Origin of the sequence: Amaricoccus macauensis (assembly GCF_049800915.1) — a bacterium.
In the GTDB taxonomy this organism is placed as follows: domain Bacteria; phylum Pseudomonadota; class Alphaproteobacteria; order Rhodobacterales; family Rhodobacteraceae; genus Amaricoccus; species Amaricoccus macauensis_A.
Map to the genome: position 1 here is coordinate 310746 of NZ_JBNAFY010000003.1, position 113447 is coordinate 424192.

Below are 113447 nucleotides of genomic sequence, written 5' to 3' on the forward strand. Positions count from 1 at the left end.
GAGGACGAGACGCAATGCTGGGACTGGGCTCGATCGCGAAGAAGGTGTTCGGCACCCCGAATGATCGGAAGGTCAAGTCGGTACGGCCACTGGTTGAAAAGATCAACGCACTCGAGCCCGAATTCACGGCCCTGACCGACCAGCAGATCATCGACAAGACGGCGGAATTCCGCGAGCGGCACGAGAAGGGCGAGACACTCGACCAGTTGCTCCCTGAGGCCTTTGCCAATGCGCGCGAGGCCGCACGCCGCACGCTTGGCCTCCGGCCGTTCGACGTGCAGCTGATGGGCGGGATCTTCCTGCACCAGGGCAATATCTCCGAGATGAAGACCGGTGAGGGCAAGACGCTGATGGCGACGCTGCCGGTTTACCTCAACGCGCTTGCCGGACGCGGTGTCCATGTGGTCACGGTCAACGACTATCTCGCACGGCGCGACGCGGAATGGATGGGGCTGGTCTACCAGGCCCTCGGCATGAGCACCGGCATTGTGGTGCCCGGCATGGCCGAGGAGGAAAAGAAGGTCGCCTATGCTGCGGACGTGACCTATGCGACCAACAACGAGTTGGGCTTCGACTATCTGCGCGACAACATGAAGTCGAGCCTCGACCAGGTGCTCCAGCGAGACCACTTCTTTGCCATCGTCGACGAGGTGGACTCGATCCTGATCGACGAGGCGCGCACGCCGCTCATCATCTCCGGGCCGAGCCAGGACCGCTCCGAGCTCTATATGACGATCGATCGCCTGATCCCCGAGCTGACGCCCGAGCATTACGAGTTCGATGAGAAGCAGCGCAGTACGACCTTCACCGAGGAAGGCAACGAGTATCTCGAGAAGCGGTTGCTGGAGAGCGGCATTCTCGAAGAGGGCGCGACCCTCTACGATCCGGAAAGCACGAATATCGTTCACCACGTCAACCAGGCCCTGCGCGCGCATGTGATGTTCAAGCGCGACAAGGACTACATCGTGCGTGGCAAGGACATCGTGCTCATCGACGAGTTCACCGGCCGCATGATGGCTGGGCGGCGGCTTTCCGAGGGGTTGCACCAGGCGATCGAGGCCAAGGAAGGCGTGCCGATCCAGCCCGAGAACGTGACCCTCGCCTCCGTGACCTTCCAGAACTATTTCCGCCTCTACGACAAGCTTTCGGGCATGACCGGAACGGCCGCAACCGAGGCCGATGAATTCGCCGAGATCTACGGGCTGGGTGTGGTCGAGGTGCCGACGAACAAGCCGATCATCCGCGACGACCAGGACGATCAGGTCTTCCGCACCGCCCGCGAGAAATACGAAGCAATCGTCGAGGAAATCAAGCGCGCGCATGAAGCCGGACAGCCGATTCTCGTGGGCACGACATCAATTGAGAAGTCCGAGCTTCTCTCCGACATGCTCAAGAGCAAGAACGTGCCGCACAACGTCCTGAATGCGCGTTACCACGAGCAGGAGGCGAAGATCATCGCCAATGCCGGCGTGCCGGGCGCGGTGACGATCGCCACCAACATGGCCGGTCGCGGAACGGACATCCAGCTGGGCGGGAATGTCGAGGCGCGGGTGATCGAGGCCCTCGAGGCCGAAGGCGACGACGCCGATCCCGTTGCGATTCGGACCCGTGTTCAGGAAGAGGTCGCGGAAGCGAAGCAGAAGGCGCTCGATGCGGGCGGGCTTTACGTGCTTGCCACCGAGCGCCACGAGAGCCGCCGGATCGACAACCAGCTCCGTGGCCGCTCGGGCCGTCAGGGCGATCCCGGACGCACGAACTTCTACCTCAGCCTCGAAGACGACCTGATGCGGATCTTCGGCTCCGACCGGCTCGATTCCATGCTGAGCCGGCTGGGCATGAAGGAAGGCGAGGCCATCATCCACCCCTGGGTGAACAAAGCTCTGGAGAAGGCGCAGGGCAAGGTCGAGGCCCGCAACTTCGACATCCGCAAGAACCTGCTGAAATTCGATGACGTGATGAACGACCAGCGCAAGGCGATCTTCGCCCAGCGCCGGGAGATCATGGAAGCGGAAGACCTCTCCGAGATCACCCGCGACATGCGCCACCAGGTCATCGAAGACGTGATCTCCGAGCACATTCCACCGCGCGCCTATGCCGAGCAGTGGGACATCGAGGGGCTCTCGGCAGAGGTGAAGCGGGTCTTCGGCACCGAACTGCCACTGCAGGAATGGGCTGACGAGGAAGGCGTGGACGACGAAGCGATCCGCGAACGCCTGCAATCCGAGACGGACAAGCTTATGGCGGCTAAGGCCGCGCGCTATGGCTCGGAAACCATGCGCACCGTCGAAAAGCAGGTGCTCTTGCAGGTGATCGACCAGAACTGGCGCGAGCACCTCGTGACGCTCGACCATCTGCGTTCGGTGGTGGGATTCCGCGGCTACGCGCAGCGCGACCCGCTGAACGAATACAAGACCGAGGCCTTCCAGCTGTTCGAGACCCTGCTCAACAAGCTGCGCGCCGAAGTGACGCGAATGCTCGCCCATGTTCAGATCATGACGCCGGAACAGCAGCAGGCCATGGTCGAGGAGATGCAGGCCCGCGCCAAGGCGGAAGCGGCAAGGCTGGACGCGTCCCACGCAGAGGCACCAGCCCCCGCCGAACCGACTTCCGAAACACCGCAGCCCCAGCAGGGCGCTGATCCGTTCGCCGCGCAGGAAGCGGGCAAGGTCGTGCCGCTTCCCTCCGGCTCCCGTGTCGATCCCGACGATCCCTCGACCTGGGTACATTGCGGGCGCAACGAGCCCTGCCCCTGCGGATCGGGCAAGAAATACAAGCACTGCCACGGGCGGGTCTGAGCTCCAAGTCCGGGTTCCGGGTCAAGGGTCGCGCGAGCGACAGTGCGCAGGCACTGCTCGCCCTTGACGCGGGCACGTACGATTACAAAATGGACGCGGCGCCTTGAGGGGCGGTTCGACCCCTCAAGCGCTTCCCAACCCAATGGCTCCCCGCGCGACAGCGCGGGGCCGGGTCCGACGGACAGCCAACCGCATCGCCAGATGCGGGCGCTTCCGGCGGAGCCCCCCCTCAAGCGCGAGAGGTGTCCATGTCCGAACTGCCGCCCGCCGAAGACCTGAGCGCCTACCTCGCCTTCTTCCGCGCCGTCGAGCCGTTGAAGGATACCCTTCGAAGCGGCTTTACGGCACAAGGCCGTCCCGAAAGCACGGCCGAGCACACTTGGCGGGCCTGCCTGATGGCCCTGGTACTGGAAGATCGTCTACCGGGCATCGATCTCAAGCGGTTGCTTCAGATCCTCATCATCCACGATCTCGGCGAAGCCGTGAGCGGCGATATTCCCGCCCCTGAACAGCGGGGTGACAAATCCGATGACGAACGCGCCGACATGGAGAGCCTTCTAGGCCACCTGCCCCAGCCCGTAGCGGAACGGCTGCTCGCACTCTGGGACGAATACAATTCCGCCTCGTCCCCTGAAGCGCGCCTGGCCAAGGGGATCGACAGGCTCGAGACCGTGCTCCAGCACACCCAAGGCCGGAACCCGCCTGATTTCGACTATTTCTTCAATCTCGGCTACGGGCGGCAGCACACCGATGCGCATCCGCTGATCCGAGAGCTGCGCCGCCCGGTCGACACGGAAACCGAGCAGCTGTCGCGCCTCAGCGGCGATCAGAAGACGTAGCTGTCCGCTTCGGTGGCGAAAATCTGCGTCCAGTAGTGATTGTATCGGAGATTCCCGCCATCGTTTTCGAGCAGAACATGGCCGATGCCGATCTCGTCGAAATTCTCGCTCAGCATGTTGCTCCGGTGACCGGGGCTATTGATCCAGGCCTGGACGACCGCTTCCGGCGTCGAATAGCCCGCCGCGATGTTCTCGCCGAGTGCCCGCCAGTCGTAGCCCTCCGCGCCGACCTGGGCAGATGTATTGGAATGGCGGAACATGTCGCCCTCCGCCATTTCGCGGCTCCAGTCTTCTGCCGCCGCAGTCAGCCGCGCATCGGCTTCCAGTGGGTCGACGCCGTTCTGGACGCGGAACGCGTTGGTGAGCTCGAGGACGCGTGCTTCGAAAGCCGCGAGTCCATCACTTCCGGAGCCAGTGGCCTCGCCGGAACCACCGCTGCCCTGACCGCCGGTGTTGCCGATGGGATCGACTTCGATCCGGACGTCGTCGATCTTGATCCAGGACTGTTCGTTCTTCCCGGTCTTCTGGTTCAGGAAGCCGCCAAGTTCGAGTTCATGGTTGCCGGCCTCGATCTCGCCGAGGGAAATCGTCACCTCCTGCCAGCCGGTGGATTGCCAGGCTCCGCCGTCCCCATCGCCCCGCAGCCGCGCCACGGCGTCACTGTTGCCGCGGCCGAATGCCTCGCCATCGAGGGACAGGCGAAGCTCGGTGTATTCGTTCGACTCGAAATTCGGCGTAGCGGTGATCTTGTAGCGAAAGGTGACCTCGGCCTCGCTCCGGCTTTCCGCTTCGAAGGTCTTTGCCCAGCCGCCAGAGATGTCGTCCACGGTGCGGTCATCGCGCCCGCCCAGCCGGACGATAAGGCCACCATCAGCGCCGAACCCCGCCCGCGACGAGTGCCAGCCATGGGCGTAGGGCCCGCCGGAGTAGCCCCCGAAGGCGTTGTCGGAATAGCTGAAGCCGTTCAGCCCCCGATCGAAACTCGAGTAAATCTGCATTGCACCACCCTTAGTGTGTTCTTCGCCCTGCACCGGACGCACGCGCCGTTCTGCTCAACCCAAGCGTGTTGTCGGGTCAAGTTTTCAAGCCTCGAACCGCATAGTTGGGTGGCCCCCATGCGACAAGTTTGCCGTATTCGGCTCGGCATGGCCTTGCCGATTTGGCGCGACATTCCGCCCACCGGGACAGCAGGCGCGCGCGAGCAACAGGTTTTTAATGAAAGAGCGGATGCCCCGTGCGTGTCAGTTCAGGGGGATTTCCGTCGCGGTCTTGTTCGCCTGATAGACCTCAGACATCTCGGCATAGGTCTTGTTGAGCGCGTCGACGCGCGCGAGGAACCCCGCCCTTTCGACCTCGGGCGCGGCTTCGATCCCGGCCATGAGACCCGAACTGACCCAGTAGACGTTTTCGCGATTGTAGCCGCCAGGCTCGAGGGTGAAGACCTCCTTCAGGATCTTCAGGTCATGCGGGATGTTGAAGCTGTCGCGGCTGTCCTCGTGACTGAACAGGAAATAGAAATTGTCGTATCCGCCCCAGGTGATCGCGGAAAGGCAGAGCGTGCAGGGCTCATGTGTGGCAAAGAAGATGCAATCGGCGGGAGCGGGCCGATCCTCGGGCGCCATTTCGTAAAGCAGCTTCATGGTATGGACCTCGCCGTGCCACAGCGGGTTCTCGATCTCGTTATTCGTGCCCGCGATCACGAGCGAGAAGTCGGACTTCCTGAGGATCGCAGCCCCGAAAACCTTGTTGCCCTTCGCAACCCCCTCCCGCGTCAGCGGCACGATATCGTTTTCCATGACACTCAGCAGACGGTCGATCAGCTTCGGCTCGGGAATGGTCGCCATCAATGAACTCCTCGCAATACACCGCCCCCATTGGGGCAGAGGCTGCACCCGCGATCAAGCGGCAAATTGCGGCTCAGCCATTCTCCCGCAGCACATGGCCGGCAAGATAGAGCGATCCGCAAATCAGGATACGCGCGCCGGGCCATTCCGCGGCGGCCTGCACGACGGCCTCCTGCACGGAGGCCGCCTCGGCCGCGGTGATGCCTGCGGATCGCGCCGCGAGGGTGGTTTCATGGGCAGACAGGGTTGCGGCTTCACCGGGAATCGATACCGCTTCGAGCCGTTTCACGTGCGGCGCAAGCGGCGTGAGGTACGCCGTCGCGTCCTTGGTTCGCAGCATGCCGCAGATCATGACGAGCGGGCGGGCCGGCAGGCGCCCCAGGGCCTCCGCGAGCGCCACACCTGCCGCCGCATTGTGGCCGCCATCAAGCCAAAGTTCCGCTCCGTGGGCCTGCGCGGCCTCCACAAGCGGACCCTTGCGAAGCCGTTGCAGTCGGGCGGGCCATTCGGCCTGCGTCACGGCGGCGGCGCATGTCTCTTCCTCGAACCCGAGCTGGCGCAGGGCCGCAATGGCGATCCCGGCATTCGAGACCTGGTGGGCGCCGATCAGCCGCGGCATGGGGAGATCGACAAGGCCGCCCTGATCCTGGAACGCCATTCGTCCGTGTTCCTCCCAGACCTGCCAATCCTGGTTGGCCACTTGCAGATCCGCGCCCACACGGGCCGCTTGCGCTTCGATCTCTTCGAGCGCGGCATCGTCCTGCGGGCCGACGATACACGGCACATCGCGTTTCATGATACCGGCCTTTTCACCAGCAATCTCGGGCAGCGTCTCGCCCAGATACTGCTGATGGTCGAGCGAGACCGGCGTAATGACCGTGAGAGCGGGCTTCTCTATCACATTGGTCGCATCGAGCCGCCCACCAAGCCCGACCTCGAGCAAAGTGTAATCCGCCGGAATCCGCGCCATCGCGTTGATGGCTGCTACGGTCGTGATCTCGAAATAGGTGATCGGCTCCGAACCGTTGACGCGCTCGCAATGCTCGAGTTCGGCGGTCAGCGCCTCCTCGGAGATGAGGTCTCCCGCCAGCCGAATGCGTTCGTGAAAGCGCGCGAGATGGGGCGACGTATAGACATGCACCCGCTTTCCCGACGCTTCGAGCCCTGCGCGCAAGGTGGCAATCACCGAACCCTTGCCATTGGTGCCCGCCACATGGATCACCGGCGGCAAACGGCGTTCGGGATGCCCGAGGCCCGCCAGAAGCCGCTCGACCCGCCCGAGCGTCAGGTCGATGATCTTCGGGTGGAGCGCCATGAGACGCTCCAGAACCCGGTCACTTCCCGACGTCATTGCCCGGGCAGAGCGGGGGGTGCGTCCGCCGGGGCCGGCAGATCGCCGTAGACCGGCGGCGTGGTGTTCATCAGCAGGCGCAGAAGCCGGGCAAGCTCATCGCGCATATCCTTGCGATGCACGACCCGATCGAGCATTCCGTGATCAAGCAGGTATTCGGCGCGCTGGAACCCCTCGGGCAAGGTCTCGCGGATCGTCTGTTCGATGACGCGTGGGCCAGCAAAACAGATGAGCGCACCGGGTTCCGCAATTTGCACATCCCCGAGCATGGCATAGCTCGCCGTGACGCCACCGGTTGTCGGATCGGTCAGGACCACGACATAGGGCAGCCCCGCCTCGCGCAGCATCTGCACCGCAACGGTCGAGCGCGGCATCTGCATCAGCGAGAGAATGCCCTCCTGCATCCGTGCGCCACCGGCGGCGGAAAACAGGACCAGCGGGCAATGCAGTGCGATGGCCCGCTCGACACCGGCAATGATCGCGTTCCCGACCTGCATCCCCATGGAACCGCCCATGAAGGCGAAGTTCTGGCCGACGCAGATCGTCTTGAGCCGGGCAATCTCGCCCTCGGCCACGATCATTGCGCCTTCTTCGCCGGTCTTCTTGCGGGCCTCACGCAGACGGTCGGGGTAGCGCTTCTGGTCCTTGAAGCCGAGTGGATCGTTGAGTGCCGGGGGCACCGGCACCTCGGTGAAAAGGCCGCCGTCGAAGAGTGCCGTGAAGCGCTCGCGCGGCGTGATCGCCATGTGGTAGTCACAGTTCGTGCAGACGTTCAGCGCGTTCGTCAGTTCTCGGTGGAACAGCATCGTTCCGCATTCGGGGCATTTCAGCCAAAGGTTCTCCGGCACCTCGCGGCGGGAGAACAGCGAATTGATCTTGGGTCTGACGTAGTTCGAGATCCAGTTCATGTGCCCCTTGGTCCTTTGCCCGCATCAGGCGCAGAAATAGGCCCGCCTTGCCCTGATTGCAATCGCATGTGCCGCCCCCAAATCCCGAACCATATTCCGTAGAGAAGCAAGGCACCCGCGATATCGCTCAAATGCAGAAGACGCATCGTCGCGACATCTTGAGTCTCGCCGCCCATTTCAAAGAGGCTCAGGCCAGCGAGCGGCGATGGCGGCGCGAGCACGAGAAGCGCGAGCGCATTGTTGGCGAAATGCAATCCGATGGCCGGAAGAAGATCACCGCAACGCGCTGTCACATCAGCGAAAATCAGGCCGACGAGGGTGGCGCTCGCCACCACGAGCCAGGCATTGGGTCCATGTATCGTCGCGTCCCAGTGCAGCGCCCCGAAGAGGATCGACGGCACGCCAAGCCAGACGATCCGCGAACGAAACCGCGCGGCGAGCGACTGCATGAGATACCCGCGAAACACGATTTCCTCCGCGGAGGTCTGGATGAGCACACCCAGCAGCCCGAAGGGAAGCAGCATGAGCCAGCGCCCCGGGGGCACGTTCGGCGTGGCGTCTAAGAACAGGATATAGATCAGGGTTCCGATGGACAGCACGGCGAGAAGGCCCGCCGCGGGCATCCAGAAGAGCCGCGGGCGAAAGCCTTGGGGGCTGACGAGGCTCATGGCATTCCGGCGTTGGGCCAGGCGCGCCGCGAGCACGGCGCCCAGGGTCATGCCACCGAAGAGATAGAGAATGAGGAGGGTCATCCCGGCTGGATGGCCTCGGACCGCGGGGACCTGCGTGAGAACGAGGGCGCTCGCGGTGGTTACCACCCCCCAAGTCGCGGCAATGATCACGCAGCCGAGCAGGGTCCGCCAGACCTGCACATGGCGCCCGACCGGGGCGATATAGGCCTCGAAAGGGCTTGTGGGAACGGTCATCCAGTGGCCGGGTCGCGGTTCCGATCACCGCGCGCAAGCGACAGCTCATGCTGCCTTTGCCGTTCCCGGAACCGCGCGCGATCCGCATCCGTGTATTCCTCGAGACAGGCCGCGCAACTCACGCCCTCTTCAAAGGCCGGATCGGCCTTGTCCGGCTCTGAAATCGGCCGACCGCAGGCGTGGCACATCTCGTAGGGACCGGGTTCCAGGCCATGTCCGACCGAGACCCGCCCGTCGAACACGTAGCACTCCCCGTTCCAGAGGCTTTCCTCGCGGGGAACGGTCTCGAGATATTTCAGGATGCCGCCCTTGAGGTGGTAGACCTCCTCGACCCCTTCGCTCTTGAGGTAGCTCGTGGCCTTCTCGCAGCGGATGCCACCGGTGCAGAACATCGCTACGGGGCGACCCTCGAAGCGGGAGCGGTTCTCCTCCCACCACTTCGGAAACTCGCGGAAGGTCCGTGTTCCGGGATCGACCGCTCCGGGAAAGGTGCCGATCGCAGTCTCATAGTCGTTGCGCGTGTCGATGAGCACGACATCGTTGGATTGCACGAGCCGGTTCCAAGCGTCGGGCTCCACATAGGTTCCCACATCACGGTTCGGGTCGACCTGCGACTGACCCAGCGTCACGATCTCCTTCTTCAGGCGAACCTTCATGCGGGCAAACGGCATTTCGGGCGCGAAACTTTCCTTCACCTCGAGATCGGCGCAGCCCGGAAGACCCCGCAGATAGCCGAGCGCCGCATCTATTCCGTCGCGGCTGCCCGCAATGGTGCCGTTGATTCCCTCGCGGGCGAGGAGCAGCGTGCCCCGGATGCCGTTCGCATCGCAAACCTCACGGATGGGCGCGCGAAGCACGGCCGGATCCTCGAATGGAGTGAACTTGTAGAGTGCGGCGACGACGAAAGTGCTCATCGCGTTGCATTAGCAATCACCCGCGGGACTGCCAAGCCATGAGAACGGGAGCGATGGCGCCCGGCTGTGGGTTTTTCCCTTGTTCGACGCGCGCCCGCTTGCAACCTTGAAAGCGAACAACGCCGCGGCAGCGAGCGTGGCAAGCAGCAGAGCGAGAGGCCCATGAGAGAGACGCGATCCGACCTGCCTCCAAAATCGGGCGTTCTGAACCGCCTGCACCACCTCGCAGGGAATTTCGCCATCACGGTCGTAAACCTGTTTCGCCCGCGACTGACACTTGGGGTACGTCTGGCGGCATTCGACCGGGAGGGTCGCATCTTTCTTGTCCGGCATTCCTATGTTCCGGGCTTCTACCTGCCCGGCGGAGGCGTGGAACTGGGGGAAACCTGCCGCCAGGCGGTGATGCGCGAAGCAGAGGAGGAAGGCGGGCTGGAGTTCGAGCGGCCACCGGAGCTCTACAACGTCTATCGCAACGATGGACTGGCGCGACGCGATCACGTTGTTCTGTTCGTCGCGCGAAACGTGCGCCTGCGTGAGGAAGCAACACACACCGGCGGGGAGATCCTCGATGCCGGCTTCTATCCGCCAGATGCGCTGCCCGAGGCTGCGACGAAGGCGACGCTTGCACGGATCGCGGAAATCAGGCGCGGCCCAGCAACCACCGACGATTGGTGAAGCGGTCCGCCCGTCAGGTCGCCGTCAGGCCACAGTCAGGACGATCTTGCCGATATGAACAGAGCTTTCCATGCGTGCATGGGCCTCGGCGGCCTGTTCGAGCGCGAAGGTCTGATCCATCACGGGCGCGATCCGGCCGTCTTCGAGCAGCGGCCAGACCTCGCGACGCAGATCCGCGGCAATCCCGGCCTTGGTGGCCACCGATTGCGGACGCAGCGTGGAGCCGGTGAGCGTCAACCGCTTGACCATCACCTGCGCGAAATTCACCTCTGCCTTCGGTCCCGAGAGAAACGCGATCATCACGAGCCGCCCGTCCTGCGCCAACGCACGAACGTTGCGGCGAATATAGTCTCCCCCAACCATGTCGAGGATGAGGTTCACTCCCTTCTTGCCCGTCGCCGCCTTCACCGCCTCGACGAAATCCGTCTCGCGGTAATTGATGGCAAGCTCCGCGCCCAGGTCTCGGCAAACGGCACATTTCTCTTCCGAGCCCGCGGTCGTGAAAACGCGTGCGCCGCGCGCTGCAGCGAGCTGAATTGCCGTCGTTCCGATCCCCGACGAGCCGCCGTGAACGAGAAAAGTCTCGCCCTCGCGGAGCCCACCGCGCTGGAAGACGTTGCTCCAGACAGTGAAAAAGGTCTCGCAGAGGGCAGCTGCCTGAACCATTGAATAGTTCTTGGGTACCGGCAGCGCGTGGGCCGCGGGCGTCGTGGCATATTCCGCATAGCCCCCACCTGGTAGCAGCGCACAGACCAAATCGCCGAGCGCCCAGTCGGTCACACCCTCACCGAGAGCCGCGACGGTTCCCGCCGCTTCAAGACCGGGAAGGTCGGAGGCGTCTGGCGGTGGGGCGTAACTGCCGGCCCGCTGGAGCGCATCGGGGCGGTTGACCCCGGCCGCCTCGATCCGGATCAGGATCTCGCCCGGTCCGGGCGTCGGCACGGGGCGGGAAACGGGTTTGAGCACGTCCGGGCCACCCGGCTCGGAAATCTCGACGACGCGCATCTGGTCAGGCAGGCTCATGCGGCTTTCCGGGACTGGAGGGCGTATTCCCAATACAGGGCTCTTGCGCGCTGGCCGGTCGAGATCGAGCGAAACTCGCGATCCTCGAACCGTGTCACCGGCACGATCTTCTGCGCATTGGCTGTGATGAATATCTCGTCGGCCTGGGCGATGTCTTCCGGCAGCAGCCGCATTTCCAGCACTTCCGCGCCGTCCTCGCGGAGCAGGGAGATCACACGCTGGCGGGTAATACCGTTGAGAAACGTTCCGTTCGGGATCGGTGTGCGAACCACCCCATCCGTGACAATGAAGATGTTGCTTGAGCCGGTCTCTGCAACAAAACCCTGCTGGTCGAGCGAAACGGCATTGCTGAACCCGCGCTTCCGCGCTTCGGCAATGATCCTGCCGTTGTTGGCGTAGTGGCTGGCGGCTTTTGCATCGTTTAGGGCCGAGTCGGGCGCTGGCCGACGGAAGGGCGACATCGTCAGTGAAAAATGGCCCGGCTCGATAAACGCCAGATCCTCCACACATACCGCGAATGCGGTCGAGGCCGGGTCCGGGTCGATCATCGCGGGCGATCCCTCGCGTGACCACATCATCGGGCGAATATAGAGCGGGCGGTCGGACCCGAGCCGGCGCACACCTTCGCGACATAGCGCCTCGATCTCCTCGGCCTGCGTGCAAGGAGAGAGGCCCATGATTTCGGCAGAGCGAATCAGCCGCGCACAATGCAAGTCCAAATCCGGGATCGCGCCATCAAACGCCCTCGCCCCGTCAAAAACGAGCGTCCCGAGCCAGGTCGCGTGGTCGGCAGCTCCCAGAATCGGTGTGTTGCCCTTGTGCCACTGGCCTTCATACCAGGTGACACATTCCGATCCGATAGCCATGCACGTCCCCTTCTTCGGCCGTCTTTCTGCGGCCTGCCTCTCCTGCCCGCCCTCAGGGTTCCGAGCGAACGGAGCCGGGCAGGTCTTCCGGCGCAGTATCGGCAGGCGCCCTGACCCGGTCAAGCACGCGGCGCGGGCCCTGCATAAGGCGCGCGGCCACGGGATTGGCGCGGATCTTGGCCTTCACGTCTTCGAACTGCATCACGTTGTCAATCCGGCGGTGGACGAATTCACGCGTCGCCGACAGATCGGAGCTTTCGTCTCCGAGCCAGTAGAGCGCGGCCGAAGAATAGACGGCCGAGAGGGTCGTGCGCTTCGTATACCAGTTGTAGTCCCTACTGGTGTCGCCGAGCGCTGTCCATATGGTGTCAGCGGTGTGCCAGATGGCGCGCGCTGCATCGGGGGCATGGGTCGGAAGCGCAAATAGAGACGCCGCCCGACGAACCGCTTCACGCTCGTCCGCGACAAGCTGGAGACGACGCATTATGGCGAAGGCGATCCGGTCACGGAAGCGCATCCCGCCAAGATCGGTAGAGGCAAGATCGGCAGCGAGGGCCTCGTCACGCTCGTAATGGAAGGCCAAAGCCAGATCGAGGCCGCCGCGCGGGAACGCGACACGCGCGATGGAGGAATCGACGCCCGAATCCTCGACCGCCTGCGCCAGCGTCCTGTCGCTCCAACCGTCAAAAACCACATTCGGGAGCGCGGCCGCCACTACGGACTTGCGGATTTCGGCGACCTGTTCGTTTTCAGATGCTTCATGTTTCATTCGCTTCCTCCGTGACATACGCAATTACCGATGGTGGACATATCAAGTTCAGTCGTCTATATAGCCCCCTCGCAGCAGAATTCGAAAATTTTGGCAACGGAAAGGTGGTGAAAATCCGTGCAGGTTACCGTTCGTGACAACAACGTCGATCAGGCGCTTCGGGCTCTGAAGAAGAAGCTCCAGCGGGAAGGCGTGTTTCGGGAAATGAAGCTTCGGCAGCATTTCGAGAAACCCTCCGTCAAGAAGGCCCGTGAGAGGGCTGAGGCGATCCGCCGTGCCCGCAAGCTCGCGCGCAAGAAGGCGCAGCGTGAAGGGCTGCTCTGAGGCTGGAGCCGAAGACATCTGACCGACCGGTCACATGGACCTGTGTCTTGCGTGTTCCATGCGAAGGGCACGCATCAACGGCACACCCGACCCCCGTATCTCGCGATACGGGGGTTTTCTTTTGCCCCGATGGAAAGCGATTGCCGATACCGCGTGACCCTCTCCAGATACGATCTGCGGGACATTGCTGCGCCGCACCCAAGCGAGCAAACAAAGCTCGCAACAGATTCGCAAATTTTGATGTAGTCGGATGAAGTGACGCACCAGTATTATTGAATACCAGAAAAAGAAAACCTGCCCGCCTGGAGGAGACCATGGCGCGACAGGTTTTCTATAACAAACTAGTACAACTCTACTGGTTACTCTGATTACTGATCGGGCACCAACACCAGCACCCAACCCCTCGTTATGCGCATGCTCAACATTGCTCACTTCCGTTTAGTTTGCAACGCACAAAAATCTCAGCCCGATGTTCGGTTTCGCCTTTTGAGAGGCAACCACAGTGCAAGAAACGCGTCAAATTCGGGCTCATTGCGCGGGTAGAGCAGGTCGCACGCGCATGGCGAGCCACCGGCTAAAGTCTTTTGAAATCGTTACTTTTGCTGCTCAAACATGCGCGTGTTCTTTCACTTCTGCGCGCTTTCAAGCGATGCCGATTGCTCCCAAACATTGTTCTTTCCCACATCGGCCTCCCTCACGTATTTGTTATCAACGCCCGGAATTTGTGCAAAATCGCGGCGGATCGACTCCGGGAACAGCGTTATTCCCACATTCTGGAACGGAGGGACGGGTCTCAGCGCCGATGTGACCGAATCGGCGCAGAACATTTTCGGGGTTTTCCCGCGCGCCTGGGCATTCGCCAGCACCCGGTCGGCGGTCGCGCGGCTGACCTCGACCTTCTGCGCGTGGACGTAATAGTCGAATCGCGCGTGGTAGCGTTCATAGTAGTCAAGAAAGCGCGGAGTGATGCCATAATGGATATCGTCCGCGCGCGGCAGGTCGGGGTGCTGGAACGTCCCGGCTGGATCGTAGATCACCTGCTGCGAGCCGTTGATGAGCAGGGCCGAGTGCGCTGCACGATTGGTCTCGCTGTTCACCATGGACAGGAGCGTAACCGACGGTGGCTCGTCACTGACATATTGCGCTGCACGAATCTGGGTAGGTTCCGCGGCGCGGTAGATCTCACAACCCGACAGCGCAAGACACGCCGCCAGAGCCGCCATTAGCCGGCGTATCATGCTTTTTTCCAGGTCCGTTAAGGATCAGCTGTTGAAGATCGCAAGGAAGATCAGGATTCCGGCGGATGCACCGAAAAGGTAGACGAAGAACTTGATGAAGCCCGCAAAGGTCTTCTCCTGTTCGGTGATGTCCATCTCGCCGTGCTTGTATTCCGCCATGTCGCTCTCCTGCATATTCGGGCCGATCTGCCGCAAGGCCCTGTTCACGAGACGCTTTTAGCGTGCCCTGCGCTCTCTGTCATTCCCCCCGAAGGGCGGAAGGGTCATGTTCCGCTCACATCGCCGCCAGTGGCGCAGAAAAGCCAGACGCCCTCAGGCGACATTTCCCGGCTCACGAGCCCTCGCCCGTGCAGATGGTTCATGTGCGCTACCGCCTCGACGAGTGCGAGGCCGTATTCCGATTTGCCGATGCGCCGACCATAGAGAACATCGAAGCAGTCACAGGCACTTCGCGGCGTCCGAAGTGCGGCAAGCAGCTTCTCCGCATTTTCCGTTTCGTGGTCGATCAGTTCCTGCAACCGCACATCAAGCCCTCGGAAGGGCCGCTGATGGCCGGGCATGACGATCTGATCAGCGCGAGCCATGGGCAGCAGCCGCTCGCAGGTCGCGACCCACTCTCCCACCGGATCGGCCTCGGGTTCGGTCGCATAGGTTCCGAGATTGGAGGTAATCGTCGGCAGCACCTGGTCGCCCGCGATCACCAACGGCTCGTCGAGGCACCAGAGCATGGCGTGTTCCGGGGCATGACCATGCCCGATTTCCACCCGCCAGCGTCGCCCGCCCGCAACTACCACATCGTCCTGCGCGATGCGCCTGAAGCCGAGCGGCATGGGGGCCAGAACATCTGCGAAGTTCATCGGCCGCGTCTCGATCCGTTCGGCCAGGATCTCCTCTGACATGCCCGCGCGGCGCCAGAAGGCAATCAGTTCCTCGGGCGGCGCGGGCTGTTCATCCAGCATCAGCATCCGGGAAAACAGCCATGTCGTGCGCGTCGCCCAGAGCTCGGCCCCGTGGTCGGTCTGGAACCAGCCGGCATTGCCCACATGATCCGGGTGGTGATGGGTCACGATCACCCGGCGGATCGGGCGCCCGGCCAGCGGCCCTGCGAGCAGCTTGTCCCAAGCCGCGCGCACTCGACCGGTATTCAGACCGGTATCGACGATAGTCCAGCCATCGCCATCATCGAGCGCATAGATATTGATATGGTCGGGGCGCATCGGCAGCGGGATGCGCAGCCAGAGAACACCTTCCGCGACCTCGAGCGCCTCACCCGGACCGGGTGGTGCGTCGAAGGCGTAGCTGATCTCCCGCAGTGCGTTCCCGGCCAGATCGTCCATCAGGACGCGATCTCGTAGGCATAGAGCTGCTCCGCTCCGCCGCGCGCCTGTTCGCAGAGGCCCATCGCTTCGGGCAGCATCTGACGAATGTGATAGGCCGCAAGCGCATCGCGCTGGCTATCACCGCCGGTGAGCGCGGCCTTCAGCAGGTAGTGCCCTCCAAGCGTGAGGGCAAAGGCACGCAGGAAAGGCACCGCACCCGAGAAGCGATCATTCGGCTCCGCGCCCAGCATCCATTCGGTGGCCCCGCGCAGCGATTCCGCCGCCTCGACCAGTCGGCTGCCGAGCGGCCCGCCCGCTTCGCGTGCCGTGGCGGTTATCTCGTCGACAAGACCGAAGGCGATTGCCCCACCATCCATCAGCTTGCGCCCCACGAGGTCCATGGCCTGGATGCCGTTCGTTCCTTCGTAGATCGCCGTCACGCGCACATCCCGGAAGAACTGTGCCACTCCGGTTTCCTCGATGAACCCCATGCCGCCATGAACCTGGATTGCCATGTCCGAAACCTCGCAGCCGGTATCGGTCCCGAATGCCTTGGCGATCGGGGTCAGGAAGGCCGCACGTGCCTTCCAGTCGTCCTCGCCGGTGGCGCGCCCCATGTCGATTGAGAGCGCGCAATCGAGGCAGATTGCGCGCGCGCTCGCGGTCAGCGCCGCCATGTTCATGATCATCCGGCGCACATCCGCATGGCCCAGGATCGTGTCCACGCCGTTCTGCGGCGTGCGGCCCTGCTTGCGGTCGAGCGCGAAGGCGATGGCTTCCTGCAATGCGGCTTCGGCCTGGGACAGACCCTCGATGCCAACGCCGAGGCGCGCATTGTTCATCATGGTGAACATTGCCGCCATGCCCTTGTGCGGCTCGCCCACGAGCCAGCCCGTCGCGCCGTCGAATTCCATCACGCAGGTCGGGCTGCCATGCAGTCCCATCTTGTGCTCGAGCGACACTGTTTTCACCCCGTTGGCCGGGCCCGGATTGCCCTCTGTATCGGGAATGTATTTCGGCACGAGGAAGAGCGAGATCCCCTTGGTGCCCGGCACCGCATCGGGCAGACGAGCCAGAACGAGATGACACACATTCTCCGCCATGTCGTGGTCGCCCCAGGAGATGTAGATCTTGGTCCCCGTGACGGCATAGGTTCCATCGGCATTCGGCTCGGCCTTCGAGCGCACCGCCCCCACATCGGAACCGGCCTGCGGCTCGGTGAGATTCATGGTGCCGGTCCATTCGCCCGAAGTGAGTTTCGGCAGGTAGAGCGCTTTCAGTTCGTCATTCGCGTGATGCTCGAGCGCCTCGATCTGGCCCTGCGAGAGAAGCGGACAGAGCGATATCGCCAGGTTGCTTGATGCGAGCATTTCGTTGACGCAGGACTGCACGGAAACCGGTAATCCCATCCCCCCATATTCCGGATCGGCCGCGACGCCGACCCAGCCGCCTTCCGCGATCGCACGATAGGCCTCGGCGAACCCGTCGGACGTCCGCACCACGCCGTTTTCGAGATACGCGGGCTTGAGATCCCCCGCACGCCGCGTCGGTGCCAGAACATCCTCCGAGAGCTTTGCCGCCTCGGTGAGAATGGCATCCACCATGTCGCCGGTCGCCTCGGCGAAGAGTTCGGTTTCGGCCAGTCGCCCGGCTCCCAGAACACTATCCAGCAGGAAACGCATTTCCTGCACAGGCGCGCGATATGTCATTCGGTTCTCCCCAGACCCAAAACGACGATGGCAGGCCGCTCTTGTCCTGTCGGCCGATCCATCGAAAACAATATGTCGCCGGAGAGTGTATGACTTGCCATTCCTTTCCACAAGCCGGACGACCGCACCTGCGAAATGAGGCCCGCCCGAATTGGCCAGGTGGAGGTTTGACTTGCAGATTCCGCGGCGAAGCGCTTAGGCAGCGCCATGGTCGAACACAACACAGTCATCCTCTCCGATTCCGCCCGCGGCATCCGTGCCGCCGTCAGCCTGCTCCGCTCCGGAGAGCAGGTCGCCTTCCCGACCGAGACCGTTTACGGGCTGGGCGCGGATGCGCGGAACGGGCGCGCCGTCGCGGGAATATTCGAGGCCAAGAAGCGGCCATCCTTCAATCCGCTGATCGTGCATGTGGCCGACCGTTCCGCCGCGGAGGAACTGGCCGAATTCTCGCGCGAGGCGGCCGACCTTGCGGCGGCCTTCTGGCCCGGCCCGCTGACCCTTGTCCTGCCGGTGCGCCCCGGATCGGGCCTGTCAGAACTGGTCACGGCGGGGCTCGACACTGTCGGCATCCGGGTTCCCGAGCACCCGCTCGCGCGCCAATTGATCGCGGCATTCGGCGGCCCCATCGCCGCGCCCTCGGCCAACCCCTCCGGCTCCGTGAGCCCCACCAGTGCGGCGCATGTGCTCGACGGGCTGCGCGGGCGCATCGCCGCGGTGCTCGATGGCGGAACCTGCCCGGTCGGGGTCGAATCAACGATTCTCGGCTTCGGGGAAGAAGGCCCCAGCCTGCTGCGGCCCGGAGGCATACCGGGCGAAGCCATCGCGCAAGCCATTGGGCAAGACCTGATCGCGCCAGAGGCCGGACCGATCATTGCGCCTGGCCAGCTTTCCTCGCATTACGCGACCGACGCGAGCATCCGGCTCAACGTGGCCACACCGGAACCCGACGAGATCGGGATCGGCTTCGGGCACCACTCGCCTGGACATGAGGGACTGAACCTCTCTCCGTCGGGGAACCTGCACGAGGCCGCGGCAAATCTCTTTGCAATGCTGCGCGAAGCCGACGATCTGGCGCGCAAGCAGAATGCGAGGCGAATCGCGGTCGCCCCAATCCCGCAAACAGGCCTCGGCGCCGCAATCAACGACCGACTGCAACGCGCGGCGGCACCGAGGGACTAGAGGAGGTTTTCTTCAGGCGCGCCCGCCACTGACCGACAGAAGCCGCGGGTCGATATTGAGGGTCCGCAGCGCGGCTTCCCATTTCTGATCATGGTGACTGGTGAACACCAGATCGGGTTCGGCGGATGCAATCAACCAGCCATTCGCCTGGATCTCGCTCTCGAGTTGCCCCGGCCCCCACCCGGAATATCCCAACGCCAGCAGCGCCTGATCTGGCCCCTCGCCTTTGGCCATGTCCTGAAGGATATCGAGTGTCGCTGTCATCGCGAAACTCGGATTGACCTTCAGGCTCCCGCCATCGACCTCGTAATCGGAGGAATGCAGCACGAAACCCCTGCCATGCTCGACAGGGCCGCCGAAATGCACCGGGGTCTCGTCGAGATCGACCTCGGACTTGATCTTCAACTGCTCGAGCAGCGCCCGGAATCGCAACTCCGGGGCGGGCTTGTTGATGATGAGTCCCATCGCACCTTCGGGCGAATGCGCGCACATGAAGATAACGGCACGCTCGAAGCGCGGATCGCCCATGCCAGGCATGGCGATCAGAAGTTGACCATCGAGAAATTGCTCATCAGCGGTATCCATGCTCAGAGGATGCGCCTCCCGACCCCGATTATCAAGGCACAGTGAAGCGAACTCTCGCTGACTTGTGACTGTCGCATTCGCTTTGCACAACTTATGATCTGACTTCTGCGAAACCGAAAAAGTTGCCTGCCCGTGAGTCATCTCAACCGTATTGCCTTGCCTGTTCTTGCCCTGTGTGCCGGAATTTCGCTCCCGCAGATGGCGGCTGCGCAATTCGCCTCGCTCGGACCGGAAGGCATCGAGGACGCGCGATTCCTCGAGGGCTGGCGAGAGGAGAGCGGCGCTGTGGTGGCCGCGATTCGCGTCGATCTCACGCCGGGATGGCACACCTACTGGCGCGTGCCGGGTGAGACGGGGATCCCGCCCCAGTTCGATTGGTCTGCGTCCGAGAACCTCGCGGCTCTGAGTTACGAATGGCCGCGGCCGCACATCTTCGAACAGGATGGCATGCGCTACTTCGGCTACGAAGGCGCGTTGACCCTGCCGGTTCGGCTCGTGCCCCAGGATCCCTCGGAACCGATCGTCGCACGCGTCGATCTCTTTCTCGGTGTCTGCAAGGACATCTGCCTGCCGGGAAATGCCGAAATTGCCTCAACGCTTCCGTCTGGAGCCGCGTCTGACGAGGCGGAGGCAATCCGCGACGCTCTCCACGATCGTGCCCTGACCGCCGCCGAAGCTGGCGTCTCCCTGGTGAAGTGCAGCCTCTCGCCCTCGGAAAACGGCCTCGAACTGACGGCGGAACTGGTGTTCGACGCACCGCCGACCGCGGATCAGTTCGCCCTTATTGAAAGCAGCAATCCAGCGCTCTGGATCGGCCGCACGCAGAGCAGCGTCGACGGAAGCCGCCTCACCACCCGCGCCCATGTCAGCGGTGGCGACAGCAGCAACGTCATGATCGATCGAAAGGAAATCCGCCTTTCGGTGCTTGATCACAACCGTGTCGTGGACATTCCGGGCTGCGCAACACGCGGTTGAACCGGCCTGACCGGTCAGGCCTTTCCTCCTTCCCGCTCCGAACGGCCGCCCGTACCGGGCCCGAGAACGACTGCCATCAGTCCCCAACTTGCAAGAAGGATCACGGCCAGGCCGCTCGCAAGCGCCGCCATTCGTGCCCAGCCTTCGCTGAGACCGGGGAACCAGTCGGTTGCCCCAAGCCAGCCCGCGTTGGTGAAGAGCGGTGCCATCACCACCGCAAGCCAGGTGAACGCCACGGCACTCGCGAGCGCCAGGCCCAGAGTGAGCGCGGGGCGCTTGCGCCGGGCGCGCAGGCCGCGCCGCCAGGCTTTCAGCGAAAGGGCGATGTCCCGCTCGACCATCACCAGCGCAGGCACGAGGATCAGCACCATGACGCCACCAAGCCCCAGGCCATAGACCAGCGTCACGACCGTTGGCTTGAGGAACAATGCCTGGGAACTGCGCTCGAAAAGAAGCGGCGCGAGCCCGAGGAGAGTCGTGAGCGTGGTGAGCACGATGGGCCGGAGCCTGTCGCCGGCCGCGGTCACCACCGCCGGTAGCGTCGCGTAGCGGACGCCGTAACTGTCGAGCGTCGAGACAAGCACGATGGCGTTGTTGATGATGATCCCGGTCATCCCGATCAGCCCCACCACGGTGAAGATCGAAAGCGCGAGATCCCACTGGTAGTGCCCCCAGACCGTGCCGATGAAGCCGAAGGGAATGATGGCGAGCACCACGAGCGGACGCACCCAGCTTTCGAACACCCAGGCGAGCGTGAGATAGATCCCGGCGAGGCAGAGCAGGAAACCGATCAGCGCGTCGCCCAGGAAATCGCGCTCCTGCTCCGCGAGCCCGCCCACATCGTAGGTCACACCGTAGCGCTCGGAGATCTCGGGCAGGATGTCAGTTTCGATCTGCCGTGTGATCTCGGCGGCGAGCGCCGGATCGTCATCGTCGATGTCGCCATTGACCTTGACCACTCTGAGCCCGTTTTCTCGTCTCAGGCTTGAGAACCCGAGCTGGCTTTCGACCGTGACGATCTGATCAAGTGCCACATAGCCGCCATCAGCTGCCCTGAGCCGTGTCCTGGAGAGGAAATCGGCCGAAACCTCTTCCTCCGGCAACCGCACCTCGATCGTCGCGGTGCGAGGCCCGTCGGCGAATTCCGCAACCTCGATGCCGGTCAGCCGACCGTAGAGCTCGCTGCCGACCGCATCGATGGTGAAGCCCAGCCGTTCGCCCAGAGGCGTCAGTTCCAGAACCAGCTCGGTCTTGTCATATGAGAGCGTATCCTCCAGCCCGGTCACCGCCGAAAGCGGCGCCAGCGCACTCTTGAACGCATCGGCCGCATCCTTGAGCGTGCGCGCATCCGGCCCGAAGAAGCTCACGTCAATATCGTCGCCTTCCGCGCCGGACCCAAAGCGGCGGAAACTCAGCGCCTCGAGCCTTGGCAGGCGCACGACCTCCTCTTCGAGCGCCTGAAGGAAAAGCGTGCCGGAATATGGCCGGAAATCCGGGTCGATCAGTTCGACTTCCATGCCGCCGAGTTCATCGGGGTCCTTTTCATCTGCCCCCGGCAGCCCGCGCCCGGCCGTTCCGCCGATCTGCGTCACCAGCGTGACAACGGGCGCACGGCCGTATTCCGCCGCGAATCTCTCGTCGACCACGGCGACCGCGCGCTCGAGTTCGCGCGCCATCAGTTCGGTATCCTCACGGCTCGTGCCCGGCAGCATCGCGAAGTTGCCGGTGATCGAGCCCTGCTCGGGCGGAGCGAAGAAGCGCCAGACCACGTCACCACGAATGAACATCGCGGCCGCATTCGCCAGCAGCAGGAGGCAGGCGGCAATTACCGGATAGCGCAGCCGCAGAACCAGAGTGATGAACGGCACGAAGACCCGTGCCCGGAATGCGTCGAGCCCGCGGTTGAATGCCTGGCTCGGCGCATCGATCCACCCGCCCCCTCCGCGCGCAAGCGCGCCCGCCATGTGGTGCGGCAGGATCAGGAAGCACTCCGCAAGGCTCGCGGCCAGCACGACGATCACAGTGAGGGGAATGTCCTCCACCAGCGAGCCGAATCGCCCGCCAATGGCCGTGAGCCCGAAGAATGCGATGACCGTGGTCAGCATCGCTGAGAAAACCGGCAGCGCCATCGTGCGCGCGGCGTTTTCAGCCGCTGCCGCCGGTCCTTCTCGCAGGTGGCGATAGCGCCAGTCCGCGTGTTCGGCCACGACGATGGCATCATCCACCACCAAGCCGAGGCAGAGGATGAGGCCGAAGAGTGACATCATGTTAAGGGTGATACCGGACGCGTACATCAGCGCGATGGCGGCCGCCATGGCCACAGGAATGCCCGCGGCAACCCAGAGCGCCGTGCGGGCATTGAGAAAAAGGAACAGGAGCCCGACCACCAGCGCGAGGCCCAGCGCGCCATTGCGCATGAGCAGATCGAGCCGCTGGGTGATGCCCTCGGCACGGGTGCGTATGAGTTCGATCTGGACGCCCTGCGGCAGGGTCTCGCGGATCTCTGCGGCCACCTCCGCCACGGTTTCCTGCATCTCGATGGCATCGCCCTGGGCGTTGCGGTTCACCCGGATGGAAACCGCAGGCAGTCCCTCGCGGAAATAGGCCCGTCCGCTTTCGAGGCCCTGATCGCTGATCTGCGCCACGTCGCGCAGCCGCAGTTCCTCACCCGCTCCATCGGAGCGCAGGACAAGATTGCCGATGGCCTCGGCCTCGCGCAGATCATTGCCCGCTCGCAATCGGGTGGCATTCGCATCCACCTCTCCCGCCGGCGCGCCGGTCACGGCATCCTCGACCCTGTCCGCAACCTCGCGCAATGTCATGCCGTGGCGCACCAGCTGCGCCTCGGGTACGGCGACTTCGATCACCGGTGCGGTGACACCATTGAGCACCGTGCGCGTGATGCCCGCCTGGTAGAGCCGCGCGATGAACTCATCCGCATAGCCGCCAAGCTGGACCGCCGGCACCGCCCCCCAGATCACCACGTCCGTCACCCGGTCGTTCCATTGACGCCGGTTGATCCGCGGGTCCTCGGCCGACTCGGGCAAACTGGTGACACTCGCCACCGCCGTCTCGACATCCCCCTGCGCCTGGCTCATGTCCCAGCCCGGCTCAAAAGTCAGCTCGATGCGTGCATTGCCCGATGTCGCCGTCGCCTCGCTGCTCTCGACCCCATCCACGGCGAGCAGAGACGGCTCGAGCAGCGCGATGATCCCCTCATCCACATCCTCGGGGCCTGCGCCCTGCCAAGTGACGCGGACATCGATCGAGTTGAGCACCACATCGGGAAAGAATTGGCTCCGGATCAGCCCGCCGGCCAGCAGACCGGTGACCACCATGATCATCATCAGCAGGTTGGCGGCAGTGCTGTGGCGCGCGAAATAGGCAAACACACCTGCGCCCGCCGCCCGCACCCGATGTCCCAGAGCCATGACCTCAGCCCCCCCGCAGCCCGGCCTCGATCTCGTCGAGAACCTGTCGCGGCACCGGCCCCGTGGCCAGCACGGAGAGGAGCCGCGCCTTCATCTCCGCCGAAAGCGCCGCATCGCCCTCGATGGCTGCCGAGAGCCGGGCGCGATCCTCGGGCGTGAGCGCCACCATGCCCTCCTCCAGTTCGTCCGGCCGGGCGGTGCGCTGCTCCGGCCGAATCGGCCTGACCTGAATACCCGGGCCAAGCTGGGGCAGCCGTACCGTCACGTATTCACGACCGAACGGCGCATCATCGACAATCACGTCGTCGCCCTGCCGCCGCAGGAGCCGCACTTTCGCAAGTTCCAGGCGGTTGTCCTCTCCGAGCAGCAGCAACTCCCCGGCCGGGTTCAGCGCCGTCGCGGGCACCACCGCCACCCCGGTGAGTTCCGGCTCGGAAACCTCCAGGCTGACGAAATCGCCGGGCCGCAGCAGACCTGATGCCCCGCCTTGAAGCGCCGCATAGAGCAGCCGACCGCTCTGCCCGCTTTCGGACACCACACCCGCCCGGTCGAGCGTGCCCGCGACCTCGAAGGCCCGTGTCCCAAGATCGAGACTGGCGCGCACCTCGAGCGGCAGGGGCGCGCCGAAATCGTCGGAAAGTCGTGCATAATCGGCGTTGGAGACCCGGAAAGCCACCTCGAGGGCGCCGGGATCGATCAGCACGCCCAGCGCCTCGTTTGCCGAAACCCTGCGGCCGAGCACCGCATTCACATCCGTGAGAAACCCGTCGAAGGGCGCGATCGCCACCGTGTTGTCCAGATCGCGCGCGGCCTCGTCGCGGGCAATGACGGCGCGCTGCTCCGCGATTTCGGCGCGGCCAATGCGCGACCGTGCCTGCGCCAGATCGATCCGGCGGGTCGTGACGGATTGCTCCGCGGTGGAAAGCGCAAGCTCGGACGCCTCCAGATCGGCCGTCGTGCTGACCCCGCGGCCTTGCAGGTTCTTTGCACGATCGAGCGCGCGGCTCTGAAGATCGCTTTGCCGGATCGCCGCCTGCAGCGCCTCTTCCGCTAGCAGAACTTCCACCCTCGCGTCGGAAAGCTCGGCACGCATATCCGCCAGATCGTTCTCGGCCAGCGCGAGAGCGGTCTCGAAATCGGCGGGATCGATCCGGAACAGGGTCTCGCCCGCCTCGACCCGTCCTCCGTCACGGAAACCCGGCGCCAGCTCCAGGAGCGTGCCTTCGGAGGCCGCGCGCAACTCGAGCCGGACGGAGCTCTCGACATCTCCATAGGCGCGAAGAACCGGTTTCACATCCTGCTCGGTGAGCGCAGCCACGCCGACCGCATAGACCCGTTCCCCACCCGGCCTGCGACTCGCCGTATCGGCATCGCGCACGATCATCGCCTCCCGGACCGTCGCCACGGCAAGGCCAAGCAGACCGAGCGTCATTGCAAACAGGAAAAGCCCCAACAGGCTCCGGGTCAGAAACCGCATACTCACATCCTCGAAAACCTGCGGCAGAATACAGCAAGTCTATCAGGATGCGCGCCTTTTTCCGCATCCCTTCGAAGTTGTGATTTCATCCGGCTTCGGGCTTCAGTCCTCGGGGGCCGTGGTGAAGGTCAGGGGATGACCCTCGCGCCGCCCCATGTCGGTTGCCTGATCGGCCTTGGTCTCGGCGATCTCCCGCGTGAAGACACCGACGACGCACACGCCCCGGCGATGCGCCGTCAGCATGACGCCCTGCGCCTGGGCCGGCGTCATGCGAAAGACCGCACCAAGCACCGCCACGACGAAGTCGCGCGGCGTGAAGTCGTCGTTCAGCAGGATGACCTTGTGCAGCCGGGGACGGCTCGTCTTCGGCCGCTCCAGTGAACGAAGCTCCGTCTCTATCCCACTCATCGAATCCCCCAATACTCCGCGCCCTGCAAGCGCAGAAGAAAAGAGCGGATCTTATGCCACAAACCGCGCGGGTTCGGAAGTATAGATGGCGCAAGGAAAACCGGAACCGGCAATATTTCGCAGATCACGGTAAATCAGCGTGAGTTGACGCGCGGCTTCGTCTCTTGAAGCGACAAACGCGCGAAATCCCGCTATGATGGTCTTTTTACCGAACGATAACGAGGGCACCAAGATGATCCGCACCCGCTGGTCCACTCCCGAGGATGCCAGCGCGCTGGCCGATCTGCACCGGCAGGCGTGGCGCTACACCTATGCGGGGATCATTCCGGGCCGCGCCCTCGAGCGCATCATCGGCAGCCGTGGTCCAAAATGGTGGCGCCATATGCACCGGCGCGGCGCTTCCGTGTTGGTTGTCGAGCTCGATGGGCAGGTTGCGGGCTATGCGCGTCTCGGCCCGGTCCGCCCGAGGCTGCTGAAGGGCACCGGTGAGATCTACGAGCTCTACCTCGCACCCGAGTTTCACGGGGCCGGACTCGGCGAATACCTGTTTCAGGAAGCCCGTCGCCGCCTGATCTCCCGCGGGTTGACCCGGCTGGTCGTCTGGTCGCTGGCTGCAAACGAACTCGGCTGTCGCTTCTACCTCGCGCTCGGTGGACGGGAAATCGGGCGCACCCGGACCAGAATCGGCGGGGCAGCCCTGACCCGCATCGGCTTCGCCTGGGGCTGATCCCCCGGCGGAGACGAAGCGAGCGTCAGTTCATGCGGACGATGGCGGGCGGGTAGCCGTAGGCGGTCGAACTCGCGCCTGAGCGCCCGCCATAGTAGCCGAGCCCGACTCCCACGCCGACCCCGCCATCGGAGTTGACCGAGAGGCCCACGCTGGGCCAGGCCGCGCCGCCGCTGGAGCGTTCCGAGACCGCCGCAACCTGCACCTCTCCCGAAAGATCGCCAGACCGGCAGGTCACGGTAATCTCCGGCGAGGCCTCGCCGTAGTAGGGCATGAGCACCCGCGCCGGAGAGACGAGTTCCGCCGTGAAGAGCGTGGACTCGACCGCGCAGGCCGCCCCGGCGACTTCCTGTCCGTCGGGGCCGAAGCTGCGCACCGCAAGCCGCGTCTCTCCACGGGCCGAAGGCGCATCGACACCGGGTTTTGGCACCGAACGAACCGATGGCGCACCTTCCGGCAAGCCGTCATTCGTCGTGCAGGCAGCCAGGAAGGCGCAGAGGCTCGCGGCAGAGAGGAGCGGCAGGCGCATTCTACTGCACGGCTCCGGGGGCCAGCTTCATTCCGACGGAAAGCGAGCCATAGGGGCCTTCAAAACCCGATCGAGACGGGAAGACGGCCCGTCCGGAGAATTCGGCGAGCGTGCAGGTCGCGACCAGCGGCATGTCCACCGGCCGCATGTCCGGCACAACCAGGCGCACAGGCGTCGTCACCACAGCCGTATAGGGTCCGACCGACGCGACGCATCGCGCGCCCTCGACCTCCTGCCATTCCTCGCCATCCTCGCCGGGAACGAAGGAACGCAGGGTGGAATGCGCGAAGTTCAGGGGCGGAGCCACGATTTCCTCGCCGGTATCGACCAGCGCAACGGTTTCGAGATTCCGGCTCATCAGATCCGGTGTCCCGGAGCAGGCCGCGAGTGCAGCACCGGCCGCCAGGAAAAGAAGATTCCGCATCTTGTTCAAGACTCCTGTTCAGGCCACTGGGGTCGCCGCGCCCTTGCGCAGGCGCCAGGCGAGCCAGGCCAGGGCGCCGCCTTCCGTAATGAGCTGGATTCCGAGAAGGATGCCCAGAAGCCAGGATGCGGCTTCGGGCAGGCTTCCGATCAGGATGAAGGAGCAGACAATGGCCACCGCGCCGCTCGCGAGCAGCCAGCCCCAGTCCTGCATGGGCCGGATCATCAGCGCAAAGACGATCCGCGCGATCCCACCCACCATGAACAGGACCAGCATCAGCAGCATCATGGCGAATACGCCCGCCTCGGGGTGCGAAATGAGCAGGTAACCCACAACGACCTGAAGCGCCGTCGAGACGAGTTGCATCCAGAAATATGGCACCTGGGTCGCGCCGATCAGGGTGATGCTCTGGAATACGCCGCTGATCACCAGGAGCCAGCCCAGAAGTTCGATCAGCCCCGTGCTCATCAGCGCCGGGAAGAGCAGCGCGAGAACACCGGTCGCAACCATCACCCCGCCCTGGATCAGGAACAGGAGTGACCGCTTGCGAATCGTATCACGCACAGCCTGGCGCAACACGGCAGAGGCATCGTTGACGGTAATCGACATGGGGCTCCCCTCATCGCGGCCCAAATGGAATTTGCGCCGAACCTAGACCGAAACCGGTCCGGGTTGAAAGCCAATCTGTCTCCGGCAGGCCGCCCCGCCCCCGATCAGCGCAGGATCACATCCACATCCGGATAGTAGGAGCGCGGCACCGCGCCGCCCGGCCATCCCCAACCGCCATAAGGCCCGCCGTAGTAGCCGCGCGGCCCGTAGCCATAGCCCGCGTAGCCATATCCGCCGGGCGGGTAATCCCAATCCGTCCGCACCTCGACCCGCGCCGCACCCGACCAGTCCCGCGCCGTGCAGGCGATATCAAGCTCCGGTGACTGCGTTCCGAAATTCGGCAGCTTCAACCGGGTGGGCGTGGTGAAATCGAGCGTGTAGAGGCTCGTCTCCAGGCGACACGCGGCACCGAGCACCTCGCGCCGCCCATCGCCCTCATCCGGCAGGAACGTGCGCACCGCGAGACGCGCCTCGCCCTGCACCGCGTCGAAATCGCCGCCAGCGACAACGGCCTCATTCTGTATGGGCACGCCCTGCGCACAGCCTGCGAGACATGCCGCCGCCACCGCCAAACGAACGCCTTTCACGGGGTTTCCTCCTGATTCCGCCTATTCCGCCGCGTGGGCCCGCGGTGTGCCGGCTTGACCGAAGGCAGCCATTAGCGCATCGCGCCGCTCGGCCGCCTGTCTGGCTGCGGCCATCTTGACCGGCCCGAAGCCGCGTATGTCAAGCGGAAGGCGCGCACGCTCCACGGCAATCGCGCGATTGTCAGCGTTGAAGCCCGCGAGCATATGGGCCAGATCCGCCTCGTATTCCGTGATCAACGCGCGCTCCAGCCTCCGTTCCTCGGTACGGCCAAACGGGTCGAACATTGTGCCGCGAAGCCTCTTCAGGCGCGCAAGCAGACGCAAGAGGTGAAGCATCCGGGGCCCGTACTCCCGCTTCACCGGCCGCCCGTCCGGGCCGGTGGGCGCCAGAAGCGGCGGCGAAAGATGGAACCGCACCGCGCGCACGCCCTCGAACTTCTTTTCCAGCATGGGGCCGAGATGGGCCACATGCAGCCGCGCCACCTCATACTCGTCCTTGTAGGCCAGAAGCTTGTGATACCCCTCCGCTACGGCTTCCCCAAACTCCGCGTCGAGTTCGCTCGCAGCCGCCACGCGCGCGCGATACCGCTCCGCCAGCGCCCGGTCCTGATACGCTTCCAGATGCGCCGCCCGTCGCGCGATACGGGTTTCGAAGCCCTCCGCCACCGGCCGCTTCGGCGCGAGCAGTCGCGAGACTTCACCAGGCTCCGCCACGGCCCAGCGGCCCAGGGCGAAGGCCCGCGTGTTGCCCGCAATCCCCGCCCCGTTCACCTCGATGGCCTTGAGCAGAGCCTCCTCGCTCAGCGGGATCAAACCGGACTGCCAGGCCCCCCCCAGCAGCAGCACATTGGCATAGATCGCATTGCCCAGAAGGGTCTCCGCCAGCCGGGTCGCGTCGACCATGCCGAGCGCGTCATCGCCCATGCGTGCCCGCAGCGCCATGCCGAGCCGGTCGGTTGGCAGCGTGAAACCGCGATCTCGCGTGAAATCTCCGGTGATGATCTCATGGGTGTTGACCACGGCCCGCGTCCGCCCACGCGCCGCCAACCCGAGCGTCTTGGCCCCGGCAGAGACCACGAGGTCCCCGCCGATCAGCGCATCGGCTTCCCCGGTGGCCACACGAATGGCCGAAATCTCCTCGGGCCTCTTGGCGATCCGGCAGTGGATATGCACTGCCCCACCCTTCTGGGCGAGACCGGCCATCTCCATCATGCCCGCCCCCTTGCCGTCGAGATGAGCGGCAAGCGCGATCAGCGTGCCGACCGTCACGACACCCGTACCGCCCACACCGGTGATCACGACATTATATGTACCCCCGATTTCGGGCAGCAGCGGCGCGGGCAGGTCAGGCATCGTGAAATCTGCGGGCGCCTCCTTGCGCACCTGCGCTCCCTCGAGGGTGACGAAGCTGGGGCAGAATCCCTTCAGGCAGGAGAAATCCTTGTTGCAGCTCGACTGGTCGATCTCGCGCTTGCGCCCGAACTCCGTTTCCAGCGGCAGGATGGAGACGCAGTTCGACTGCACACCGCAATCGCCGCAACCCTCGCAGACCTCCGGATTGATGAAGACCCGGCGGTCCGGGTCCGGGAACGCCTTGCGCTTGCGCCGGCGCCGCTTCTCCGCCGCACAGGTCTGGACGTAGATCAGCGCGCTGACGCCGGGCACCTTCTCCAGCCCCTTCTGCACCGCATCGAGCTCTTCCCGCGGCCGTAGGATAGCTTCTTTCGGGAAGGAATGCAGATCCAGATCCTCCTTCGGATCGTAGACCACCGAAACCTGGGTGACCCCCATGGCCAGCAGCTCGCGGGCGATCTGCTGCGGCGAGAGCCCGCCGTCGTTCTTCTGTCCGCCGGTCATCGCAACCGCGTCATTGAAGAGGATTTTGTAGGTCATCTTGACGCCGGAGGCGATCGCCGCCCGGATCGCCTGTACGCCCGAGTGATTGTAGGTGCCGTCACCTAGGTTCTGGAACACATGGGCCCGCGTCGAGAAGGGCGCCTCCCCGATCCAGTTCGCGCCCTCCGCGCCCATGTGCGTGTAACCTTCGGTGCCCCGATCCATCCATTGCGCCATGTAATGGCAGCCGATCCCGGCATAAGCCCGCGCGCCCTCGGGGATCACTGTAGAGGAATTGTGCGGGCAACCCGAACAGAAATAAGGCTTGCGGATCGCGATGTCCTCGGCGTTGTCCGCCCGTGCAGCCTCCTCGAGCTGGTGTCGCCGGGTTTGCAGGTTCTCCGTCACGACGCCTTCGCCCGCGATCAGCCTGCCGAGCCTGCGCGCCACCGTCACCGGATCAAGCGCGCCCTTGGTCGTGAAGAGAGTCGCCCCCTCGAGGTCGCGCTCGCCTATGACACGCGGGCGATTCGGCGCGCCATAGAGCGCCTCCTTGATCTGCGGCTCGATGAGCTTTCGTTTCTCCTCGACCACAACGATCAGGTCGAGGCCATCGGCCCACTCCGCGAGGCTCTCGGTGTCGAGCGGCCAGACCATGCCGAGCTTGTAGGTGGAGATCCCGAGACTGGCCGCGATCTCTGCGTCGATCCCAAGAAGATCGAGCGCATGAACGGTATCAAGCCAGTTCTTGCCGGCGGAAACGATCCCGATCCGCGCACCCGGCACACCCCAGATGCGCCTGTCGAGCCGGTTTGCCCGGGCAAACGCGCGCGCCGCGGCGATCTTGTGATCGTGCAACCGCGCTTCCTGCTCCACGGGGGGATCGCCCAGCCGGATGTTGAGCCCGCCGGCCGGCATGGCGAAATCGTCCGGCGCCCTGAAATCGAGACGCTGCGGATCGCCATCGACCACCTGCGTCACCTCGATCGTGTCCTTGACGCATTTGAGCCCCACCCAGAGCCCGCTGAAGCGCGAAAGCGCCCAGCCGGTCAGCGAATAGTCCAGCACCTCCTGCACACCGGCAGGCGAGAGGATCGGCATCATGGCATCGACCAGCGCCAGTTCCGACTGGTGCAGCACGGTCGAGCTTTCGCCGGTATGGTCATCACCCATGCAGACGATCACACCACCCTTGTCGGAACTGCCTGCCATGTTCGCGTGGCGGAAGACATCACCCGAGCGATCCACGCCCGGCCCCTTCCCATACCAGAGGCCGAAGACCCCCTCGACACGGCCCTCGCCGCGGAGCGCAACCTGCTGGCTGCCCCAGAGCGCCGTGGCGGCGAGATCCTCGTTGATGCCAGCCTCGAAGCGGATATCGGCCGCGTCCAGCACATCCGAGGCCCGCATCATCTGCATGTCCACCGCGCCGAGCGGCGATCCGCGATATCCGGTGGCGTAGCCGGCCGTGGTCAGTCCTGCCGTCTCGTCACGCGCCTTCTGCATCAACATGGCGCGGATGAGCGCCTGGGTGCCATTGAGAAGGATGGTGCGTGCAGACAAGTCGTAGCGGTCCGCCGGACGGAAGTGGTGAAGGCTCATGTCCTGCCCCGTCGTGTGGATTGGCTCATTCCTTAACCATAGGTAAGGATTCATGACCAATGAAGGGCAAAGATGCCCCTGTGCGCAGCAATGCGGCAGGTCGGGTGCAGGTTGCGCGCCACAGTCAATTGCAAACTTGACACATGGCGCAGGGCCGTTACGCCGACGACACGCAAGTTGTGGTATGCCAGCGGCGAATGCGGCCGAGAGCAAGGTGCCGTAGCCATTAAGAAAGAGTAGAAATGGACTGGGACAAACTCCGTATCTTTCACGCCGTCGCTGATGCGGGGAGCCTGACACACGCTGGCGACGTGCTGCACCTGAGCCAGTCCGCGGTCAGCCGCCAGATCCGCGCCCTCGAGGAAAGCCTCAACACCACGCTCTTTCGCCGCCACGCCCGCGGCCTCCTGCTGACAGAGCAGGGCGAACTGCTCTTCGAGGCCACCCGCACGATGACCAAGCGGCTCGACGCGACCGCTGCACGTATCCGCGATTCCGAGGATGACGTGTTCGGAGAGCTGCGTGTCACGTCGACCATGGGTTTCGGCACGCTCTGGCTCGCTCCGCGCCTGCCCCGGCTTTTCGACCAGTATCCCAAGCTCAAGATCGACCTGATGCTCGAGGAGCGGGTTCTCGACCTCTCCATGCGCGAGGCTGACGTCGCGATCCGCATGAAGGAACCGAGCCAGGCCGATCTGATCCGCCGCCGGCTTATGCAGACGCAGATCCGCTTCTACGCCACACGCTCCTATCTCGAGAAGCACGGCGCGCCCACCAGCATCGAGGATCTGGAGAATCATCGCCTGATCGCCCAGAGCCCGAGTTCGCCCCAGGTTCGCGCCGGGGCCGAGTTCGTCCAGCCGCTTCTGGGGAACCAGCACTCCCTGCTCACGATGAACAACTACTTCGGCATCCTGCAGGCCGTGATCCACAATGTCGGCATCGGCTCCCTGCCGGACTACGTCACCGCCGACTTCCCCGACCTCGTGAATGTCCTCCCCGAGATCTGCAGCGCGCCAATTCCGGTCTATCTCGCCTTTGTGGAAGAATTGCGCCACTCCAAGCGGGTCTGCGCATTCCGCGATTTCGTGTTGGAAGAACTGAGCCTTTTCAAGCGTCAGCTCGCCGGAGACGACGCGTGATCCCCAAGCCATGCGCCTGGGGCATGGCGGGTATGCCACATTTCCGCCGTATTGTTGTTGAATGGAATCGGCGCCCGCACTATCTCAATTCTCGAAGCGGGACGGAACATGTTCCACTCCTGCTTCACCTCCCTGTTGGACTTGGGCCGGGCATTTCGCTCGGCTCTTTTTTTTGCCTGAACAGGACCTTGATCTCCCCGCGCCATCTCCATGACCCTCGGCACCTCACCCGGCGCACCGTATGCCCACGCACGAAGATCCCGCCGACCGGTTTCGCGCTTTGTTCCGCAGACCCCCGACCTCTGCTAGTGTCATGACATGAACGCAAGTCACAGCCTCTGCCGAGATTGCCTCACCGAGTGGACCGAGCCCGGCCGGTGCCCGCAATGCGGCAGTCCGCGCGTCCTCCGCCACGCGGAACTCCGCGACCTCGCCATTGCGCACATGGATTGCGACGCGTTCTACGCTTCGGTCGAAAAGCGGGACAATCCGGAGCTTGCGGATGTACCGCTCATCGTCGGCGGCGGCCAGCGCGGCGTGGTCACCACCGCCTGCTACCTCGCCCGCACCCGCGGCGTCCGGTCCGCCATGCCGATGTTCGAGGCCCGAAGGCGTTGCCCCGAAGCCGTCGTGGTCAAGCCCCGCATGGCCCATTACGTCGAGATCTCGCGCCAGATCCGCACGATGATGACCGAGCTTTCCCCCCTTGTCGAACCGCTCTCGCTCGATGAAGCCTTCCTCGATCTCTCCGGCACCGAACGCCTGCACCGGGCCGCGCCCGCGATCCTGCTCGCCCAGCTCCAGCGGCGCATCGAGCGCGAGCTCGACCTCACTGTCTCCGTCGGGCTCTCGCACAACAAGTTCCTCGCCAAGGTGGCATCCGAACTCGACAAACCCCGCGGCTTTGCCATCATCGGCCGCGCGGAAACCGCCGATTTCCTGGCGAAACAGCCTGTGGGAATCATCTGGGGCGTCGGTGGCTCCACCCGGCGAGCCCTCGAGGCCGAAGGCATCCGCACCATCGCCGACATCCGCCAGCGCGACCGCAAACAGCTCATAGAGCGATTCGGCGCCATGGGAGATCGGCTCTGGCGCCTCTCCCACGGCGAGGATCACCGCCGCGTCACCCCGGATCACGCGATGAAGTCGATTTCCAACGAAACAACTTTTCGAGAGGACATATCGGATTGCGAGCGGCTTGAAACATATCTCTGGCAGATTTGCGAGAAGGTATCAGCACGGGCGAAAGAGAAAAAGATCGCGGGTCGCGTGATCACGTTAAAGCTGAAACGCGCCGATCACCGTATAACGACAAGACGACAGACACTGGAACAGCCGACACAACTTGCACATGTTCTTTTTGAACATGGACGCGTTTTGCTGCACCGCAGCATAAGTAATTTCTCCTTTAGGTTGATCGGCTTAGGCATCTCATCACTTGTCAGTGATAGCCAGATTGCTGCCGAGACGAACCTGCTTGATCCCGAAAACGGCAAGCGAACCGAAGTCGAAAGGCTAACCGATCAGATTCGCGCACGATTCGGTGACGGAACGATAGAATTTGGCCGGTCTTTCCGCTGATTTTTCGTGAATTCAGGAAACTGCACATATATTGGTCAGTTTCGTTCGAGTCACAAAAAAATATCCCAGATGCATAGATAGGAGGTTGACTATGCTGCGTTGCGGAATAGATTGGTTCCTGTGATGCGTTGCATCATACACGCCCTTCGGGCGTTTCCTCCCTAGACTTGGGCCGTGCCTCGTGCACGGCCTCTTTTTTTGTGCGGTGCATACCTTGCGGCCAACCGGGCCCGGTTGCCGCTACGTCTCTCCCATTCCCGATCTCGGCCTATTCCGCCGCGACCCTCAAAGGCCTGCTGCCAAGGTCCACAAGACCTCGCGCCACCTCTCGGATGGAAGCCGCAACCACCTCGAAATCGCTCCGCTTCGAGATGGCCTTCTCGTTCATGTAGAGGGATCGGTTGATTTCGATTTGCAGCGCATGAACACCCTGCCGGGGCCGCCCATAGGCTTGGGTAATGTAGCCCCCCGCGAAGGGTGCATTGCGAAAAACCTCGAAGCCGTTGGCTCGGAAAAGATCCGCCGCACTCTCGATGACCCAACGGTCGCAGGAAACACCGAACCTGTCGCCAAGGATCACATCCGGCCGTCGCCCCCGAACATCCGGCGCGGAAACCAGCGCATCATTGGGCATCGAATGACAATCGAACAGCAGGGCTCGGCCGAACTGCTTCTTCGTCTCACCGATCAACGTCCGAAGTTGGTCATGGTAGGGATACCAGTATGTGGTCAGAAGCCATTGCGCTTCGGCCTGTGTCAGCTTGCCACTCATGATGGCCCGCCCCTCGGCCACGACCCTCGGGATCACTCCCAATCCGGCGCTGATGCGCGGACTGACGAACCGCCGAGAGGCGCCTTCGATCAGGGCCGGGTCCAGGTCATCTGCCGAACGGTTCAGATCGACACAGGCCCGCGGCACCCGCGCAGCCATGAGCGGCGCGCCAAAGCCCGGCACGTCGCGGAAAAGCTCGTTAACGAAAGCATCTTCGGACGACCGGATCTGCAATGGCCCGAGCTTGGTACGCGCCAGAAACGCCTCCGGATAATCGGAGCCGCTATGGGGCGAGTTGAACACCGCACAGGAGCTGGGGCTCTCTGGCCGCGAGAGTGTATAGACCAGGTTTTCCATTCGACCTCGGAAGATACAGCAAGCATGCGGATATGGGCAGTTGAAAACAACTGCCGGTTTCCGACCGCCCCACCGATATAGAGCACAATCATGGGACTGCTAATGCCTTTGCCTCGGAGACAAAGGGAATCGGCAATCGCCCGAGCCAGCGCGCGAGTCGCGGCCAAGGCCGAAATTCCCCGGTTCGAGCCGATTTTTCTCATGTTTTGCACTGTCATGAGTCTGCAAAAGGGACTTGAACCCCGCAGAAGCTGCGAATATAGAAGCGCGAACGAACAAGGCGGGTATGCAGATGCCCGCCGCGTCGGGCGTATAGCTCAGCGGGAGAGCACTTCGTTGACATCGAAGGGGTCACTGGTTCAATCCCAGTTACGCCCACCATTTCCCCGGAGACGGGGGTTTTGAAACCAGGCGCAGGCAGTGTCCGCGCGCCGCGACAAAAGGAGAGAGGCCATGAAGGTTAAGAACTCGCTTCGCTCCCTGAAGCAGCGCCATCGCGATTGCCGCGTCGTGCGCCGTAAAGGGCGGGTCTACGTCATCAACAAGACCCAGCGCAGGTTCAAGGCCCGTCAGGGTTGAGATAACCGGGTAATCCGGACATGCGAAAAAGCCGCGCAGTTTGCGCGGCTTTCTTTTTTTCGGCTCACGTGATTCGGCGGATCACTCCGCCCCGGCCAGGGGTCGCGATCAGGACGCGACCTTCTGATCGAAATAGTAGCGCAGATCAGAGGCCTTGCCGTAGACCACCGGGGAGGGTTCCGCCCCCACGCTGAGTGCGGACGACTCGGCGAGGTAGGCACCGGCGCCACCCCCGGCGATCCCGCCGCTGCCGTTCTTCCGCGCGACGGGCGCCCCCAGTTCGACACCATTCCACCAGGCCCGGACGGTATTCACCTTGGAGGCAAGCTCCACCACCAGCGTGCCATCACCCTTCGGCGCATCCTTCGCCGGGACAACCAGATAGGCGGCCTGGTCGCTAGGGATGTCGGTGCTTCCCACTCCGCAGCGCACGATGAAGCTGCCATCTTTCCCGAAACCGATGTAGGATCCGAGGCCGACACCCCCAAGTTCGAAGATCAATCCGCCCTTGGAGCCGTCCAGATCGGTGAGATCCATCGCCAGAACAGCATCCTTGTCGCGATTGATCGTATCGCTCGACGGGATTTCCTCCTGTTTCACGGAAGGGATTTCCCCCGATCCCGCAGCGAAGGTGCCGTTCAGTGCAAGCCCCTTCTCGGGGTCGAACGCGACGGGCGGAAGATCGTCCGTCGGTTCATCCTGTTCGTTGTCGCCCCCGTCGATCAGGTCGGAGCCTTTCGCCGGAAGTTCCCAGCTGATCGTATCGCCCGAGTAGATGGGTTCGAGTTTCTCGCCATTGTAGTAAAAATCGATACCGAGTGAGAGTTGCAAGGCGGTCATGTTACCCTTACGTGCTGTAAAATTAAGAGATTCCAGGCCAGCAGACCAGATATCAGGCTCCCGTGCGGTGCGGGTCTTTCGCCCGCTTTTTTCCGCGTCTTCCAGTCACCGTATGCAGTCAGACTTCCTGTGCCGCCCCAAAATGGCAGCGCCGCCATAGCCTCCGCCCGGATCAACGCATCGCCACGAGACACCCTCGGCCCGTTGGGACCAACTAGGGGCATTCCGCACCGACACGCCGGATGGACCTGGGTCACCTGCGCCGATGCAATACAGGTCGGCACGGGCAATCCAGACGTCGAACGAATGCTGGCCCAGGAACATTAGCATCCACGCGCGCCTGTTGCCTGCCCGCCCGGAGGGACGCGCTGAGATCCCTCATGCCGGAACCGGTCTTTTTCCCCCAGCTTTCCGGCAGTCGTATGTGGCGACCAAACGATCGGCCCTACCGGAACCATATCATTTCCATACCGTTTCCATACCCGAACCATACCGCCGCCAGGCGTGGTTTTCGTGTGCCCTGGCCCGCTGGCTTGGGGCCTTCCTTCCGGTCACCTGTTGCCCCGAAATACCGTATTCTTCCCTCTTTGAACGAACTGCGGCCGCCCTGAGGCGGCCGCTCTGTCGCGTCAAGGTTTCGTGAGCCCTATTGCGGGATAACCCCTTCGATTCCCTCGACATAAAAGTTCATCCCGAGCAGCGTTCCGTCATCCGCCACTTCGCCTTCCGCAAGCCAGGGCGAGCCGTCCTGCTTGTTGATCGGCCCGGTGAAGGGATGCAGCGTGCCCGCCACGATGGCATCGATCGCCGCCGTCGCCTCGGCCTGCACATCCTCCGGGATCTTGTCGGAAAACTCCGCAAATTCAACCATTCCGGACCCTATTCCACCCCAAGTATCGGATGATTCCCACGTGCCGTCCATCACGTCCTGAACCCGCTGAATATAGTAGGGGGTCCATTCGTCGATAATGGCGGTGAGCTGTGCCTCGGGGCCGAAATTGATCATGTTCGAGGCCTGCCCGAACGCGACAATTCCCTCTTCTTCGGCGATGGTCATCGCGGCGGTCGAGTCGGTGTGCTGCATCAGAACGTCCGCGCCCTGCTCGATCAGCGTCTTGGCGGCATCGGCCTCAAGCGCGGGGTCGAACCAGGTATTTGCCCAGACAATGCGGAACTCCACTTCCGGATTGACCGACTTCGCCGCCAGGTAAGCCGCGTTGATCCCGCGGATCACCTCGGGAATCGGATAGGCGCCGATATAGCCGATGATATTCGACTCCGTCATGTGCCCGGCGATGAGCCCGATGACATGACGCCCCTCGTAGAAACGCGAGGAATAGGTCGAGACATTCTCCGCGCGCTGATAGCCGGTCGCATGTTCGAACTTCACATCCGGGAACTGCTTCGCGACATTCAGCGTCGGGTTCATGAAGCCGAAGGACGTGGTGAAGATCAGGTCGTTGCCTGCTTGTGCCATCTGACGGAGCACTCGCTCGGCATCGGCTCCTTCCGGAACGCTCTCCACGAAAGTCGTCTCGACCGCATCCCCGAAGGTCGCTTCGACCGCGAGCCGCCCCTGGTCATGCTGATAGCTCCAGCCGAAGTCACCTACCGGCCCCACGTAGATGAAACCGACCTTGACCGGATCGTCTTGGGCCAGCGCCGCAGTTCCAAGGCCCAGGGCCAATGCGGCAACCGCCGCTACATTTCTCAATCCCACGGATTACATCTCCTTGACTTACTTGGCTGCCGGTCAGTCCGAAGCCGTGAACGCGCGGCCCAAGCAGCCGGGCGTATTGAGCCTTGCGCGCATACGATCTGCCGAGATCAGCACAAGAACGAGGATAGTGACAAGATAAGGAGTCATCGAAAGATACTGGGATTGCGCGGGAATCCCCTGAGACTGCAACCATGACAAAAACCCGGATGCCTGCAGGTTGAGTTGGAGAATTGTGACCCCACCGAAAAGCCACGCGCCCAGCAGAACGCGCCAGGGCTTCCAGGTCGCGAAGACAACGATCGCGAGCGCGATCCAGCCTGCCCCGGCGGTCATGCCTTCCGTCCATTGGGGCACACGCACCAGGCTGAGATACGCCCCGCCCAATCCGGCACAGGCGCCGCCGAAAGCGATTGCCGCCAGGCGGATCGCCACAACGGGATACCCGAGCGAATGCGCCGCGTCGTGGTTCTCGCCCACAGCGCGCAGAATCAGCCCGCTTCGCGTGCGGTTGAGAAAGAGCCAGACGAGCCCGATCAGCACGATGCCACCGTAGATGATTACGTCGAACCCAAAGAGCATTCGCCCGAGCACGGGTAGATCGGAGAGCCCCGGCAGGTCGAGTGCGGAGAAGGGCGGCGGCTTGATCCCTGTGAAAGGCTGACCGATCAGGGCGGCAAGCCCGAGACCGAAAAGCGTCAGCGCAAGCCCTGTCGCCACCTGGTTTGACAGGAAGATCTGGGTCAGTAGACCGAAGATCAACGAAAGCGCCACTCCTCCCAGGGCACCGGCCAGGAACCCCAGGGCCGCTGATCCCGTCAACGTCGCGGCCGCAAAGCCACAGACCGCCCCGATGATCATCATGCCCTCGACACCGAGATTGAGAACCCCGGATTTTTCGACCACCAACTCGCCAACGGCAGCGAAGAGAAGCGGGGTCGCCGCCGCGACGAGGCCCGCAAAGAGCGTGATGGGATCAATGGCTGACAGATCCATCAGATATCTCCACGCCGGATTCGCACGACCCGATAGCGTGTGAGCAGATCGGCTGCGAGCAGGAAGAAGAGCAGCATTCCCTGAAAAACCGAGATGGCGGCTTTCGGAATGCCGAGGCTGAACTGCGCCGTCTCCCCACCGATGTAGGTCAGCGCCATCACGAGTCCGGCGAGCAGGATGCCGACCGGGCTGAGCCGGCCCAGAAATGCCACGATGATTGCCGTGAACCCGTAGCCCGCGGGCAGGCTCGGCTGAAGCTGCCCCACGGGCCCGGCGACCTCGAAAATTCCGGCAAGACCTGCGAGGCTTCCGGAAAGCGCCAGACAGACGATCGTCAATCGCGGCGCGCTCACACCTGCAAAGGCCGCAGCACGGGGCGCCTCACCCAGCAGCCTCACGTTGAAGCCGAACAGGTGCCGCGTAAGCAGAACTTGCGCGATCACGACGGCCAGAAGCGCCACCAGAACCCCGACATGCACACGGCTGTTTTCGATCAGGACCGGCAGGCGTGCGCTGTCATGAAACAGGCGGCTTTGTGGGAAGTTGAACCCCTGCGGATCTCGCAGAGGGCCGGAGACCATGGCCGAAAGGAAAAACCCCGCAACATAGACAAGCATGAGACTGACGAGGATTTCGTTCGCGTTGAACCGCACCTTTAGAATGGCGGGGATCATCGCCCAGAGGCAGCCTCCGGCCATGCCCGCGAGCGCCATGAGCGGCAAGAGCCAGACACCCTCGACATTCCAGAACGCGAGCGCCACAGCACTGCCCGCGATCGCCCCCATCACGTATTGACCCTCGGCCCCGATGTTCCAGATGCCGGCGCGAAATCCGAAGGAGAGCCCCAGTGCGATCAGCACGAGAGGCGCCGCCTTGATGAGGATTTCACCGCGAGAGTAGGCATCAAAAATCGGTGCAATGAAAATCGTGTCGATCGCCTGCCCCGGATCCTTGCCGAGGATCGCGAAGAGAAGCCCCCCGGCCGCCATGGTCAGCAGCACGGCAATGAACGGCGTCAGCAACTCGGCCAGAGGCGAGGCCGCGGGGCGAGGTTCAAGTCTGAGCATGGGCAATTTCCGCATCGGCCGCCCCGAAGGCGCCACCCATCATTCGGCCGATCGCCTCGACATCAATGCCCACAGCGGGCCGCGGCGTCGAGAGCCTGCCATTTGCAAGCACCGAGAATGTATCAGAAATCTCCATGAGCTCATCGAGATCCTGGCTGATGACAATCACCCCGGCGCCTTCGCTGGCCAGCTTTTGCAAGGCCGCCCGGATCTGAGCCGCGGCATGCGCGTCCACTCCCCAGGTCGGCTGATTGACAACCAGCACCTTCGGCGATTGCAGCACCTCGCGCCCGATCACGAACTTCTGCAGGTTCCCCCCCGACAGTGCACCGGCCCGTGTCTCCACGCCGGGCGTGCGCACGTCGAAGTCCTGCACGATGCGGCGGGCAAAGCCCCCGATCGCCGCCTTGCGCAGGAACCCTCCGCCTGTAAGTTTCAACCGAACTCTCCCGGAGAGAAATGCATTTTCCTCGAGTGTCATGGCGGGGGCAGCTGCGTGACCCAATCGTTCCTCCGGCGCGGCCAGCAGGCCAAGCGCCCGCCGGGCATTCGGCCCCTTGTCTCCGACAGGCGCGGGCCCCAGCCGTATCATGTCGCGCGAAACGCGGCGTTCGCCGGATAGCGCCAGCAAGAGTTCATCCTGCCCATTGCCAGCCACCCCCGCGATACCCAGGATTTCCCCTGCACGCAGGCGGAAATTGATGTCCTGCAGCGACACACCGAAAGCTCCGGCACCCGGCAAGCTGAGCCCGTTGATCTGCAACACGGTTTCACCCGGCGCAAACGCCCGCTGGCTCGGCTGTGCCAGTTCCTGCCCGATCATCATGCCCGCAAGGCTGCGCCCCGTTTCCAGCCGCGGATTGCAGGTCGCCACCACCCGACCACGTCGCAAAATCGTCGCCCGATCGCACAGCTGGCGGATTTCGTCGAGCTTGTGGGAAATATAGAGGATGGAGACGCCTTCGGCCCGCAGCTTGCGCAAGGTTGCGAAAAGCTGCTCGACTTCCTGGGGGGTCAGAACGGAGGTCGGCTCGTCCATGATCAGGAGCCGCGGCGATTGCAGCAGGCAGCGCACGATCTCCACCCGCTGGCGCTCACCGACCGAGAGGTCCCCGATGAGCCGGTCCGGTTCGAGCGGAAGGCCATATTCCTGCGATACAGCGCGGATACGCTCGGCCAGAACACGTCGTTCAGGCGGGTCGGTCATGCCAAGCGCGATGTTCTCAGCCACGCTCAACGCATCGAAGAGCGAGAAGTGCTGGAAGACCATGGCGACACCCTGCGCGCGCGCGGCAACCGGTCCCGCCGGGGCGTAGCTCTCGCCCGCGAGGCGCATTTGACCCGAATCCGGTCGAACGAGCCCGTAGATCACCTTCACGAGCGTAGACTTGCCGGCACCGTTCTCGCCAAGAAGAGCGTGTATTTCACCGAAATCGACGACGAAATTCACACCGTCATTCGCCTTCACACCAGGATAGGCCTTGGACACGTCGTCCACATCGAGCAACGTGTTCATGTGCTCACAGCCTCCCGTTCCCGTATTACCCCTGCGGGCAACTGAGACCCACTGCCGCGGTCCGCATCAAGCCATCGAATTGCACACGATTGCAAGACCATGCGCCGCCATCGTTTCAAGCTTTGGTTAACCTATCTGCCGCTTTGCCGCATTCTTGAACAGAAGGCTCACCGGCACATGCAATTCGGGTTTTCGCCAAAGCTTAGCGCGCGGAATAGAATGCGCGCGCCGTTTCGTAGAACGCGTTTCGGCTATCGGAGTACATATAGAACATGTGTCCGCCCTGATAGTCCTCGAACTCGAGCCGCGCGACTTCGTCTTCGCCGCGCACCGTCTGCTCCAGCGCATAGCGCGTCTTGAAGTAGGGCGTCACGAGATCATGCATGCCGTGGACCACCAGCACCTTTAGATCGGGATTGATCGCCAGTGCTCGAGCAACATCCTCGGGGCCGCCATGCCTGGTGTCGCGATCAAAGGCTCGGTTCACATCGCGATTGAGAAACTCGTAGGTGCGCGGGGTTTCCACCCCCAACTCACCGCCAAGGTAATCGAGAAACGGCGCGGACAGGACCCCGCTCATGCCGGTCAGCGTATGATCGATGGCAAACCCCACTTCATTTCCGGGCAGCGGAGGGAGCGCGGTTTGGGTGCCGTCGTAGGGATCGACTACGAGACGCCGGTCTTCAAGCAGCCCGGTGATGAAGCTTCCAAAGGCAATCCGACCCCGCGCCCACTCGACATCTTCCGCAGGAAGACCGGTCATCCCGGCAATCCGGGAGAAGAGCGCGGCGGTCTCTTCCTCCGACAACTGAGACAACTGAACCAGACCACTGGCGAAATCGCCCAGCGCGAAGCCCTCGACTTCTTCAAGAAAGTCGCCCAGTGCAGGCTCTTCCGAGACCGCGCGTTCGGTCTCGCCATGGTAGGCCGCCACCGCCGCATAACTTGGCAAGACCCCAACTGCTCCCAAGACGCCATAGGGAGAGTCCGGATCGGGAATGTCATCGTTGAGCGCGGGGGAGATCAGCGTTGCCCAGTTCAGATTTATGGAGAAATCCTCCATCAGCATCAGGGAAAGCGCGGCAACCCGCCGTCCACCATAGCTTTCCCCGGCAATCCCCTTGGGAGAAGACCATCGCTCATTCTGCGTCAACCAGGTGCGGATCACCTGCCCGAACGTCTCGAGGTCCCGATCCGCATCGTAGAATGGCTTGGGGTCGGCATCCTCTCCCTCTTCCTGCGGCAGTGCACGGCTGTAGCCGGTTCCCACAGGGTCGATGAACACCAGATCGGTGAAATGCAACCAGGTCTGGGGATTGTCGATCAGGCGCGCCGGAACCTTCGGCAACGTTCCGTCACCGGGAATCTCGATCATCCTGGGGCCGAGGGCAAGCATGTGGAGATAGACACTCGACGCCCCCGGCCCCCCATTCCAGACGAACGTGACCGGCCGCTCGGATGCATCGGCACCATCGAGCGTATAGGACATATGGAAGATCTCGGCATTCGGCTTCTCCGGGTCTTCGCCGATCTCCAGGAAGGCGGCCTGGGCCGTGTATTCGCCGAGATCCTCAATCTGGGACCACGCCACACCGGGCAACAGGCCAAAAAGCCAGATCAGTTCGACGATCAGAATGGTTTTCCAACGCATGGCGTGCCTTCCCCGGTTTTCCGGTGACCCTAGCCTCACCCCGGCAACGCCAATAGGCCCGACAGCTTCCCACAACCATTCGTGAAGTCGCGGCTGCGCACAGACCCCTTACCCCATCAGGCACGCCCGCATCAGGCCCCGCAGCGAGTTCCCCATGTAAATCTCGCCGTTTTCGAGGTCCTTGCGCCGCAGCACCGCCTCGCGCGCACCTTTCGCAAGCATCTCCTCGCGAAGCACTCCGGGCAACAGACCGCAACTCGCTGGAGGGGTCACGAATCCACCCTCCCGACGAAGAAAGACGTTGGTGATCGTTCCTTCGCAAACCTCACCGCGGGTATTGAGGAACACCCATTCGTCGATCCCGTCCGGAAGTTCCATCCGCGCCCGATCGTAAAGCTGCCTCTTACTCGTCTTGATCCGCAGCCAGGGATTCTCCGGATCGAGCCTTTCCTCGTGCACCGCAATCCGCCAGGTGTCAGGCCCAGACGCAAGCGACCAGGTTTCGACCCTTGGGCACCCTTGAAGATCGAGCGTGAGCCGGACGCGCAGCGCCCCTTCCCCCGGAACTTGCTCAAGGACGCTCTGGATAGCGCCGAGATCGAACGGCACGGAAAGAGCTCGCGCCGTCCGCTCAAGCCGCGAGAGATGCCGCGCGAGGCGACCGATGCGCCCATCCCGGCATCCAAACGTCTCGATCAGCCGGAGATCGTCTGGAACGGAGCCGCGAAACGCGATTTCCACAATGCCTCCTCGTATTCCGACCGGGCCGTCGAATCGGCAACCACACCGCCCCCGACATTCAACACGGCCGTGCCATCCGGAAAGAGCGTCAGAGTGCGGATCGCCACGTTGAACTCTGCCCGACCATCAGGGGCCGCCCAGCCGATTGCCCCGCAATAGGCATCCCGCGACCAGGGTTCGAGCTCGCGAATGATCTCCATCGCCCGCACTTTCGGAGCTCCGGTCACCGATCCGCAAGGAAACAGCGCCGTGAAGATCTCGCCAAGCGTCATCTCTGCCCGCAATTGCCCCGTTACGCGGGAAACCATCTGATGCACGGTGGCGTAGCTCTCCACCTCAAAAAGTGCAGGGACGCGCACCGAGCCGATCTCCGCGATCCGCCCGATATCGTTGCGAAGCAGATCGACGATCATGAGATTCTCGGCCCGGTTCTTGGGATCGGAGGCAAGCGCGGCAGCACGCTGCGCGTCGCGTTCGGAGTTTTCGTCGCGCGGTGCGGTGCCCTTCATGGGCCGGGTTTCGATCCCACCCGCGCCATCAACGCTGAAGAACAGCTCCGGCGAACGTGACAGGATCACGTCCTCTCCCAAGGCGACCAGCGCCCCGAAACCCACCGGCTGCCGCGCGGCCAACGCCGCTGCGAGGGCTTCGGGATCCCCCTCCCAGCGTCCGTCGAGCGGCATGGTCAGGTTCGCCTGATAGATGTCTCCGGCCCGGATGTATTCGGCAACGTGCTCGAAGGCCGCGGCATATTCGTCGGCGCTCCAGCGCGGCTGCATCGGGGAAAGCCCGCCACCGGGCGCAATGGGTCGAGCCGGCACCGGCCCGCTCGCGAACACACCGAAATCAACCAGCGGAAGGCGACGGTTCCCGGGAATGAGAGGTCTTAGCCGCGGCTCGAAACTGTAACCGAGTTCGTAGCTCGCATAGCCTGCAAGCCACAGGCCTTCCGCACGGGCCCTGTCGAGCGTGGAAAGCGCCTTGGCGACGTCATCAGGGTTCCATGCCGTGATCCTGCCCAACGGTGCATCGAAGCGCGCGGCCCTGCCGTTCGGACCAGAATCGACCTCGACATAGCCACCCGCCACAACAAAACCTCCAGGCCCCGGAAGAGGCGCAGATGCGATGCTGCATGTGCGGTGTCAAGTCCGCGACCTTGCCGATGAGATTGCCTGTATCGGACAACCCTTCGGTAGACCCGGCTGCGGCCCCGCCATAAGATCCCGCCATGACAGCGCCGCGATTCATCCACCTCCGCCTTCACTCCGCTTATTCCCTTCTGGAAGGGGCGGTTCCGGTCAAGAAACTCGGCGACATGTGTGCAGCCGATGGAATGCCCGCCGTGGCCCTCACGGACAGTGGCAACCTCTTCGGCGCGATGGAATTCAGCACCGTCGTCGCAAAAACTGGCGTTCAGCCGATCATGGGCTGCGAACTCGATCTCGCCTACGCGAAACCCGCTCAGCCGGGCGATGCCGCGCCCCCGCCACGCGCCATTGTGCTGCTGGCACAGAACGAAACCGGCTTCGAGAACCTGCTCAAGCTCTCCTCCATCAACTACCTGGATGCGAGCGCGGCACTTCCGCACATCGCGATGGACGCGCTCGAGGCCCACGCAGAGGGGCTGATCTGTCTGACCGGCGGCGCCGGTGGGCCGCTCGGACAGCTCATCCAGGATGGCCACCGAGACCGCGCGCATGCCCTTGCAAAACGCCTGAATGCGCTCTTCCCGGATCGTCTCTATGTCGAGATCCAGCGCCACCCGAACGAAGACGGCCGCCGCAGTCCCGAAGAAGACGCGACCGAACCCGGCCTTGTTTCCATCGCCTATGACCTGGATCTGCCGCTCGTGGCCACCAATGACGTCCATTTCCCGAAAAAGGAGATGTATGACGCCCATGACGCGCTGCTTTGCATCGCCGATGGTGCCTATGTGGACCAGAACGAGCCGCGCCGCCGCCTGACCCCCGAACATTACTTCAAGCCCCAGAGCGAAATGGCGGAGCTGTTCTCAGACCTGCCCGAAGCGCTGGAAATGACCGTGGAGATCGCCCGACGCTGCGCCTACCGACCACTGAAGCGCAAACCGATCCTGCCCCGCTTTGCCGATGATGAGGTCGAGGAGCTGCGCCGCCAGGCCCGTGAGGGTCTCGCCAAGCGGCTCGAGGTCATCCCACACGCGGCACCGGTCGAAGAATACGAGAAGCGGCTGGAATACGAACTCGGCATCATCGAACGCATGGGCTTCCCCGGCTACTTCCTGATCGTTGCCGACTTCATCAAATGGGGAAAAGATCACGATATTCCCGTGGGTCCGGGCCGCGGGTCCGGGGCGGGTTCGCTGGTGGCCTATGCACTCACCATCACCGACCTCGACCCGCTCCGCTACTCGCTGCTCTTCGAGCGCTTCCTCAACCCTGAACGTGTCTCGATGCCGGATTTCGACATCGACTTCTGCATGGACCGCCGCGAAGAGGTGATCCACTACGTCCAGGAGAAATACGGCCGCGAGAAGGTCGCGCAGATCATCACCTTCGGTGCGCTCCTGTCAAAGGCCGCCGTGCGCGACGTGGGCCGTGTGCTGCAGATGCCCTACGGCCAGGTCGACCGTCTCTCGAAGCTCATCCCTGTCGAAGGCGTGAAACCCGTCAGCATCGAAAAGGCACTGGCGGACGAACCCCGCCTGCGCGAAGCCGCCAAGGCCGAACCGCAGGTCGACCGACTCCTCACACTCGCGCAGCAGGTCGAGGGGCTGCTCAGGAACGCCTCCACCCACGCAGCCGGCGTGGTGATCGGGGACAGACCGCTCGATGAACTCGTGCCGCTCTATCGCGACCCGCGCTCGGACATGCCCGCGACCCAGTACAACATGAAATGGGTCGAGGAAGCCGGGCTGGTGAAGTTCGACTTCCTCGGGCTCAAGACGCTCACGGTCATCCAGAACGCCCTCGACCTGCTGAAGCTGCGCGAGATCGAGATCGACATCGGCCATATCGACCTCGAGGACAAACCGACCTACGACCTTTACGCCAGCGCCCAGACCGTCGCCGTGTTCCAGGTGGAAAGCGCGGGCATGCGCTCCGCCCTGCGCCAGCTCAAACCCACCTGCATCGAGGACATCATCGCACTCGTGGCGCTCTATCGGCCCGGCCCGATGGAGAACATCCCGAAGTATTGCAACGTCAAGAACGGCAAGGAGAAGCTCGAGAGCCTCCATCCTTCCATCGACTACATTCTCGCCGAAACCCAGGGCATCATCGTCTACCAGGAACAGGTGATGCAGATCGCCCAGGTCATGGCGGGCTACAGCCTCGGCGGCGCGGACCTTCTGCGCCGTGCGATGGGCAAGAAGATCAAGGAGGCGATGGACGCCGAAAGGCCCAAGTTTCTCGAAGGCGCCAAGGCCAATGGCGTTGACAAGGCCAAGGCGCAGGAGGTCTGGGACCTTCTGGAGAAGTTCGCGAACTACGGCTTCAACAAATCCCACGCCGCCGCCTATGCCGTGGTCAGCTACCAGACCGCCTGGCTCAAGGCGAACCACCCGGTCGAGTTCATGGCCGCGGTGATGAACTGCGATATTCACCTCACCGACAAGCTGGGCATCTACAAGCAAGAAGTCGACCGGCTGGGCATCGAGACCGTGCCCCCGGACGTGAACAGCTCCGAGGCGCTCTTCACGGTGCGCGATGGGCAGATCGTCTATGCGCTCGGCGCGTTGAAGGGCGTCGGACCGGAAGCGATGAAACTGATCGCGGACGAGCGCAGGGCGAACGGCAAGTTCGGCGGTCTCTTCGACTTTGCCTCCCGCGTGGATCTCCGACGGGTGGGCAAGAAGGCTCTCGAAATGCTCGCGAGGGCTGGCGCACTCGATTCGCTCGATTCCAATCGTCACAAGGCCTTTAGATCCATCGAGGCGCTGATTGCCTACTCCGCCCAGGCCCATGACGAGCGCGCTTCGGCGCAGGTCAGCCTCTTCGGCGAGGCGGTGGATGCCCTGCCCGCCCCGCGCCTGCCGAGCCCCGAGGAATGGACACCTATGGAGCGACTCGGCCACGAGCACGCCGCCATCGGCTTCTACCTGTCAGGTCATCCGCTCGACGACTATGCCGGTGCCCTGAAGCGCGAAGGCGTCCTGACCTACGAGGATCTGGTCCGCAAGTCCGTCTCGAGTGGCACCGCAACGGTCGCGCAGATCGCGGGAACCGTCTCCGTGCGGGATGAACGCAAGTCGGCCCGTGGCAACCGCTTCGCGTTTGTGAAGCTCTCCGACCCCACCGGCCTCTACGAAGTGCGCATATTCTCCGATGTCCTCGACGTGGCCCGCGACTTCCTCGAACCGGGACAGAACGTCATGCTCACGGTGGTCGCGACGCCCGAGGGCGATGACCTCGGGATTCTCGCCAAGGGCGCACAACCCATCGACGTTGCACTTCGCGGAGCGGCCAGCGCCGGGATACGGCTGTTCGTCAACGAGGATCGAGCCCTCGAGTCCCTCGCGAAACGGCTAGAATCCATCCGCGAGGATGCCAAGGGCGCGAGGCTCGGTCCGATCAGCGTCATGCTGATGCATCCGGACCTGCCCGGCGAGGTCGAGATCGAACTCGGTGAACCCTGCCCCGTGAGCCCGCAGGTGATCGGCGCGCTCAAATCCGTGCGGGGCGTGGTTCACATTGAGGAATATTGAACCCGGCGTTTACTCCGCTGCCGCATAGATCATGTCGATCATGCGCTGGTTGCCGCGCGAGAACTCCAGCGGGCAGGCATAGTCTGCCCCGTCGAAGATCGTGGCGGCAAAGGCATCGGCCTGGGCTGCATACTGGTCGGCTAGCGGGAACCGCTCGAGCGTAATCCGCCCGCTTTCGTCGCGATGCTCGATCACCGTATCACCGTAGAGCCTAGCGTTGAACGGCGCCTTGACTGTCAGCCAGCCCCTGTCGCCGTGGAAGGTGACGAATTGCTGCGCCGCCATCCGCATTGAAACATAGAAATCCAGCCCGAAACTCGGGAAATCGGCCGAGACACGCGCTGTCGCGTCAATCCCCATGTCCCAATCGATCGTGGCGCGGATTGTCTCGGGCTCTTCGCCGGTCACGAAACGGGTCACGACGCTGGGATAGACCCCGATGTCGCGCAGCGCCCCGCCGCCCTGATCCGGCATGTTGCGAATGTTCTGCGGGTCCGTATTGTTGAAACTGAATGCCGATTGGACGTGACAAAGCTTTCCGATCGCCCCGCCCTGCACCAGTTCCCGGACACGGAGCCACTGCGGGTGATGCGTCACCATAAACGCCTCGGCGGCGAAGACACCGTGGGCGTCCCGCGCCTCGATCAGCCCGTCAATCTCCTCGGCCTTCAGGGAGATGGGCTTCTCGCAGAGCACCGGCTTACCGGCCTCGATACACTTGCGTGTCCATTCGACGTGCGCCCCGTTCGGAAGCGGAACGTAGATCGCGTCGATCTCCGGATCGGCCAGCAGCGCATCATAGCTGTCGAGCGCCCGCGCACCATATGGGGCAGCCAAAGCTTGTGCCCGCTCCACACCGCGGCTCGCGACAGCCGCCACAACGCCCCGCTCGCTCTTGTGAGTCGCCGGACAAATCCATTCTCGCGCAATCTTCGCCGCGCCGAGAATACCCCAGCGAACCTGTTTACCTGTCATGAGTGTCCTCCCTCGTTTCAGCGTGAAACTAGAACCAAAGCCGGTCGGCCGAAACCGTTCAGTCTCCGTATTTCACGAGAAACCCTGGGAATGGCCGATGAGGTGGGAGGGTGCCGCATTGCACGAAGCGCCCGGTGCCGCAAGGAGGAGGAGGAGGAAGCCATGTCGCACCGGGCTCGCTTCGCACAACAGATGTAAGCTACTCCGAACATCTGGCAGGGAAATCGGCAAATCCGGGAATGACACCCGCGCGGGAGCATTCTGTTCAGAATCCAGTCAAACAAATGACCGACAGGCGAATAAATGCGCAGTCAGAACACTTCCTCCGATGGCATCCCGCCATCGGCGGCATCGGAAATGAAAAGGGCCAACCATCAGAGGTCGGCCCATTTTCGGCGAGATGTCTAAAAGAGGAATCAGGCGGCTTCTGCGCGCTGAGCCTGCCGTTCGCTTTCTTCGCGGCTGAGCGCCACGGAGGTGCGGACACCACGCGATACGAATTCCATCATGCCTTTTACCGTGCGCTCGTTGGGATCGATCCCGGCGCACATGAGCACCTCGCGCCCATCGCGCGAACGCGCCCAGCGGGCGATGACTTCGGGGCCGTTGCCATATTTCTTGTCGTCGGCAATGGCGTCGTCGAGAGCGGCAAGAACAACGGCCGCAAACAGTTTCTGGGCGCGTGCGCCCTGATCGTTGGTGTAAGCGACCTCATCCACGTAATCGAACATTACGTTTTCCTTTTTGTGTTTCAGTGCGTCTGAGCGTGGCGCACTATGACGATCTGATGACGTTTGTGGTCTGCCAAAACCGCAAGGCTGATCTGCGTTCTGGGTATATCTCATGCCTCTGGGGTGGCGGGGTAGCCGACGATATAAGGCGGTGAGAGTCACGTTTCAACAAAAACAACCCCTGAAACGCCCTGACAATCACAGATTGACGCAAAATCTTCACTCTCACCTGTCAATATCGGAGTTCGCCAACCGGCGCCTCGATCCTTTCAATCCAAAAATCTCAGCATTTTCAGCTTGCAGGCAAACGGTTTGCGTGGAAGACGTCCGCGATTGTGCAGCGGCGACCTTTCCTGCCGAATTTACAATTTTTGCCGCAGGAAAATCGCCGATTGTCGCGAAGTGCGGGTGAACGGCGCGCTAACCATGCCGGATTCGGCTCAACTACTCAGCAACTAAAGCGCGAATTTGTCCGACCACTGTATCTCAATACGTGCTAAATCCCTTTCAAGATGCATGGGATGCTCATTGAGGAGCGGGTGATGGATTTACATGAATTATGCAGAGGTCTTCGAACGACGGAGTTGGCCTTTCGAAAGACCGCCGAGAACGCGAGAAACGTCAACGAAATGCTGCGCCTGTTCCTCGCTTCGCAGGCGTGAACTCAGCAGCCGCAATCGATCTTTCGCGATCCGTGACCGCCTGACCCGATAGTCGAGTCCCATCAAACCTGGGTCTCGATACCAAGACGCCACGCAGATGCGCGGCGCCAGGTATTCTTGAAGATTACGCGCGAAAACTTCGCCGAGCGGCTCAGAGGCCGGGGTAGATCGGGAACTTGCGGCAAAGGTCGATGGCCCGAGCCTTCACGGCCGCTTCCACCTCGCCGTTGCCGTCTTCGCCATTGGCGGCAAGCCCGTCCACGACTTCCGTGATCATCTGCCCGATCTGATCGAACTCCGCTTCGCCGAAGCCGCGCGTCGTTCCTGCAGGCGTCCCAAGGCGGATACCGGAGGTGACAAACGGTTTTTCGGGATCGAAGGGAACACCGTTCTTGTTGCAGGTGATGTGAGCCCGACCGAGAGCCTTCTCGGCCGCCTTGCCTGTGACACCCTTGGGGCGCAGATCGACCAGCATCAGGTGATTGTCGGTTCCGCCCGAAACGACCCCGAGCCCGCCCCGCTGGACGGAGGCCGAAAGCGCCTTCGCATTTGCAGCAACCTGCGCCGCGTAGTCCTTGAAGGCCGGCGTGAGAGCTTCACCGAAAGCGACCGCCTTCGCCGCGATCACATGCATGAGAGGTCCGCCCTGAAGACCGGGGAACACCGCGGAATTGATCTTCTTCGCGATTGCCTCGTCGTTCGACAGGATGAGCCCTCCGCGCGGACCGCGCAGGGACTTGTGGGTGGTCGTGGTGCAGACATGCGCATGCGGAACCGGTGACGGATGTGCGCCACCTGCGACAAGCCCGGCGATATGGGCCATGTCCACCATCAGGTAGGCCCCGACCTCATCCGCGATCTCGCGGAACGCCGCCCAGTCCCAGAATCGACTGTAGGCCGTGCCGCCCGCAAGGATCAGTTTCGGCTTGTGCTCGAGCGCCTTGGCGCGGATGTCCTCCATATCGAGCCGCTGGTCCTGCTCGCGCACCCCGTAGGAGACCACGTTGAACCACTTGCCGGACATGTTCACCGGCGAGCCGTGCGTCAGGTGGCCACCCGAGTTCAGATCCAGACCCATGAAGGTGTCGCCAGGCTTCAGAAGCGCAAGAAACACCGCCTGGTTCATCTGGCTGCCGGAATTGGGCTGAACATTGGCGAACTTGGCACCGAAGAGCTCGCAGGCCCGGTCGATGGCAAGCTGCTCGGCCACATCCACGAACTGACAGCCACCATAATAGCGCTTGCCGGGGTAGCCTTCGGCATACTTGTTGGTGAGCACAGAGCCTTGTGCCTGAAGCACGGCAAGGCTTACGATGTTCTCGGAGGCGATCAGCTCGATCTCCTCACGCTGGCGACCGAGCTCCTGGCCCAGAACCTCGAAGATCGCCGAATCGCGGCTCGAAAGCGGCTCCGTGAAGAAGGCGGATACGGGCTTGTCATGCTTCATCGATCTCTCCTCGCGGGCAAGCATGTGACGCGCCGGTGACATAGCCCTTTTGCCCTCCGCAGGAAAGGGCGCAACCGCCACTTCCCGCGCCACATGCGCCATGCGGATGTTCGCGAAACGTGCAAATCTCGCATTTTCCGACGAAAAGAGGGGAGTGTGTGACGAATGTCACATTATTTTGCAGTGCAAACGATTAAGACTTTAGTGATCGCGGAAGATCGGGCAATATGCGTTGGTCGATCGGACAGTGCAACAGTTATGCGGACAATGTGTCGAGCCGCAGTCGAGTGAGGGATCTTGTTATGATCGGAACTGCAGAAGGCAGGTTGGACGAAATCCAGGGCGTGGCGCGCCCGACCGCCGGTGCTGAGGTTACCGGAAAGCTTTATCGTCGGTATTTCAAGCGTGTGCTCGATCTCTTCATCGTGCTCGCAGCTTCGCCTGTTATTCTTCCTGTAGTGCTGATCCTTGCCTTTCTGATCAAGCGAGACGGTGGCTCGGCGTTCTACACCCAGAGCCGAATCGGCAAGGGCGGACGTGAGTTCAAGATCTGGAAGCTGCGTTCCATGGTCGCCAATGCCGATCAGATGCTGGAATCTTATCTCGCGGAAAATCCCGAGGCCCGTGCCGAGTGGGATCGCACGCAGAAGCTCAAGAAGGACCCCCGGATCACGCCTGTCGGCAGGCTCATCCGCAAGACCTCCCTTGATGAGCTTCCGCAGCTGTGGAACGTGTTTATCGGTGACATGAGCCTCGTGGGCCCGCGTCCGATGCTTCCCGAGCAGGTGTCGCTCTATCCGGGCCGTGCCTACTATGCCCTTCGTCCGGGCCTGACCGGCTTCTGGCAGATCTCGAGCCGCAATTCCACCTCGTTCGCCGGGCGCTCGGCGTTCGACAACCGCTACAACCGCCGGCTTTCGCTCTACACGGACATCCTCGTGATCCTCGCAACTGTTCGAGTTGTCCTCCGCGGCACCGGATACTGACGCCCCCGAACATTCGACCCCTCATTTTTGGACACGGTGCCTCCCGGCCCGTGTCCTCTTCGCGTCTGATCTGAGCCACGGGGCACCGGCGAAACACCGTCCGTCAAGGCCGGCTCACCGCACAGACTTGCAATAAACGCATGGCTGCCATGCATATTTTCGCGGTTCAAGACACCGGTTCTCAACGCAATATGGGCACGATCCTGCTGCGTTCGCGTTTGCGGCGCAGTCACCGCTGACAGGACCACCCGACATGACCAGCGTATTTGACCTGATCGGCCTCGCGGCCGCCGCCATGACCACGTTTGCCTTCCTGCCGCAGGTCATCGAGACTTGGCGCAGCCGGTCTACCGCTGGCCTCAGCCTTGTGATGCTCTGTGTGCTTGCGACGGGCCTTGCCCTGTGGCTCGTCTATGGCATCGGCGAAGGGCAGCTGCCGGTGATCCTCGCGAACGGGGCAACCCTCATCCTCGTGCTGATCCTTCTCGGGCTCAAGCTTCGGGATGTTCTGGGTCTGCGCTTTCTGCGCTAGACTTGCCCTTAGGCGTATCCGAAGCGAGCAGGCCTTGAAGCCCATCCGCCGTGCGCAAGTGCAGATCGCGTTGCGGTAGCGGAATATGAATGCCTTCCTTGTGGAAGCGGTCGAAGATGTCGAAATACATGTCCGACTTGACCGTCAGGATAAAGTTCACATCCCGAAGATAGCAGCGCAGCTCGAAATTCAGCCCGTCGGGTCCGTACCCCATGAAAAGCGCTGCAGGTGCCGGATCCTCGAGCACCAGCGGATGCCGCTCTACCAGTTCCATCAGGATCGCCTCGACCTTCCGCGGATCGGTATCGTAGCTGACATGCAGTGGCACGATGAGCCGACCGGCAATATCGCTGAGCGTCCGGTTCAGCACCGTGCCAGCCACGAGATCGGCATTGGGCACGATCACGGAGGCCTTGTCGAAGGTCTCAATGATGGTCGATCTCACGCGGATACCCGTCACATAGCCGGTGAACTCGCCTACCTCGATCCAGTCGCCCTCCTTGATGGGGCGCTCGATCAGCAGGATGATTCCCGAAACGAAGTTCGACACCACCGTCTGCAAGCCGAAGCCGATCCCGACCGAGAGCGCACCGGCCACGATGGCAAGGTTGGTCAGGTCGAGCCCCGCGGCGGAAATCCCGAGAACAAGCGCGGTCCCGACCCCGACATAGTTCATTCCCGCGATGATGGCGTTGCGCCCGCCGGCATCGAGCTTCGTACGCGGAAGGACGGTTCCGCGCAGAATCGTCTGGATGAAGCGGACAACGCCGATGATGATGACAAAGACCAGCAGGAACTTGAAGAACCCGACCGGCGAGAGAGTCACCCCGCCGAAACTGGTGCCCTCGGAAAGGATCCGCCAGGATTCGACGATATCCGTTGGCCGCGCCCCCCAGATCAGACCAAGCACAGGCAGGCAGGCAACGAAGACGAGAATCGCCACGAAAACGGGGATCAGCCCGCCATCGCCCTGGCCCTGATCCGGCCCCCGCCGGGTGCGATCGGAGAAAATCGAAACGAATGTCTTGCTCAACAGATCAAAGACGACGAGCCCCGCCCCCGCCAGCCCGGCGGTCTTCATCAGCGGAAATTCCAGCAAACGCGCCGCGGCGAGAAAACCGATCATGGCAAGAACCGGTGCCGCGAAGGCTGCAAGCCGGATCAGGCTGGCAAAGAGATCCATCGTCTGAAGGCCGACGTTGACCGTCTGCGCATCGGTATGGCCGGAAGCGACCCGGTCGCTGATGCGACGGCGCAGAAGCCGAAGGAGCGATGCAAGAAGCAGAAGCTGCACCGATCCGACCAGGATCAGCGGCAGATAGAGCACCGCTTGGGTCGAGGCCGAGAGCCCGCCCGCCGCCACGAGCTCCGCCAACACCCGATCGCATGCGAGCAGGAGCCCGAGGTAGAGAATGATGCGCGCACCGGAGCGTGCCTCGACATTGTCCAGCGGGAGAACCCGGTGATTGGCGGTCCGAGGCGCAAAGAGACTGCCACCGAGCCACCCCGCACCGATCAGATACCAGACCGGTGGAGGAACACCGAAGTAGCTGACCTGCGGCTCAACGGCCATCCAAGCGCCGGGTTGAAGCGCCGCAAACAGAAGCCCCGCTCCAACTGTTGGCAGGATAATCCGGTTAAGATTGCGCAACGCAAGGATCCAGGCGACCGTGCGCCGCCGTGTTGCCCTGTCCAGCGTGCGTTCGATCCAGTCTCCCGCGCGCGATCTCAGGTGAAACGTCAGCGCCACCGCACCGAGCAGCACGATGATCCGGATCGGCAACTGATCCGCCACTGCCGTTCGCACGGCGGCGTCGGACGCGGCCTGTTTTGCTGCCTGGATCTGCGCCTGGAGCAGATCCCGGACTTCACCGAATGCTACCTTCCAGTGTGACGGCAAGACCGGCGCGGGTCCGCGTGTCACGAGGTTCTGCGAGAATTCCTCGATCAGCTTGCGGTCGAGGCTCACGATCAACTGGCCAAGACGCTCCTCGGCCTCTTGCGCCTGAACCACGGGAACACGCGCTTCTCCGAGTTGCCGGTTCAGCGTCTCCCGGCGCGACGCGATCTGGGAGGGCTCTCCCGTGCCCTCCTCGGGCGCGGGTCCGAGCGCTTCGAGCCGCGCTTCCAGTTCACGAATCGTGGTCTGCCCGCTGGATTGAAGTTCCGTGGCCCGGTTCCGCAGCCCGACAAGCTCGGACCGCATGTCCTGAAGCTGCTTAATGTTGAGGCCGGGCTGCTCGAGCAGCGCCTCGACCGCCTCGGAATGCTCGTCGAGCATGGCCCCGGTCGGAACATCCGGCACGCTTTGCGCAACCGAACCGGATCCATCTGTTGCCCCTGCCCCGGATTGCGCCAGGGCACCTATCGGGGCGCAGAGCAGAAAGAGACAGAGAAACGCCGGCACCACCCGGAAATCACGGAGCGCGCTCAGCCGACTTCGGAGGAGCCAATACATGACCTGCGAAATCCGCGTGCGGAGGTCAGCCTTCCATGACATCGGGCAGGGTCGCGGCCGCCCGTTCGAGGAATGCCGGGACAGGTAGCCCCTTCGAACGGAGGAACTCTTCGTTGTAGAGCTTCGATTGGTAGCGCGTTCCATAGTCGCAAAGCACCGTCACGATCGTGTGGCCCGGACCAAGATCCCGCGCCATGCGAACCGCGCCCGCAACATTGATGCCGCTCGACGAGCCCAGGCTCAGTCCCTCGTTCTCGAGAAGCGCAAAGAGCACTTTCAGGGCCTCAGCATCGGGGATGTTGTAGGGCATGTCCACCTCGAGGCCCGCGAGGTTGGCGGTGATCCGGCCCTGCCCGATGCCTTCGGTGATCGAGGAGCCCTCCGCCTTGAGACAACCGTGGGCGTAGTGATGGTAGAGTGCGGCACCATCCGGATCGGCCAGCCCGATCTTCACGTCGGGCTTGCGCGCCCGCAGTCCTTCCGCGACGCCCGCCAGCGTGCCGCCCGACCCGACGGCACAGATAAAACCGTCGACCTTGCCGCCGGTCTGGTCCCAGATCTCCGGGGCGGTCGTCTCGACATGGGCCTGCCGGTTCGCCACGTTGTCGAACTGGTTCGCCCAGACGGCCCCCCGCGGATCGGACTTGGCCAGCGCCATGGCCAGCCGCCCGGAATAGCGCACGTAGTTGTTCGGATTGCGATACGGGACCGCCGGAACCTCGACGAGCTCGGCGCCCGCAATCCGCAGCATGTCCTTCTTCTCCTGGCTCTGGGTCTCGGGAATCACGATAACCGTCCGAAAACCCATGGCCGCACCGATCAGAGCCAGCCCGATGCCGGTGTTGCCCGCCGTTCCCTCGACGATGGCCCCGCCCGGTCGAAGCTCTCCGCGCTCGATGGCATCCCGAATGATGAAGAGCGCGGCCCGGTCCTTGACCGACTGGCCCGGGTTCATGAACTCCGCCTTGCCGAGGATCTCGCAGCCGGTTTCTTCCGAGACCTGTTTCAGCCGGATCAACGGCGTATTCCCGACCGCGTCGGGCAAATCTCTTCTTACTCTCATGCAAACAACTCCGATCCGCGCGCCACAGGCCTCGGGCGCTCCGGACCCGAGCGCCCTTCCTTAGACCGAACGCGCGGCTCCATCAAGCAGCGCTCTCGGCGCCCCAGACCCGCATCAGCCTCTCGCGATTGGCGTTGAGCCAGAAGAGCGACAGGACAAGCGGCCCCACGTTAATTTCCCCGCTGGCGACCGCCTGCATCGCGACATCAAGCGGCAGAACGATCGCGCGGATATCCTCGCCTTCCTCGTCGAGCCCATAGTTTCCGCCCGCATTAGACAGATCGGCCTCCGCGACATAGGACGTCATGTATTCACTCGAAATCCCCGGCGTCGAATAATAGGCCGAGATCAGCTCCAACCGGCCGAGGGTAACCCCCGCCTCTTCGTTCGCTTCGCGCCGCGCCGTCGCCTCCGAAGGCTCGAGCTTGTCGCAACGCCCGGCAATGGGTTCGATCAGCCATGGGTTCGGATCGCAGCGCGCAAGCGGAGCCGGGCGCACCTGTTCGATAACCAGAACATTGCCGGTGGCGGGATCGAACGGCAGGACCGTCACCGCGTCGCCGCTGGCGAGAATAGCCCGATCTAGCGGTGCCGAAAAACTGCCGTCGAACCGCCGGTGGCGGTAGCGGTGCTCTTCCACGGCAAAATACTTGGCATAACCGCTTTGGAAGGCGAGCGGCTCGATATCGTCCTCCGCAGGCGACGTGCCACGCAGATCCGTCGGCGTCCGCGTGCGTGCGCCGCGCACTCGCGCAATGGCGCGAAATCCGATCCCGTGCAGAAGTCCGGGCAGGTCTGACGCCGGTTTCCTGCCGAACTGTCCAGCAATTTCCCAAACCACTTCGTCGAGGACTGCCTGATCGTCAGGGCTCCATTGCTCGGGTTCCGACGGCGCAGCAAGGCCCGCCGATTGTGCCTGCACACAAGCCGTGGCGTCCACCGTGGAGCCGCCACAAATGACGGAAACAGGAATGGCGTCAGCGCCAAGGCCTTCCATGACATACGCCAATCTCGCGGGCACAACCTCGTCGTCGAGCCTTACGAGAACACCGCTCGCCTGCGCGCCCTCGCAGGGCACAAGACCCGGCACCATATCGGAAGCGGCTCGGGTCAGCAGGTGGTTCTCCAACATCGCACCGGTCTGGACGCGAAGGCTTCCCTGATCGCAAGGCAGCAATTCAAGACAGACGGAAGACGCGAATGGTTCGGGCAGGAACAGATCCATCAACACACTTTCTCACTTACCACCAACCCCGCACTGCAACATGATAGCCGCGAAGGGCCCGTCGCGCTACCACGACAGGCGCGTCAGGGACTTGGAAAAATAATTCGGATTGAGCGGGCCCGCAGACCGGCCGACCGCCCCGCGATCATACTGCAGGGCGGCAAGCTTCAGGAGAGTTTCAAGTAGTGGCGTCCGGATCGCGGCCCAGGTCCGCCGGGTCGAACTCGTAGTGCGCCCCACAGAACTGGCAATCCGCCGTCACCTTGCCCTCCGCCGTGATGAGATCGGATATATCCTCCCGTGAATAGGTCGAAAGCGTCTCGATCACCTTCTCGGGTCCGCAGGTGCAGCCGAACTGCACCGGTTGGGCCGTGTAGACCCGTGGGGCCTCTTCATGGAAGAGCCGCAACAGCAAATCTTCGGCGCCGACCTGCGGGCCCACCAGTTCGGTCTCCTCCACGGTCTCGAGTAGGTGCAGCGCCCGGTTCCAGTTCTCCTCGTCGTCCCCGTCAAGCATGTCGCCCGCGGCCAGCAACCCCTCAGGACCGCTCGCATCCTGCTTGGCGAAAGGCGAGGCCTTGGGCATATGCTGGAGCATCACGCCGCCCCCGCGCCAGCGCGCACCGTCGCCGGGAACCGTCGATTCCCCCATCGCCAGCGCAAACCGCGTGGGCAGCTGCTCGGACTGCGCGAAGTAGGTCTCGGCGCATTGTGCCAGCGATCCGCCTGCAATCGGCGTGATCCCCTGGTAGGGTTCCCCGCCAAGACGCTGATCGATCAGGATCCCGAAGACGCCCTCCCCGATCAGGTCATAGGGCGCAATGCCGTTTGCACGCGCAATCAGCTCCTCGTCATAGGCGGCATAGGCGCGCAACTGCGCAGCTTCCCCTTCCACGTCGGGCGCAAAATAGTCGGTGGCGATCATCCGGATCGCCCCGTTTCCCCTGACCTGGAGCGAAAGCTTCCAGTTGTGTTTCACGGTCTGTCCGATCAGCGCCGTCAGCAATGTGGCCTCGGCCACGAGCGCCGCAACGGGCGCCGGATAGGCATGCTGACCGATGATCGTCTCGAGAACGGAATCCACCCGCGCTACGCGACCGCGAATATCGGCGCGATCGAGCTGAAAGGGCAGGATCATATCGTCCCAGGCAATCCGGCCGGCGAGTGTCATGTTAGTTCTCCTGTCATGCAGGCGTCTCAGATAGGAACGCGGGCGGCTCTATGCAATCATGCATCTTTTCTCCGGCGACGCAGCACCGTAGTGTCCGAACCATGAGACGTTTCGGGGAACCTGTCCGCGAGGGCATCAGGTATAAGGCACGACCGGGGGTCTACACGATCATCCGGGAGGGGGGAGACGTACTCGTCACCGAGCAATCCCGCCCGCGTTATGAAATCCAGCTTCCAGGCGGCGGCATAGATCCCGGCGAATCGCATCTTCCGGCCCTGCACCGCGAATGCCTCGAGGAAACAGGCTGGAAGATCCGCATTCTGAGGAAGCTTGGCGTCTTCCAGCGCTTCACCTACATGCCGGAATACGAGATCTGGGCCCAGAAGATCTGCCACATCTATCTCAGTGCGCCGGCCATGCCGGTTGGTCCGCCCTCGGAGCCTGCCCACCGAGCCGTCTGGATGCCGATGGACGTGGCGGCAGATCTGCTGGGCAACGCGGGGGATCGGCATTTCGTGCGGCAACTGGCGGCTTAGCGACAGCCGCCGCGCCGCAGGCGGTGACTGAGCCTGACGGCTCATCAGATCCCGCGCGCCATCCGCGCCTTGCGATTCGACGAGAGCTTCATTCCAGGCGCCGAAAGCCGGGTTTCCGGCCCGGTCCAGGCATAGGCCAGCAGACATGGTTCGAGATCCGCCGTCGTGATACGGTGCTCGTCTCCGGGCCGATTGAGGATCAGCGACCCCGGCGCGTGGACCGCCGTATCGTTCTCCGACCAGGCACCCGACACGGAAATGTAGCTTTCCTCGATCTCCTGATGGCTGTGCTGGGGATAGGTGGTCCGCGGCCCGAACAGCACGAACCCGAGGATCAGCCGATCGGCCATGACGGGTCCCCTCGGCCCGAGCACCTCGCAATAGGCATATTTGTTCTTCAGCGAATTCGGCACCTTCTCGTAGCCGTATTCCCAGGTAAGCTTGTCCGCAACGCGCGAAAGGGCGCGGGCCATGCCATGGACCACGCCCTTCTCGCCGAGATCAAGCGCCCGCATCAGATGCCCCGTGACCGGCTTCGCGGAAACCGGTCGGGGCAGGACGCAGGGATTCGAATCGATGATGGAAGAAAGCGTGTCGCGCACCCGCTTCCGATGAGAGCGGATCAGCCGGCTTCCGCCCGCCGAGCCATGACGATAGAGCGTGTCGAATTCGCGCAGCAGGTAGAGCCAGCTCGGGCAATCCGTCAGGCGCAACTCCTGCGCCTGGTCCAACTCACTCGGGTCTTCCATCGGGCCGTATGGCTCCTCCTGTCCTGTATTGCGCGCGCCGTTGGTCAGCCCAGTTCGGGCGACACCGGCACCACGATCCGGCCGCGGATCTGGCCTTCGAGGAACTTCGGCGCCGTCTCGACCACGTCAGAGAACGCGATTTCGGTCGTCATGGCATCGAGCTTCGCCAGGTCGAGATCACGAGCCAGGCCCTCCCAGGCCTCAAGGCGCTCTGCCTTCGGGCAGTTAACGCTGTCCACACCCACAAGCGTCACGCCACGCAGGATGAAGGGCGCAACCGTCGCAGGGAGATCCATTCCGGCCGCAAGCCCACAAGCCGCGACGACGCCACGATACTTGATGCTCGCAAGCATGTTGGCCAGAACCGTGCTGCCCGCCACGTCGACGCCTGCGGCCCAACGCTCCTTCGCCAAGGGACGCCCCTTGCCGGAAAGCTCGGCCCGATCAACGATCGAAGCGGCGCCAAGCCCCTTCAGATAATCCGTCTCGGACATGCGACCCGTCACGGCCGCCACCTCGAAGCCCCGCGCGGCCAGTAGCGCGGTCGCAACACTGCCCACACCACCGGCGGCGCCGGAGACGACCACTTCCCCGCTTTCGGGCGTTATCCCGTGCTTCTGCAGCGCATCGACGCAGAGCATAGCCGTGTAGCCGGCCGTGCCGATCGCCATCGCCTGCCGGAGGCTGATTCCATCGGGCAGCGGCACCAGCCAGTCGCCCTTCACGCGCGCCTGTTTCGCAAGACCGCCCCAGTGCTTCTCACCAACGCCCCAGCCGTTGAGAACCACCCTATCGCCCGGCTTGTAATCGGAATGCGCGCTCTCGACCACGATCCCGGAGTAGTCGATGCCGGGAACCATCGGGAAGCTCCGGACCACCGGGGAAGCCCCGGTGATCGCCAGTGCATCCTTGTAGTTGAGGGTCGAATAGGCCACGTCGACCAGCACATCGCCCTCGGGCAACTGATCGGCACCAACCTCCGTCATCTTGACCGTCTGGCCGTCTTCGGACTTTTCGATCATGATTGCGTCGAACATGGGGTTCCTCCTCTATCCCTTGATCATATTGAAAAACACTGTCGCAAACGTGCGGAGCGGGTCCGCCCTTCGCTCCAGCTTCGCCCGCAGCACGGCTCCCTCCCAGCCGATCCAGAAAAACGCCGCGAGCGCTTCCGGATCGCACGAACGTGCGAGGGTGCCTTCCTCCTGCGCAAGCCTCAGGCAGTCCGCGGTGCGGCGCTGCCAGTCCTCCAGCACATCGGTGAGTTTCTGGCGGAATTCCTCCGGCAGCGCGCCCATTTCCTGGCCCAGATTGCCCACGAGGCAACCCCGCCTGAAATCATGCCGGGCCATGCCCCGCTCCGCATCCTCGGTGAAGCCACGCAGCCGATCGAGCGCAGGCAGCGTGTCGTTCAGGAAGGCCGCATCGAGCTTGGCGGCGAAATAGGCGTGATAGGCATCGATCAGATGGCTCCCGAAGTCCGCCTTGCCCTGGAAGTAGTGGTAGAACCCGCCCTTCGGAACCGATGCCGCCTTCAGGATCTCGTCAACACCGACGGCGGAATATCCCTTCTCCGTCAGATGGGCGAGCCCGGCCCGAACCAGCCTCCGGCGCGCCTCCGACTCGTCCCAGTTCCGTTTGGGGCGACCGCGGCGCGGCGCGGACTTCTTAGTGTCGATTCTCGTTTCGCCGCTCATGGGGAATTAAATAGACCATGTGGTCTAATTAATCAACCAGCCTTTCGCACCGAGGCTTCGAGCGCATTGAGAAAGCGGGAACGATCCGCCTTGGAAAACGGCTTTCCGCCGCCCTGCCGGAACGGATCGGCCGCCCGCAGATCCGCCATCAGGTCACGCATCGCGAGCCGGGCGCCGATATTGGCCTGCGAGAACGGCTCGCCATCATGCCCGATCACGAGCGCGCCCGCTTCGACGCAGCGCGCAGCGAGCGGCACATCGGCCGTGACACAGATATCGCCCGGCCCCGCCTGGTCCGCGATCCACTTGTCGGCCTCGTCGGCCCCCGCGGAGACCACCTCGATCCTGACGAGCGGGTGTCGGCTGGGCCGCAACCCGCCGTTGGTCACGAAGACAACGTTGACGCCATGCCGTTCCGCGACCCTAACGACCTCCTCCCGCACCGGGCAGGCATCGGCATCCACATAGATCATCGCATCATCCCCTTCGGATCATTCCAGCAGCAGTTTGGCCGCAATGGCCCACATTACCAGCGCGATCGCCCCTTCCAGAACCCGCCACGACGCAGGGCTGGCAAAGACCGGTCGCAGCAGACGGGCCCCGTAGCCGAGCGAGAAGAAGAACACGAAAGAGGCCGTCACGGCCCCCACGGCGAACACCACCGGGCGAGCGTATTGGGTTGCGATGGAGCCCACGAGCAGGACCGTATCGAGATAGACATGCGGATTGAGCCAGGTCAGCGCGAGGCAGATCGTCAACGTCCGGCGAAGCCCGGCGGCCTCTCCCTTCGCCTTAAGGGCATCCCCTCCGACCCAGGCCGCCCGCGCCGCACGCACCCCGTAGACCAAGAGGAAGGCCGCGCCCGCGTAGCGCAACACCGGCACGACCATGGGGATGGCTTCCGAAATGACGGCAAGCCCGAAGACCCCTACGCAGATCAGGATCGCATCCGACAGCGCGCAAACGAGGCAAACCGGAAAGACATGGGCGCCGAGCAACCCCTGCCGCAGCACGAAGGCATTCTGGGCCCCGATCGCCACGATCAGGCTCAGACCCAGTACGAAACCCGACAAGAACTCCACGACCCCACTCCCCCGGCATGATCCCCGGTCGAAGTGCCTCAGGCGCTGAGCGAATGCAATTGGCGGGAGCGCCTCAGAACTTGTAGCCGACCCGCAAACCGCCCCAATGACGGCGATCCACCATGATCGGCGCGGAAAGATCCTTCATCATCGCGAACTGTCCACCGCCCATGTCGCGCCGATAGACCTGCAAGAGGAAGGGGCCCGTGTTCCGACCTGCCTTCAGCCCTACGCGATCATCGAATATCCTGCGATTTCGGCAGTTTGCCGCGTTCCACGCCGGGTCGCTCCCCGGAGTCTGGGAGAACTTCCTGTTGTGGGTGCTGAGATAGCCGTCGATATTGACCGCGGCACAGAACACGACCTTGGGATCGAACTCCAGCATCCCCTCCTGCACCTGGGGCAGCAGCCTGTCGAGCAGCCCGTTGAATGGTGCGGTATGCTGCTGCGGATCTGTGTTGGGTATGGGCTGGAGCTGGCGCGAGAACAGCTGCTCGGCCGTGATCTGTCCTGCGCGGATCGCCTCGGTGAACATCCCGCCCACACGGTTGGCATCTTCCATCACCCTGTCAATGAAAGGGGCATCCTCCGTGGAACCACCGAGCGCAACCGTGCCTTGCAGGATGCGTTCGCTGGCATCGATGAGACCGTGAACGCGGCCCCGCGCCTCCCCGATCCCGGTCGCCGTCCGTTCGATCCCGTCACCGATCTGCTCGAAGGCCGGCGCGAAGATATTCGTGGCGTCGTTGACCTTTTCGGCCTCCTCGGTGATGTGCCGCGCCTCGTCATGGGTGCCGCGCACACTGTCCGCGATCCGCACCAGGGCCGTATCCGTCTCGTGCGACTCCTCGATGACCGAACGTGCCTCATCGCTGATCTTGGCCGATTCATCGTGCAAGGTGCCGATCCAGCCCGCAAGCTGGGAGACGTTGCGGGTCGTACTCTCGGCGGCGCCGGATGTCTGACGGCTCAACTCGTTGATCGCATCCGCGACGACCGCGAACCCGCGGCCGGCATCTCCCGCGCGCGCCGCCTCGATCTTCGCGTTGATCGCCAGGATGTTCACCTGGCTTGCGATCCGCGCAATATCGGAATTGTTGCTCTTGATGGCGTCGAGCGTATTGGCGACCGCCTCCATTCGTTCGGTCAGTGCCGCAACCCAGGTCGCCACCTCTTGCGACCTCTGGCCGGCCCGACGCACGTATTCGACCGAATGCTCGACAGCCCCGAGAGTCTCACTGGTATTCTTTGAAACCGATCGGACCGCGGTCTGCACGGCCCCGTTGCCCTCGATCACTCGCCCCGCAGCCTGCCGGACCGTTTCGAGAACGAGAAGCTGCTCCGCGGCGATGACCTCGACATCGTCGATGAATCCGGCGATGTCGACGACTTCATACCCGAGAGACGACGCCTCCGACGCGAGATGTGACAGGCCATCGTCCTGCCCGAGGATGGAATCACCCTGTCTCTGCGCCTGCATAAAGCTGTCTCCTTCACCAAGCTCTCGCTTAGAAGGAAATCGTTAATCGTTTGCTTAAACACGCCCTGCGATCGTGAAACCAGGAGCCCGCACCCCTGCGGGCCAAGTACAGGTAAAATGCCCGCGCCGCGCGAGGTTATTCCTCGTTCACCGGCCCGCGCATCGCCTTCACGGCACCCCGCCGCGTCTTCGCATCGAGCCTGCGTCGGACCGAGCCCTTCGTCGGGCGGGTCGGCTTCCGGCGCTTCGGTCGGTGCAAGGCCGCGAGAATCAGGGCCCGAAGCTTTTCGCGCGCGTCCTCCCGGTTGAGGGGCTGGGACCTGTGCCGATCCGAACTGACGATCACCGCGCCCTCCGTGGTCCAGCGGGAACCGGCGAGCCGCCGCAGCCGCGCCTTCGTCCCGGCATCGAGATGCGGGGAGCGCGCCGCCTCGAATCGCAACTGCACCGCGGTTGCCACCTTGTTGACGTTCTGCCCGCCGGGCCCCGAGGCCCGCACAAAGCTTTCGGTCATTTCCCAGTCGGCGATCGATATGTCGTCGTTGATCACCAGCATGACACCGGAATATCCGCAAGTTCGAGAACAAAGAGAGAGGGGCCGCAGATACTGCGACCCCTCGATTTTTCGAATGAGCTTGGAGGCTGGCTGGTCGAGCCGTGCCCTGTGCTTTCGGTCATCTACGAGAGGGGGCTGCCCCTCAAGCGGAACCTCCGCACATAAACCCTGCCACACGCTCCAAAGCCTCATGAGACATTGGATCACCTCCTTTCGCTGGTTTCGGTTACCCCTGATGGTGCCCATTTCCGGCACGATGGCAAGGATTTTTTTGTTAACCAGTTCAGGACGAAGGCGGCGGCGGGGTGCTGCCTAAATTTCGATCCGTGCGCCCCTCAGACGCCCGATAAGCAGCCGGAAGGGCACAAGCGCGATCAGCGAGATCCAGAGTTTCACGGTGAAATCCGCCACAGCAAGGCTCGCCCAGAGAGGCATCAGCGGCCCGGCGCCCAGGAGCGGGACAGCCTCGTTCGCCCAGCTCACATCCACGGCGGGCGCGATCCAGGAGAGCGATGCGGAAAAGGCGATGGAGAAGAAGATCGCCGTGTCGATCGCGCCCCCGACCAGGCTTGAAACCAGCGGCGCACGCCACCAGGCACCGGAACGCAGGCGGTCGAACACCGCCACATCGATCAGTTGCGCCACGAGGAATGCGGTTCCCGAGCCGATCGCCACCCGCAGGCTCACCAGCGGTCCGAACTCTCCCTGGATCTGGCTCCCCACGAGGCTGCACAGCACGCCAACGGCGAATCCGGCCAGCACGACCTTGCGCGCCCGCTCCGGCCCATGAAGCCGGTTCATCAGATCGGTCACGAGAAAGGCGAAGGGATAGGTGAACGCCCCCCATGTCAGCCAGTCACCGAAGAGGAACTGGACGAGAATGTTGGAGGCGACGACGATGGCCGCCATGGCGAGGATGCCGGGCATCAGGGAACGGGACATGTTTCGATTCCGTTTTGGCAAGGTTGCGGAGACTTGGCCGCCATGCGGCAAGCGGGCTCCATAGACCCGACCGATCAGTTGTGCAAGCCCCCGGCCGGACCCAAACCGACTGGACGGAACCGTCGTCTCATGCAGGATCTTGGTCGAAACAAAGGCTCGGAGCGCGATCCTGGGTCCAGATTGCTTCGATCTGAACCGTTCGCGCCCTAATACGCGTTCGTGGTATCGAGGAGCTTCAGCGGCGTCATCGCAAGGATATAGAGGTCGAGCCAGATCGATCGATTCTCGATATAATAGAGGTCATGCTCCACCCGGCGCAGCAGCGTTTCCGGGTCGTCGATCTCGCCTCTCAGCCCGTTGATCTGCGCCCAGCCGGTCACACCCGGCGGCACGCGGTGCCGTGCGGCATAGCCGTCGACGATCTCCTCGAAAGCCTGCTGGCGCGAGGAAATCGCGTTGACCGCATGGGGGCGCGGACCAACCAGCGAGAGATCGCCACGTAGCACATTGAAGAGCTGCGGCAGCTCGTCGATCGACCACTTGCGGATGAAGCGCCCCACCCGCGTCACGCGCGGATCGCCCTTGGTAACGATATTTCGGGCCTTCGGGTCCGACTTGTCCGCATACATCGAGCGGAACTTCCAGACCTCGACCGGCTTGTGATTGTAGCCATCACGATACTGCTTGAAGATCACCGGACCCGGCGAGTCGAGCCGGATCGCGATGGCCGTAACCGCCATCACCGGCAGAAGCGGAACCGTCACCAGCGAGGTCAGGGCAATGTCGAGCGCCCGCTTCGCCAGCCGCTTTCCCCCCGAGAGCGGCCTGTCCGACACGTCGATGAGCCCCGGCTCGGTGATCGAAAGCCCCGACCGCCGCGGAAAGGTGAAATTGGCGCTGTAGCACGAGAGCCGCACGTCCACCGGCAGAACCCGGACCTCGTCGAGAATCTGCCGAATGCGGGCGTCCGCGTCGAGCGGAAGCGCCACGATCAGCATGTCGATTTCCGCGGTCCTGGCGAACTCAACCAGATCGGCCATGCGGCCGAGCTTCGGAACACCGCCCACAACCGGGGGAGAGCGTCCGTCATCGCGATCATCGAAAATACCGCAGATCCGGATGTCGTTTGCCGGGTTGGCAATCAGCCCGCGCACCAGCCGTGCCGCGTTCTCGCCGCCGCCCGCAACAACCGCTCGCCGCTCGGTGAGGCCGAAATCGAAGACCAGTCGAGCAATCGAGGAAACCAGCGCCCGCGCGGGCAGGATCGTCGCCACCAGGGAAACCAGCGCGGCCGAGAGAAAGGCCCCCGCCGCACCGGCCCAGACCCCGCCGATGGCGCCGAGAACAGCCACCACGAGCCCCGCGAGGAACAGGGTTGCGGCACCGGCCACGAAATTTCTCAGCCGGAAGGGCTCGTATCCGCCGAACTGCGCGAGAAGGAGTGAGGTCACCACCGCGCCCACGGTCGCAAGGCCCGCCGTGCGAAGCGCCGAGAACTCCCCGGCATGGGCCGCGAAATCGGCAAACCAGAGCGCCAGCCCGATCGCGAAGATGTCGATCAGCCGTGCGGCAATCCCGAGGCTCGTTCCGGAAACGGATGGGCGCTTGAGCGCCATAGCAATCAGCTTGGCATCCTCGCCAAGCGCTCCGGGGTGCGGCGCAGCAGGCGGTTCGCTCTCGAGCGGCGTTATCTTCATGGGTCTACCCGGCAGATCGGACGTCAGCGTCTTGCGCCGCACAGTCTGCCGGGCAGGTTAACATTTGGCTTAGATCACGCCGGCGCTGCCCCCTATGAGGTCACCGCCGGGACGCATGAGATCACTCGGCGGCGGATGCAGCCAGTACGTCCTGTTCCGCCAGGAAACGCTCGGCCTCAAGGGCGGCCATGCACCCCATGCCAGCCGACGTGACGGCCTGGCGGAAGATGTGATCGGTAATGTCCCCTGCCGCGAAAACGCCCGGAATATCCGTCGCCGTCGAACCGGGGCGCGTCGCGACATACCCGCCGTGATGCAACTCGAGCTGACCCGCGACCAGTTCGGAGGAGGGCGCATGTCCGATGGCGATGAAAACGCCCGCGCAAGCCACGTCACGCTCCGCCCCGCTGTGGACATCGCGCAGGCGCACACCCGTCACGCCGCGCGGGTTCTCGTCCCCCAGCACCTCGTCGAGCACGTGGTTCCAGATGACTTCCACCTTCGGGTTCTTGGCCAGCCGGTCCTGCAGGATGCGCTCGGCGCGGAACTCGTCGCGACGATGCACGACCGTAACCTTGGAGGCGAAATTGGTGAGGAACAGGGCTTCCTCGACCGCGGTGTTGCCGCCGCCGATCACCACGACCTCCTTGCCCCGGTAGAAGAATCCATCACAGGTCGCGCAGGCCGAGACGCCGAAACCCTTGAACTTCTCTTCCGAGGGCAGCCCCAGCCAGCGGGCCTGGGCGCCGGTCGCGAGCACAACGGCATCTGCCGTATAGACGTCGCCCCCATCGCCCACCGCGCGGAAGGGTCGGCTCGAAAGATCGAGGCTCGCGATATGATCCGAGATGATCTCGGTTCCGGTCGCCTGCGCATGAGCTTCCATGCGGGTCATGAGGTCCGGCCCCTGAACCTCCACGTCGCCCGGCCAATTCTCGACTTCCGTCGTGATCGTCAGCTGACCGCCCGGCTGAATGCCCTGAACGAGGATCGGCTCCAGCATGGCGCGCGCACCATAGACCGCCGCGGTGTAGCCCGCAGGACCCGACCCGATAATGAGAAGCCTTGTGTGCCGCTGGTTGCCCATGCCATACCCTTCCACTCGATTGCGCGGCCTATATAGGTGCCTTGCGATGCAGTGTGAAGCTCCGCCCGATGTGAGACAGGGCTTTACAAGACAGCACCCAATTGCGAAAGATAATTGCGTAACAGCCCGTCGCGACAGAATGATCGGGCGCATTCCAATGGACTCACGCCGCCATGCCCACATTCAAGCTGGACCCCATCGATCGGAAAATCCTTGCGGAGCTTCAGGCTGACGGGCGAATGACCAACGTCGAGCTGTCCCGCCGCGTCGGAATCTCCGCGCCTCCTTGTCTCCGACGGGTGCGCACGCTTGAGGAACAGGGCTTCATCCGCGGCTACCACGCCGATATCGACGCCCGCGAACTGGGTTTCGAGGTGCAGGTCTTCGCCATGGTGGGGCTTTCGAGCCAGGCCGAATCGGACCTTTCCGCCTTCGAGAACCGTGCCCGAAGCTGGCCGCTGGTCCGCGAATGCCACATGCTCAATGGCGAGATCGACTTCATCCTGAAATGCGTGGCCCCCGATCTCACCACGTTCCAGAATTTCCTGACCCAGGACCTGACCGCCGCGCCCAACGTGGCAAGCGTCAAGACGAGCCTGGTGATCCGCTGCGCCAAGGACACGCCCGGTGTGCCCTTCGAGGTCTACGAGGCCCGCATCTCCGCAGACGAGTGAGGCCCACCTCTCATCCATCTTGGGCTTAGAGCAGAAATTGCCGAGGCCGGGCCGGCGGCGGACCGGGGGTTGGCGCACCTCCGCCTGTTCGACGCAGTTTGTGGCAACCATACCGCCTAGACCGTCAGTATTCCCCGCATCAACGATGCGCCAGCCTGCCGGACGGGCCGTCGCAGGCACGGCGCCTTCGGCTTGTCCCGTGCCCATGTTCCTCAGCACAAATGGCGAGACCCGGCGAACGCCGGCACCCCGCCCATTGAGCCCCCCTTCAGTCGGACGATCATTCCAACTGGGGCGATTTCGCTCAGTGGCTCGCGACCCAGCCCGCCGCACCGGACATGGTCAGCGCTGCACCGCGATTGACCGCGCGAACCCGTCCGGGAGCCGTCAGGAACCGCCGAGCCCGTTCGGCCAGCATGATGTAGACCGAGAAGACGACCGCCAGCACCGCCGCAACCACTGCGCAAAGCTCAAGGTAGCCCGCGATGCCGATCTTCTCGAGATCGATGATCGAGGGCAGAAGCGCGAGATAGAAGATCATCACCTTCGGGTTCCCCATGGTCAGCGAGAACCCGGCAAAAAGCAGGCTGCGACGCGATGCATTCGGGGCACCGGGCGCCCCCAGCGTGCCGCCATCCGCCGGCGCATTCCACATCTTCCACGCCAGCCACAGCAGGTAGGCGATCCCCACCCACTTGATGCCCAGAAAGAGCAGGTGAAATGTCTGCGCAATCACGGCCAGACCACCCACAGCGAACCCGAGCCACACCAGATCCGCGAGGCAGGCGCCCATGGCAAAGGCGGCCGCACCGCGCGCACCCCGACCGATCACCCGGGCAATCAGCGCAATGATGCCCGGCCCTGGAGCGGCGGCAGCAAGAAAGAGGGCGAGCCCGAAGACGGCGAGAGACTGAATATCCATGACACCCGCTCCCTAGCCGGGACGAGCACGCGGGCGCAAGTGCGGCTTTGGGAGGTAGTCGCGGACCCATTCGCTCAGGATCTCGCGCTGGAAACCTCGAGCGCGGCCCGCCCACCCACGCGATCCCGGCGGGGCTTCCGGCGCGGGCTGCGGGATTGCCGCGCGCCGGTCGAGATCGGCGGAGTAGATCGCGAAGGCAAGCCGCCGATCCGTGGTTTGCAAATAGCCCGCAAGCCCGCCGGCGAAGTAGAGCGTGCCGGTCTTGGCCACCGCCTCCACATGCGAAGCCTGAATGGGCCGGCCCTCCTCGTCCGTCAGGACCTGCGCGCGAAGTAGCTCCGGCAGGTCGCCGTCCGCTTCCGCATCCAGGACCCGCACCGTCTCCGCCGCCGACCAGCGCGATCGGTCCGACAGCCCGGAATGGTCGGTGAAATCCGCCGTTTCGAGGCCATATCGCTCCCGCGCCCAGGCCGTCATTCCAGAGGCCGAGTCCGCAAGCGTCGCCGGTGCCAGTCCGCGCGCCTTGCTCGCATGAAGCCCGACGATCTCGGCCGTGAGATTTGTCGAATAGCGCAACATGCCCTTGAGAATATCCCTCAGCTGCCAGCTTTCATGAGCCGCGATTGTCGCGCCCTCCGGTGCCTCCGCGACAATCTCCGCGTCCGGCAACGTGATGCCGCGCTCAGCGCAAAGCTTGCGAAACACCTCGCCTGCATGGACGGAGGGCTGCCGCACCGGAAGCCACAAGCCACCCCGCCCCTTCATCCGCGGCCCCGGCAGCGTCCAGATCTCGCGCATGTCCTGCATCCGATGGACCGGCGGAGGCGCCGAGCCAAGCTCACCGCCGATCCCCGCGATCGCGACCCGGAAATCCTGTCCGGGCGCCACGAAGCGGAACCGCGGCTTGCCCTCGCCCGGCTCCCATTCCACACGCACCCGGTTGAAGTTAAGGTTCAGCCCCGAAATCGCCGGGTTGTAGCCGACGTGCAGCGGTTGCGTCGCGTCAACCTGGGCGATGAAGGGCAACGCCCCATCCGCCACCAGGAACGACCCCTCGATCTTCGTCAGCCCGGTCTCGGCGAGGCTGGTCGCAAGGCCGCGCAGCGCGTTCGCATCGAGAACCGGATCGCCGCCGCCCACCAGCACCAACCCGCCCCGAAGCGTATCGCCCTCAATGGCCCCGAGCGCGCGCAATTCCGTCCGGAACCGGTGCGACGGGCCCAGCGCATCGAGCGCATAAAGCGTCGTCATCACCTTCAGCACGGACGCAGGCGGCAAGCTCCGCTCCGGCGCGAGCGCATCCAGGAACGCAGGTGTCCCCACCTCCCGCAGCGCCACGGAGGAGAGATCCCCGAGCCCAAAGCGCGCCGCACGCGCCGAAGCATCGGAGCAAACCGGCCCCGCCCGAAAAGCGCACAGCCCGACCGCTCCCAATCCGGCCAGGGCCTGACGGCGGGTAAGCAGGGGAGCGGGGCGGAGATGGCTCATGGCCCACAGTATGCGCCCCACCCGGCTCGCCAATCAAGCGATCAGTTCACCGGGAGAACACACGTTAAAGGTGTATCACGCGCTCAGCAGTCGGCGTTGATGCTGATCGCGCTGTCGGACATGCCCGTCAAGGTGACCGCACAACCATCTGCATCGGCCGATTCCCCGACCGCCAGCACCGTCGTATCGGTGCCGTTGATGGCCAGCCGCGCCGTGCCGGCGGAGGCGTCGAACTGGCTGAGGAACACCTTCACGGCACCGTCTCCGAAACTGGCGACCCGCGACACCTGAAGCTCGGTTCCCTCTCCGAGACCCGGCGGCTCCGAGGAAGCCGCTTGATCCCCCGATCCGCCGTCGCAGACCGCGTCGATCATGGCCGAGGGGGGCTGGATCGCCGTCAGCGTGATGTCGCAGCCACCAGAGGAAACGGGCCTGCCGAGGGAAATGGTCTGGACCCCGGTGCCGTCGATGGCGATCCGCGCCGACTGGTTGTCCTGGCTCACCGCCGAGAGGAAGATCCGCGCGGCCCCCTCACCGATGATCAGGGTCTCGCCGGGCCTGACGAGTTCGCCGGAAACGTCTTCACCCGTCGTCTCCTCTACTCGAAAAGCCGCGATCTGGCTCGAAAGCCCGCTGAACTGCTCGGAAATCCGGCCGCTCAGATCATTCGATAGCCCCGAAACGGTCTCGTTCAACTCGCTCGAAAGTCCCGAAACCGCACCCGACACCGACGAGCCGATCTCCCCGATCCTGCTCTGAAGCTCGGCAACCATTTCCGAATGTTCCCCGACCCCGGAGCCGATCGAACTCACCTCCTCGGAGAGCGAGGCGAAATTCCCCTCGAGCCCGTCGATCTTCTCGCTCAGGGCGGTCATCTGCCCCGCGAGTTCCTCTTGCATCCGCGCGCGGTCCTCCTCACCGGAATCCCCCGACCCGCCGAGCACAAGGCCCAGGAGCAGCCCGACGACCGCGCCCCCTGCACCGACGGCAATTGTTCCGCTAGTCTTCATGCTTTCCTCCCAGATCAGCCCTTTGTCCCGGCCTGGTTCATCTGCCGGTTATCAGCGCTCAGCCACCTCCCCCCCACCCGCGAAGAGACATGCCCGGCGCTTGATAAAAGCATAGGTCACCGAGGCGCGTCCTGTCCATCGAGCGCAAAGTTGCAGTCATGAAGGCAAGAGGCGGGGCCGTGACCCTAACGCTGCCAGGCGCCCTGCTTCCGAAGGGCGGTCGAGGAAAGATCCAGCATCGGCCCGGTGACAAGCGTCCATATCGGAGGTTGCGCCAGCGCCAGCCCTGGCGCCTCGGCAGGCGACAGCCGGTAGCGCATGAAGCGCCGCGCCGCTGGCGAAAGACCTGCGGCCAGCTGCTCGCCCGGCCGGGCCAACACCCCCACGGGAACGCCCTGCAGGATCAGGTGCCAGTTGTCCCAGTGGTGAAAACTCCGCAGGTTGTCGGCCCCCATCAGCCAGACAAAATGCGCCTGCGGATACCGCGCCATGATCGCGGCAAGCGTCTCGGCTGTGTATCGCGTGCCGAGCCGCGCCTCGATGTCGGAGACATGCACGCGGGGATGATCCATGATCTCGCGTGCCACTCCGATCCGCCGCGCCATGTCGGCGGGGGCATCGGTCTTGAGCGGATTGCCGGGGCTCACCAGCCACCAGATCGCATCCAGCCGGAAGACCTTGAGCGCCCAGCGCGTGATATGGACATGGCCCGCATGAGGCGGATCGAAGGACCCGCCCAGCAATCCGATCCGCATGCCTGCGGTCACGATCGGGTTTTCTCTATTCACTCTCGCCCAACTCCCTGCCGGCTTCCTTCCATGCGGGAATGCCCGTCCAGTTTCAACAACCCAGTTTCGACAACCATTTGCGCGGAAGAATCACCGGGACCACCGCCGCAAGGGCACGATCGACTCAACCCAAGCACGACGCCCGATCAACGCAGCCTGGGAAAAGGGGCGATTCGATCGCAGCAATCAGCTCTCGTTTCAGGAGAGGGATTGCCCGGTTCCGCGCCATGAGCGTGGCATCCGCGCAACAATCGCCACCAAAGCGCCCGCGGCCCGCCAGACCGTGTCATCCTCGACTTTCAATTGAACGTGAGCTCACTCAACCTCTTAACAAAAAATGAATGCCGGACCAGGTTCGGCCAATAAACAAGAGGCAGTGATGAAGGAAAGAACCAGTCGCAAGCTGGCCTATCTGACCAATGTCGGAGCGGCGGTCTTGGCAGTAACAATCGGGATAGTGTTGTTTTACAACCATTCTCAATCAGGAGATGAGTCATCTTCGCAACAGGACGAGATGATGGCCGATGCGGCTGCACCGAGTGAGGGCGAAGAGGAAGCCCTGCTACTCGCAACCGCCATCGAGGAGGGCACGTTAGAGCTCGGCGAGATCGAGCGGCAGATCACCGAGAAATCCGTCCGCCTTCAGGAACTCGAGGATCTGATCGAGATCCGCAGTGTCGAACTTGAACGGATCGAAGTCCTCCTGGCCGAGAAAGGCATCGAGCTTCAGGAGGTTGTGGCCGCCCTGCGAACCGGCGACTACGACCAGCTGAGCGCGCTGGACGACAAGATGCAGGCCTTTACCGATCCTTCGACGGACCCGGTCGAGGCCTCGCTCCAGACCGGGCTGCCGGAATCGGGCTCGGGCGCGGCAGATTTCAGCGTCGACATCCGCAAGATCGGCGAGATCATCCAGAAGGCACGCATCGAGGCCAACCCGGTGGCGAACTCCGAGACGGACCGCCTGCTGGTCGAGATCCACTTCGAGGTCGGATCGTCGGACCTGACCATCGGTGGCCAGACCCGCGCCATGGTGGCGGCCGAGACCGTCTCCGAGATGAAGCTCCAGGCCATCCGCATCGAAGCGCATAGCGATACGACCGGCCCGGCGGAGGTCAACGCCCGGCTTTCCGAGGCCCGCGCCAATTCGGTCGCGCGCATCTTCGCCGAGGCGGGCATCCCCGAAAGCGCCATCCAGGTCATCGCGGTGGGCGAGGATCCGGGCAGGCTTCCGGTCGCAACCCCCGATGGCACGCCCGAGCCGCTCAACAGGACCGTCGCCGTTTACCCCGTCGCCCTGACCAACTGACTTCCGCGCCGCGAGCGGGCGAGACATGGGATCTCGCCCCCGCTCCGGCCCGGAAATCCACCGGAAACACCCCCATCCGGCCCCGGAATCCGACTTGAACGGGATCCGGAAAAATTAAGCAAAGTTGAAGAAACAGGCCCTCCGCGTGCGAAACGTCACACCGGGGGAGCGCCATATCCGCTATCGTGATTTTCAAGGAAATGACGATCCGACACGGTATGGAGACCCTGGAATGTTCGACGATCTCGGCGGTATTTCGACCCTCAAGGAATGGACCACGGCGCATCCGCGGCTCCGCGTGGACTATTTCGGTGCCGAGCGACGTGCCGGAATGGAGGCGGAAGCCATCGCCCAGGCCAAGGAACTCCAGTGCTCGAAGCTCGATCTCGTCACCCGCGTGATCATCGGCAAGGCGTCCCGCGAGGACCCGGTCTCGATCTACGCCTCCCTCGAAGGCTCCGGGATCTCCACCGGCCCGTCGCTCTGGGACAGCCCGCTGCGGAAAGGCTACTTCCGGACCCGCGTCGCCGTCAGCCTCTATCTCACGGATCTCCGCGGTGAGCGCCGGATCGATTTCACCCGGATCGCCGATGGCCCCGACACTGGCGACGGCGGCGAGAACACCCGCTCCTCCGTCGGGTTCGACCACCCCACCCCGGATGACAGCCATGAGGCCTTCTTCGACATCGACAGCGGTCGCGCGATCGAGAGCACCCCGCCGCTCGGCTTCACCAGCCCCCGAACCATCACCGGCGATCTGGGCGGCTTCCGCGTGATCAACAGCGCGCCGCGCCACGGTGCACGCCATGAATACGTCATGTGCTCGAGCTCCGGCGGCAGCTACGAAAACCCCCGCGACCTCGTGCAGCCCCATGCCCAGGCCGGGCTCTTCGACTTCATATCGGGCTCCGAGCTGCACACCCCGCCCGCCTGCGCCACCAACCGCCTGCCGCTGATCTCGCAGTGCATCTGGCAGGCCGACTCGGCGCGCGCCATGGCCGAAACCGTCTATCTCAACATCGACGTCACCCAAAGCGTGACCTGCGTCAGCACCGAGCGCGCCCGCGCCGGCGGTCACCCGGACACCGAAACCATCACCCTCTCCTACCACGTCGAGGAACCGGTGCCGCTCGGCCTTCTGCTCGCCAGCTGATCTGCGCCACGGCCTAGCCTCGCCCCGTCAGGGGGCGAGGGCCGCAACACGGGCGACGAACGCCTCCAGGCCCAGCTCGGTTCTCGCGGTCTCCCAAGCCGACCGCCCGACCTTCGCCACCAAGGCGCGATCCTCGCAAAGACGCGCCAGCAGCGACCTCAGCGCTTCGGGGTCGTGCATGTCGATGACAAACCCGTCCCGACCATCGGTCACGCTTCCCGCACTCCCGCACTGCGCCGAGAAGACCGGCACCAGCCCGAAGGCCATTGCCTCGAGCGGCGCCATTCCCAGCGGCTCCCGATCCGCCGGAAGAACGCAGATGTCATGCCCGGAATAGAGCTCGGGCATCTTCGCATAGGGAACATTCGCGACGATCCGGACCGGCATCACGCGCCCCTCGCGCCGGGATCGCTCGACCAGGGCGCGATAGTGATCCGGGCAATCCGCGGCCTCGTGATCCGTCAGCGCGCCGGCAAGCGTCAGCTCAAGGTCTTCGGGCCGGTCGAGCGCGTCCAGCGCCCCAACCAAAAGGTGCTGATTCTTCCTCGGCTGCGCCAGCTTGCCAACACAGAGAACGCGGAGCGGTCCCTCAGTGCTCCGCCACTCCGGCGGCTCGACAGGCGCCGCGACCGGCCAGGGCAGATACGTTGCCTTCGGATCGGGCGGCGCGTCCCGCTCCAGTCCGCGCACCGGCGTGACCCGCCGCAAGGGCTGCCCGTCAAGAAAACGTGAGATCTGGCGCCTCAACCGGGGCCGGACCGTGAGCGGGCTCAGCCCGTAGGAATACGCCCGGATCCGGCGGAGGCGGCAGTACTCCCCCACATATCGCGAAACCGGCTTGCTGCTGCGAATGAAAACGAGGTCCGGGGCGGCCGCGCGAAGCGCCGCAACCACGTCGTCCCTCCGCGCCCGTTCCGAGAACACCTCTGGCACGACGAGGCTGTGATCCTCGATCGGGCTCTGCGCCGTTGCGAACACGTGAACCGCGCAACCGGCATCACGCAAGGCCCGCACGGCGATGGCGAGGTTGGTGTGAAACCGCGGCACGACGAAGAGCACCGAGCGCGGCAAGCCGCTGGCGTCAGGCAGGGGCATCGGGACCTCCCAGAACATGTGGCCATGATGCGTAAAGGAGTCCGTCCGCGCCCGTCCAGCCACAGTTCGACGGACGTAGTGATCCGCTTGCGGTCAGGGCGTCTTGGGCTTAGGTCAGGCAAACCTTCAGAGAAGCGACCGCAGGGGATCCGAACCATGGCAACGCCGCAATACGTCTTCCACATGGATGGCCTGTCCAAGACCTATCCGGGCGGCAAGAAATGCTTCGAGAACATCCGCCTCTCGTTCCTGCCCGGTGTGAAGATCGGCGTCGTCGGCGTCAACGGCGCGGGTAAATCCACCCTCCTGCGCATCATGTCCGGCCAGGACAAGGACTTCCAGGGCGAGGCCTGGGCCGCCAAGGGCGTCAACGTCGGCTACCTCTCCCAGGAGCCCGAACTCGACGATTCGAAGACCGTCCGCGAAAACGTCATGGACGGGGTCGCCGCCAAGCAGGCGCTGCTGACCGAGTTCAACGACATCGCCATGAAGATCGCCGAGGACCCGGACCTGATGGACCGGATGACCGAGCTTCAGGACCAGATCGACGCCCAGAACCTCTGGGACCTCGACGCCCAGGTCGATATCGCCATGGAAGCGCTGCGCTGCCCCGAGGACGATGCCGACACCGCCAAGCTCTCGGGCGGGGAGCGCCGCCGCGTCGCGCTTTGCAAGCTGCTCCTTGAAGCCCCCGACGTGCTGCTCCTCGACGAGCCGACCAACCACCTCGACGCCGAGACCATCGCCTGGCTTCAGAAGCACCTGATCGAATACAAGGGCACGATCCTGATCGTCACCCACGACCGCTACTTCCTCGACGACATCACCGGCTGGATCCTCGAGCTCGACCGCGGCCGGGGCATCCCCTACGAGGGCAACTACTCCGCCTGGCTCGAACAGAAGGCCAAGCGGCTCGCCCAGGAAGCCCGCGAGGACAAGGCCAAGCAGAAGACCCTCACCCGCGAGCTGGAATGGATCCGCCAGGGCGCAAAGGCCCGCCAGGCCAAGCAGAAGGCGCGTATCAACGCCTATAACGAGATGGCCTCGAAATCCGAGCGCGAGAAGATCACCACGGCGCAGATCGTCATTCCGAACGGGCCGCGCCTCGGCTCCAAGGTCATCGACGTCGAGGGCATCTCCAAGGGCTTCGGCGATCGCCTGCTGATCGACAACCTGAGCTTCGCCCTCCCGCCCGGCGGCATCGTCGGCGTGATCGGGCCGAACGGCGCGGGCAAATCCACCCTCTTCCGCATGCTCACCGGCCAGGAAAAGCCCGATGACGGCGCGATCGAGTTCGGCGAGACGGTGCAGCTCTCCTACGTGGACCAGTCCCGCGATGCGCTCGATGCGAACAAGACCGTCTGGGAGGAGATCTCCGACGGGCTCGACATCATCAAGCTCGGCGATGCGGAGGTGAACTCCCGCGCCTATTGCGGCGCGTTCAACTTCAAGGGCGGCGACCAGCAGAAGAAGGTTGGCCTCCTCTCGGGCGGTGAGCGCAACCGCGTCCACATGGCCAAGCTCCTGCGCGAGGGTGGCAACGTGCTGCTCCTCGACGAGCCGACCAACGACCTCGACGTCGAAACCCTGCGCGCGCTCGAAGATGCGCTGGAGGATTTCGCCGGCTGCGCCGTGATCATCAGCCACGACCGTTTCTTCCTCGACCGGCTCTGCACCCACATCCTCGCCTTCGAGGGCGACGCCCACGTCGAATGGTTCGAGGGCAACTTCGAGGATTACGAGGCCGACAAGATCCGCCGCCTCGGCCCCGATGCCGTCGAGCCGAAGCGGATCAAATACAAGAAGTTCGCGCGGTAGGAGCTCGCGCGCGGCTTCAAGTCACAACAACCCCAGGGGCCGCAGGCCCCGGCCCGGAACAAGGCGCGCAGCGCCGCCGAGCCTGCGACCGTCCGCGGGTAGAAGCGCCTGTCCTAACCGGTCTTCAATTTATGGTCAGGCCACCCGAGGGCCACGCTCGCGCGCCATTCTCCGCCACGCGACAACCGAACCAACCCAGGGCCCACGACCGTCCGAGGGTGGGAGCACCTGCCCCATCCGGTCTTCGATTTATGGTCAGGCCACCCCTCGGCCAACCTCGCTCGTGAACGCCGAGGATGCGACCGCCCATCGGGGCGGACGGTCGCAGGCCCGGCGGCGCTGCGCGCCTTGTTCCGGGCCGGGGCCTGTCCTCCTGCATGCAGGCACAACGAGTGACGCTACTGCCAGCAGAGACTTACTCAAGAGCTTGCCTGAACCCGATTGCAACGCTAACGTATAAGTTGAGCAATCTTTTTTGCTACTGAATCAACTTGAGAGATGCTTTCAAGAAGAAAGCATTTAAAAATCTGTCAACCTAGTTGCAAAGAGTTCAGTCGATGGCAAAAGTATTTTTGAGAAAAGAAATGAGCATTGGCAATGTGTCAGCGGAAGAGGACGATGAATTTCTTTATAATTGCTTCTTTGATCACAGCGCAAAATCCATTGCGACAGACAAGAAAAACTCAAAGTGTTTTCTGCTAGGTAATACTGGAATTGGAAAGACTGCAATTATAAGCAAGATCAGACAAGAAAATGAGAACGCAAATATAATAAGCCTGAGTGACTTGTCTATGGGTTACATCTCGAACAGCACTGCAATAAAATTTATAAAGGAAATAGATGTCCCTCTGGACTATTTTTTCCAAGCATTATGGCGTCATATAATTGTAATAGAGTACATAAGAATTTCCTTCGACGTTACGAGTACCGAAAAATCGCAGAATGCGTTCTCGAGAATTTTAGAGAAGTTTCGCAACAACGAACCAAGAAGGCGAGCATTAGAATATCTTGAAAAGTGGAGTGACAAGTTCTGGGTCACATTTGATGAAAATATTCGGGAGATTGAGCTGAATCTTGAAAGAGAGGTAAGCTTGCTCGCTGGAGCCGAATATCAAAAGTTTAAAACAGATGTAGGATACAAGAATAAGCTTAGTGAGTTACGAAAAACCCACCTACAGTCGCGCCTACAGACAGTTGTCGATGCAAGCTTGCTTTCCGAGTTAGGCAAAGTGCAAGACGCATTGTCGGATTACGCCAAAGATAATCAGCAAAAATTTGTTTATATACTTATAGACGGGCTTGATGAAAACTGGGTAGGCATAGACACCAAATACAAATTAATAAAAGCTCTCATAGAAGCTGTAAAATCTCTACGTAAAGTGCAGAATCTAAAAATTATATCCGCTATGCGAGTAGATTTGCTCGAGAAAGTAATTCAAGAAACACGGCATGATGGGTTTCAGTCAGAAAAATACAAGGATTACTTCGTTGAGATCAGGTGGAAAGGCGCCGAACTTAGAAAACTTCTAGATACCAGAGTGAACTATATGTATAGAAATAAATATAGTTCTGAGAATGTTTTTTTGCGCGATGTTTTCCCAAATAAAATCAACAAGAAAGATCCTTTCGACTTTTTATCTGAACGCACGCTATTAAGGCCGCGCGACGCTATATCATTCATAAATCACTGTTTTTTTGAAGCTTCTGAGAACCCACCAATATCGGTGAAGGAGGTCCAAAGGGCAGAGCGAAATTACTCGGAAGAGCGGCGGCGTGCGCTAGTCGAGGAATGGGCCGGCGTATATCCAGGTTTAGAGGTTCTACTAAGTTCACTGGTACACAGGCGAGCATCATTTCCTCTCGCTGACCTACTTACAGCAGAATATATTGATATGATTGCAGTCGAACTACTTTGTAACGACCGATATGCGCGGGACCCCCTATGCCGGGGCATGAAGAACGCATATGAAGAAAGCCAATTCACGAACGAAAACAAGATACTTGAACAGGTCGTAGAAGTTTGCCTCGTTCTTCATTTGGTGGGCGCAATTGGCCTAAATACAGCTCCGCATGAGCCAATGCACTGGTTCTACAAAGAGGGCCATCAAATACCGAAGGCACACATTACGAAGAACTCCAAAATTCGAATTCACCCCATGCTTCACTCGAGCCTAGGCATCAATACTGGAGAAAAGGTGCGAGATTACGCTTGATCGCCGCATCATCTGGTTGACAAGAATTTGCAACGGTAAATGGGACCATAGCGAATCCAACAATCACTCCACTGTTCCATAGCCCTCCTATTGGCCGTATATTTGGGAGGGTAATCCGGTGCTCTAATTCTAGGAGCCGATCTAGCAAGCCCCCCTCAAATCGGGTCGCCCTTCCAGCTTCGGTCGCCTTCGACCTCTATCTCCTTCGAGATCACGCCCAGCATGTAGGTGCGGAGCACCTTGTTCATCCGCGCCTGGTAGCCGTGGCCCATGCTGCGATACCAGCGCGCCACATCGGCGTCGCAGGCCAGCGTGATCCGGGTTTTCCTGGCCCGCACCGCCACCTCGCGGTCGATGGAATGCCATTCGGGCGGGATGTGGCTGCGCTTGAGCCGGTCGTTGCGGGCCCAGACCTCCAGTTCGTACAGATCGGCGAGCAGCTCGACATAGCTCCGCTCCTGGCGCCGGGTTCGCTTGCGCTCGGTCATTCGTCTTTTCCATGTCCGATGAATTTGTCGCCAGCATAGCCCAACAGGGTTAACGCATCCTGCGCCGCGAATCCTGTGCATGGGTTGTGCATGCAATGTGCATGTATTGTGTAGCGTAATTTCTCTGAGATCTCAGAATGTTATACCCCGCCGAACGAACGGCCGCACTGTCCTCCCTTGCCGCCACTCCATCCGCCTCTAGCTGAACGGCCAGTGATCGACCCCGTAATGGACATGGAGAACAAATCATGATCGACACACCGGAAGAAGCCGACACGAATGTCACCGGAAATCCGGACCCGGCGGAATATTCCAACCAGTCGAAAGCCCCGAAGGACTGGGTCACCGGGGACGAGCCGATGACCGGCGCGCAAGCCTCCTACCTCAAGACATTGTGCGAGGAAGCGGGCGTCCCGTTCGACGAGGGCCTCAGCAAGGCCGCCGCGTCCGAACGGATCGACCAGCTCAAGGAAGAGGTGCCCCGGACCGCAAGCTGACCGGGCAGAACTGGGCTGGATCCGCCTCCGCGGGTGCAGCCTCAGCCCTTCTTTTCAAGAGCATCCGGCTTGTGCGCCGCCTTGTTGCCGGACTTGTCGCTTTTCACGAGATACTGCGGGTCATCTTCCGAGGCCGCGACCTTGTGGCCCTTGATTTCCGTCTCGCTCGTCAGCTTCTTCTCGACCTTTCCCTCGATCTTGCCCTGCGGCGTTTTCCAGGAAACCTTGACACCCTTTTCGATTTTGTCCGCCATGCATGCCTCCGTGTTCTGCTAACCGCCAGAGACATAGCCCGCGGAACGATCATGGCGAGACGTGGCCGGAAATGAAAAGGCCCGCGACATGCGCGGGCCCGACCGTTCGGCGTGAAACTGTCTTCATATCATCGCCCAATCCGTAAAGCGCCAGGTTTCCGGCACGTCATCCTTGCGGCGCGACGCTTCGCGTTCAGCGGCAAGAGATTGGGTCGACAGGCGTTGCATCATTCTACTCCGAGTTACTTTCCGGCACCTCACAGCCCGGCGCCGGTTCGGCACCCCTCTACATCAGGGCATAAGAACAAATGGCCAGCTTCACAAAAAGTTCCAGTAACGATCCTGTGGAAACGAATAATGTAGCAATATCAGCCGAATTGTAGAATTTATGCAACATCCAGGATTGGGCGCTTTGCGGGCGCGCCCCATTCGCGGAGCCTGGCGCTCAGTTGTTCAGGTGAAAGGCGGGCAGGGTCTCGCGATCCCTTTTGCGCTCAGATCATGGCCCAGTCGGTGAAGCGCCAGGGCATCGGCGGCATTGGCTGCGGCTGCGGATGGCTGCGTTTCGGTTCCGGGTTACGCGGCGTATGGTTGTTCATGAGTTTCCCCTCCAAGTCGGTGCGCGGGGTCATAACCCCCTGCTGATACGACCCATCCTGCCTCACGCAGCGTGACTGGTCTGTGACCAAACCCACAGGCCAAATCGCCCCCCGGGATACACGCTTCGCTTGCTTTTTTGTCCGACCCGGTGCATACCGCTACTCGCGATGTTACCAAGATCCGACGCTGTCTCCTACCAGGCCACAGTCACGCGATTTTGCTCTGACTGGAGCCAGGCTGCCGCAATCACGTGGGCAGCAACGATAAGGAGAATTCACGATGGCCAAAGGCACCGTGAAATGGTTCAACACGACCAAAGGTTTCGGATTCATTCAGCCCGAGGGCGGTTCCAAGGACGTTTTCGTCCACATTTCCGCCGTTGAGCGCGCTGGTCTGACCGGCCTCGCCGACAACCAGAAGGTTACCTTCGACCTCGAGTCGGGCCGCGACGGACGTCAGTCGGCAACCAACATTGCGCTCGTCGACTGAGCTGCATCCGGCGCCGCGGTCTCTGCGGCGCCACCCCTGACCAGAGCCTGCTGGCCGGTCAGATCGACGCCCAGTCGTTGAATTGCCAGGTTACGGGCGTCTCGGCCTTGCGGTCGCGCTCTTCCTGTTTCGGCTCCGGATTACGGGGCGATTTACGTGTCATGTCTTCACTCCAGCAGCAGGTAGCTCGAAGGCTCTCCATTCCGTATTAGTATCATATTACGGCCTGAAGGTTTCCGAGGGATTGCGACTTTCCGGTCAATTGTCGGAGCGAGAAACCACAACACGCAAACCACCGCACTTCGCGAAAAGCCCAAGGGCCCCTGCAAGCGGTTGTAATTGCTAAGACTTCCGGACCCTTCTCCCGGCTGTCCGCCTAATCCACAAATACCGCCAGTCGTTTACCATTTGGTCAAGAAGTTGCCGATTCATCACAATCGGCAAATCGGCCCTGCGCGGGTCTGATCGCTTCGGTGTTCAGATCAGCGCGTTTTCCAGAGGATCGATCAGCAACCGCCCACCATCCACGGTCAGCACCTGCCCCGTCGTGAACCGGGAAAGAGGCGAGGCGAGAAACATGATCGAATCAGCCACTTCACTGAATTCGCCCAGCCGGCCCAACGGCACGACCTCCCGGATCGCATCGGGCAGATCCTCAACCTCCGGGAGAGATTTGCCAAGCGAGTTGCCGTAGATTCCACCGACCGCGACCGCGTTCACCCTGATCCCATGCACCGAGAGCGGAACCGCAAGGCCGCGGGTGATCTGGTCGAGAGCGGCACTTGCCACGGAAAAGGCGAAGAGCTGCGGCAGACTGCGCTGTGCGAAGATCGAGCTAAGATTGACGATCGCGCGGTCCGAGGCGTCCTCGCCCTCCTCCTTGGCCGCTTCGATCATCCGGCGCGCCACGATCTGGCTGAGCCGCAGGTTCGCCACCACGTTTTGCTGAAGAACATCTTCCAATGCAGTCCCTGCTGGATCGAGCGGATCGCCTGTCACCAGCATCCGTGCGGCGTTCACCAGCACATGGATATTCTCGTTCGCATCAAGCGTAGCGGCCATGAGGTTGGTCATGGTCAGCTTCTCTCGCAGGTCGCCCGCGAAAGCCGTGGCCGTCCCGTCGTGGCCCTCGCTGTTGAGGCTATCCGCCTCGTGATCCAGCTTGTCCTCGTCGATATCGGCCATGACGACGGAGGCACCCGCCTTCATGAACTGCCGCGCACAGGCCAGCCCGATACCGTTCGCCGCGCCGGTCACGATCACCGACTTGCCATTCAGATCATTCGCCATTTCGCCTCCGATGACAGGCGGGCAAAGGATACCGGCCCGTCATTCCCCCACATGGGAATGCGGCAGGCATCCGCAAGACGGCACGGATCAGCCGCAATAGACCTGGGAGATCTTGTCGTCGGTCCCGATGGTAATGTTGAGCCGTGAGGCATCCGGCTCATCCGAGACCGCAGCGCCCGGGAAGAGGACCCGACGGTTCTCCGGCAGGTTCGCATCGTTCAGGACACTAACCTCCTGCCCCACAAGGTCGGAATACTCCGAGAGACCGCACCCCCCGCTGGCAGAGGCTGTCTCGTCCAGACCGTCGAGAGGGCCGATGGAGCTCGTGCATCCGGCGGCCCCCGCAATCAACACCAGGACCGCACCCGCGCGCGAAATGGCCATGAGCGTATCTCCATTGTCTCCTGCGGCACACGGGCCGCTTCTCGCGGCTAGAGGACCACGGGTCCGCCGGATTGGCAAGCCTTCCTCAAGCAACCGCCTTCGAAGGTGTCGCCGCATGGCCTCGGTCCCCCTGCACCGTGTGCAGGCGCCGGATTGCGCGAGACTCGGCCAATTCCGCAAGGGTTTTGCGCGAAGATCTGCCGATTGACGATCACGAACGCGAAGTACCGCGCTTGTGCTTGGACAAGCGGCCCCAACCGCGCCATCTAACAGTCAAACGAGAGTTGATTCGAGAAAATTCATCGGGGTCAACTCGAACTGAACGGGACTATTATCAGTTTCCCCCATCTGTTCGAGTAGTGATCCCGTCTGATCGTAGAAAACCGCAAATACGCATATCCGGTTGCGGACAATTGGAGGTTGTTCATGTCTAAGATCGTCAAGTGCCTTCCCACCCGCTTCAACGTCACCCTGCTCATGTCAGCATTGGGGCTCATCGCACCCGGTATGGCGCAGGCCTATGTCGGCCCCGGCGCCGGCCTGACCGCCATCGGCAGCGTCCTCGCGCTCGTCGCAGCACTCGGCCTCGCGCTTGTGGGCTTCGTCTGGTACCCGCTCAAACGCCTGCTTCGCCGCAAGAATTCGGCCACGGCAAGCGGTGAAATCACGGCAGGTGAGCCCAAGTGATCCTTGCGGTACTCTTTGCGAGTTGTCTCGCCTTCCTTCTTGTCCTGAAGGCGTCGAACGTGGTCGCAGTCACCAGTGACGCGGCCCGTACGGCAATTGCGGCCGCGGATGCCATGCGCGCGCCGCATCTCTCCGACGACCAGAAAGAGGCTCATGTCCGTCGGGCGGCACTCGGGCTCCTGAGGAGTTTCGCTCGCATCACGCTTATCGGGGCCGTGGCCCTTGCCGTGCCCGCCGCCATCGTGTGGATAGGCTCCGCGCTCGGCCTCTACCACCTTTCGGACGCAATCGAACTTGCGACCGGTTGGCCCTTCATTCTGGGCGTGACCGTCGTGTTTGTCGGCATCTGGGGCATCACGGGCAAGACCGCAGCAAAAAGGGCCCCCAAAGGCCCGATGCCCGGTGTGCCCTACGGTCGGACCGACCGGATGCTGCACCGTGTCGCCTTTGCCTCCCCCAACCTGCAAAAGAGCCTGGCGGATCTGGAAACACGGCGCTTCCGCGACAAGATCGACCCGGAATTTGCCAAGGATCCGGTTTTCATCACGTCGCTGCCCCGCGCGGGTACGACCGTCATGCTCGACATTCTTGCGGATCTTCCGGAATTTGCCTCCGCGACCTACCGCGCCATGCCGTTCACGCTCACACCGCTTCTCTGGGGCAGCCTGACCCGCGGCCTTCAGCGAAAGGCCGAGGACGCCGAGCGTGCGCACGGTGATGGCCTCAAGGTCGGTTTCGACAGTCCCGAGGCTTTCGAGGAAACGGTCTGGAAGGCGTTCTGGCCGACGCACTACCGGCCCAAGGGCATCAAAACCTGGTCGGAAGAGGACCGCGACGGAGATTTCGAGGCGTTTTTCCGCACCTACATGTGCAAGATCGTGGCAGCCAAAGGCGGCGACGCGCATCGCTACGTCTCGAAGAACAACGCCAATATTGCCCGCCTTCCGCTGATCGAACGGCTCTACCCGGATGCGAAGGTCCTCGTTCCAATCCGGAATCCCTTCGCCCAGACGGCCTCGCTCATGCGTCAGCATCGTCGGTTCGGCGCACTCCATGCCCAGGACGCCTTCGCGCGCGACTACATGGAAGGCCTCGGGCACTACGAGTTCGGGAAAGCGTTGCGTCCCATCGAATTCCCCGGCCGGACCATACCGGTCGAGAAGGCCGGCGAACCGGCATTCTGGCTGGAATACTGGATCTCCGCCTATCAGCGCGTTCTCGAGACGGCCGGTCCGCGGGTCATCTTCGTCGACCACGACGGACTGTGCCGCGACCCGTCCCGTCACCTTCCGGCACTGGCCGAAGCACTCGGTGTCGAGAACCGCGACCGCCTGCTCGGCGCGGCCTCGAAGCTCCGCGCGCAACCCGCCCCGCCGGACCCCGAGGGCCCGCGCGAACTGATCGATCACGCGAGGGCGCTTCACGCCGAACTGATCGAACTCTCGCTACGCCCCATCCATGAGAGCACCTCCACCACCACGAGCGCCATCCGATGAAAGACCGATTGCCCGCTATCTCCTTCGTTCTGTCCGCCGTCGTGCTTTCCTCGGTCTACGGCGTGTTCGCCCAGCGCAACGGGTGGTTCCCGGCCGCCCAGATCGCCCAGGCCGAAGCGACCATCCGGGACGTGCAGGCGAACTGGAAGAACGACCTCGCGCTCGAACCCACTCGTCACCTCGTCGAAGCCTACGAACAGGACCGCCCCGCGGATGCGACCGGCTTTCAGCTTGTCGACCCCGATGCGATTACACCGGGCTTCACGCTGATCGCTGGCCTCTCGAAAGACCAGGACCGAACCGCGTTCGACGTGTCCCTCTACGACGAGGAAGGCCAGAGACGTCACGTCTGGCCGGTGGACTACGCTCGGCTCGATCCGGAGGGACTGAAGCCGCTGAATGTCATGCTCCATGGGATGGAAGTGTTCGAGGACGGCTCGATCGCCGTGACCTTCGATGCCGGGAACGCCATCGCACGCCTTGATGCCTGCGGAGAACCGATCTGGTCCCGGAATGGCGGCTATCACCACTCGATCCATCGTGACGAGACCGGCGGCCTCTGGGTCTGGCGCGAGAACACCATCACGCGCCTCAATGAAGAAACCGGTGAGGAGACCTACGCGCTCAACCTCGAGGACGGGATCATGCGCCGGGACGGCGAAGAAGACGGCGCGATTGCCGTGCGCAGTTTCATTGGCGGAGGGGAGCAGGACCTCAGCTACACGGGCGATCCGTTCCACGCCAATGATGTCGAACCGCTCAGCGCCGAGATGGCCGAGGCCTTCCCGGATTTCGAGGCGGGCGACCTGCTCATCAGCCTCCGCGAGATCAACCTCGTCGCGGTCGTCGATCCCGAGAGCGGGGCGCTCAGATGGTGGCAGCATGGGCCTTGGCTCAAGCAGCACGACCCGGACTTCCAGCCGGACGGGACAATCACGGTCTATGACAACGGGTCAGGCACGGGCACATCGAAAATCCGCCGGATCGACCCGGAAACACGTGAAACCCGAACCATCGTTGCCGGCTCGGACAGCTTCCCGTTCTACAGCTGGCAGCGCGGCAAGCATCAGGTTCTGGAAAGCGGCAACCTGCTCGTAACCGAGGCCCAGCACGGGCGCGTGTTTGAAGTGACCCCAACGGGCGCCACCGTATGGGAGCGCGACATGATCTGGGATGCCGAGCGCAACCTGATCGTCACCGAGGCGCGCCATGTCGCCCCGGACTTCTTCGAAGACGGACTGCCGGGCTGCGCAACGAAAAGCGAAAGCTGATCAGAAAAATGTCCGGCCCTTTGGCCGGACTGCATCTGCCCCCCGCTCTTTAAGCGGGGCCCCGGATCGGGATCTGCGATCCCGCTCCCACCTGCTCGATAGGAATTCTGCCTATATGAACACCTTGGCGGGCGCGCTCAGTGCACGCTGTGGGGCAACATTTCGTTGCGGCGCGCGAGGATGAATGCCTGCTTGCGGTCCGATACGAGGGCAAGCACCTCGCCCGACTCGGCATGAATGGCATATACCGTGTCCTGTCCGCCCGTCTGTGCGCGCACTTCATCCGGCAGGTCCGCGGTCTTCACATTCCGCACATAGACGATCTGTTCATCGTCGGATGCGGAGAAACTCGGGAAATCGGTCATCTGTCTTCCCTCCTCAGCTCCGCCTTCCATTGATCTTGATCGTCTGGACTACGGATTCCGGCTCCGTTCTTTCAAGATCGACATGCAGAAGCCCGTTTTCAAGCTCCGCACCTGTCACATCAACGCCATCTGCCAGCACGAAGTTCCGCTGAAACTGGCGCGCGGCGATACCGCGATGGAGGAAGATCCGTCCGTCGGCATCATCGCTCTGGCGACCGCGGATCACGAGTTGATTGGCCTCGACAGTGATCGCGAGATCGGCTTCCGAGAAGCCGGCAACCGCGAGCGTGATGCGGTAGGCAGACGTCGAACGCTGCTCGACATTGTAGGGAGGATAGCCATCGTTACCGGATTTCACGGTTCGCTCGACGAGCCTGTCGAGATCCTCGAAACCCAGAAGATAGGGATGTGACGCAAAAGTAACCTTGCTCATTGTCTTCAAGCCCTTGCATAAGCGACTTTGGATTGGCCCCGGCATCGGCGGCCATATCGGTGTCATTTGGGGATTGAGCTTCAAAGTGCAAGTGCCGATTGTAGGCAGAGCTTTTCCCGCCCCGGGCAAGGGCGTATGATACCGGTAGCGAGTTCCCGAGGGCCGAGACATGAACCAGCCGCAGAAGATGCAACGCGAGGAAGTGCTCCGGATCCGTCTGGAGCTTCTGGAACGCGAGCATAGGGATCTAGATGAGTCGATTACCGCCCTTGATGCGGAAGGCCGCGCCGATCCCCTCACCGTGCGCCGCCTCAAGAAGCGCAAACTCATACTCAAGGACGAGATCCGCCGGATCTCCGACGAGATCACACCGGACATCATCGCCTGATCTCGAACCGCCCCACCCGTTCGTCGCGCCACGCATCGGCGCGCACCCCGTGACACAAGCAGACACGCCGGAGGAAATTCATGTCAGACCCGCTCGTCGGTATCGTGATGGGGAGCCAATCCGACTGGGAGACCATGCGCGGCGCAACCGAGATACTCGACACCCTCGGCGTACCCCACGAGGTCCGCATCGTTTCGGCCCATCGCACGCCCGACCGCCTTTTCAGTTACGCTGAAACCGCCGCAGACCGCGGTCTTCGCGTGATCATTGCGGGCGCCGGCGGCGCGGCCCACCTGCCCGGCATGCTGGCGGCCAAGACCCGCGTGCCGGTGCTGGGCGTGCCCGTCCAGTCGAAGGCCCTCTCGGGCTGGGATTCGCTTCTTTCCATCGTCCAGATGCCCAAGGGCGTGCCGGTGGGCACGCTCGCCATCGGCCCGGCCGGCGCCGCCAATGCAGGGCTCCTTGCCGCCGCCATGCTCGCGACCACCGACGCCGATCTCGCCACCCGTCTCGAGGCCTGGCGCGCAGCCCAGACCGAGGCCGTCGCGGAGGCTCCGGCATGAGCAAGGCCCCTCTCCCGCCAGGCAGCACCATCGGTATACTCGGTGGCGGACAGCTCGGCCGCATGCTCTCGCTCGCGGCGGCACGGCTCGGTCTCAAATGCCACATCTACGAGGATGCCGAAGCACCTCCCGCCGCGCAGGTTTCGGACGCCTTCACCCGCGGCGCCTATGACGATCGCGCGCGCCTCGCCGCCTTTGCCAAGACGGTCGACGTGGTCACCTACGAGTTCGAGAATGTCGATCTCGCAGCCGTCGACATCCTGGAACCGCTGGTTCCCGTGCGTCCCGGCCGGCGCGCCCTGGAGGTCTCCCAGGACCGTATCGCGGAAAAGGACTTTCTCACCCATATCGGTCTGCGCACCGCCCCCTACGCGCCCGTCGACAACTTCTGCACCCTTTCAGAATCGATCGACGAGATCGGCACCCCCGCGATCCTGAAGACCCGCCGCTTCGGCTATGACGGCAAGGGTCAGGCGCGGATCACCGATGCCGATAAAGCTGGCGAAGCCTGGGAAACGATGGATGCCAATCCCAGTGTCCTCGAAGGCTTCGTCAATTTCGACCGCGAGATCTCCGTCATCGCCACGCGCGGGCTCGATGGCTCCGTCGTATGCTTCGATCCGGGCGAGAACGAACATGCGGACGGCATTCTGCGCACCACCCGTGTGCCTGCCGCCATTCCACCCGCACTCGCGCAGGATGCCGTTCTGCTGGCAGGCCGCATCCTGAACGCGCTGGATTACGTCGGCGTTCTCGGGGTCGAGCTCTTCGTCGCGCCGGACGGACTGGTGGTCAACGAGATCGCGCCGCGTGTCCACAATTCCGGTCACTGGACCCAGGATGCGTGTCTCATCGATCAGTTCGAGATGCATATCCGCGCAATCTGCGGCTGGCCTCTGGGCGATGGCAGCCGGCATTCGGACGCGGAAATGACGAACCTGCTCGGGGAGGAAGCCAATCAGGCTATAAGCCTCACCGGCGCAGCGGTCCACCTCTACGGCAAGGGCGAAGCGCGTCCGGGCCGCAAGATGGGCCATGTGAACCGGATCACACCGCGGAGCTGAGCAGCATGGCAGGAGCCCCGCGCCTCGCCGTCCGGGCCATCATCGTCGAGGCCGGCAGATTTCTCCTAGTTAATGCCTACCCCGACAAGGTGAGCGATCTGTGGTGTGCGCCCGGCGGCGGGGTGGAAGCCCATGCAAGCCTCCCCGACAATCTCGCACGCGAGGTCCGGGAGGAAACAGGCCTCCTCGTCACACCGGGCCGCCTGCTTGCGGTTTCGGAGTTCCACAGCGAGGCGAGCGGCTTTCACCAGGTGGAGCTGTTCTTCGCTGCCACCCCCGTCTCGACCGCCCTCGATCCCGCCTGGGCGGACCCCGAGGGCATCGTCACGGAACGACAGTGGTTCAGCCCGGCAGAACTCGGCGGCGTCCGGTTCAAGCCGGATTTCCTGCCACAACTCGCCTTCGATCCGCCGGCACATGCAATCTACGATCCGCTCGAGCCGATGATTGCCTGACGAAACTCAGGCGTAGACCGATTCCTTGCCGAAATGCTTCGTCAGCAGATAGTAGATCACCGCGCGATACTTGGTGCGGTTCGACTGACCATACTGTTCGACGACCTTGGCGATCCCGGCATCGAGATCCGGCCCGTCGCTCAGCCCGAGCTTCTTGATCAGGAACCGCGTCTTGACCGTCTCGATTTCGGATGGATCGCTCGACGCGACCGTCGCGGAGTCCTTGTTGTAGATCGAAGGCCCGAGCCCGATCACCACCTTCTTGAGCAGATCCATGTCCGGTTCGACACCGCATTTGGTCTTGAGGTCTTCGGCGTAGGTCGCAATCAGGTCATCGCGCTGGCTCATGCTTCTGGTCCCTTCGGCTTTCTCCCCTTGCGCGGGAGACTTTTGGCCCGCGCTCGCCTCAGGTCAAGTCCCGCGTTCTTCCACACTAAGACCGTAAACCACATGCGGACGCAGCGGATGTCCCGCGGCAAGAAGCGGATGCTCGAAATCGAGGTCAGGGATGCGCGTCAAACCGATGCGCCGCATCACTGCCAGAGAGCGCGTGTTTCCTTTGACTGTGAAGGAAACGATCCGCCCGAGCCCCACTTCGCCGAAACCGTGGTCGAGCCAGGCTTTCGCCGCCTCGCTCGCGATGCCCTGCCCCCAATATTGGCGCGGCAGGCGCCAGCCGATCTCCGTGATGCCCTGCACGGGACCGGCGAAGGCAACCCGGTTCAGCCCCGCCATTCCGGCAAAGGCCCCATCCGCACGCAGCTCGATTGCCCCGAAGCCGTTGCCCGCCTCCGCCGAGCGTTTCAGGATCCGGTCGAAGACGGTGTCGCTCTGAGCTCGCGTCAGCGGCGTCGGGAAATGGGCCATCACATCGGGATCGGCGTTCATCGCGGCAAACGCCTCGCGATCCTTCTCCTCGAACGCCCGCAGACGAAGCCGCGCCGTCTCCAGCGTGCAGGTCACGGAGTGGCGGCCGCCGCGAGCAACCCCCGCGCCTCCTCCACATCCTTGTGCATCTGCGCCACCAGTGCCTTGGCACCCTCGAAGCGCAGCTCCGGCCGCTGATAGGCCACCAGCGCAACCGACACCTCCTCGCCATAGAGGTCGCCGGAGAAATCCATGAGATGGACCTCGAGGTTGGGCCGGTTCTGCCCGAAGGTCGGCCGCGCCCCGATCGAGGCGCAGCCTGCATACCGCCCCTGGTGCGGGCCAGACAGCACGTCCACCGTCACCGCATAGACACCGAAGCGCGGCTGGTGCAGATCGTCGAGGGGCAGGTTGATCGTCGGAAAGCCTAGCGTGCGGCCCCGCTTGTCCCCATGCGCGACGCGCCCTTCGATCCGGTGCCAGTGGCCCAGCATCCGCGCGGCTGCCTGCGGATCGCCCTCCGAAAGCGCCTCGCGAATCGCCGAGGAGGAAAAATCCCCCGTTTCGTCACGCACCAGGGGCGCGATGGTCACACCCATGCCCGTCTCCGGCTCCATGGTCCGGATCATCTCGATATCGCCACTGCGCCGCTTGCCGAAGCGGAAATCCGCACCGGCTACGAGATGCGAGAGCCCCAGCCCGTCGACCAGCACCTCGCGAACGAAGACCTCAGGAGAGAGGGACGCAAGCGCCGCGTCGAACGGGAGTTCGAACAGGATGTCGACGCCCAGCTTCTCGAGCCTGTGGGCGCGCGCCTCCGCCGTCATGAGCCGGAAGGAGGGCCTGTCGGGCATGAAGAACCGGCGCGGATGCGGCTCGAACGTGACGACGCCGAGCGGCACGCCGTGCGCCTTCGCTTCCTGACGGGCAATATCGATCACCGATCGATGACCGATATGCACGCCGTCGAAATTTCCGATCGCCGCCGCCGCGCCGCGGTCCTCCGCGGGGATACCTCGATAACCCTGGTGTCTCTTCATGGCCCCTGCGGGCCAACCGCAGGGCCCTTCGTCAGTCGAACTTGCGGCTCGGCGCCAGAACAAGCGCGTCACCCTTCACTACGACCGTATTGCCTACCCGGCACAGGCATTCAAGGGCGACCCGGCGCTTCGAGTGATCGATGTCCTTTACCGATACCACCGCCTCGACCCGATCGCCCGGACGAACCGGCGCGAGGAACTTGAGATCCTGCTTGAGATAAACCGTGCCGTGGCCCGGAAGCTGCTCACCGATGACCGCCGAAATCAGCCCTGCCGTCAGCATCCCATGGGCAATCCGGCCTTCGAAGATCGTGTCGCGGGCGTAGTCATCATCCAGATGCACTGGGTTGTGGTCCGTCGAAAGCTCGGCGAACATCTCGATTTCCTTGTCGCCGATCGTCTTCGAAAGCGAGCGGGTCATCCCGATCTCGAGATCTTCTATGCAGATCGTGCCGATCGGTAGGTTGTGGCCTCTGGTATCCAACATCTCACTCTAACGCCTCGCGAACCATGTTGCAGTGCGGCAAACATATCAGTTTTTGCACGAGCGTGCAACACGTCTGCGCAACTATATTTCATGATAGGACCAATGTCGTAACTTTATTACGCGCTGGTTTTGTCACCTTCTGGCAACGATCTTTCCTGCAAACCGCCGGTTTCGCGGCTTTCGCGAGGTAACACACTGATAAATTGCGCGTCATGGTATGATTGCGCACTTGAATGACCACTCAAGAACCGGAAGATTAAGCAGGCCACCCCACCGCAGGGCAGGAGGCAATCCTCAACCGTCATCCCCTCCCGAAAGGCCCTCCATGCAGACATCCGCCAAGGACACGATCCAGAATATCGCCATCGCTGGTCTCGTCGGCCAGTTCGCCTTCGAGGCCTATGCCTGGCTGCTCTCGCCCGCCCTCTTCGGCCCGGCTCTCCAGCCCTCGAACCTCGTCATGGCAATCGCCGCGAAACTGACCGGCGCACAGATTCCCTATGGCGCGGCCTTCGTGCTGCACTTTCTCATCGGCAGCTTCGGATTCGCGGCCCTAGTGTGGCTTCTGAAGCGGGTTACGGGCTGGAGCTATATCCTTGCGGGCGGTGTCACCGGCTTCGCGCTCTGGTTCGTCGCCCAGGGCGTCCTCGCCCCATTCATCGGCCGCAGTTTCATGATGGGCTTCGGCTCCTACACCCAGTCATCCTTCGTGTCGCATGTGGGCATGACCCTCGTCATGGGCGCGGTATTGCGCACCCTCGAGAACCGCCAAGGCAGCGCGGACCAGGTCTCTCAACTCGGCTGAGGACGGGCCGGTTGGTCGCGCGCCGGTCCACTCAGGCCCGGCATGCCTGACCCGGCGCCGCCTTCCCCAGCGGTGTCACGGTCCTTGCTCCGGCCTTTCGCCGCTGACCCACCTGCAGAACCGCGACCCCGGAAAGGATCAGCGTGATCGCGGCAATCTCGGGAAGCCCCACGCGCTCGCCCGCAAGCCAGCCGATCAGCAACGCCACGACCGGTGGCAGATAGGTCGATCCCGAAGCAGCCACGGCACCGAGTTCCTGCAACAAGTAATAGTAGATCAGATAGGCGAGCCCCGTGCCCAGCGCGCCAAGCCCGATCACCATGCCGATCGCGGCATTCCAGTCCGACGTGATGGCGCCGATCCCCGACAAGTCGGTAAAGGCGAAGAGCACCACTGTCGCGATTCCGGTCTGCCAGGTGGCAAGCGCCAGCGGCGGCAATTTATAGGGTGAGAGGAACCGCCGCGCGTAGACAAAAGACAGCCCGATACTGAGCGCGCCCAGCATCATCCAGAGAATACCCACCGGGTCGAGCGCCGCGCCCGCAGATTCCCAGGGGCGCGCAACCAGAACCACACCGGCCAGCCCAAGCGCCACACCGAGGAAGCTCAGAGCCCCGCCCCGTTCCCCCGGAAGAAAGATGAGCGCACAGAGAAAGGTGAAGAGCGCGATCGAACCGGTCAACACCCCTGCAACCCCGGAAGGCAGCAGCGCCAGCCCCTGCGCGAAGGCGAAATAGTAGAAGGCCGTCGCCAGCATCGCCATTGCCGCGAAGTGCGGCAGAAGCCGCAGTTGATCGCGCCGGATCACCCCCTGCCGCCACGCGACGAAAGCCAGCGGCAGGAACCCGAGGAGCACGCGCAGGAAGGTCACCTGCGCCGGCGAAATGATCGCGACGGCCCATTTCATGTAGATGAAGTTCGAGCCCCAGATGACTCCGAGAAACACGAAAATGGCATAGACACGCATCACGGAAACCTCCAGTGACAGGAGTGCGTTTACAGGCTTGGACCCGCACCCCGGCGGGAGCATTTGGCCTCAAGCCGCATTTCCGTCGTCTTTACAGAAGTCCGACACGATTGACGCGCCAGTTCGCCTGCGTCTATGCAGTAGAAAAACTACAGGGTTCCGTCATGAGCCTCTCCACCGGCCGCCTGCCGCCCCTCAATGCGCTCCGCGCGTTCGAGGCCGCCGGGCGCAGCCTCAGCTTCCGGGCCGCCGCCGACGAACTGGGCGTGACACAAGGCGCGGTGGCCCAGCATGTGCGCGGCCTGGAGGAGCGTTTCGGTTTCACGCTCTTCCAGCGCCTGCCCCGCGGCCTCGCCCTCACCGAGCGCGGCGCGGCCTATTTCGCCGATGTCCGCCGCGCCTTCGAACTGCTGACCGAGGCCACGGACACGGTTCTGGCCCGCCCCAAGGTCGTCACGCTCTCGGTCACGCCCACATTCGCCTCGCGCTGCCTGATGCCCCGCTTGCCGCGCTTCACGGCGGATCACCCCGAAATAGAGTTGCGAATCGTCGCTACCGACAAGGTCTCCGACATGCCCCGCGACGGCGTCGACCTCGCGGTCCGGCTTGCAAAGCCCCCCTTCCCGCTCGGCATTTCCGCCCAACTGCTGTTTCCCCAGGAGATGATCGCGGTGGCGGCTCCGGGCCTCTTTCCCCCCGAGGATCTGCCGCTCGGGCCCGAGCGGCTTTCACAGGTGACGATCCTCGATGATGGCATCGGGGAATGGGGCCGCCTGCTGCAGGGACGCGCGCCTCGGACACGGCTCCGCTTCAACCAGACCGCGCTCGTCATCGACGCCGCCATTGCCGGTCAGGGCATCGCCATGGCGATCCCGGTCTTTCTCGCCGGCCCGCTCGCCGCCGGCCAGCTTGTGCGCATCACCGACGAGACCTATGCCACCCCCAAGGGCTACTACCTCGTCACGCCCAAACAGCCTCAGGCCCCTGCCGCCACGGCAATCGTGGCCGACTGGCTCGCTGGCGAGAACTGGACGGCCTAAGCGGCTCTCTCGCGGTTTACGGAGTTACTCAAAGTTCAATGAAACAGATCTGGCAGGCCTGATCTAACCGCAGCCCCGCTTGGCTCACGCCCAAAGTAAACCTCGCTTAAACCAGGCGGAATACGACAAAAGTCACATCCGACCGGTTATTTTTTTTGTACCGTGGAGGTTCGCATTCTTCCGCGAAGACGAATTTTCAATTCAGTTATTCAGGAGAAAGATCGTGAGATACATTTCTTGCTTCATGTCTGTGTGCCTTCTCGCATTAGGATTTCCATCCTTTTCAAGCGCACAAGAAACCTTCAGCTTCCCCGCCCGGGCCTCTGACATTCCATCCGACGCAAACTGGACAGTCAACGAGTTCAGCGAAGGCGCGTTCATCATGGATCTCAACGTCCGGCGATGGTCGGGCGGAAGCTGGCGCGGAAGCTCTGGTGGCTCAGCAAACAGCGCAAACTACGATTGGGATGTTCCCCTCTATGCGCCCGCCAGTGGCTTCATAGTCAGTTGCTGGCGCAACTTCCCCGACCACCCTACGGCGGGCGGAACGCATCCCGACTTCCCGTCTCGTATCTTTGGCGGCGGGAACTTCGTCTACATCGTGACCGATGAAGGTAACGGTATCAGCATCAATCACCTCAAATCCGGTTCTCTCCCGGCACATCTGTGCCCCGTGAACGCGGGCAATGCGGCTTATCCGAATACAACCCGCAAGGAGGGCGACTGGCGCGTCGCGGCATATATCGACGATCCTGCCGACTGGGTCCGGATCGAAGAGGGCGAGTTTATCGGGACGGTCGGCAACAGCGGTCGGTCCAGCGGGCCGCATCTTCACATTTCCAGCCAGCCTGTCCTGTCTCAGACCGGTGACAACGGGCGCATCGAACTCGGCGACGCACAGGCCATGCGGTTTCGCAATGTCTGGGGTCATGGCTACGACCATGATAGCAGGCCCGATGCGGAAGACTGGTATCGCTGGCGTGGCGCGGAATTTACTGGCAATCCGGATTGCGATGGCTTTTCGCCCAATACGCCCTCCTGCCGATACAAGTCGATTCTGCCCTCGCCATTCCTGCGCCGTGCCACCGCATCTGCGGGCACGGTCGCTTCGTCCATGGACACGCTCTTCGTATCTCAGAACCGGATGGTGACGGCCACAATCGGCCAATCGGATGGCCGGCTGAAGCTGATCGCCTGGGACCTTGTCGGCCTGGATCAGATCAATCGTCGGGGCGATCTGTCAGATGGTATCGTGAAGGACGTCCATCTCGCCAGAACTGCAAGCAACATGGTCCTCGCCGCAGTTCGTCAAACGGATGATCGGCTCAGAATGGCCGCATTCCGGGTCGGTCCATTCGGCACCCTTTCGAAGGTTGCCGAGAAGACTTACGGCAAGATTTCCTGGCTGGACATGGCCGAAATTCCTGGCGTGAACAAAAGAGCTGTTGCTGCGATGCGAACGAACAGCGGCGAGCTCAAATTGATCGCTTTCGATACATCAACAGTCATCCAGGACGGCGAGACCGTGCATTCGATCAATCGGCTCGGCGAGATTGGCGGCCCAGCGATCAGCGCAGTCGCCGTTTCTCATACCCGCAGCTTCTCGGGCGTATACGCGGCCCAGCGCCTCTCGGACGGCACCCTCAAGGTCACGCCGTACCAACTATCCTCCAGCGGGATGCGTTTCACCGCAGGAACGCCGGCCAGCGCAGGGTCGATAGGCAATAGCCTCGACGTCGCTCCATTGCCTTCGGGCGTGGCCGTATCGGTTCGAGATGGTCAGGGACGACTGCGGACGATGAGCTGGGGCCTGGACAGCGCTGGCAATCTTGATCCGCAGCGCAAGGCAACAGTCGTCGATTTCGCGGTGTCTCAGATCGAGCTCATGACAACTCCGCATGGCGCTTCGAACCTTGCCGGGATCGTCCGCAACGGGAACGGCGATCTCGAGCTTGTGGGGTTCGCCGCTGATGACGATGGCTCCAACCTGCGACGGCTCGGTGCCTCGCGGGCCGGAGGCATCAGTGGCCTGGCGGCAGCCGCAGTCTCTCGCTCGTATTCGAGCGGCCCCCGCGACATGATCGTGACAGCCGTTCGCGACGACGACGCCGGACTGCGCCTGATCACCTGGGACACCAATCTGAACGCCCCATGAAGAATCGCGAAGGCGGGGATCTACCTTCCCCGCCTTCCAGCAAAAAACCTCTACTTCAAAAAACCCATCGCGAACTTGGGCGCGAGCTTGGCCTGCTCCAGAAGCACATGCAGCTTTGCCGCATCCGGCCCGGCATCGGGCGTCGTTGCGGTCTCCGCCGCCGCCAGCCCGCCGGTGATGTAGATCGCGTCGAGCGCCTCGCCCATCGCGCCCAAGATATCCGTCGCGATTCCGTCCCCGATGCACAGGATGTCCTGCGCTTCCACCGCCTCGCCCGTCGCCTTCGCCAGATCGTCGCGCGCGAGGCTGTAGATCGGCGGATGCGGCTTGCCGAAATAGTAGCTCTTGCCGCCGGCTTCCGTGTAGGCCTTCGCAATCGCGCCCGCGCAGTAGATCCGCTGCTCGCCCACGTCCACGATCACGTCCGGGTTGGCGCAGAGGAGCTTCAACCCCTTGGTCTTGCCGTAGAGAATCGTTGCCCGGTAATCCTCCGGCGTCTCGGTCTGATCGTCGAAGAGCCCGGTGCAGATGATGCCCTCGGCCTCCTCCAGCGGCACCCGCTCGACGTCGAAAGGCGTGCCGTCCGCATCCTCGAAGAAGCCCAGATCGCGCTCTGGCCCGATGTGGTAGACCTTCCGCCCAAACGCGCCCGAGGCCATCGCGGCCTGCGCCGCATCCCCCGAACTCACGATCAGGTCATAACACTCCCGCGGCGCGCCCAGCCCCTCGAGCTGCACCGCCACGTTCCTGCGCGGTCGCGGCGAGTTGGTGAGCAGCACCACGCGCCCCCCGCCCTCGCGGAACCGGATCAGCGCCTCGACAGCAGCCGGAAAGGCCCGCACCCCGTCATGCAAACAGCCCCAGAGATCGCAGAAGAGCGTGTTGTAGCCCGGATCGATCTCCCGGAGTGACTGGATAATCTTCGTCATCAGAACCCTCGCCTCGCCGCGCATCGCGGCCAGGAGGGACCTAGCCGATTCCCCTGCGGAATTCAAAGCGGCGGTTGCAACCCTCCAATTCCTGCAATCCCGTTAACCATTTGGGAGAGCATTCACGCTAGCCCGGACTCAACCCCGATTCATGCGAGAACCGCCACGATGTCCATTATCGACCGCAATCCTGTCCCGTTGCTCGACCGGCAAACCGTGCGCAACCCGTATAACCTGCTGGAATTCGCCACGCTGCTCGAAACGCTCGGTCCGGTTCAGGGGCTCGACGTGCTCGACGCCGGTTGCGGCGAAGGACGGCTCACGCGCATCCTCGCCCGCTCCGGCGCGGAGAGCGTGACCGGGGTGGACATATCCGCCGAGATGATCGCCCGCGCCGAAACGCAGACCCCAACCTTCGATGAAATCGGCTATGCCGGATCCATCACCTACCGCCAGGTCAGCGCCGCCAACAGGACATGGCGGCTCGACCGCCCCGTGGATGCCGCAACGGCCATGCACCTGTTCCAGTTCGCCACAACCGAAAACCACCTCGCGCAGATGTGCCGCTTCCTCGCCCGCAACCTCAAGCCGGGCGGACGCCTTGCGGGCTGCGCGATCAACCCCGAGTTCGACTTCGCGAAGGCCGCCTCCGAAATGGAGGCAAAGCTCGGCTTCCGCCTCCGGGCCATCGAGCTTCCCGCCTGCGAACTGGTCACCGGCGAGCGCCGGACCCTGGTCCAGGCCTGGAGCAGAGAGATGATCGCGACCTGCCTGCGCGATGCCGGCTTCATCGGCATTCACTGGAACGACCCGGATTTCTCCGAAAACCTCGCCCCCCTGACGAAGGACCTTGCCCGAGACCTGGAGTGGTATCTTGCCAACCCAGGCGGAATTGTCTTCTCTGCGCGCCTCGATCCGTTGCCCTGAGCGCCCTCAACACGCAAAACCCGCAGCGCAGGGGGCTTGAAGCTCCGGAAAGTGCCCCCACCTCGAAAGTGGGCATGCGCAAAAGCGCGTCCCGCGCCTGAGAGTGCGGCGTTTTTCTGCCTCCGGTCTCGCCACGGCGATCTCCGGAAGGTTGTGTGCGCGCAACGCGACGGGGCCGCAGCGCCCGCAAGAGCTTCTCGGCGCGAAGTTTTTGCCGCCACCCCTTCTTGACAATCGACGGGTCTGTTTCTAGATAGGCCGCATTAGCACTCACGGGTGGCGAGTGCTAATAAATCCAAGCCACCAATTTTAAGGTTGGAACGCAACAAGGAGCGATCCCAATGCAATTCACCCCGCTGCATGACCGTGTTCTGGTTCGCCGCATCGAGAGCGAAGAGAAGACCAAGGGCGGCCTCATCATCCCCGATAGCGCCAAGGAAAAGCCCTCCGAGGGCGAAGTCATCGCCGTTGGCGAAGGCGCGCGCAAGGATTCGGGCGAGCTGATCCCGATGGCCGTCAAGGCGGGCGACCGCATCCTGTTCGGCAAGTGGTCCGGGACCGAGGTCAAGATCGACGGCGATGACATGCTCATCATGAAAGAGAGCGACATCCTCGGCATCATGGGCCCCAGCAGCGCTGCCGCTGCCGCCTGAGCCGACCTCACTCCCAGACATTACTGAAGCACAGGAGTATTCCTAATGGGTGCTAAACAGCTCAAGTTCGATACCGACGCACGCAACCGCATGCTCAACGGTGTCAACCTGCTCGCAGACGCCGTGAAGGTGACCCTCGGCCCGAAAGGCCGCAACGTCGTGATCGACAAGTCCTTCGGCGCACCGCGCATCACCAAGGACGGTGTCACTGTCGCCAAGGAAATCGAACTGGAAGACAAGTTCGAGAACATGGGCGCACAGATGGTCCGCGAAGTCGCTTCGCGCACCAACGACGAAGCCGGTGACGGCACCACCACCGCAACCGTTCTCGCTCAGGCCATCGTTCGCGAAGGCATGAAGTCGGTTGCTGCCGGCATGAACCCGATGGACCTCAAGCGCGGCATCGAACAGGCCGTCGCCGTCGTCGTCGAGGAAATCAAGTCGAAGGCACGTTCGGTCTCCGGCACCGATGAAGTCGCACAGGTCGGCACCATCTCCGCCAACGGCGAGAAGGAAATCGGCGACCAGATCGCAGACGCGATGCAGAAGGTCGGCAACGAAGGTGTCATCACCGTCGAAGAGAACAAGGGTTTCGAAACCGAAACCGAAGTTGTCGAAGGGATGCAGTTCGACCGCGGCTACCTGTCGCCTTACTTCATCACCAACGCCGACAAGATGATCGCAGAACTCGAAGACTGCTACATCCTGCTGCACGAGAAGAAGCTCTCCTCGCTCCAGCCGATGGTTCCGCTGCTCGAGACCGTCATCCAGTCCGGCAAGCCGCTCCTCATCATCGCTGAAGACGTCGATGGCGAAGCACTCGCGACCCTCGTCGTGAACAAGCTGCGCGGCGGCCTCAAGATCGCAGCCGTCAAGGCACCGGGCTTCGGCGACCGCCGCAAGGCCATGCTGCAGGACATCGCGATCCTCACCGGCGGCCAGGTCATCTCCGAAGATCTCGGCATGAAGCTCGAGAATGTCGGCCTCGACATGCTCGGCACCTCGCGCAAGATCACCATCACCAAGGACGAAACCACCATCGTCGACGGTGCTGGCGAGAAGGCGGAGATCGAAGCACGCGTTTCGCAGATCCGTGCCCAGATCGAGGAAACCACCTCCGACTACGACCGCGAGAAGCTTCAGGAGCGTCTGGCGAAGCTCGCAGGCGGCGTGGCTGTCATCCGCGTCGGCGGTGCATCCGAGGTCGAAGTTAAAGAGCGCAAGGACCGTGTGGACGACGCTCTGAACGCAACCCGCGCAGCTGTGCAGGAAGGCGTTGTCGTTGGCGGCGGCGTGGCTCTGGTGCAGGCTTCCAAGAAGCTCGCAGACCTCGCTGGTGAAAACTCCGACCAGACCGCAGGTATCGCGATCGTCCGCAAGGCGCTTCAGGCTCCGCTGCGTCAGATCGCCGAGAACGCTGGCGTGGACGGCTCCGTCGTGGCCGGCAAGATCATCGAATCCACCGATGACAGCTTCGGCTTCAACGCTCAGGCCGAAGAATACGGCGACATGTTCAAGTTCGGCGTGATCGACCCGGCAAAGGTCGTCCGCACCGCACTTCAGGACGCCGCATCGGTTGCAAGCCTGCTCATCACCACCGAGGCGATGATCGCAGACAAGCCCGAGCCGAAGGGCGCTGCTGCCGGCGGCGGCATGCCCGACATGGGCGGCATGGGCGGCATGGGCGGCATGATGTAATCCGCCCGCCCGGCAGCTTGAGACTACGGAAAGGGCGCCTTCGGGCGCCCTTTTTCGTGCCTTGCGATCAGTCCCAACCTCACGGACCGCCGCGCCGAGCTGCCTGCGCGGATCAAGGCGCGGGCAGTCAGCGGGCAGCGTGCGGATCGGGAATACCGACGTTTTGCCATACGTAAGCCATACCCTTTCCATATCGATTCCATATCGGACCTGGGGCCGGAATCGCCGGGTCTTCCCTTCCCCTCCCGGCAGTCCTAGCCTCTCGCGATTCGAGCAGAGGGGCGGGGCATGACCGACGAACTTTTCACCCATCAGGCCGAGGAAGACGCGCGCAACAAGAACATCCTGATCTGGGTGAACGGGGCGCTCCTGCCGCGGGACAAGGCATTGGTTTCAGTCTACGATTCGGGCTTCATGCTGGGCGATGGCGTGTGGGAGGGGCTGCGCCTCTACGACGGCCGCTGGGCCTTTCTCGACGAACATCTCGACCGGCTTTTCGAAGCGGCGAAGGCCATTGCCCTCGACATCGGCCTCGACCGGAGCGCGCTCACTGAGGCGCTTGAAAAAACGCGTGAAACCAATGACATGACCACAGATGCTCATGCCCGTCTGATGGTCACGCGCGGGATCAAGTCCCGCCCCTTCCAGCACCCGGCACTCTCCCGTCGCGGCCCCACGATCGTCATCATCATGGAGCACTCGAAGCCCCGAATTCCGCGCCCCATCCGGCTCGCCACCGTGCCCCACATGCGCGGTCTGCCGATGACCCAGGACCCGAAGCTCAACTCGCATTCGAAGCTCAACTGCATCCTCGCCTGCATTGCCGCCGAAAAGGCCGGCGCCGACGAAGCCCTCATGCTCGACGTGCATGGCTTCGTGAACACCACCAATGCCTGCAACTTCTTCATCGTGCGCAGGGGGGAGGTCTGGACCTCGACCGGCGACTACTGCATGAATGGCATAACCCGAAGAAAAGTCATCGAAATCTGCCGCGCAAACGACATTCCCGTGTTCGAGCGGAACTTCTCTCTCGTCGATGCCTACGGCGCGGACGAGGCCTTTCTCACCGGCACATTCGGGGCTCAGACACCCGTGGGTGAAATAGATGGCCGCCAGATCGGGAGCGGAAATCTCGGGCCCGTCACCGTCCGCATTCGCGAGCTCTACAAGGCGTTGGTGGCGGCATGAGTGGCCCGGTTCGGATCGCAATGTGGTCGGGGCCGCGCAACCTTTCGACCGCGATGATGTATGCTTTCGCTGCACGCGGAGATTGCACGGTCGTCGATGAACCGTTCTACGCCGCCTACCTCGCGGAAACCGGTCTCGACCATCCGATGCGCGAGGAGATCCTCGCGTGCCAGCCCGCTGACCCGGCCACGGTGATCACGGGCCTCTTGGCGCCCGTGGAAACACCGATCCACTACGCCAAGCTGATGACCCACCACATGCTTGAGGATTTCCCGCTCGATTGGCTCGGCAGCGTCACGAACGTCTTTCTCATCCGGCATCCGGCCCGCGTGATCGCGTCCTACGCAAGAAAACGCGAGCGCCCGACCCTTGCGGACATCGGCTTCGCCGAACAGGCACGGCTCTTCGATACGCTCGCAGATCGTACGGGGCAGGCGCCCACTGTCATCGACAGCACGGCAATCCGCGCTGATCCGGCTGCGAGCCTCTCGCGATTGTGCCGGAACGCCGGAATCCCTACCAGCGACAGCATGTTGCGCTGGCCAGCCGGTCCGAAGCCCTATGACGGGATCTGGGCGTCGCACTGGTACGGCGCGGTGCATCGCTCGTCCAGGTTTGAGGCGGCGGAGGGGCCGCTGCCCGAACTGACCGGGGAATATGCCCGGCTATGCGCGCGGGCGCTGCCCTATTACGAGCGGCTGGCGCGGTATCGGTGAGGGCTTGCCGGTGAGTGTCCGTTAACCGGCCATGATGGCGGGCGGGTCAGCGTGCCGAACGGATTGTTAGGGCGCGACACGCTAGGCTCGACGGATAAAGTGCCTGGTGCTGGATGCCTTCCGAATTCGTCATTGAATACTGTGTCAAGGCGGTCGTCGAAGGCGAGCCTGGGCAGGGCCGTCCGAAATGTCATTAGATAGGCAGATTGAGACGAGGAAGAATTGCGAATGAATTTCCCAGACGTGTTCCGCAGGGTTTCCCCGTTGCGGATGGTTCTTGCGAGAGCCAAGCGGGGTTTTGCATCCAACTTCAGGATTCTGATTTTTATTATTATTTGTCAGTTGTTTATACAGCCCGCGGATTCGAATGAGCTCGATTACGATTTGAGCGTCGAGGATATGCGTTCATTCTCTTCCCGTGAAGAAGCGGTGTTGTATTTCGAGGAAATAGCAAGATCTTTCCCCAGTTACGGGGAAATGCGGGAGTGGCTGGAGGGGAACGGGTTTGTCTTTTTTGAATACAGAGGGCTTGAGGCCGGGCTCCTCAGAAACGAAAGAGCAGTACGATTGCTGGCGGGCTTTTCGACACCGATTGACAAGTCGCCGCCGCCTGCTTCCCTAGTGGGCCAGCTTGCATACGTCCTTCTCAGCCCGTTCGAAAGATGGTCGTTCACGCGCCATTCTACCGGAATAACGGTTTTGTACTCTGATGAGACAACTCTTACTGAAGTGCAGATAAATCCGATAGGTTTAAACTAAATTGATTAGTAATGCCTCGATGTTGATATTCTTACTCACAATCCAACAAAAATTCTCATTCTCTCAAAATCGCCCACAACATCAACGCAACTATGACCCAAACGCAGGTTGGTGATTACAGATGCGGTGGGACCGAGCGACCGACATTCTCTACGCCGCCGATCTGGGCCTGACACCGCGACCACGGGCACGAGAGGAGCCCGGCAAGTTGAGTATTGACAGTATTATCAAATTATTACTTGTTATCAATATACCACATAACAATCACCGTAAAAAATGACGTTAAATATAAAAATAGCATTATTAAAAGGCAGGATCTGTTTCGCTTGAAGAATCCAGGCGGTAGCCCAATAATTCCTCTTTTTCTATTATTTCTGATATGTGTGTTCTCCCTTGAAACCAACAAGCCACCCAACACTATCGTTGTGATAGCTGCCGCATTTATTGCATAATCTATTATGTTCATTCCCCAGAATCTCCGAGAAGGTTTTGCAGACGCAACTTTGACCCAAACGCAGATTGTTGACTACTGAGGCGGTGGGACCGAGCGATCGACATTCTCTATGCCCCCGATCTGAGTGCGCCTGACACCACGACCGTGGGCGCGCGAGAATAGAGCACACATCACGACAATTGACGGAATGGTTCGATACCGGCGACGCTTTTGTCGCCCACTGGCATCATCGTCGCCAATGTCGATCCGGATCGGACGGTGGTCCCAATGAAACTGGATCTCACTGATGTAGCGTGAAAGGTGCTCCTTGCTTCACGAATGCCAGACGCCCATCTTGGCCCGAACCAGAAAGAGGTTGAACGCTTCTGCGGTATTGATGTGGGCATCGCCGCGGACATATTCGCCATGGCTATGAACGACCGAACTGTGCGCCTTGTGAGCCTTGCCGAGGCCGACCAAGGTCTTGTCGCCATCGGTCATCAGGTGGGCGCTTTTGTCCACTATCGCGTCCAAGAGCGGGCCAACTTCTTCCTTGGACCCATTCATTATCGGCGCTGCGCGCAGGCGCCCGCCGCGCTCTGTTGCGACCATAATGCGCTGTTTCGAGCTCGCACGGCCTGGCGGATTATAGATATGTTTCGCGACCTTAGAGCCATATTTTGAGCGATTGCGGCGCGCGGGATCTCCGCCGTCGGCAATGTCGTCCACCTCGACAACACCCGAGAGTTTGGGTTCATCCTCCGGCGGGTCCATCATCCGTCGCAGTGCGTGGCCGATCCGCCAAGCACTGCGCTGCGTGATACCGAGATGGCGCGCCATAGTCAGACTGCTGATCCCCTTGCTCGATGTGACGACGAGAAAAGCAGCCTCGATCCAAGTCGACGGCGGCAACTTGGTTCCATGCATAGGCGTGTTGCTGGTCGCACTGAACTGACGACCACATCCACAGCACTCGTAGAGACCCGGACGCCGCGTTTCGAGGGACCAGTGGTCGCGGCTTTCACAGCACGGACAGGTGGGGCCATCTGGCCACCGGAGCCACTCCAAGAGGCGCAAAGCGCTCTCCTCTGTGGCGAGGTGATGGCGGAGATCCGCAAACGAGCGGATGGAAGCAAAATCGGGAGCGGGTTTCCTGGTGCGCATCGCGGCATATTACCCGATCCACGCTCCAGACCGGACAACTTCGCTACGCACGGTTAATGCGCTACAGGATTGAATTCGCTGTGTTTCCGAAGTTCACCTGCGTTTGGGTCATAGTTGCGCAACATCAATATTACCGGACTTTGGCTCAGAATACACGCGACCCGCGAAGATAGCGCCTTCTGATAATAATTGGGAGGCGCGGCATTGGTGGACCCTTGTTTCCTGCCGTCATTGTGCGCGTGAAATAGTTCCCAAATTTACTTCTCATAAAGGTGAAAATTCACGGCAGCGTTTGTGTGGCCGCATTTGGCGGCCACCGGGTGTCGATGATGACGCTTGTATGATCTGGGCGCTATCAGACCGCCCGGATTTCCTCCAGAATGGACAAGGCTGAAGCACGGGGATCCGGGGCCGCCCAGATCGGGCGCGCGATCACCAGATGGTCGGCCCCCGCCTTCAGCGCCTCTGCGGGCGTCGCCACCCGTTTCTGGTCCCCAAGCGCTGCACCCGCCGGCCGCACACCAGGCGTGATGATCAGCCGTCCCTTCGCCTCCGGGAGCGCGCGGATCGCCGCAGCCTCCTGGGGTGAGGCGATCACGCCATCGGCCCCGGCCTCGAACGCCCGCCGTGCGCGCTCGACCACAAGATCGGGGATCGCGCCGCCCCGGATCAGCGCATCATCGAGGTCGTCCCGGTCGAGAGACGTGAGGATCGTCACCGCAAGGATCTTCGTCGGACCATCCCCCCGTCCCTTCACCGCCGCGCGCACAACATGCGGATCGCCGTGAACGGTGAGGAAATCGAGCCCAAATTGAGCCAGCCCTCGCACCGCCGCCTCGACAGTCGCGGAAATGTCGAAGAGCTTCATGTCGAGGAACACGCGCTTGCCCTGCCCCTTGAGCTCGTTGGCGAGCCCCAGCCCGCCACCGGTGAGCATTCCCAGTCCCACCTTGTAGAAGCTGACGGCATCGCCCAGCGTCTCCACGAGATCGAGCGCGGCAGGCGCGTGCGGCAGGTCCAGCCCGACGATCAGGCGGTCATCCGATGTGGTCATCTTGTCCTCCAGGTCCCGTCCCGGGTGATTTCGCGCCGACAGCAAAGTGTCAATACTTGCACGCAATTCTGACCTGCACGCTTGAGTGGAAAGACCGCCGCCCCCATATCCTGAAGCAAGGGACGTGCCATGACGGACGTCCGCGACTGCAGGCCGGAGGAAATCGTCGAAATCGAGGTTTCCCTTGGGTGCTGAAGAAGGAGAAGAACATGAATTTCGAGAAGTTCTCGGAACGGGCGAGGGGGTTCATCCAGGCCGCGCAAACAATTGCTCTGCGCGAGGATCATCAGCGCTTTCTGCCCGACCATCTGTTGAAAGCCCTGCTCGACGACAACCAGGGCATGGCCGCAAGCCTCATCAGCCAGGCGGGCGGCAATCCCAAGCAGGTACGGGCCAGTGTCGAGGCCAATCTCGCCAAGGAACCCAAGGTTTCGGGCGGCGACGGACAGGTCTACCTCGATGGTCGCACGGCAAAGGTACTGGCCGAGGCCGAGAAGGTCGCCCAACAGGCGGGTGACAGCTTCGTCACCGTCGAGCGGCTGCTGACCGCCCTCGCTGTCACCAAGTCCGGCGCGAACGACGCACTGAAGGAAGGCGGCGTCACCGCGCAGAAGCTTAACGAGGCCATCAACGACCTGCGCAAGGGCCGCACCGCCGACACCGCCAGTGCCGAGCAGGGCTATGACGCGCTGAAGAAATACGCCCGCGACCTGACGGAAGCCGCGCAGGAAGGCAAGATCGACCCGATCATCGGCCGCGACGATGAAATCCGCCGCGCCATGCAGGTGCTCTCGCGCCGGACCAAGAACAACCCGGTTCTGATCGGCGAGCCCGGCGTCGGCAAGACCGCCATTGCGGAGGGTCTCGCGCTCCGGATCGTCAATGGCGACGTGCCCGAATCCATTGCCAACAAGCGCCTGCTCGCCCTCGACATGGGCGCGCTGATCGCCGGCGCGAAGTATCGCGGCGAGTTCGAGGAACGCCTGAAATCGGTGCTGACCGAGGTGCAGGCCGCAGCCGGAGAGATCATCCTCTTCATCGACGAGATGCACACGCTCGTGGGCGCCGGCAAGGCCGATGGCGCGATGGATGCCTCCAACATGCTCAAGCCCGCCCTTGCGCGCGGCGAGTTGCATTGCGTTGGCGCGACGACGCTCGACGAATACCGCAAACATATCGAAAAGGACGCCGCACTCGCCCGCCGCTTCCAGCCGGTCGTGGTCAGCGAACCCACGGTTCAGGACACGATCTCGATCCTGCGCGGCATCAAGGAGAAGTATGAGGTCCACCACGGTGTGAGCATCACCGATAGCGCGCTTGTGGCGGCGGCGACGCTCTCAGACCGCTACATCACCGACCGCTTCCTGCCCGACAAGGCCATCGACCTGATGGACGAGGCCTCCTCGCGCCTGCGGATGGAGGTGGATTCCAAGCCCGAAGAGCTCGACGCGATCGACCGCGACCTGCTCCAGAAACAGATCGAAGCCGAAGCGCTGAAGCGCGAGAAGGACGAGGCGAGCCAGGAACGGCTGCAAAAGATCCTCAAGGAAATCTCAGCGCTCGAGGACAAATCCGCCGAGATGACCGCCCGCTGGACGGCGGAGCGCGACAAGCTCAAGGGTTCGGCCGAGGTCAAGGAACAGCTCGACCAGGCCCGTGTGGACCTGGAAAACGCCAAGCGCGCCGGTAACCTGCAACGCGCGGGCGAGCTTGCCTATGGCATCATCCCCCAGCTCGAAAAGCGGCTCAAGGACGCCGAGGAGGCAGGTCAGACCGGCGACCTGATGGTCGAGGAAGCCGTCACGCCACAGCATGTGGCCTCGGTCGTCGAGCGCTGGACCGGCATCCCGGTCGACAAGATGCTCGAAGGCGAGCGCGAGAAGCTCCTGCGCATGGAAGAAGAGCTGGGCAAGCGGGTGATTGGTCAGAGCGAAGCCGTAACGGCGGTCTCGAACGCGGTGCGCCGGGCGCGCGCAGGCCTCAACGATCCGAATCGTCCGCTGGGCAGCTTCCTCTTCCTCGGGCCAACCGGCGTCGGCAAGACCGAGCTGACGAAGACGCTCGCCGATTTTCTGTTCGATGACGATCAGGCGATGGTGCGCATCGACATGAGCGAGTTCATGGAGAAGCACTCCGTCGCGCGGCTCATCGGCGCGCCTCCGGGCTATGTCGGCTACGATGAAGGCGGTGTGCTGACCGAGGCCGTGCGTCGGCGTCCCTATCAGGTGATCCTGTTCGACGAGGTCGAGAAGGCACACCCGGACGTGTTCAACGTGCTGCTGCAGGTGCTCGATGACGGGCGGCTGACCGATGGCCAGGGTCGCGTCGTCGACTTCAAGAACACGCTGATCGTGCTGACCTCGAACCTCGGCTCACAGGCTCTGGCCGAACCGGGCAACGTCGAGCAGGCGCGCGATCAGGTCATGGCGGCGGTCCGGGCGCATTTCCGGCCGGAGTTCCTGAACCGTCTGGACGAGATTGTCATCTTCGACCGTCTCAGCCGCGAAAACATGGACGGTATCGTGGAAATCCAGCTCGGCATTCTCGAGAAACGCCTCTCCGGTCGCAACATCGCGCTCGAGGTGGACGAAGCCGCGCGGACTTGGCTCGCCAATCGCGGCTACGACCCGGTATATGGCGCGCGGCCCCTCAAGCGCGTGATCCAGAAGTCGCTGCAGGATCAGCTTGCCGAGAAGCTGCTGGCCGGTGAAATCCTCGACGGGGCGGTCGTACCGGTAACCGCCGGCGAGGAAGGCCTGCTGATCGGGGCCGATGCCGGTCGC

General features: G+C 62.8%; 105 protein-coding genes and 1 tRNA gene (1 of these 106 only partly in view). 39 read left to right on the top strand and 67 right to left on the bottom strand.

The features are described 5' to 3' along the window. The first annotated feature begins 14 nt into the window (after positions 1 to 14). Positions 15 to 2795, top strand: a complete 2781-nt coding sequence (secA, locus tag ACP15W_RS09270) for a preprotein translocase subunit SecA (protein ID WP_424932591.1) — start codon at positions 15 to 17, stop codon at positions 2793 to 2795. 248 nt (positions 2796 to 3043) lie between these two features. Continuing rightward, positions 3044 to 3634 (top strand): HD domain-containing protein, encoded by a 591-nt coding sequence (locus ACP15W_RS09275; RefSeq protein WP_424932592.1) that lies wholly within the window; start codon positions 3044 to 3046, stop codon positions 3632 to 3634. Here ACP15W_RS09275 and ACP15W_RS09280 read toward each other — a convergent pair. The 6 genes from ACP15W_RS09280 to ACP15W_RS09305 form a co-directional block, all read right to left on the bottom strand. Further along, on the bottom strand, positions 3622 to 4632 hold the full coding sequence (locus ACP15W_RS09280) for a CAP domain-containing protein (protein WP_424932593.1): 1011 nt from the start codon (positions 4630 to 4632) through the stop codon (positions 3622 to 3624). The two genes, ACP15W_RS09275 and ACP15W_RS09280, sit on opposite strands and share 13 nt — an antisense overlap. 243 nt (positions 4633 to 4875) lie before the next feature. Beyond that, on the bottom strand, positions 4876 to 5478 hold the full coding sequence (locus ACP15W_RS09285; RefSeq protein ID WP_424932594.1) for a nucleoside deaminase: 603 nt from the start codon (positions 5476 to 5478) through the stop codon (positions 4876 to 4878). 73 nt (positions 5479 to 5551) lie between these two features. After that, positions 5552 to 6829 (bottom strand): bifunctional folylpolyglutamate synthase/dihydrofolate synthase, encoded by a 1278-nt coding sequence (locus ACP15W_RS09290; RefSeq protein WP_424932595.1) that lies wholly within the window; start codon positions 6827 to 6829, stop codon positions 5552 to 5554. Further along, on the bottom strand, positions 6826 to 7737 hold the full coding sequence (gene accD / locus ACP15W_RS09295; protein WP_424932596.1) for an acetyl-CoA carboxylase, carboxyltransferase subunit beta: 912 nt from the start codon (positions 7735 to 7737) through the stop codon (positions 6826 to 6828). Before accD ends, ACP15W_RS09290 begins: the two co-directional genes overlap by 4 nt. Then, positions 7734 to 8663, bottom strand: a complete 930-nt coding sequence (locus ACP15W_RS09300; RefSeq protein WP_424932597.1) for a lysostaphin resistance A-like protein — start codon at positions 8661 to 8663, stop codon at positions 7734 to 7736. The genes accD and ACP15W_RS09300 overlap by 4 nt, the downstream gene beginning before the upstream one ends. Next, entirely contained in the window at positions 8660 to 9577 is a 918-nt protein-coding gene (locus ACP15W_RS09305; RefSeq protein ID WP_424932598.1) for a rhodanese-related sulfurtransferase, read from the bottom strand. The genes ACP15W_RS09300 and ACP15W_RS09305 overlap by 4 nt, the downstream gene beginning before the upstream one ends. Before the next feature lie 162 nt (positions 9578 to 9739). Here ACP15W_RS09305 and ACP15W_RS09310 point away from each other — a divergent pair, with 162 nt between their 5' ends. Continuing rightward, complete coding sequence (locus ACP15W_RS09310; protein ID WP_424932599.1) at positions 9740 to 10252, top strand: NUDIX domain-containing protein; 513 nt, start codon at positions 9740 to 9742, stop codon at positions 10250 to 10252. A 24-nt stretch (positions 10253 to 10276) separates the two neighbouring features. Here the strand turns inward: ACP15W_RS09310 and ACP15W_RS09315 are convergent, their stop codons facing one another. From ACP15W_RS09315 to ACP15W_RS09325, 3 genes are read right to left on the bottom strand one after another with little or no spacing between them, the layout of a single operon-like run. Then, on the bottom strand, positions 10277 to 11275 hold the full coding sequence (locus ACP15W_RS09315) for an NAD(P)H-quinone oxidoreductase (RefSeq protein ID WP_424932601.1): 999 nt from the start codon (positions 11273 to 11275) through the stop codon (positions 10277 to 10279). Continuing rightward, positions 11272 to 12141, bottom strand: coding sequence for a branched-chain amino acid aminotransferase (locus ACP15W_RS09320; RefSeq protein WP_424932602.1), 870 nt, complete (start codon positions 12139 to 12141; stop codon positions 11272 to 11274). The genes ACP15W_RS09315 and ACP15W_RS09320 overlap by 4 nt, the downstream gene beginning before the upstream one ends. A gap of 52 nt (positions 12142 to 12193) precedes the next feature. Next, positions 12194 to 12910 carry a COQ9 family protein gene (locus tag ACP15W_RS09325; RefSeq protein WP_424932603.1) on the bottom strand — a complete coding sequence of 239 codons (717 nt, stop codon included), beginning with the start codon at positions 12908 to 12910 and terminating at the stop codon, positions 12194 to 12196. A gap of 117 nt (positions 12911 to 13027) precedes the next feature. Between ACP15W_RS09325 and rpsU the strand changes: the two genes are divergently transcribed. Next, entirely contained in the window at positions 13028 to 13234 is a 207-nt protein-coding gene (gene rpsU, locus ACP15W_RS09330) for a 30S ribosomal protein S21 (protein WP_424932604.1), read from the top strand. 626 nt (positions 13235 to 13860) lie between these two features. Here rpsU and ACP15W_RS09335 read toward each other — a convergent pair. The 4 genes from ACP15W_RS09335 to ACP15W_RS09350 all read right to left on the bottom strand — a co-directional run bounded on the left by ACP15W_RS09335 (position 13861) and on the right by ACP15W_RS09350 (position 17500). Next, positions 13861 to 14457, bottom strand: a complete 597-nt coding sequence (locus ACP15W_RS09335; RefSeq protein ID WP_424932605.1) for a hypothetical protein — start codon at positions 14455 to 14457, stop codon at positions 13861 to 13863. Between the two features lie 39 nt (positions 14458 to 14496). Next, positions 14497 to 14631, bottom strand: coding sequence for an aa3-type cytochrome c oxidase subunit IV (locus ACP15W_RS09340; protein ID WP_424932606.1), 135 nt, complete (start codon positions 14629 to 14631; stop codon positions 14497 to 14499). Between the two features lie 104 nt (positions 14632 to 14735). After that, complete coding sequence (locus ACP15W_RS09345; RefSeq protein ID WP_424932607.1) at positions 14736 to 15809, bottom strand: MBL fold metallo-hydrolase; 1074 nt, start codon at positions 15807 to 15809, stop codon at positions 14736 to 14738. Further along, entirely contained in the window at positions 15809 to 17500 is a 1692-nt protein-coding gene (locus ACP15W_RS09350) for an acyl-CoA dehydrogenase (protein WP_424932608.1), read from the bottom strand. Before ACP15W_RS09350 ends, ACP15W_RS09345 begins: the two co-directional genes overlap by 1 nt. A 207-nt stretch (positions 17501 to 17707) precedes the next feature. Between ACP15W_RS09350 and ACP15W_RS09355 the strand changes: the two genes are divergently transcribed. Continuing rightward, positions 17708 to 18679 (top strand): L-threonylcarbamoyladenylate synthase, encoded by a 972-nt coding sequence (locus ACP15W_RS09355; protein WP_424932609.1) that lies wholly within the window; start codon positions 17708 to 17710, stop codon positions 18677 to 18679. A 12-nt stretch (positions 18680 to 18691) separates the two neighbouring features. Here the strand turns inward: ACP15W_RS09355 and ACP15W_RS09360 are convergent, their stop codons facing one another. Next, entirely contained in the window at positions 18692 to 19264 is a 573-nt protein-coding gene (locus ACP15W_RS09360; protein WP_424932610.1) for a YqgE/AlgH family protein, read from the bottom strand. A 132-nt stretch (positions 19265 to 19396) separates the two neighbouring features. On the opposite strand from ACP15W_RS09360, the gene ACP15W_RS09365 reads away from it, so the two are divergent. Further along, the gene (locus ACP15W_RS09365) at positions 19397 to 20239 is read left to right on the top strand and encodes a protein-disulfide reductase DsbD domain-containing protein (protein WP_424932611.1); all 843 of its coding nucleotides are present in this window, start codon (positions 19397 to 19399) and stop codon (positions 20237 to 20239) included. A gap of 14 nt (positions 20240 to 20253) precedes the next feature. Here the strand turns inward: ACP15W_RS09365 and ACP15W_RS09370 are convergent, their stop codons facing one another. The 3 genes from ACP15W_RS09370 to clpS form a co-directional block, all read right to left on the bottom strand. Then, complete coding sequence (locus tag ACP15W_RS09370) at positions 20254 to 23670, bottom strand: efflux RND transporter permease subunit (RefSeq protein ID WP_424932612.1); 3417 nt, start codon at positions 23668 to 23670, stop codon at positions 20254 to 20256. Between the two features lie 4 nt (positions 23671 to 23674). Beyond that, entirely contained in the window at positions 23675 to 25147 is a 1473-nt protein-coding gene (locus ACP15W_RS09375; RefSeq protein WP_424932613.1) for an HlyD family efflux transporter periplasmic adaptor subunit, read from the bottom strand. 102 nt (positions 25148 to 25249) lie between these two features. Further along, positions 25250 to 25555: an ATP-dependent Clp protease adapter ClpS gene (clpS, locus tag ACP15W_RS09380; protein WP_424932614.1), complete on the bottom strand. Its 306-nt coding sequence runs from the start codon at positions 25553 to 25555 to the stop codon at positions 25250 to 25252. Between the two features lie 193 nt (positions 25556 to 25748). Here clpS and ACP15W_RS09385 point away from each other — a divergent pair, with 193 nt between their 5' ends. Further along, positions 25749 to 26282, top strand: coding sequence for an N-acetyltransferase family protein (locus ACP15W_RS09385; RefSeq protein ID WP_424932615.1), 534 nt, complete (start codon positions 25749 to 25751; stop codon positions 26280 to 26282). A 25-nt stretch (positions 26283 to 26307) separates the two neighbouring features. Here the strand turns inward: ACP15W_RS09385 and ACP15W_RS09390 are convergent, their stop codons facing one another. The 5 genes from ACP15W_RS09390 to ACP15W_RS09410 all read right to left on the bottom strand — a co-directional run bounded on the left by ACP15W_RS09390 (position 26308) and on the right by ACP15W_RS09410 (position 31923). Further along, positions 26308 to 26811 (bottom strand): hypothetical protein, encoded by a 504-nt coding sequence (locus ACP15W_RS09390; protein WP_424932616.1) that lies wholly within the window; start codon positions 26809 to 26811, stop codon positions 26308 to 26310. A 1-nt stretch (position 26812) separates the two neighbouring features. After that, the gene (locus ACP15W_RS09395) at positions 26813 to 27235 is read right to left on the bottom strand and encodes a hypothetical protein (protein WP_424932617.1); all 423 of its coding nucleotides are present in this window, start codon (positions 27233 to 27235) and stop codon (positions 26813 to 26815) included. Between the two features lie 18 nt (positions 27236 to 27253). Further along, positions 27254 to 27844 (bottom strand): HdeD family acid-resistance protein, encoded by a 591-nt coding sequence (locus ACP15W_RS09400; RefSeq protein WP_424932618.1) that lies wholly within the window; start codon positions 27842 to 27844, stop codon positions 27254 to 27256. Between the two features lie 104 nt (positions 27845 to 27948). Further along, positions 27949 to 28431: a hypothetical protein gene (locus ACP15W_RS09405; RefSeq protein ID WP_424932619.1), complete on the bottom strand. Its 483-nt coding sequence runs from the start codon at positions 28429 to 28431 to the stop codon at positions 27949 to 27951. A gap of 21 nt (positions 28432 to 28452) precedes the next feature. Next, positions 28453 to 31923 (bottom strand): indolepyruvate ferredoxin oxidoreductase family protein, encoded by a 3471-nt coding sequence (locus ACP15W_RS09410; RefSeq protein ID WP_424932620.1) that lies wholly within the window; start codon positions 31921 to 31923, stop codon positions 28453 to 28455. Positions 31924 to 32111: 188 nt separating this feature from the next. Here ACP15W_RS09410 and ACP15W_RS09415 point away from each other — a divergent pair, with 188 nt between their 5' ends. Beyond that, entirely contained in the window at positions 32112 to 33011 is a 900-nt protein-coding gene (locus ACP15W_RS09415) for a LysR family transcriptional regulator (protein WP_424932621.1), read from the top strand. Between the two features lie 318 nt (positions 33012 to 33329). Next, entirely contained in the window at positions 33330 to 34592 is a 1263-nt protein-coding gene (locus tag ACP15W_RS09420; RefSeq protein WP_424932622.1) for a DNA polymerase IV, read from the top strand. A gap of 268 nt (positions 34593 to 34860) precedes the next feature. Here the strand turns inward: ACP15W_RS09420 and ACP15W_RS09425 are convergent, their stop codons facing one another. Next, positions 34861 to 35721, bottom strand: a complete 861-nt coding sequence (locus ACP15W_RS09425) for an N-formylglutamate amidohydrolase (protein WP_424932623.1) — start codon at positions 35719 to 35721, stop codon at positions 34861 to 34863. A 306-nt stretch (positions 35722 to 36027) separates the two neighbouring features. Here ACP15W_RS09425 and ACP15W_RS09430 point away from each other — a divergent pair. Both ACP15W_RS09430 and ykgO read left to right on the top strand, forming a co-directional pair. After that, positions 36028 to 36102 (top strand) — tRNA-Val (locus ACP15W_RS09430). 72 nt (positions 36103 to 36174) lie between these two features. Next, positions 36175 to 36300 (top strand): type B 50S ribosomal protein L36, encoded by a 126-nt coding sequence (gene ykgO, locus ACP15W_RS09435; RefSeq protein ID WP_012177066.1) that lies wholly within the window; start codon positions 36175 to 36177, stop codon positions 36298 to 36300. Between the two features lie 108 nt (positions 36301 to 36408). On the opposite strand, the gene ACP15W_RS09440 is transcribed toward ykgO, so the two are convergent. From ACP15W_RS09440 to ACP15W_RS09475, 8 genes are all read right to left on the bottom strand, one after another. After that, the gene (locus ACP15W_RS09440; RefSeq protein ID WP_424932624.1) at positions 36409 to 37140 is read right to left on the bottom strand and encodes a hypothetical protein; all 732 of its coding nucleotides are present in this window, start codon (positions 37138 to 37140) and stop codon (positions 36409 to 36411) included. Between the two features lie 646 nt (positions 37141 to 37786). After that, positions 37787 to 38860 carry a BMP family ABC transporter substrate-binding protein gene (locus tag ACP15W_RS09445; protein ID WP_424932625.1) on the bottom strand — a complete coding sequence of 358 codons (1074 nt, stop codon included), beginning with the start codon at positions 38858 to 38860 and terminating at the stop codon, positions 37787 to 37789. A 33-nt stretch (positions 38861 to 38893) separates the two neighbouring features. Continuing rightward, positions 38894 to 39853, bottom strand: coding sequence for an ABC transporter permease (locus ACP15W_RS09450; RefSeq protein WP_424932626.1), 960 nt, complete (start codon positions 39851 to 39853; stop codon positions 38894 to 38896). Then, on the bottom strand, positions 39853 to 40920 hold the full coding sequence (locus ACP15W_RS09455) for an ABC transporter permease (protein ID WP_424932627.1): 1068 nt from the start codon (positions 40918 to 40920) through the stop codon (positions 39853 to 39855). Before ACP15W_RS09455 ends, ACP15W_RS09450 begins: the two co-directional genes overlap by 1 nt. Further along, a complete protein-coding gene (locus tag ACP15W_RS09460; protein ID WP_424932628.1) occupies positions 40907 to 42436 on the bottom strand; it encodes an ABC transporter ATP-binding protein in 1530 nt (509 codons plus the stop codon). The genes ACP15W_RS09455 and ACP15W_RS09460 overlap by 14 nt, the downstream gene beginning before the upstream one ends. A 202-nt stretch (positions 42437 to 42638) precedes the next feature. After that, positions 42639 to 44087 carry a S10 family peptidase gene (locus ACP15W_RS09465; RefSeq protein WP_424932629.1) on the bottom strand — a complete coding sequence of 483 codons (1449 nt, stop codon included), beginning with the start codon at positions 44085 to 44087 and terminating at the stop codon, positions 42639 to 42641. Positions 44088 to 44195: 108 nt separating this feature from the next. After that, a complete protein-coding gene (locus tag ACP15W_RS09470) occupies positions 44196 to 44828 on the bottom strand; it encodes an aminotransferase class IV (RefSeq protein WP_424932630.1) in 633 nt (210 codons plus the stop codon). Then, complete coding sequence (locus ACP15W_RS09475) at positions 44783 to 45916, bottom strand: aminodeoxychorismate synthase component I (RefSeq protein ID WP_424932631.1); 1134 nt, start codon at positions 45914 to 45916, stop codon at positions 44783 to 44785. The genes ACP15W_RS09470 and ACP15W_RS09475 overlap by 46 nt, the downstream gene beginning before the upstream one ends. A 140-nt stretch (positions 45917 to 46056) precedes the next feature. On the opposite strand from ACP15W_RS09475, the gene dnaE reads away from it, so the two are divergent. Then, entirely contained in the window at positions 46057 to 49512 is a 3456-nt protein-coding gene (gene dnaE, locus ACP15W_RS09480) for a DNA polymerase III subunit alpha (RefSeq protein ID WP_424932632.1), read from the top strand. Positions 49513 to 49521: 9 nt separating this feature from the next. Here dnaE and ACP15W_RS09485 read toward each other — a convergent pair whose 3' ends face one another. From ACP15W_RS09485 to glyA, 3 genes are all read right to left on the bottom strand, one after another. Next, a complete protein-coding gene (locus ACP15W_RS09485) occupies positions 49522 to 50487 on the bottom strand; it encodes a Gfo/Idh/MocA family protein (protein WP_424932633.1) in 966 nt (321 codons plus the stop codon). Between the two features lie 416 nt (positions 50488 to 50903). After that, positions 50904 to 51218, bottom strand: a complete 315-nt coding sequence (locus ACP15W_RS09490) for a DUF6280 family protein (RefSeq protein WP_111429139.1) — start codon at positions 51216 to 51218, stop codon at positions 50904 to 50906. An 813-nt stretch (positions 51219 to 52031) separates the two neighbouring features. After that, complete coding sequence (gene glyA / locus ACP15W_RS09495) at positions 52032 to 53327, bottom strand: serine hydroxymethyltransferase (protein ID WP_424932634.1); 1296 nt, start codon at positions 53325 to 53327, stop codon at positions 52032 to 52034. A 302-nt stretch (positions 53328 to 53629) separates the two neighbouring features. Here glyA and ACP15W_RS09500 point away from each other — a divergent pair, with 302 nt between their 5' ends. Continuing rightward, positions 53630 to 54313, top strand: a complete 684-nt coding sequence (locus tag ACP15W_RS09500) for a sugar transferase (protein WP_424932635.1) — start codon at positions 53630 to 53632, stop codon at positions 54311 to 54313. Between the two features lie 253 nt (positions 54314 to 54566). Then, positions 54567 to 54845: a SemiSWEET family sugar transporter gene (locus ACP15W_RS09505; RefSeq protein ID WP_424932636.1), complete on the top strand. Its 279-nt coding sequence runs from the start codon at positions 54567 to 54569 to the stop codon at positions 54843 to 54845. Here the strand turns inward: ACP15W_RS09505 and ACP15W_RS09510 are convergent. The 4 genes from ACP15W_RS09510 to ACP15W_RS09525 all read right to left on the bottom strand — a co-directional run bounded on the left by ACP15W_RS09510 (position 54805) and on the right by ACP15W_RS09525 (position 60762). Beyond that, a complete protein-coding gene (locus tag ACP15W_RS09510) occupies positions 54805 to 57303 on the bottom strand; it encodes a DUF3772 domain-containing protein (RefSeq protein WP_424932637.1) in 2499 nt (832 codons plus the stop codon). The two genes, ACP15W_RS09505 and ACP15W_RS09510, sit on opposite strands and share 41 nt — an antisense overlap. Before the next feature lie 25 nt (positions 57304 to 57328). Beyond that, positions 57329 to 58366: a cysteine synthase A gene (locus ACP15W_RS09515; protein WP_424932638.1), complete on the bottom strand. Its 1038-nt coding sequence runs from the start codon at positions 58364 to 58366 to the stop codon at positions 57329 to 57331. An 82-nt stretch (positions 58367 to 58448) separates the two neighbouring features. Next, a complete protein-coding gene (locus tag ACP15W_RS09520) occupies positions 58449 to 59591 on the bottom strand; it encodes an NUDIX domain-containing protein (protein WP_424932872.1) in 1143 nt (380 codons plus the stop codon). A gap of 178 nt (positions 59592 to 59769) precedes the next feature. Continuing rightward, on the bottom strand, positions 59770 to 60762 hold the full coding sequence (locus ACP15W_RS09525) for an Hsp33 family molecular chaperone HslO (RefSeq protein WP_424932640.1): 993 nt from the start codon (positions 60760 to 60762) through the stop codon (positions 59770 to 59772). Positions 60763 to 60863: 101 nt separating this feature from the next. On the opposite strand from ACP15W_RS09525, the gene ACP15W_RS09530 reads away from it, so the two are divergent. Beyond that, entirely contained in the window at positions 60864 to 61298 is a 435-nt protein-coding gene (locus ACP15W_RS09530) for an NUDIX hydrolase (RefSeq protein ID WP_424932641.1), read from the top strand. Between the two features lie 44 nt (positions 61299 to 61342). Here ACP15W_RS09530 and ACP15W_RS09535 read toward each other — a convergent pair whose 3' ends face one another. The 10 genes from ACP15W_RS09535 to trxB form a co-directional block, all read right to left on the bottom strand. After that, on the bottom strand, positions 61343 to 62047 hold the full coding sequence (locus ACP15W_RS09535) for a dimethylsulfonioproprionate lyase family protein (protein ID WP_424932642.1): 705 nt from the start codon (positions 62045 to 62047) through the stop codon (positions 61343 to 61345). Between the two features lie 44 nt (positions 62048 to 62091). Further along, entirely contained in the window at positions 62092 to 63084 is a 993-nt protein-coding gene (locus tag ACP15W_RS09540; protein WP_424932643.1) for an MDR family oxidoreductase, read from the bottom strand. A 12-nt stretch (positions 63085 to 63096) separates the two neighbouring features. Next, positions 63097 to 63744, bottom strand: coding sequence for a TetR/AcrR family transcriptional regulator (locus ACP15W_RS09545; protein ID WP_424932644.1), 648 nt, complete (start codon positions 63742 to 63744; stop codon positions 63097 to 63099). Positions 63745 to 63776: 32 nt separating this feature from the next. Further along, positions 63777 to 64217, bottom strand: a complete 441-nt coding sequence (locus tag ACP15W_RS09550; protein ID WP_424932645.1) for a YaiI/YqxD family protein — start codon at positions 64215 to 64217, stop codon at positions 63777 to 63779. Between the two features lie 18 nt (positions 64218 to 64235). Then, a complete protein-coding gene (locus ACP15W_RS09555) occupies positions 64236 to 64826 on the bottom strand; it encodes a LysE/ArgO family amino acid transporter (RefSeq protein ID WP_424932646.1) in 591 nt (196 codons plus the stop codon). Positions 64827 to 64899: 73 nt separating this feature from the next. After that, the gene (locus ACP15W_RS09560) at positions 64900 to 66306 is read right to left on the bottom strand and encodes a methyl-accepting chemotaxis protein (protein WP_424932647.1); all 1407 of its coding nucleotides are present in this window, start codon (positions 66304 to 66306) and stop codon (positions 64900 to 64902) included. Between the two features lie 136 nt (positions 66307 to 66442). Further along, positions 66443 to 66862, bottom strand: a complete 420-nt coding sequence (gene arfB, locus ACP15W_RS09565) for an alternative ribosome rescue aminoacyl-tRNA hydrolase ArfB (RefSeq protein WP_424932648.1) — start codon at positions 66860 to 66862, stop codon at positions 66443 to 66445. A 312-nt stretch (positions 66863 to 67174) separates the two neighbouring features. Continuing rightward, a complete protein-coding gene (locus ACP15W_RS09570; RefSeq protein WP_424932649.1) occupies positions 67175 to 67804 on the bottom strand; it encodes a queuosine precursor transporter in 630 nt (209 codons plus the stop codon). A gap of 206 nt (positions 67805 to 68010) precedes the next feature. Then, on the bottom strand, positions 68011 to 69501 hold the full coding sequence (locus ACP15W_RS09575) for an exopolysaccharide biosynthesis polyprenyl glycosylphosphotransferase (RefSeq protein ID WP_424932650.1): 1491 nt from the start codon (positions 69499 to 69501) through the stop codon (positions 68011 to 68013). Positions 69502 to 69622: 121 nt separating this feature from the next. Then, on the bottom strand, positions 69623 to 70588 hold the full coding sequence (gene trxB, locus ACP15W_RS09580; protein ID WP_424932651.1) for a thioredoxin-disulfide reductase: 966 nt from the start codon (positions 70586 to 70588) through the stop codon (positions 69623 to 69625). A 173-nt stretch (positions 70589 to 70761) separates the two neighbouring features. On the opposite strand from trxB, the gene ACP15W_RS09585 reads away from it, so the two are divergent. Next, positions 70762 to 71262 (top strand): Lrp/AsnC family transcriptional regulator, encoded by a 501-nt coding sequence (locus tag ACP15W_RS09585; RefSeq protein WP_424932652.1) that lies wholly within the window; start codon positions 70762 to 70764, stop codon positions 71260 to 71262. Positions 71263 to 71566: 304 nt separating this feature from the next. Here ACP15W_RS09585 and ACP15W_RS09590 read toward each other — a convergent pair whose 3' ends face one another. The 4 genes from ACP15W_RS09590 to ACP15W_RS09605 all read right to left on the bottom strand — a co-directional run bounded on the left by ACP15W_RS09590 (position 71567) and on the right by ACP15W_RS09605 (position 75470). Continuing rightward, entirely contained in the window at positions 71567 to 72184 is a 618-nt protein-coding gene (locus ACP15W_RS09590; RefSeq protein WP_424932653.1) for a LysE family translocator, read from the bottom strand. 12 nt (positions 72185 to 72196) lie between these two features. After that, on the bottom strand, positions 72197 to 73672 hold the full coding sequence (gene dacB / locus ACP15W_RS09595) for a D-alanyl-D-alanine carboxypeptidase/D-alanyl-D-alanine endopeptidase (protein ID WP_424932654.1): 1476 nt from the start codon (positions 73670 to 73672) through the stop codon (positions 72197 to 72199). A gap of 83 nt (positions 73673 to 73755) precedes the next feature. Beyond that, positions 73756 to 74682, bottom strand: a complete 927-nt coding sequence (locus tag ACP15W_RS09600; protein WP_424932655.1) for a hypothetical protein — start codon at positions 74680 to 74682, stop codon at positions 73756 to 73758. Between the two features lie 185 nt (positions 74683 to 74867). Then, positions 74868 to 75470, bottom strand: coding sequence for a nicotinate-nucleotide adenylyltransferase (locus ACP15W_RS09605; protein ID WP_424932656.1), 603 nt, complete (start codon positions 75468 to 75470; stop codon positions 74868 to 74870). A 379-nt stretch (positions 75471 to 75849) separates the two neighbouring features. On the opposite strand from ACP15W_RS09605, the gene ACP15W_RS09610 reads away from it, so the two are divergent. After that, positions 75850 to 76779 carry an OmpA family protein gene (locus tag ACP15W_RS09610; RefSeq protein ID WP_424932657.1) on the top strand — a complete coding sequence of 310 codons (930 nt, stop codon included), beginning with the start codon at positions 75850 to 75852 and terminating at the stop codon, positions 76777 to 76779. A gap of 232 nt (positions 76780 to 77011) precedes the next feature. After that, entirely contained in the window at positions 77012 to 77932 is a 921-nt protein-coding gene (locus tag ACP15W_RS09615; protein WP_424932658.1) for a hypothetical protein, read from the top strand. Between the two features lie 27 nt (positions 77933 to 77959). Here ACP15W_RS09615 and ACP15W_RS09620 read toward each other — a convergent pair whose 3' ends face one another. Continuing rightward, positions 77960 to 79027, bottom strand: coding sequence for a glycosyltransferase family 4 protein (locus tag ACP15W_RS09620; protein WP_424932659.1), 1068 nt, complete (start codon positions 79025 to 79027; stop codon positions 77960 to 77962). A gap of 156 nt (positions 79028 to 79183) precedes the next feature. Between ACP15W_RS09620 and ettA the strand changes: the two genes are divergently transcribed. Further along, the gene (ettA, locus tag ACP15W_RS09625) at positions 79184 to 80845 is read left to right on the top strand and encodes an energy-dependent translational throttle protein EttA (protein WP_424932660.1); all 1662 of its coding nucleotides are present in this window, start codon (positions 79184 to 79186) and stop codon (positions 80843 to 80845) included. 557 nt (positions 80846 to 81402) lie between these two features. Next, the gene (locus tag ACP15W_RS09630) at positions 81403 to 83058 is read left to right on the top strand and encodes a P-loop ATPase, Sll1717 family (RefSeq protein ID WP_424932661.1); all 1656 of its coding nucleotides are present in this window, start codon (positions 81403 to 81405) and stop codon (positions 83056 to 83058) included. 155 nt (positions 83059 to 83213) lie between these two features. Here the strand turns inward: ACP15W_RS09630 and ACP15W_RS09635 are convergent, their stop codons facing one another. After that, positions 83214 to 83546 carry a BrnA antitoxin family protein gene (locus ACP15W_RS09635; RefSeq protein WP_424932662.1) on the bottom strand — a complete coding sequence of 111 codons (333 nt, stop codon included), beginning with the start codon at positions 83544 to 83546 and terminating at the stop codon, positions 83214 to 83216. A gap of 248 nt (positions 83547 to 83794) precedes the next feature. Between ACP15W_RS09635 and ACP15W_RS09640 the strand changes: the two genes are divergently transcribed. After that, entirely contained in the window at positions 83795 to 84043 is a 249-nt protein-coding gene (locus ACP15W_RS09640) for a DUF3072 domain-containing protein (protein ID WP_424932663.1), read from the top strand. Positions 84044 to 84084: 41 nt separating this feature from the next. Here the strand turns inward: ACP15W_RS09640 and ACP15W_RS09645 are convergent, their stop codons facing one another. Further along, positions 84085 to 84297 carry a DUF2945 domain-containing protein gene (locus ACP15W_RS09645; protein ID WP_424932664.1) on the bottom strand — a complete coding sequence of 71 codons (213 nt, stop codon included), beginning with the start codon at positions 84295 to 84297 and terminating at the stop codon, positions 84085 to 84087. A gap of 879 nt (positions 84298 to 85176) precedes the next feature. Here ACP15W_RS09645 and ACP15W_RS09650 point away from each other — a divergent pair. Further along, entirely contained in the window at positions 85177 to 85386 is a 210-nt protein-coding gene (locus ACP15W_RS09650) for a cold-shock protein (protein ID WP_424932665.1), read from the top strand. A 477-nt stretch (positions 85387 to 85863) separates the two neighbouring features. Here ACP15W_RS09650 and ACP15W_RS09655 read toward each other — a convergent pair whose 3' ends face one another. Together ACP15W_RS09655 and ACP15W_RS09660 are read right to left on the bottom strand one after the other, a co-directional pair. After that, entirely contained in the window at positions 85864 to 86676 is an 813-nt protein-coding gene (locus ACP15W_RS09655) for an SDR family NAD(P)-dependent oxidoreductase (RefSeq protein WP_424932667.1), read from the bottom strand. Positions 86677 to 86763: 87 nt separating this feature from the next. Beyond that, entirely contained in the window at positions 86764 to 87060 is a 297-nt protein-coding gene (locus tag ACP15W_RS09660) for an I78 family peptidase inhibitor (protein WP_424932668.1), read from the bottom strand. 426 nt (positions 87061 to 87486) lie between these two features. Here ACP15W_RS09660 and ACP15W_RS09665 point away from each other — a divergent pair, with 426 nt between their 5' ends. From ACP15W_RS09665 to ACP15W_RS09675, 3 genes are read left to right on the top strand one after another with little or no spacing between them, the layout of a single operon-like run. Beyond that, complete coding sequence (locus tag ACP15W_RS09665; protein ID WP_424932669.1) at positions 87487 to 87747, top strand: hypothetical protein; 261 nt, start codon at positions 87487 to 87489, stop codon at positions 87745 to 87747. Beyond that, on the top strand, positions 87744 to 89243 hold the full coding sequence (locus ACP15W_RS09670; RefSeq protein WP_424932670.1) for a sulfotransferase: 1500 nt from the start codon (positions 87744 to 87746) through the stop codon (positions 89241 to 89243). The genes ACP15W_RS09665 and ACP15W_RS09670 overlap by 4 nt, the downstream gene beginning before the upstream one ends. Then, on the top strand, positions 89240 to 90514 hold the full coding sequence (locus ACP15W_RS09675; RefSeq protein ID WP_424932671.1) for an arylsulfotransferase family protein: 1275 nt from the start codon (positions 89240 to 89242) through the stop codon (positions 90512 to 90514). Before ACP15W_RS09670 ends, ACP15W_RS09675 begins: the two co-directional genes overlap by 4 nt. A gap of 137 nt (positions 90515 to 90651) precedes the next feature. Here ACP15W_RS09675 and ACP15W_RS09680 read toward each other — a convergent pair whose 3' ends face one another. Continuing rightward, complete coding sequence (locus ACP15W_RS09680) at positions 90652 to 90879, bottom strand: DUF1150 family protein (protein ID WP_424932672.1); 228 nt, start codon at positions 90877 to 90879, stop codon at positions 90652 to 90654. A gap of 13 nt (positions 90880 to 90892) precedes the next feature. Further along, positions 90893 to 91312: an Hsp20 family protein gene (locus tag ACP15W_RS09685; protein WP_424932673.1), complete on the bottom strand. Its 420-nt coding sequence runs from the start codon at positions 91310 to 91312 to the stop codon at positions 90893 to 90895. 169 nt (positions 91313 to 91481) lie between these two features. Here ACP15W_RS09685 and ACP15W_RS09690 point away from each other — a divergent pair, with 169 nt between their 5' ends. From ACP15W_RS09690 to ACP15W_RS09705, 4 genes are all read left to right on the top strand, one after another. Continuing rightward, entirely contained in the window at positions 91482 to 91700 is a 219-nt protein-coding gene (locus ACP15W_RS09690) for a YdcH family protein (protein ID WP_424932674.1), read from the top strand. An 80-nt stretch (positions 91701 to 91780) separates the two neighbouring features. After that, positions 91781 to 92263 (top strand): 5-(carboxyamino)imidazole ribonucleotide mutase, encoded by a 483-nt coding sequence (gene purE, locus ACP15W_RS09695; protein WP_424932675.1) that lies wholly within the window; start codon positions 91781 to 91783, stop codon positions 92261 to 92263. Beyond that, positions 92260 to 93327 carry a 5-(carboxyamino)imidazole ribonucleotide synthase gene (locus ACP15W_RS09700; protein WP_424932676.1) on the top strand — a complete coding sequence of 356 codons (1068 nt, stop codon included), beginning with the start codon at positions 92260 to 92262 and terminating at the stop codon, positions 93325 to 93327. Before purE ends, ACP15W_RS09700 begins: the two co-directional genes overlap by 4 nt. Positions 93328 to 93332: 5 nt before the next feature. Beyond that, positions 93333 to 93782: an NUDIX domain-containing protein gene (locus tag ACP15W_RS09705; protein ID WP_424932677.1), complete on the top strand. Its 450-nt coding sequence runs from the start codon at positions 93333 to 93335 to the stop codon at positions 93780 to 93782. A 6-nt stretch (positions 93783 to 93788) separates the two neighbouring features. Here the strand turns inward: ACP15W_RS09705 and ACP15W_RS09710 are convergent, their stop codons facing one another. The 4 genes from ACP15W_RS09710 to ACP15W_RS09725 form a co-directional block, all read right to left on the bottom strand. After that, the gene (locus ACP15W_RS09710) at positions 93789 to 94130 is read right to left on the bottom strand and encodes a DUF2853 family protein (protein WP_424932678.1); all 342 of its coding nucleotides are present in this window, start codon (positions 94128 to 94130) and stop codon (positions 93789 to 93791) included. Between the two features lie 63 nt (positions 94131 to 94193). Further along, positions 94194 to 94745: a GNAT family N-acetyltransferase gene (locus tag ACP15W_RS09715; protein WP_424932679.1), complete on the bottom strand. Its 552-nt coding sequence runs from the start codon at positions 94743 to 94745 to the stop codon at positions 94194 to 94196. After that, positions 94742 to 95689: a bifunctional riboflavin kinase/FAD synthetase gene (locus tag ACP15W_RS09720; protein ID WP_424932680.1), complete on the bottom strand. Its 948-nt coding sequence runs from the start codon at positions 95687 to 95689 to the stop codon at positions 94742 to 94744. The genes ACP15W_RS09715 and ACP15W_RS09720 overlap by 4 nt, the downstream gene beginning before the upstream one ends. A gap of 31 nt (positions 95690 to 95720) precedes the next feature. After that, positions 95721 to 96176, bottom strand: coding sequence for a MaoC family dehydratase (locus ACP15W_RS09725; RefSeq protein WP_424932681.1), 456 nt, complete (start codon positions 96174 to 96176; stop codon positions 95721 to 95723). Between the two features lie 325 nt (positions 96177 to 96501). Between ACP15W_RS09725 and ACP15W_RS09730 the strand changes: the two genes are divergently transcribed. Continuing rightward, positions 96502 to 96981 (top strand): hypothetical protein, encoded by a 480-nt coding sequence (locus ACP15W_RS09730; protein WP_424932682.1) that lies wholly within the window; start codon positions 96502 to 96504, stop codon positions 96979 to 96981. A 31-nt stretch (positions 96982 to 97012) separates the two neighbouring features. On the opposite strand, the gene ACP15W_RS09735 is transcribed toward ACP15W_RS09730, so the two are convergent. Further along, positions 97013 to 97948 (bottom strand): DMT family transporter, encoded by a 936-nt coding sequence (locus ACP15W_RS09735; RefSeq protein WP_424932683.1) that lies wholly within the window; start codon positions 97946 to 97948, stop codon positions 97013 to 97015. 164 nt (positions 97949 to 98112) lie between these two features. On the opposite strand from ACP15W_RS09735, the gene ACP15W_RS09740 reads away from it, so the two are divergent. Both ACP15W_RS09740 and ACP15W_RS09745 read left to right on the top strand, forming a co-directional pair. After that, complete coding sequence (locus ACP15W_RS09740; protein ID WP_424932684.1) at positions 98113 to 98988, top strand: LysR substrate-binding domain-containing protein; 876 nt, start codon at positions 98113 to 98115, stop codon at positions 98986 to 98988. Between the two features lie 79 nt (positions 98989 to 99067). Then, positions 99068 to 101143 (top strand): M23 family metallopeptidase, encoded by a 2076-nt coding sequence (locus ACP15W_RS09745; RefSeq protein ID WP_424932685.1) that lies wholly within the window; start codon positions 99068 to 99070, stop codon positions 101141 to 101143. Positions 101144 to 101193: 50 nt separating this feature from the next. Here ACP15W_RS09745 and ACP15W_RS09750 read toward each other — a convergent pair whose 3' ends face one another. Next, positions 101194 to 102072: a TIGR01459 family HAD-type hydrolase gene (locus tag ACP15W_RS09750; RefSeq protein WP_424932686.1), complete on the bottom strand. Its 879-nt coding sequence runs from the start codon at positions 102070 to 102072 to the stop codon at positions 101194 to 101196. A gap of 168 nt (positions 102073 to 102240) precedes the next feature. Here ACP15W_RS09750 and ACP15W_RS09755 point away from each other — a divergent pair, with 168 nt between their 5' ends. The 6 genes from ACP15W_RS09755 to ACP15W_RS09780 all read left to right on the top strand — a co-directional run bounded on the left by ACP15W_RS09755 (position 102241) and on the right by ACP15W_RS09780 (position 108013). Further along, entirely contained in the window at positions 102241 to 102999 is a 759-nt protein-coding gene (locus tag ACP15W_RS09755; protein ID WP_424932687.1) for a class I SAM-dependent methyltransferase, read from the top strand. Positions 103000 to 103340: 341 nt separating this feature from the next. Beyond that, positions 103341 to 103652, top strand: a complete 312-nt coding sequence (gene groES, locus ACP15W_RS09760) for a co-chaperone GroES (protein ID WP_424932688.1) — start codon at positions 103341 to 103343, stop codon at positions 103650 to 103652. 45 nt (positions 103653 to 103697) lie between these two features. Beyond that, positions 103698 to 105350 (top strand): chaperonin GroEL, encoded by a 1653-nt coding sequence (gene groL, locus ACP15W_RS09765; protein WP_424932689.1) that lies wholly within the window; start codon positions 103698 to 103700, stop codon positions 105348 to 105350. Positions 105351 to 105638: 288 nt separating this feature from the next. Beyond that, entirely contained in the window at positions 105639 to 106538 is a 900-nt protein-coding gene (locus ACP15W_RS09770; RefSeq protein ID WP_424932690.1) for a D-amino acid aminotransferase, read from the top strand. 20 nt (positions 106539 to 106558) lie between these two features. Further along, positions 106559 to 107254, top strand: coding sequence for an HAD family hydrolase (locus ACP15W_RS09775; protein WP_424932873.1), 696 nt, complete (start codon positions 106559 to 106561; stop codon positions 107252 to 107254). A gap of 228 nt (positions 107255 to 107482) precedes the next feature. Further along, positions 107483 to 108013 carry a hypothetical protein gene (locus ACP15W_RS09780; protein ID WP_424932691.1) on the top strand — a complete coding sequence of 177 codons (531 nt, stop codon included), beginning with the start codon at positions 107483 to 107485 and terminating at the stop codon, positions 108011 to 108013. Between the two features lie 766 nt (positions 108014 to 108779). Here ACP15W_RS09780 and ACP15W_RS09785 read toward each other — a convergent pair. Both ACP15W_RS09785 and pyrF read right to left on the bottom strand, forming a co-directional pair. After that, entirely contained in the window at positions 108780 to 109610 is an 831-nt protein-coding gene (locus ACP15W_RS09785) for an IS1595 family transposase (RefSeq protein WP_424932692.1), read from the bottom strand. A 355-nt stretch (positions 109611 to 109965) separates the two neighbouring features. Then, positions 109966 to 110664, bottom strand: a complete 699-nt coding sequence (gene pyrF, locus ACP15W_RS09790) for an orotidine-5'-phosphate decarboxylase (protein WP_424932693.1) — start codon at positions 110662 to 110664, stop codon at positions 109966 to 109968. A 209-nt stretch (positions 110665 to 110873) separates the two neighbouring features. Between pyrF and clpB the strand changes: the two genes are divergently transcribed. Next, a protein-coding gene (clpB, locus tag ACP15W_RS09795) for an ATP-dependent chaperone ClpB (protein ID WP_424932694.1) crosses the window boundary here: on the top strand, positions 110874 to 113447 show its 5' portion. The gene runs 27 nt beyond the window's last position; 2574 of the gene's 2601 nt are visible here — the first part of the coding sequence; it begins with the start codon at positions 110874 to 110876; the stop codon falls past the right edge of the window.

Bases quoted from the DNA above. Each gene is read 5' to 3' on its own strand.
- secA (WP_424932591.1), top strand. From the start codon at position 15: ATGCTGGGACTGGGCTCGATCGCGAAGAAGGTGTTCGGCACCCCGAAT.
- ACP15W_RS09275 (WP_424932592.1), top strand. From the start codon at position 3,044: ATGTCCGAACTGCCGCCCGCCGAAGACCTGAGCGCCTACCTCGCCTTC.
- ACP15W_RS09280 (WP_424932593.1), bottom strand. From the start codon at position 4,632: ATGCAGATTTACTCGAGTTTCGATCGGGGGCTGAACGGCTTCAGCTAT.
- ACP15W_RS09285 (WP_424932594.1), bottom strand. From the start codon at position 5,478: ATGGCGACCATTCCCGAGCCGAAGCTGATCGACCGTCTGCTGAGTGTC.
- ACP15W_RS09290 (WP_424932595.1), bottom strand. From the start codon at position 6,829: ATGACGTCGGGAAGTGACCGGGTTCTGGAGCGTCTCATGGCGCTCCAC.
- accD (WP_424932596.1), bottom strand. From the start codon at position 7,737: ATGAACTGGATCTCGAACTACGTCAGACCCAAGATCAATTCGCTGTTC.
- ACP15W_RS09300 (WP_424932597.1), bottom strand. From the start codon at position 8,663: ATGACCGTTCCCACAAGCCCTTTCGAGGCCTATATCGCCCCGGTCGGG.
- ACP15W_RS09305 (WP_424932598.1), bottom strand. From the start codon at position 9,577: ATGAGCACTTTCGTCGTCGCCGCACTCTACAAGTTCACTCCATTCGAG.
- ACP15W_RS09310 (WP_424932599.1), top strand. From the start codon at position 9,740: ATGAGAGAGACGCGATCCGACCTGCCTCCAAAATCGGGCGTTCTGAAC.
- ACP15W_RS09315 (WP_424932601.1), bottom strand. From the start codon at position 11,275: ATGAGCCTGCCTGACCAGATGCGCGTCGTCGAGATTTCCGAGCCGGGT.
- ACP15W_RS09320 (WP_424932602.1), bottom strand. From the start codon at position 12,141: ATGGCTATCGGATCGGAATGTGTCACCTGGTATGAAGGCCAGTGGCAC.
- ACP15W_RS09325 (WP_424932603.1), bottom strand. From the start codon at position 12,910: ATGAAACATGAAGCATCTGAAAACGAACAGGTCGCCGAAATCCGCAAG.
- ACP15W_RS09335 (WP_424932605.1), bottom strand. From the start codon at position 14,457: ATGGCGGCTCTGGCGGCGTGTCTTGCGCTGTCGGGTTGTGAGATCTAC.
- ACP15W_RS09340 (WP_424932606.1), bottom strand. From the start codon at position 14,631: ATGGCGGAATACAAGCACGGCGAGATGGACATCACCGAACAGGAGAAG.
- ACP15W_RS09345 (WP_424932607.1), bottom strand. From the start codon at position 15,809: ATGGACGATCTGGCCGGGAACGCACTGCGGGAGATCAGCTACGCCTTC.
- ACP15W_RS09350 (WP_424932608.1), bottom strand. From the start codon at position 17,500: ATGACATATCGCGCGCCTGTGCAGGAAATGCGTTTCCTGCTGGATAGT.
- ACP15W_RS09355 (WP_424932609.1), top strand. From the start codon at position 17,708: ATGGTCGAACACAACACAGTCATCCTCTCCGATTCCGCCCGCGGCATC.
- ACP15W_RS09360 (WP_424932610.1), bottom strand. From the start codon at position 19,264: ATGGATACCGCTGATGAGCAATTTCTCGATGGTCAACTTCTGATCGCC.
- ACP15W_RS09370 (WP_424932612.1), bottom strand. From the start codon at position 23,670: ATGGCTCTGGGACATCGGGTGCGGGCGGCGGGCGCAGGTGTGTTTGCC.
- ACP15W_RS09375 (WP_424932613.1), bottom strand. From the start codon at position 25,147: ATGCGGTTTCTGACCCGGAGCCTGTTGGGGCTTTTCCTGTTTGCAATG.
- clpS (WP_424932614.1), bottom strand. From the start codon at position 25,555: ATGAGTGGGATAGAGACGGAGCTTCGTTCACTGGAGCGGCCGAAGACG.
- ACP15W_RS09385 (WP_424932615.1), top strand. From the start codon at position 25,749: ATGATGGTCTTTTTACCGAACGATAACGAGGGCACCAAGATGATCCGC.
- ACP15W_RS09390 (WP_424932616.1), bottom strand. From the start codon at position 26,811: ATGCGCCTGCCGCTCCTCTCTGCCGCGAGCCTCTGCGCCTTCCTGGCT.
- ACP15W_RS09395 (WP_424932617.1), bottom strand. From the start codon at position 27,235: ATGCGGAATCTTCTTTTCCTGGCGGCCGGTGCTGCACTCGCGGCCTGC.
- ACP15W_RS09400 (WP_424932618.1), bottom strand. From the start codon at position 27,844: ATGTCGATTACCGTCAACGATGCCTCTGCCGTGTTGCGCCAGGCTGTG.
- ACP15W_RS09410 (WP_424932620.1), bottom strand. From the start codon at position 31,923: ATGAATCCTTACCTATGGTTAAGGAATGAGCCAATCCACACGACGGGG.
- ACP15W_RS09415 (WP_424932621.1), top strand. From the start codon at position 32,112: ATGGACTGGGACAAACTCCGTATCTTTCACGCCGTCGCTGATGCGGGG.
- ACP15W_RS09420 (WP_424932622.1), top strand. From the start codon at position 33,330: ATGAACGCAAGTCACAGCCTCTGCCGAGATTGCCTCACCGAGTGGACC.
- ACP15W_RS09425 (WP_424932623.1), bottom strand. From the start codon at position 35,721: ATGGAAAACCTGGTCTATACACTCTCGCGGCCAGAGAGCCCCAGCTCC.
- ykgO (WP_012177066.1), top strand. From the start codon at position 36,175: ATGAAGGTTAAGAACTCGCTTCGCTCCCTGAAGCAGCGCCATCGCGAT.
- ACP15W_RS09440 (WP_424932624.1), bottom strand. From the start codon at position 37,140: ATGACCGCCTTGCAACTCTCACTCGGTATCGATTTTTACTACAATGGC.
- ACP15W_RS09450 (WP_424932626.1), bottom strand. From the start codon at position 39,853: ATGGATCTGTCAGCCATTGATCCCATCACGCTCTTTGCGGGCCTCGTC.
- ACP15W_RS09455 (WP_424932627.1), bottom strand. From the start codon at position 40,920: ATGCTCAGACTTGAACCTCGCCCCGCGGCCTCGCCTCTGGCCGAGTTG.
- ACP15W_RS09460 (WP_424932628.1), bottom strand. From the start codon at position 42,436: ATGAACACGTTGCTCGATGTGGACGACGTGTCCAAGGCCTATCCTGGT.
- ACP15W_RS09465 (WP_424932629.1), bottom strand. From the start codon at position 44,087: ATGCGTTGGAAAACCATTCTGATCGTCGAACTGATCTGGCTTTTTGGC.
- dnaE (WP_424932632.1), top strand. From the start codon at position 46,057: ATGACAGCGCCGCGATTCATCCACCTCCGCCTTCACTCCGCTTATTCC.
- ACP15W_RS09485 (WP_424932633.1), bottom strand. From the start codon at position 50,487: ATGACAGGTAAACAGGTTCGCTGGGGTATTCTCGGCGCGGCGAAGATT.
- ACP15W_RS09490 (WP_111429139.1), bottom strand. From the start codon at position 51,218: ATGTTCGATTACGTGGATGAGGTCGCTTACACCAACGATCAGGGCGCA.
- glyA (WP_424932634.1), bottom strand. From the start codon at position 53,327: ATGAAGCATGACAAGCCCGTATCCGCCTTCTTCACGGAGCCGCTTTCG.
- ACP15W_RS09500 (WP_424932635.1), top strand. From the start codon at position 53,630: ATGATCGGAACTGCAGAAGGCAGGTTGGACGAAATCCAGGGCGTGGCG.
- ACP15W_RS09505 (WP_424932636.1), top strand. From the start codon at position 54,567: ATGACCAGCGTATTTGACCTGATCGGCCTCGCGGCCGCCGCCATGACC.
- ACP15W_RS09510 (WP_424932637.1), bottom strand. From the start codon at position 57,303: ATGTATTGGCTCCTCCGAAGTCGGCTGAGCGCGCTCCGTGATTTCCGG.
- ACP15W_RS09515 (WP_424932638.1), bottom strand. From the start codon at position 58,366: ATGAGAGTAAGAAGAGATTTGCCCGACGCGGTCGGGAATACGCCGTTG.
- ACP15W_RS09520 (WP_424932872.1), bottom strand. From the start codon at position 59,591: ATGGATCTGTTCCTGCCCGAACCATTCGCGTCTTCCGTCTGTCTTGAA.
- ACP15W_RS09525 (WP_424932640.1), bottom strand. From the start codon at position 60,762: ATGACACTCGCCGGCCGGATTGCCTGGGACGATATGATCCTGCCCTTT.
- ACP15W_RS09530 (WP_424932641.1), top strand. From the start codon at position 60,864: ATGAGACGTTTCGGGGAACCTGTCCGCGAGGGCATCAGGTATAAGGCA.
- ACP15W_RS09535 (WP_424932642.1), bottom strand. From the start codon at position 62,047: ATGGAAGACCCGAGTGAGTTGGACCAGGCGCAGGAGTTGCGCCTGACG.
- ACP15W_RS09540 (WP_424932643.1), bottom strand. From the start codon at position 63,084: ATGTTCGACGCAATCATGATCGAAAAGTCCGAAGACGGCCAGACGGTC.
- ACP15W_RS09545 (WP_424932644.1), bottom strand. From the start codon at position 63,744: ATGAGCGGCGAAACGAGAATCGACACTAAGAAGTCCGCGCCGCGCCGC.
- ACP15W_RS09550 (WP_424932645.1), bottom strand. From the start codon at position 64,217: ATGATCTATGTGGATGCCGATGCCTGCCCGGTGCGGGAGGAGGTCGTT.
- ACP15W_RS09560 (WP_424932647.1), bottom strand. From the start codon at position 66,306: ATGCAGGCGCAGAGACAGGGTGATTCCATCCTCGGGCAGGACGATGGC.
- arfB (WP_424932648.1), bottom strand. From the start codon at position 66,862: ATGCTGGTGATCAACGACGACATATCGATCGCCGACTGGGAAATGACC.
- ACP15W_RS09570 (WP_424932649.1), bottom strand. From the start codon at position 67,804: ATGTCCCGTTCCCTGATGCCCGGCATCCTCGCCATGGCGGCCATCGTC.
- ACP15W_RS09575 (WP_424932650.1), bottom strand. From the start codon at position 69,501: ATGAAGATAACGCCGCTCGAGAGCGAACCGCCTGCTGCGCCGCACCCC.
- trxB (WP_424932651.1), bottom strand. From the start codon at position 70,588: ATGGGCAACCAGCGGCACACAAGGCTTCTCATTATCGGGTCGGGTCCT.
- ACP15W_RS09585 (WP_424932652.1), top strand. From the start codon at position 70,762: ATGCCCACATTCAAGCTGGACCCCATCGATCGGAAAATCCTTGCGGAG.
- ACP15W_RS09590 (WP_424932653.1), bottom strand. From the start codon at position 72,184: ATGGATATTCAGTCTCTCGCCGTCTTCGGGCTCGCCCTCTTTCTTGCT.
- dacB (WP_424932654.1), bottom strand. From the start codon at position 73,672: ATGAGCCATCTCCGCCCCGCTCCCCTGCTTACCCGCCGTCAGGCCCTG.
- ACP15W_RS09600 (WP_424932655.1), bottom strand. From the start codon at position 74,682: ATGAAGACTAGCGGAACAATTGCCGTCGGTGCAGGGGGCGCGGTCGTC.
- ACP15W_RS09610 (WP_424932657.1), top strand. From the start codon at position 75,850: ATGAAGGAAAGAACCAGTCGCAAGCTGGCCTATCTGACCAATGTCGGA.
- ACP15W_RS09615 (WP_424932658.1), top strand. From the start codon at position 77,012: ATGTTCGACGATCTCGGCGGTATTTCGACCCTCAAGGAATGGACCACG.
- ACP15W_RS09620 (WP_424932659.1), bottom strand. From the start codon at position 79,027: ATGCCCCTGCCTGACGCCAGCGGCTTGCCGCGCTCGGTGCTCTTCGTC.
- ettA (WP_424932660.1), top strand. From the start codon at position 79,184: ATGGCAACGCCGCAATACGTCTTCCACATGGATGGCCTGTCCAAGACC.
- ACP15W_RS09630 (WP_424932661.1), top strand. From the start codon at position 81,403: ATGGCAAAAGTATTTTTGAGAAAAGAAATGAGCATTGGCAATGTGTCA.
- ACP15W_RS09635 (WP_424932662.1), bottom strand. From the start codon at position 83,546: ATGACCGAGCGCAAGCGAACCCGGCGCCAGGAGCGGAGCTATGTCGAG.
- ACP15W_RS09640 (WP_424932663.1), top strand. From the start codon at position 83,795: ATGATCGACACACCGGAAGAAGCCGACACGAATGTCACCGGAAATCCG.
- ACP15W_RS09645 (WP_424932664.1), bottom strand. From the start codon at position 84,297: ATGGCGGACAAAATCGAAAAGGGTGTCAAGGTTTCCTGGAAAACGCCG.
- ACP15W_RS09650 (WP_424932665.1), top strand. From the start codon at position 85,177: ATGGCCAAAGGCACCGTGAAATGGTTCAACACGACCAAAGGTTTCGGA.
- ACP15W_RS09655 (WP_424932667.1), bottom strand. From the start codon at position 86,676: ATGGCGAATGATCTGAATGGCAAGTCGGTGATCGTGACCGGCGCGGCG.
- ACP15W_RS09660 (WP_424932668.1), bottom strand. From the start codon at position 87,060: ATGGCCATTTCGCGCGCGGGTGCGGTCCTGGTGTTGATTGCGGGGGCC.
- ACP15W_RS09665 (WP_424932669.1), top strand. From the start codon at position 87,487: ATGTCTAAGATCGTCAAGTGCCTTCCCACCCGCTTCAACGTCACCCTG.
- ACP15W_RS09675 (WP_424932671.1), top strand. From the start codon at position 89,240: ATGAAAGACCGATTGCCCGCTATCTCCTTCGTTCTGTCCGCCGTCGTG.
- ACP15W_RS09680 (WP_424932672.1), bottom strand. From the start codon at position 90,879: ATGACCGATTTCCCGAGTTTCTCCGCATCCGACGATGAACAGATCGTC.
- ACP15W_RS09685 (WP_424932673.1), bottom strand. From the start codon at position 91,312: ATGAGCAAGGTTACTTTTGCGTCACATCCCTATCTTCTGGGTTTCGAG.
- ACP15W_RS09690 (WP_424932674.1), top strand. From the start codon at position 91,482: ATGAACCAGCCGCAGAAGATGCAACGCGAGGAAGTGCTCCGGATCCGT.
- purE (WP_424932675.1), top strand. From the start codon at position 91,781: ATGTCAGACCCGCTCGTCGGTATCGTGATGGGGAGCCAATCCGACTGG.
- ACP15W_RS09700 (WP_424932676.1), top strand. From the start codon at position 92,260: ATGAGCAAGGCCCCTCTCCCGCCAGGCAGCACCATCGGTATACTCGGT.
- ACP15W_RS09705 (WP_424932677.1), top strand. From the start codon at position 93,333: ATGGCAGGAGCCCCGCGCCTCGCCGTCCGGGCCATCATCGTCGAGGCC.
- ACP15W_RS09710 (WP_424932678.1), bottom strand. From the start codon at position 94,130: ATGAGCCAGCGCGATGACCTGATTGCGACCTACGCCGAAGACCTCAAG.
- ACP15W_RS09720 (WP_424932680.1), bottom strand. From the start codon at position 95,689: ATGAAGAGACACCAGGGTTATCGAGGTATCCCCGCGGAGGACCGCGGC.
- ACP15W_RS09725 (WP_424932681.1), bottom strand. From the start codon at position 96,176: ATGTTGGATACCAGAGGCCACAACCTACCGATCGGCACGATCTGCATA.
- ACP15W_RS09730 (WP_424932682.1), top strand. From the start codon at position 96,502: ATGCAGACATCCGCCAAGGACACGATCCAGAATATCGCCATCGCTGGT.
- ACP15W_RS09735 (WP_424932683.1), bottom strand. From the start codon at position 97,948: ATGCGTGTCTATGCCATTTTCGTGTTTCTCGGAGTCATCTGGGGCTCG.
- ACP15W_RS09740 (WP_424932684.1), top strand. From the start codon at position 98,113: ATGAGCCTCTCCACCGGCCGCCTGCCGCCCCTCAATGCGCTCCGCGCG.
- ACP15W_RS09750 (WP_424932686.1), bottom strand. From the start codon at position 102,072: ATGACGAAGATTATCCAGTCACTCCGGGAGATCGATCCGGGCTACAAC.
- ACP15W_RS09755 (WP_424932687.1), top strand. From the start codon at position 102,241: ATGTCCATTATCGACCGCAATCCTGTCCCGTTGCTCGACCGGCAAACC.
- groES (WP_424932688.1), top strand. From the start codon at position 103,341: ATGCAATTCACCCCGCTGCATGACCGTGTTCTGGTTCGCCGCATCGAG.
- groL (WP_424932689.1), top strand. From the start codon at position 103,698: ATGGGTGCTAAACAGCTCAAGTTCGATACCGACGCACGCAACCGCATG.
- ACP15W_RS09770 (WP_424932690.1), top strand. From the start codon at position 105,639: ATGACCGACGAACTTTTCACCCATCAGGCCGAGGAAGACGCGCGCAAC.
- ACP15W_RS09775 (WP_424932873.1), top strand. From the start codon at position 106,559: ATGTGGTCGGGGCCGCGCAACCTTTCGACCGCGATGATGTATGCTTTC.
- ACP15W_RS09780 (WP_424932691.1), top strand. From the start codon at position 107,483: ATGAATTTCCCAGACGTGTTCCGCAGGGTTTCCCCGTTGCGGATGGTT.
- ACP15W_RS09785 (WP_424932692.1), bottom strand. From the start codon at position 109,610: ATGCGCACCAGGAAACCCGCTCCCGATTTTGCTTCCATCCGCTCGTTT.
- pyrF (WP_424932693.1), bottom strand. From the start codon at position 110,664: ATGACCACATCGGATGACCGCCTGATCGTCGGGCTGGACCTGCCGCAC.